General features: G+C 59.5%; 111 protein-coding genes, 10 tRNA genes and 1 pseudogene (1 of these 122 running past the window's edge). 25 read left to right on the forward strand and 97 right to left on the reverse strand.

The window, feature by feature from the left end; all coding sequences use genetic code 11:
- The 3 genes from QZ190_RS16215 to QZ190_RS16225 form a co-directional block, all read right to left on the reverse strand.
- A partial coding sequence (locus tag QZ190_RS16215; protein WP_291918417.1) for an excinuclease ABC subunit UvrA occupies positions 1-3,402 on the reverse strand: 3,402 nt, incomplete at its 3' end.
- Between the two features lie 134 nt (positions 3,403-3,536).
- Positions 3,537-3,731, reverse strand: coding sequence for a hypothetical protein (locus QZ190_RS16220; protein ID WP_291918420.1), 195 nt, complete (start codon positions 3,729-3,731; stop codon positions 3,537-3,539).
- Between the two features lie 89 nt (positions 3,732-3,820).
- Positions 3,821-5,584 (reverse strand): MFS transporter, encoded by a 1,764-nt coding sequence (locus QZ190_RS16225; RefSeq protein ID WP_291918423.1) that lies wholly within the window; start codon positions 5,582-5,584, stop codon positions 3,821-3,823.
- A gap of 349 nt (positions 5,585-5,933) precedes the next feature.
- On the opposite strand from QZ190_RS16225, the gene QZ190_RS16230 reads away from it, so the two are divergent.
- The 6 genes from QZ190_RS16230 to QZ190_RS16255 all read left to right on the forward strand — a co-directional run bounded on the left by QZ190_RS16230 (position 5,934) and on the right by QZ190_RS16255 (position 11,625).
- Positions 5,934-7,649 (forward strand): GMC family oxidoreductase, encoded by a 1,716-nt coding sequence (locus tag QZ190_RS16230; protein WP_291918426.1) that lies wholly within the window; start codon positions 5,934-5,936, stop codon positions 7,647-7,649.
- A 14-nt stretch (positions 7,650-7,663) separates the two neighbouring features.
- Complete coding sequence (locus QZ190_RS16235; protein ID WP_291918429.1) at positions 7,664-7,915, forward strand: DUF4212 domain-containing protein; 252 nt, start codon at positions 7,664-7,666, stop codon at positions 7,913-7,915.
- 349 nt (positions 7,916-8,264) lie between these two features.
- A complete protein-coding gene (locus QZ190_RS16240) occupies positions 8,265-8,561 on the forward strand; it encodes a hypothetical protein (protein WP_291918432.1) in 297 nt (98 codons plus the stop codon).
- The gene (locus QZ190_RS16245; RefSeq protein WP_291918435.1) at positions 8,552-9,169 is read left to right on the forward strand and encodes a tetratricopeptide repeat protein; all 618 of its coding nucleotides are present in this window, start codon (positions 8,552-8,554) and stop codon (positions 9,167-9,169) included. Before QZ190_RS16240 ends, QZ190_RS16245 begins: the two co-directional genes overlap by 10 nt.
- 81 nt (positions 9,170-9,250) lie before the next feature.
- A complete protein-coding gene (locus QZ190_RS16250; protein WP_090137918.1) occupies positions 9,251-9,514 on the forward strand; it encodes a DUF4212 domain-containing protein in 264 nt (87 codons plus the stop codon).
- The gene (locus QZ190_RS16255) at positions 9,511-11,625 is read left to right on the forward strand and encodes a sodium:solute symporter family protein (protein WP_291918444.1); all 2,115 of its coding nucleotides are present in this window, start codon (positions 9,511-9,513) and stop codon (positions 11,623-11,625) included. Before QZ190_RS16250 ends, QZ190_RS16255 begins: the two co-directional genes overlap by 4 nt.
- Positions 11,626-11,729: 104 nt before the next feature.
- On the opposite strand, the gene QZ190_RS16260 is transcribed toward QZ190_RS16255, so the two are convergent.
- Complete coding sequence (locus QZ190_RS16260; RefSeq protein WP_291918446.1) at positions 11,730-12,368, reverse strand: 2-hydroxychromene-2-carboxylate isomerase; 639 nt, start codon at positions 12,366-12,368, stop codon at positions 11,730-11,732.
- A gap of 159 nt (positions 12,369-12,527) precedes the next feature.
- Here QZ190_RS16260 and QZ190_RS16265 point away from each other — a divergent pair, with 159 nt between their 5' ends.
- On the forward strand, positions 12,528-12,983 hold the full coding sequence (locus QZ190_RS16265) for a universal stress protein (protein ID WP_291918449.1): 456 nt from the start codon (positions 12,528-12,530) through the stop codon (positions 12,981-12,983).
- 55 nt (positions 12,984-13,038) lie between these two features.
- On the opposite strand, the gene QZ190_RS16270 is transcribed toward QZ190_RS16265, so the two are convergent.
- Genes QZ190_RS16270 through QZ190_RS16320 form a run of 11 tightly spaced genes read right to left on the reverse strand, consistent with a single transcriptional unit; the run spans position 13,039 to position 22,561 of the window.
- A complete protein-coding gene (locus QZ190_RS16270) occupies positions 13,039-13,278 on the reverse strand; it encodes a DUF1289 domain-containing protein (RefSeq protein WP_291918451.1) in 240 nt (79 codons plus the stop codon).
- Positions 13,275-13,829 carry a YbaK/EbsC family protein gene (locus QZ190_RS16275; protein ID WP_291918453.1) on the reverse strand — a complete coding sequence of 185 codons (555 nt, stop codon included), beginning with the start codon at positions 13,827-13,829 and terminating at the stop codon, positions 13,275-13,277. Before QZ190_RS16275 ends, QZ190_RS16270 begins: the two co-directional genes overlap by 4 nt.
- 3 nt (positions 13,830-13,832) lie before the next feature.
- The gene (locus QZ190_RS16280; RefSeq protein ID WP_291918455.1) at positions 13,833-14,741 is read right to left on the reverse strand and encodes a hydroxymethylglutaryl-CoA lyase; all 909 of its coding nucleotides are present in this window, start codon (positions 14,739-14,741) and stop codon (positions 13,833-13,835) included.
- Positions 14,742-14,757: 16 nt separating this feature from the next.
- Entirely contained in the window at positions 14,758-15,678 is a 921-nt protein-coding gene (locus tag QZ190_RS16285) for a glyoxylate/hydroxypyruvate reductase A (protein ID WP_291918456.1), read from the reverse strand.
- Positions 15,679-15,690: 12 nt separating this feature from the next.
- Entirely contained in the window at positions 15,691-17,700 is a 2,010-nt protein-coding gene (locus tag QZ190_RS16290) for an acetyl/propionyl/methylcrotonyl-CoA carboxylase subunit alpha (protein ID WP_291918458.1), read from the reverse strand.
- A 1-nt stretch (position 17,701) separates the two neighbouring features.
- Positions 17,702-18,859: a hypothetical protein gene (locus QZ190_RS16295; protein ID WP_291918461.1), complete on the reverse strand. Its 1,158-nt coding sequence runs from the start codon at positions 18,857-18,859 to the stop codon at positions 17,702-17,704.
- Between the two features lie 10 nt (positions 18,860-18,869).
- Positions 18,870-19,655, reverse strand: a complete 786-nt coding sequence (locus QZ190_RS16300; protein ID WP_291918464.1) for an enoyl-CoA hydratase/isomerase family protein — start codon at positions 19,653-19,655, stop codon at positions 18,870-18,872.
- Positions 19,652-20,176, reverse strand: a complete 525-nt coding sequence (locus QZ190_RS16305) for a DinB family protein (RefSeq protein WP_291918467.1) — start codon at positions 20,174-20,176, stop codon at positions 19,652-19,654. The genes QZ190_RS16300 and QZ190_RS16305 overlap by 4 nt, the downstream gene beginning before the upstream one ends.
- Positions 20,173-20,574 carry a PIN domain-containing protein gene (locus QZ190_RS16310; RefSeq protein ID WP_291918470.1) on the reverse strand — a complete coding sequence of 134 codons (402 nt, stop codon included), beginning with the start codon at positions 20,572-20,574 and terminating at the stop codon, positions 20,173-20,175. Before QZ190_RS16310 ends, QZ190_RS16305 begins: the two co-directional genes overlap by 4 nt.
- Positions 20,571-20,909 carry a type II toxin-antitoxin system VapB family antitoxin gene (locus QZ190_RS16315; protein ID WP_291918473.1) on the reverse strand — a complete coding sequence of 113 codons (339 nt, stop codon included), beginning with the start codon at positions 20,907-20,909 and terminating at the stop codon, positions 20,571-20,573. Before QZ190_RS16315 ends, QZ190_RS16310 begins: the two co-directional genes overlap by 4 nt.
- A gap of 44 nt (positions 20,910-20,953) precedes the next feature.
- Entirely contained in the window at positions 20,954-22,561 is a 1,608-nt protein-coding gene (locus QZ190_RS16320; RefSeq protein ID WP_291918476.1) for a carboxyl transferase domain-containing protein, read from the reverse strand.
- Between the two features lie 176 nt (positions 22,562-22,737).
- Here QZ190_RS16320 and QZ190_RS16325 point away from each other — a divergent pair, with 176 nt between their 5' ends.
- Positions 22,738-23,763 carry an AraC family transcriptional regulator gene (locus QZ190_RS16325; protein WP_291918783.1) on the forward strand — a complete coding sequence of 342 codons (1,026 nt, stop codon included), beginning with the start codon at positions 22,738-22,740 and terminating at the stop codon, positions 23,761-23,763.
- A gap of 16 nt (positions 23,764-23,779) precedes the next feature.
- On the opposite strand, the gene QZ190_RS16330 is transcribed toward QZ190_RS16325, so the two are convergent.
- Positions 23,780-24,427, reverse strand: a complete 648-nt coding sequence (locus tag QZ190_RS16330; RefSeq protein ID WP_291918479.1) for an HAD family phosphatase — start codon at positions 24,425-24,427, stop codon at positions 23,780-23,782.
- 68 nt (positions 24,428-24,495) lie between these two features.
- Between QZ190_RS16330 and QZ190_RS16335 the strand changes: the two genes are divergently transcribed.
- Positions 24,496-24,912 carry a VOC family protein gene (locus QZ190_RS16335; RefSeq protein WP_291918481.1) on the forward strand — a complete coding sequence of 139 codons (417 nt, stop codon included), beginning with the start codon at positions 24,496-24,498 and terminating at the stop codon, positions 24,910-24,912.
- Here the strand turns inward: QZ190_RS16335 and QZ190_RS16340 are convergent.
- The 12 genes from QZ190_RS16340 to QZ190_RS16395 form a co-directional block, all read right to left on the reverse strand.
- Complete coding sequence (locus QZ190_RS16340; RefSeq protein WP_291918485.1) at positions 24,888-25,277, reverse strand: YchJ family metal-binding protein; 390 nt, start codon at positions 25,275-25,277, stop codon at positions 24,888-24,890. The genes QZ190_RS16335 and QZ190_RS16340 overlap by 25 nt on opposite strands.
- Positions 25,277-25,708, reverse strand: coding sequence for a rhodanese-like domain-containing protein (locus QZ190_RS16345; RefSeq protein WP_291918488.1), 432 nt, complete (start codon positions 25,706-25,708; stop codon positions 25,277-25,279). The genes QZ190_RS16340 and QZ190_RS16345 overlap by 1 nt, the downstream gene beginning before the upstream one ends.
- A gap of 26 nt (positions 25,709-25,734) precedes the next feature.
- Positions 25,735-27,198 carry a TrkH family potassium uptake protein gene (locus QZ190_RS16350; protein ID WP_291918490.1) on the reverse strand — a complete coding sequence of 488 codons (1,464 nt, stop codon included), beginning with the start codon at positions 27,196-27,198 and terminating at the stop codon, positions 25,735-25,737.
- Positions 27,198-28,589, reverse strand: coding sequence for a Trk system potassium transporter TrkA (gene trkA, locus QZ190_RS16355; RefSeq protein WP_291918493.1), 1,392 nt, complete (start codon positions 28,587-28,589; stop codon positions 27,198-27,200). Before trkA ends, QZ190_RS16350 begins: the two co-directional genes overlap by 1 nt.
- A 49-nt stretch (positions 28,590-28,638) precedes the next feature.
- Positions 28,639-29,766, reverse strand: coding sequence for an acyl-CoA dehydrogenase family protein (locus QZ190_RS16360; RefSeq protein ID WP_291918496.1), 1,128 nt, complete (start codon positions 29,764-29,766; stop codon positions 28,639-28,641).
- A gap of 20 nt (positions 29,767-29,786) precedes the next feature.
- Positions 29,787-30,464, reverse strand: coding sequence for an SDR family oxidoreductase (locus tag QZ190_RS16365; protein ID WP_291918499.1), 678 nt, complete (start codon positions 30,462-30,464; stop codon positions 29,787-29,789).
- Between the two features lie 128 nt (positions 30,465-30,592).
- Entirely contained in the window at positions 30,593-31,777 is a 1,185-nt protein-coding gene (locus QZ190_RS16370; protein ID WP_291918502.1) for an acetyl-CoA C-acyltransferase, read from the reverse strand.
- Between the two features lie 11 nt (positions 31,778-31,788).
- Entirely contained in the window at positions 31,789-32,301 is a 513-nt protein-coding gene (locus tag QZ190_RS16375) for a hypothetical protein (protein ID WP_291918505.1), read from the reverse strand.
- Between the two features lie 13 nt (positions 32,302-32,314).
- Positions 32,315-32,968: a carbonate dehydratase gene (gene can, locus QZ190_RS16380; RefSeq protein ID WP_291918507.1), complete on the reverse strand. Its 654-nt coding sequence runs from the start codon at positions 32,966-32,968 to the stop codon at positions 32,315-32,317.
- A gap of 46 nt (positions 32,969-33,014) precedes the next feature.
- Positions 33,015-34,196 carry an isovaleryl-CoA dehydrogenase gene (locus tag QZ190_RS16385; protein ID WP_062407320.1) on the reverse strand — a complete coding sequence of 394 codons (1,182 nt, stop codon included), beginning with the start codon at positions 34,194-34,196 and terminating at the stop codon, positions 33,015-33,017.
- 88 nt (positions 34,197-34,284) lie between these two features.
- Positions 34,285-34,662, reverse strand: a complete 378-nt coding sequence (locus tag QZ190_RS16390) for a PaaI family thioesterase (RefSeq protein WP_291918786.1) — start codon at positions 34,660-34,662, stop codon at positions 34,285-34,287.
- A 203-nt stretch (positions 34,663-34,865) separates the two neighbouring features.
- Entirely contained in the window at positions 34,866-35,270 is a 405-nt protein-coding gene (locus tag QZ190_RS16395) for a MerR family DNA-binding transcriptional regulator (RefSeq protein ID WP_291918514.1), read from the reverse strand.
- Between the two features lie 128 nt (positions 35,271-35,398).
- Here QZ190_RS16395 and QZ190_RS16400 point away from each other — a divergent pair, with 128 nt between their 5' ends.
- Positions 35,399-36,520 (forward strand): MBL fold metallo-hydrolase, encoded by a 1,122-nt coding sequence (locus tag QZ190_RS16400; RefSeq protein ID WP_291918517.1) that lies wholly within the window; start codon positions 35,399-35,401, stop codon positions 36,518-36,520.
- Positions 36,521-36,546: 26 nt separating this feature from the next.
- Here the strand turns inward: QZ190_RS16400 and QZ190_RS16405 are convergent, their stop codons facing one another.
- The 8 genes from QZ190_RS16405 to QZ190_RS16440 all read right to left on the reverse strand — a co-directional run bounded on the left by QZ190_RS16405 (position 36,547) and on the right by QZ190_RS16440 (position 45,381).
- A complete protein-coding gene (locus tag QZ190_RS16405) occupies positions 36,547-37,488 on the reverse strand; it encodes a M48 family metallopeptidase (protein ID WP_291918520.1) in 942 nt (313 codons plus the stop codon).
- Positions 37,489-37,505: 17 nt separating this feature from the next.
- The gene (locus QZ190_RS16410) at positions 37,506-38,267 is read right to left on the reverse strand and encodes a 1-acyl-sn-glycerol-3-phosphate acyltransferase (RefSeq protein ID WP_291918523.1); all 762 of its coding nucleotides are present in this window, start codon (positions 38,265-38,267) and stop codon (positions 37,506-37,508) included.
- Positions 38,264-38,860 carry a D-glycero-beta-D-manno-heptose 1,7-bisphosphate 7-phosphatase gene (gene gmhB, locus QZ190_RS16415; RefSeq protein ID WP_291918527.1) on the reverse strand — a complete coding sequence of 199 codons (597 nt, stop codon included), beginning with the start codon at positions 38,858-38,860 and terminating at the stop codon, positions 38,264-38,266. Before gmhB ends, QZ190_RS16410 begins: the two co-directional genes overlap by 4 nt.
- A gap of 36 nt (positions 38,861-38,896) precedes the next feature.
- Entirely contained in the window at positions 38,897-41,029 is a 2,133-nt protein-coding gene (gene glyS / locus QZ190_RS16420) for a glycine--tRNA ligase subunit beta (protein ID WP_291918529.1), read from the reverse strand.
- 11 nt (positions 41,030-41,040) lie between these two features.
- Positions 41,041-41,946 carry a glycine--tRNA ligase subunit alpha gene (gene glyQ, locus QZ190_RS16425; RefSeq protein WP_089952531.1) on the reverse strand — a complete coding sequence of 302 codons (906 nt, stop codon included), beginning with the start codon at positions 41,944-41,946 and terminating at the stop codon, positions 41,041-41,043.
- Positions 41,947-42,017: 71 nt separating this feature from the next.
- Positions 42,018-43,589: an apolipoprotein N-acyltransferase gene (gene lnt, locus QZ190_RS16430; RefSeq protein WP_291918536.1), complete on the reverse strand. Its 1,572-nt coding sequence runs from the start codon at positions 43,587-43,589 to the stop codon at positions 42,018-42,020.
- A complete protein-coding gene (locus QZ190_RS16435) occupies positions 43,586-44,512 on the reverse strand; it encodes a CBS domain-containing protein (protein WP_291918539.1) in 927 nt (308 codons plus the stop codon). The genes lnt and QZ190_RS16435 overlap by 4 nt, the downstream gene beginning before the upstream one ends.
- Positions 44,513-44,628: 116 nt before the next feature.
- Positions 44,629-45,381, reverse strand: coding sequence for a GNAT family N-acetyltransferase (locus tag QZ190_RS16440; RefSeq protein WP_291918542.1), 753 nt, complete (start codon positions 45,379-45,381; stop codon positions 44,629-44,631).
- A gap of 159 nt (positions 45,382-45,540) precedes the next feature.
- Here QZ190_RS16440 and QZ190_RS16445 point away from each other — a divergent pair, with 159 nt between their 5' ends.
- Together QZ190_RS16445 and QZ190_RS16450 are read left to right on the forward strand one after the other, a co-directional pair.
- Entirely contained in the window at positions 45,541-47,226 is a 1,686-nt protein-coding gene (locus QZ190_RS16445) for an AMP-binding protein (protein ID WP_291918544.1), read from the forward strand.
- Entirely contained in the window at positions 47,223-48,146 is a 924-nt protein-coding gene (locus QZ190_RS16450) for an MBL fold metallo-hydrolase (RefSeq protein WP_291918547.1), read from the forward strand. Before QZ190_RS16445 ends, QZ190_RS16450 begins: the two co-directional genes overlap by 4 nt.
- A 73-nt stretch (positions 48,147-48,219) precedes the next feature.
- Here the strand turns inward: QZ190_RS16450 and QZ190_RS16455 are convergent.
- The 31 genes and pseudogenes from QZ190_RS16455 to rpe all read right to left on the reverse strand — a co-directional run bounded on the left by QZ190_RS16455 (position 48,220) and on the right by rpe (position 76,502).
- Positions 48,220-48,295 (reverse strand) — tRNA-Gly (locus tag QZ190_RS16455).
- 11 nt (positions 48,296-48,306) lie between these two features.
- Positions 48,307-48,383: transfer RNA gene (locus QZ190_RS16460), tRNA-Asp, on the reverse strand.
- A gap of 26 nt (positions 48,384-48,409) precedes the next feature.
- Positions 48,410-48,485, reverse strand: a tRNA-Asn gene (locus QZ190_RS16465).
- 59 nt (positions 48,486-48,544) lie between these two features.
- Positions 48,545-48,620 (reverse strand) — tRNA-Phe (locus tag QZ190_RS16470).
- Between the two features lie 116 nt (positions 48,621-48,736).
- Positions 48,737-49,399, reverse strand: a complete 663-nt coding sequence (locus tag QZ190_RS16475) for a response regulator (protein ID WP_291918549.1) — start codon at positions 49,397-49,399, stop codon at positions 48,737-48,739.
- 19 nt (positions 49,400-49,418) lie between these two features.
- Positions 49,419-51,716, reverse strand: coding sequence for an ATP-binding protein (locus tag QZ190_RS16480; RefSeq protein WP_291918552.1), 2,298 nt, complete (start codon positions 51,714-51,716; stop codon positions 49,419-49,421).
- A gap of 1 nt (position 51,717) precedes the next feature.
- Positions 51,718-52,356, reverse strand: a complete 639-nt coding sequence (locus tag QZ190_RS16485; protein WP_291918555.1) for a DUF4390 domain-containing protein — start codon at positions 52,354-52,356, stop codon at positions 51,718-51,720.
- Positions 52,313-53,707 carry a 16S rRNA (cytosine(967)-C(5))-methyltransferase RsmB gene (gene rsmB, locus QZ190_RS16490; RefSeq protein ID WP_291918557.1) on the reverse strand — a complete coding sequence of 465 codons (1,395 nt, stop codon included), beginning with the start codon at positions 53,705-53,707 and terminating at the stop codon, positions 52,313-52,315. Before rsmB ends, QZ190_RS16485 begins: the two co-directional genes overlap by 44 nt.
- An 11-nt stretch (positions 53,708-53,718) precedes the next feature.
- Positions 53,719-54,261, reverse strand: coding sequence for a hypothetical protein (locus tag QZ190_RS16495; protein ID WP_291918560.1), 543 nt, complete (start codon positions 54,259-54,261; stop codon positions 53,719-53,721).
- Between the two features lie 101 nt (positions 54,262-54,362).
- On the reverse strand, positions 54,363-58,577 hold the full coding sequence (gene rpoC / locus QZ190_RS16500; protein WP_291918561.1) for a DNA-directed RNA polymerase subunit beta': 4,215 nt from the start codon (positions 58,575-58,577) through the stop codon (positions 54,363-54,365).
- 23 nt (positions 58,578-58,600) lie between these two features.
- The gene (gene rpoB, locus QZ190_RS16505) at positions 58,601-62,725 is read right to left on the reverse strand and encodes a DNA-directed RNA polymerase subunit beta (RefSeq protein WP_291918564.1); all 4,125 of its coding nucleotides are present in this window, start codon (positions 62,723-62,725) and stop codon (positions 58,601-58,603) included.
- Between the two features lie 302 nt (positions 62,726-63,027).
- Positions 63,028-63,402, reverse strand: a complete 375-nt coding sequence (rplL, locus tag QZ190_RS16510) for a 50S ribosomal protein L7/L12 (RefSeq protein ID WP_019428453.1) — start codon at positions 63,400-63,402, stop codon at positions 63,028-63,030.
- A gap of 40 nt (positions 63,403-63,442) precedes the next feature.
- Positions 63,443-63,949, reverse strand: coding sequence for a 50S ribosomal protein L10 (gene rplJ / locus QZ190_RS16515; protein WP_291918569.1), 507 nt, complete (start codon positions 63,947-63,949; stop codon positions 63,443-63,445).
- A gap of 254 nt (positions 63,950-64,203) precedes the next feature.
- Positions 64,204-64,899: a 50S ribosomal protein L1 gene (gene rplA, locus QZ190_RS16520; RefSeq protein WP_291918572.1), complete on the reverse strand. Its 696-nt coding sequence runs from the start codon at positions 64,897-64,899 to the stop codon at positions 64,204-64,206.
- On the reverse strand, positions 64,900-65,331 hold the full coding sequence (gene rplK / locus QZ190_RS16525) for a 50S ribosomal protein L11 (protein ID WP_062407242.1): 432 nt from the start codon (positions 65,329-65,331) through the stop codon (positions 64,900-64,902).
- A gap of 122 nt (positions 65,332-65,453) precedes the next feature.
- On the reverse strand, positions 65,454-66,035 hold the full coding sequence (nusG, locus tag QZ190_RS16530; RefSeq protein ID WP_291918577.1) for a transcription termination/antitermination protein NusG: 582 nt from the start codon (positions 66,033-66,035) through the stop codon (positions 65,454-65,456).
- Positions 66,035-66,418: a preprotein translocase subunit SecE gene (gene secE / locus QZ190_RS16535; protein WP_291918580.1), complete on the reverse strand. Its 384-nt coding sequence runs from the start codon at positions 66,416-66,418 to the stop codon at positions 66,035-66,037. Before secE ends, nusG begins: the two co-directional genes overlap by 1 nt.
- A 97-nt stretch (positions 66,419-66,515) precedes the next feature.
- Positions 66,516-66,591: transfer RNA gene (locus QZ190_RS16540), tRNA-Trp, on the reverse strand.
- 12 nt (positions 66,592-66,603) lie between these two features.
- On the reverse strand, positions 66,604-67,794 hold the full coding sequence (gene tuf / locus QZ190_RS16545; protein ID WP_089951874.1) for an elongation factor Tu: 1,191 nt from the start codon (positions 67,792-67,794) through the stop codon (positions 66,604-66,606).
- Positions 67,795-67,867: 73 nt separating this feature from the next.
- A tRNA-Thr gene (locus QZ190_RS16550) sits at positions 67,868-67,942 on the reverse strand.
- Positions 67,943-67,972: 30 nt separating this feature from the next.
- Positions 67,973-68,046 (reverse strand) — tRNA-Gly (locus QZ190_RS16555).
- An 87-nt stretch (positions 68,047-68,133) separates the two neighbouring features.
- Positions 68,134-68,219, reverse strand: a tRNA-Tyr gene (locus tag QZ190_RS16560).
- A 62-nt stretch (positions 68,220-68,281) separates the two neighbouring features.
- Positions 68,282-69,034 carry a uracil-DNA glycosylase gene (locus QZ190_RS16565; RefSeq protein WP_291918788.1) on the reverse strand — a complete coding sequence of 251 codons (753 nt, stop codon included), beginning with the start codon at positions 69,032-69,034 and terminating at the stop codon, positions 68,282-68,284.
- A gap of 5 nt (positions 69,035-69,039) precedes the next feature.
- Complete coding sequence (gene trpC / locus QZ190_RS16570; RefSeq protein ID WP_291918590.1) at positions 69,040-69,831, reverse strand: indole-3-glycerol phosphate synthase TrpC; 792 nt, start codon at positions 69,829-69,831, stop codon at positions 69,040-69,042.
- Between the two features lie 46 nt (positions 69,832-69,877).
- The gene (trpD, locus tag QZ190_RS16575; protein ID WP_291918593.1) at positions 69,878-70,906 is read right to left on the reverse strand and encodes an anthranilate phosphoribosyltransferase; all 1,029 of its coding nucleotides are present in this window, start codon (positions 70,904-70,906) and stop codon (positions 69,878-69,880) included.
- 39 nt (positions 70,907-70,945) lie between these two features.
- Positions 70,946-71,641: a LysE family translocator gene (locus QZ190_RS16580; RefSeq protein ID WP_291918596.1), complete on the reverse strand. Its 696-nt coding sequence runs from the start codon at positions 71,639-71,641 to the stop codon at positions 70,946-70,948.
- A gap of 4 nt (positions 71,642-71,645) precedes the next feature.
- Positions 71,646-72,722 (reverse strand): low-specificity L-threonine aldolase, encoded by a 1,077-nt coding sequence (gene ltaE, locus QZ190_RS16585; protein WP_291918599.1) that lies wholly within the window; start codon positions 72,720-72,722, stop codon positions 71,646-71,648.
- Positions 72,719-73,300 carry an aminodeoxychorismate/anthranilate synthase component II gene (locus QZ190_RS16590; RefSeq protein WP_291918603.1) on the reverse strand — a complete coding sequence of 194 codons (582 nt, stop codon included), beginning with the start codon at positions 73,298-73,300 and terminating at the stop codon, positions 72,719-72,721. The genes ltaE and QZ190_RS16590 overlap by 4 nt, the downstream gene beginning before the upstream one ends.
- A 2-nt stretch (positions 73,301-73,302) precedes the next feature.
- A complete protein-coding gene (trpE, locus tag QZ190_RS16595) occupies positions 73,303-74,802 on the reverse strand; it encodes an anthranilate synthase component I (protein ID WP_291918606.1) in 1,500 nt (499 codons plus the stop codon).
- A gap of 285 nt (positions 74,803-75,087) precedes the next feature.
- A pseudogene (gene gph, locus QZ190_RS16600) lies at positions 75,088-75,809 on the reverse strand (phosphoglycolate phosphatase).
- A 12-nt stretch (positions 75,810-75,821) separates the two neighbouring features.
- Complete coding sequence (rpe, locus tag QZ190_RS16605; protein ID WP_291918609.1) at positions 75,822-76,502, reverse strand: ribulose-phosphate 3-epimerase; 681 nt, start codon at positions 76,500-76,502, stop codon at positions 75,822-75,824.
- Between the two features lie 29 nt (positions 76,503-76,531).
- Here rpe and apaG point away from each other — a divergent pair, with 29 nt between their 5' ends.
- From apaG to QZ190_RS16625, 4 genes are read left to right on the forward strand one after another with little or no spacing between them, the layout of a single operon-like run.
- Positions 76,532-76,924 (forward strand): Co2+/Mg2+ efflux protein ApaG, encoded by a 393-nt coding sequence (gene apaG, locus QZ190_RS16610; protein ID WP_291918612.1) that lies wholly within the window; start codon positions 76,532-76,534, stop codon positions 76,922-76,924.
- Positions 76,925-76,962: 38 nt separating this feature from the next.
- The gene (thiL, locus tag QZ190_RS16615) at positions 76,963-77,922 is read left to right on the forward strand and encodes a thiamine-phosphate kinase (protein ID WP_291918615.1); all 960 of its coding nucleotides are present in this window, start codon (positions 76,963-76,965) and stop codon (positions 77,920-77,922) included.
- A gap of 2 nt (positions 77,923-77,924) precedes the next feature.
- Complete coding sequence (locus tag QZ190_RS16620) at positions 77,925-78,461, forward strand: phosphatidylglycerophosphatase A (protein WP_291918618.1); 537 nt, start codon at positions 77,925-77,927, stop codon at positions 78,459-78,461.
- The gene (locus QZ190_RS16625; RefSeq protein WP_291918620.1) at positions 78,461-78,940 is read left to right on the forward strand and encodes a CinA family protein; all 480 of its coding nucleotides are present in this window, start codon (positions 78,461-78,463) and stop codon (positions 78,938-78,940) included. The genes QZ190_RS16620 and QZ190_RS16625 overlap by 1 nt, the downstream gene beginning before the upstream one ends.
- Before the next feature lie 108 nt (positions 78,941-79,048).
- Here the strand turns inward: QZ190_RS16625 and QZ190_RS16630 are convergent.
- From QZ190_RS16630 to glpK, 19 genes are all read right to left on the reverse strand, one after another.
- Positions 79,049-79,125 (reverse strand) — tRNA-Met (locus tag QZ190_RS16630).
- 18 nt (positions 79,126-79,143) lie between these two features.
- Positions 79,144-79,530: a 50S ribosomal protein L17 gene (rplQ, locus tag QZ190_RS16635; RefSeq protein ID WP_291918623.1), complete on the reverse strand. Its 387-nt coding sequence runs from the start codon at positions 79,528-79,530 to the stop codon at positions 79,144-79,146.
- 82 nt (positions 79,531-79,612) lie between these two features.
- Positions 79,613-80,605 carry a DNA-directed RNA polymerase subunit alpha gene (gene rpoA / locus QZ190_RS16640; protein WP_062407213.1) on the reverse strand — a complete coding sequence of 331 codons (993 nt, stop codon included), beginning with the start codon at positions 80,603-80,605 and terminating at the stop codon, positions 79,613-79,615.
- A 100-nt stretch (positions 80,606-80,705) separates the two neighbouring features.
- A complete protein-coding gene (gene rpsD / locus QZ190_RS16645; RefSeq protein ID WP_062407211.1) occupies positions 80,706-81,329 on the reverse strand; it encodes a 30S ribosomal protein S4 in 624 nt (207 codons plus the stop codon).
- Positions 81,330-81,415: 86 nt separating this feature from the next.
- Positions 81,416-81,820: a 30S ribosomal protein S11 gene (rpsK, locus tag QZ190_RS16650; protein ID WP_019427456.1), complete on the reverse strand. Its 405-nt coding sequence runs from the start codon at positions 81,818-81,820 to the stop codon at positions 81,416-81,418.
- Positions 81,821-81,839: 19 nt separating this feature from the next.
- On the reverse strand, positions 81,840-82,205 hold the full coding sequence (gene rpsM / locus QZ190_RS16655; protein ID WP_019429278.1) for a 30S ribosomal protein S13: 366 nt from the start codon (positions 82,203-82,205) through the stop codon (positions 81,840-81,842).
- Positions 82,206-82,229: 24 nt separating this feature from the next.
- Positions 82,230-82,343: a 50S ribosomal protein L36 gene (gene rpmJ / locus QZ190_RS16660; protein WP_028820150.1), complete on the reverse strand. Its 114-nt coding sequence runs from the start codon at positions 82,341-82,343 to the stop codon at positions 82,230-82,232.
- Positions 82,344-82,448: 105 nt separating this feature from the next.
- Positions 82,449-83,768 carry a preprotein translocase subunit SecY gene (secY, locus tag QZ190_RS16665; RefSeq protein WP_291918662.1) on the reverse strand — a complete coding sequence of 440 codons (1,320 nt, stop codon included), beginning with the start codon at positions 83,766-83,768 and terminating at the stop codon, positions 82,449-82,451.
- 22 nt (positions 83,769-83,790) lie between these two features.
- Positions 83,791-84,222 (reverse strand): 50S ribosomal protein L15, encoded by a 432-nt coding sequence (gene rplO, locus QZ190_RS16670; RefSeq protein WP_108365706.1) that lies wholly within the window; start codon positions 84,220-84,222, stop codon positions 83,791-83,793.
- 10 nt (positions 84,223-84,232) lie between these two features.
- Positions 84,233-84,415, reverse strand: coding sequence for a 50S ribosomal protein L30 (gene rpmD, locus QZ190_RS16675; RefSeq protein ID WP_062407206.1), 183 nt, complete (start codon positions 84,413-84,415; stop codon positions 84,233-84,235).
- Positions 84,416-84,429: 14 nt separating this feature from the next.
- Positions 84,430-84,948, reverse strand: coding sequence for a 30S ribosomal protein S5 (rpsE, locus tag QZ190_RS16680; RefSeq protein WP_090044609.1), 519 nt, complete (start codon positions 84,946-84,948; stop codon positions 84,430-84,432).
- 17 nt (positions 84,949-84,965) lie between these two features.
- On the reverse strand, positions 84,966-85,331 hold the full coding sequence (rplR, locus tag QZ190_RS16685; RefSeq protein ID WP_291918672.1) for a 50S ribosomal protein L18: 366 nt from the start codon (positions 85,329-85,331) through the stop codon (positions 84,966-84,968).
- An 11-nt stretch (positions 85,332-85,342) separates the two neighbouring features.
- Positions 85,343-85,876, reverse strand: a complete 534-nt coding sequence (gene rplF, locus QZ190_RS16690; RefSeq protein ID WP_291918675.1) for a 50S ribosomal protein L6 — start codon at positions 85,874-85,876, stop codon at positions 85,343-85,345.
- Between the two features lie 16 nt (positions 85,877-85,892).
- Positions 85,893-86,288, reverse strand: coding sequence for a 30S ribosomal protein S8 (gene rpsH, locus QZ190_RS16695; RefSeq protein WP_291918679.1), 396 nt, complete (start codon positions 86,286-86,288; stop codon positions 85,893-85,895).
- A gap of 18 nt (positions 86,289-86,306) precedes the next feature.
- Positions 86,307-86,612: a 30S ribosomal protein S14 gene (gene rpsN / locus QZ190_RS16700; RefSeq protein WP_108365651.1), complete on the reverse strand. Its 306-nt coding sequence runs from the start codon at positions 86,610-86,612 to the stop codon at positions 86,307-86,309.
- Positions 86,613-86,620: 8 nt separating this feature from the next.
- Positions 86,621-87,160: a 50S ribosomal protein L5 gene (gene rplE, locus QZ190_RS16705; protein ID WP_291918687.1), complete on the reverse strand. Its 540-nt coding sequence runs from the start codon at positions 87,158-87,160 to the stop codon at positions 86,621-86,623.
- A 2-nt stretch (positions 87,161-87,162) separates the two neighbouring features.
- Positions 87,163-87,483 (reverse strand): 50S ribosomal protein L24, encoded by a 321-nt coding sequence (rplX, locus tag QZ190_RS16710; RefSeq protein ID WP_062407194.1) that lies wholly within the window; start codon positions 87,481-87,483, stop codon positions 87,163-87,165.
- Positions 87,484-87,492: 9 nt separating this feature from the next.
- On the reverse strand, positions 87,493-87,861 hold the full coding sequence (gene rplN, locus QZ190_RS16715; protein ID WP_019427444.1) for a 50S ribosomal protein L14: 369 nt from the start codon (positions 87,859-87,861) through the stop codon (positions 87,493-87,495).
- Between the two features lie 266 nt (positions 87,862-88,127).
- The gene (gene glpK, locus QZ190_RS16720) at positions 88,128-89,630 is read right to left on the reverse strand and encodes a glycerol kinase GlpK (protein WP_291918692.1); all 1,503 of its coding nucleotides are present in this window, start codon (positions 89,628-89,630) and stop codon (positions 88,128-88,130) included.
- Positions 89,631-89,718: 88 nt separating this feature from the next.
- Between glpK and proC the strand changes: the two genes are divergently transcribed.
- A complete protein-coding gene (proC, locus tag QZ190_RS16725) occupies positions 89,719-90,540 on the forward strand; it encodes a pyrroline-5-carboxylate reductase (RefSeq protein ID WP_291918696.1) in 822 nt (273 codons plus the stop codon).
- Between the two features lie 33 nt (positions 90,541-90,573).
- Here proC and ubiA read toward each other — a convergent pair whose 3' ends face one another.
- The 3 genes from ubiA to QZ190_RS16740 all read right to left on the reverse strand — a co-directional run bounded on the left by ubiA (position 90,574) and on the right by QZ190_RS16740 (position 93,220).
- Positions 90,574-91,425 carry a 4-hydroxybenzoate octaprenyltransferase gene (gene ubiA, locus QZ190_RS16730; RefSeq protein ID WP_291918698.1) on the reverse strand — a complete coding sequence of 284 codons (852 nt, stop codon included), beginning with the start codon at positions 91,423-91,425 and terminating at the stop codon, positions 90,574-90,576.
- An 84-nt stretch (positions 91,426-91,509) separates the two neighbouring features.
- Positions 91,510-92,106, reverse strand: coding sequence for an OmpW family outer membrane protein (locus QZ190_RS16735; protein ID WP_291918700.1), 597 nt, complete (start codon positions 92,104-92,106; stop codon positions 91,510-91,512).
- Positions 92,107-92,335: 229 nt separating this feature from the next.
- Positions 92,336-93,220, reverse strand: coding sequence for a VanZ family protein (locus QZ190_RS16740; RefSeq protein ID WP_291918705.1), 885 nt, complete (start codon positions 93,218-93,220; stop codon positions 92,336-92,338).
- Between the two features lie 74 nt (positions 93,221-93,294).
- Here QZ190_RS16740 and QZ190_RS16745 point away from each other — a divergent pair, with 74 nt between their 5' ends.
- The gene (locus QZ190_RS16745) at positions 93,295-95,103 is read left to right on the forward strand and encodes a DUF1800 domain-containing protein (protein WP_291918708.1); all 1,809 of its coding nucleotides are present in this window, start codon (positions 93,295-93,297) and stop codon (positions 95,101-95,103) included.
- A gap of 10 nt (positions 95,104-95,113) precedes the next feature.
- Positions 95,114-96,571, forward strand: coding sequence for a DUF1501 domain-containing protein (locus QZ190_RS16750; RefSeq protein ID WP_291918711.1), 1,458 nt, complete (start codon positions 95,114-95,116; stop codon positions 96,569-96,571).
- A 406-nt stretch (positions 96,572-96,977) separates the two neighbouring features.
- Here the strand turns inward: QZ190_RS16750 and QZ190_RS16755 are convergent, their stop codons facing one another.
- The gene (locus QZ190_RS16755; protein WP_291918713.1) at positions 96,978-98,036 is read right to left on the reverse strand and encodes an OmpA family protein; all 1,059 of its coding nucleotides are present in this window, start codon (positions 98,034-98,036) and stop codon (positions 96,978-96,980) included.
- A 406-nt stretch (positions 98,037-98,442) separates the two neighbouring features.
- On the opposite strand from QZ190_RS16755, the gene QZ190_RS16760 reads away from it, so the two are divergent.
- Positions 98,443-99,414, forward strand: coding sequence for a tripartite tricarboxylate transporter substrate-binding protein (locus QZ190_RS16760; RefSeq protein ID WP_291918715.1), 972 nt, complete (start codon positions 98,443-98,445; stop codon positions 99,412-99,414).
- A gap of 99 nt (positions 99,415-99,513) precedes the next feature.
- Here QZ190_RS16760 and QZ190_RS18155 read toward each other — a convergent pair whose 3' ends face one another.
- Positions 99,514-100,584: an IPTL-CTERM sorting domain-containing protein gene (locus tag QZ190_RS18155; protein WP_367114248.1), complete on the reverse strand. Its 1,071-nt coding sequence runs from the start codon at positions 100,582-100,584 to the stop codon at positions 99,514-99,516.
- A gap of 227 nt (positions 100,585-100,811) precedes the next feature.
- Between QZ190_RS18155 and QZ190_RS16775 the strand changes: the two genes are divergently transcribed.
- The 3 genes from QZ190_RS16775 to QZ190_RS16785 all read left to right on the forward strand — a co-directional run bounded on the left by QZ190_RS16775 (position 100,812) and on the right by QZ190_RS16785 (position 103,656).
- A complete protein-coding gene (locus QZ190_RS16775; protein WP_291918717.1) occupies positions 100,812-102,647 on the forward strand; it encodes a 7TM-DISM domain-containing protein in 1,836 nt (611 codons plus the stop codon).
- Positions 102,648-102,721: 74 nt separating this feature from the next.
- Positions 102,722-103,417 (forward strand): response regulator transcription factor, encoded by a 696-nt coding sequence (locus QZ190_RS16780; protein ID WP_291918718.1) that lies wholly within the window; start codon positions 102,722-102,724, stop codon positions 103,415-103,417.
- Positions 103,418-103,579: 162 nt separating this feature from the next.
- Positions 103,580-103,656 (forward strand) — tRNA-Pro (locus tag QZ190_RS16785).
- 14 nt (positions 103,657-103,670) lie between these two features.
- Here QZ190_RS16785 and QZ190_RS16790 read toward each other — a convergent pair.
- Genes QZ190_RS16790 through QZ190_RS16800 form a run of 3 tightly spaced genes read right to left on the reverse strand, consistent with a single transcriptional unit; the run spans position 103,671 to position 106,747 of the window.
- Entirely contained in the window at positions 103,671-104,450 is a 780-nt protein-coding gene (locus QZ190_RS16790) for an SDR family NAD(P)-dependent oxidoreductase (protein WP_291918720.1), read from the reverse strand.
- Positions 104,451-104,455: 5 nt separating this feature from the next.
- Positions 104,456-105,439 (reverse strand): tripartite tricarboxylate transporter substrate binding protein, encoded by a 984-nt coding sequence (locus QZ190_RS16795; RefSeq protein ID WP_291918722.1) that lies wholly within the window; start codon positions 105,437-105,439, stop codon positions 104,456-104,458.
- A gap of 33 nt (positions 105,440-105,472) precedes the next feature.
- Positions 105,473-106,747 carry a Rieske 2Fe-2S domain-containing protein gene (locus tag QZ190_RS16800; RefSeq protein WP_291918724.1) on the reverse strand — a complete coding sequence of 425 codons (1,275 nt, stop codon included), beginning with the start codon at positions 106,745-106,747 and terminating at the stop codon, positions 105,473-105,475.
- A gap of 139 nt (positions 106,748-106,886) precedes the next feature.
- Here QZ190_RS16800 and QZ190_RS16805 point away from each other — a divergent pair, with 139 nt between their 5' ends.
- Positions 106,887-107,636: an IclR family transcriptional regulator gene (locus QZ190_RS16805; RefSeq protein WP_291918726.1), complete on the forward strand. Its 750-nt coding sequence runs from the start codon at positions 106,887-106,889 to the stop codon at positions 107,634-107,636.
- Positions 107,637-107,663: 27 nt separating this feature from the next.
- On the opposite strand, the gene QZ190_RS16810 is transcribed toward QZ190_RS16805, so the two are convergent.
- The 3 genes from QZ190_RS16810 to QZ190_RS16820 all read right to left on the reverse strand — a co-directional run bounded on the left by QZ190_RS16810 (position 107,664) and on the right by QZ190_RS16820 (position 111,876).
- On the reverse strand, positions 107,664-108,419 hold the full coding sequence (locus QZ190_RS16810) for a DUF3047 domain-containing protein (protein WP_291918728.1): 756 nt from the start codon (positions 108,417-108,419) through the stop codon (positions 107,664-107,666).
- Positions 108,416-110,578, reverse strand: a complete 2,163-nt coding sequence (locus QZ190_RS16815) for an FAD-dependent oxidoreductase (RefSeq protein ID WP_291918730.1) — start codon at positions 110,576-110,578, stop codon at positions 108,416-108,418. Before QZ190_RS16815 ends, QZ190_RS16810 begins: the two co-directional genes overlap by 4 nt.
- Positions 110,579-110,748: 170 nt before the next feature.
- The gene (locus QZ190_RS16820) at positions 110,749-111,876 is read right to left on the reverse strand and encodes a Fic family protein (RefSeq protein WP_291918733.1); all 1,128 of its coding nucleotides are present in this window, start codon (positions 111,874-111,876) and stop codon (positions 110,749-110,751) included.
- 192 nt (positions 111,877-112,068) lie between these two features.
- Here QZ190_RS16820 and QZ190_RS16825 point away from each other — a divergent pair, with 192 nt between their 5' ends.
- Positions 112,069-112,121 carry the 5' portion of a type II toxin-antitoxin system RelE/ParE family toxin gene (locus QZ190_RS16825; RefSeq protein WP_291918734.1) on the forward strand. 280 nt of this gene lie beyond the right edge of the window, so only the first 53 of its 333 coding nucleotides appear in the window; its start codon is at positions 112,069-112,071; its stop codon lies off the right edge, out of view.

A 112,121-nucleotide genomic window follows, 5' to 3' on the forward strand; every position in this document is an offset into this window, starting at 1 on the left:
GCCCCCACCAAGGTACACATCCGCACTCAACCGCTCAGCCACCCCCAACACCTCGCCCATCGACTCAGCGTACTCGCGCAGCGCCAGCCCCGTGTGCGATGTGGCGTGTTGCCGCACATCGTCCGGCGTGCCCTCGGCCACGATCAGCCCTCCGGCATAACCGCCCTCAGGCCCCAAATCGATCAGCCAATCGCTGGCGCGGATCACGTCCAAGTTGTGCTCGATGACGATGAGCGAATGCCCCGCTTCGAGCAGCTTGCGCAAAGCCCGCATGAGCTTGGCGATGTCGTCAAAGTGCAAGCCCGTGGTCGGCTCGTCAAACAAAAACAGCGTGCCTTTGCGCGCCAGACTCTGGCGGCTCTTGGCCGCGCTTTTGGCGGCTTCAGCCAAAAAGCCCGCGAGCTTGAGGCGCTGCGCCTCACCGCCCGACAAGGTGGGCACAGGCTGGCCCAGCTTCACATATTCCAGGCCCACGTCCACGATGGGCTGCAGGGCGCGGATCACGTCGCGGTCTTGCGCGAACAAAGCGGCGGCTTCGCTCACCGTGAGGTCCAGTACATCGGCCACATTCAGGTGGCGCGGCTGCGCCTGGCCCAGAGCCTGGCGCTCGACGGTGATCTCCAGAATCTCGGGGCGGTAACGCTTGCCATCGCAATCGGGGCAGCGCAAATACACGTCGCTCAAGAATTGCATCTCAACGTGCTCAAAGCCCGAGCCGCCGCAAGTGGGGCAGCGCCCGTCGCCGCCGTTGAAGCTGAACTTGCTGGCGGTGTAACCCCGCTGACGCGAGAGCGGCGCGGTCGCAAAAATCTCGCGGATCGCGTCCCACGCACCCACATAACTCACCGGGTTGGATCGTGCGGTTTTGCCGATGGGCGACTGGTCCACGAATACCACATCGCTCAGGTGGTCGGCCCCCAGCAGGCGGTCGTGCGCGCCGGGGGTTTCGGTGGCTTTGCCAAAGTGGCGCATCAGCGCCGGGGCCAGCACATCCTGGATCAAACTCGATTTGCCCGAACCGCTCACGCCGGTGATGGTGACCAGGCGCTGCAGCGGAAAGTCCACGCTGATGTTTTGCAGGTTGTGCTCGCGTGCGCCTTCCAAAATCAAGCGCGGCGTGCTGTCGGTGACCATGCGTTTGAAGCCCAGACCCACTTGTTTGCGCCCGCCCAAATAGGCACCTGTGAGTGTGTCGGCATTGCGCAGGTCGGCAGTCGTGCCGTCAAACACGATCTGCCCACCGCGCTCGCCGGGGCCGGGGCCCATGTCTATCATGCGGTCGGCGGCCATCATCACGGCCGGGTCGTGCTCGACCACGACCAGCGTGTTGCCCGCGTCGCGCAGGCGGTGCATGGCCAAGGTGATGCGGTGCATGTCACGCGGGTGCAGGCCGATGCTGGGCTCGTCGAGCACGAACAAGGTGTTGACGAGGCTGGTGCCGAGCGCAGTGGTGAGGTTGATGCGCTGCACTTCGCCGCCGCTGAGGGTGCGGCTTTGGCGGTCGAGGGTGAGGTAACCAATGCCGACGTCACACAGGTATTTGAGGCGGGTGGTGATTTCTTCCAGCAGCAGTTGCAGGGCTTTTTGTTCGGCGCTTTTGCCGTGGTTGGTTTCCTTCGTGGTTTCTTCGGAGGGACGGTCTGCATCAGAGCGGGGGGCGGGCTCCTCATGAGGCGGGGGTACGCCAAAATCGTCGCCCGCCCCCCGCTCTGACGCAGACCTTGTGGTCGATCGGGCGTCTTGCGCCCTCTCTGTCGCACTCTCTGTCGCTGCCTGTGCCTGTGCCTGTGCCTGTGCCTGAGCTTCTGCTTGTGCACCCGCCCCCACGGCTTCGGCCGGGGATGGGCTGGGCGACGATTTTGGCGTACCCCCGCCGTATGAGGAGCCCAGCCCATCCCCGGCCGAAGCCTCCCCCAACGTGCTCAACAACCCAGCAACCAAAGAGGCCTCCCCGGCCGCCAAGGAGGCATGCCCAGAAGCAGACACCCGGTCAAAAAACAAACGCAAACGGTCAAGCGGCATGATCATCATGTCGTGCAGACTCAAACCCGGCAGCGCCTCCAACTGCGCCCGCGTCCACTTCACACCCGCGGGCATGAAACGCTTTTCCACTGGTAACGCCCCATCGGCATCCGAATGGCTGCCAATGCGCCAGAGCAAACTCTCGGTCTTCAAACGCGCCCCTTGGCACGTCGGGCACTCGGTGTAACTGCGGTACTTGGACAAGAGCACCCGGATGTGCATCTTGTAGGCCTTGCTCTCCAGGTACTCAAAAAAGCGCTTGACGCCATACCACTGGTGGTTCCAGCGGCCCTTCCACTCGGGTGAACCGTTGATCACCCAATCTTGCTGGGCTTTCGTCAGCTTGTCCCAAGCCGTGTCGCGCGGAATACCTGCGGCCTCGGCGTGGCGCATCAGGTCGTCCTGGTTTTCTTGCCAGGCGGGCGTTTGCAGCGTCTTGATGGTCCCGGCCCGCAGCGTGAGCTTGGGGTTGGGAATGACCAAGCCATAGTCCACGCCGATCACACGGCCAAAACCCCGGCAGGTCTCGCACGCCCCCACCGCCGAGTTGAACGAAAACATCGACGGGATCGGGTCGGTGTAACGCTGATCGCTGTCGGGGCAATGCAGTCCGGTGGAAAAGCGCCAGATGTCAAAGGCAGTTTCGGGGGATGAGGCATCAGGATCTGACGCCAATTTCTCCACATACACATTCAGACGGCCGCCGCGTTTGAGGGCCACTTCGATGGCTTCGACCACGCGGGCTTTTTCGGCCTTGCCCAAACGAAAGCGGTCGGCGATCACGTCCAGCACTTTGCGCGGGCCGGTGGGGGTGGCCACTTCGCGCTCGGCCTGCACCTTGGTGAAGCCGCTGGCCGACAACCATTGTTCAACCTGCTCGGCGCTGGTGTTGGCGGGCAGCTCGACAGGGAAGGTCAGAAACAGGCGCGGATCACCTGCTTGCGCGGCACGCTGGGCCAGTTCGGCGTAAATCGTGTCGGGGTTGTCGTGGCGCACCGGCTGCGCGGTGTCTTTGTCAAACAGCTGGCCCAGGCGGGCGAACAACAGCTTCAGGTGGTCGTTCAGCTCGGTCATGGTGCCCACGGTGGAGCGTGAGCTGCGCACCGGGTTGGTCTGGTCAATCGCAATGGCCGGGGGCACACCTTCGACCTTGTCGACGGCCGGTTTGTCCATGCGGTCCAGAAACTGGCGGGCGTAGGCACTGAAGGTCTCCACATAGCGGCGCTGGCCCTCTGCGTACAGCGTGTCAAACACCAGGCTCGACTTGCCCGAGCCGCTGGGGCCGGTGACCACCGTCAACTCGCCCGTGCGGATGTCCAGGTCGAGGTTTTTGAGATTGTGCTGACGGGCACCACGGATGCGAATGAGACCTTGGGACATGCTGGGCTTTATGGGGTGGGGGCCAAGCATTCTAGGGCGCAGATGATGACATGACACCCGGCCAAAAGAAAAGCCACGCACAGGCGTGGCTTTGGTTTGAGGCGCTTGACTGGCGTCAGGCGCTCACAGGGTGATCACTTGACTGCACTGGCGTCCGAAGCCGGGGCAGCAGCAGGTGCGGCGGCAGGTGCATCGGCCTTGGCGGGCTCTACATGCACGGCGTCAGCGCCGTGCTTTTCACCGCTCATGTCCAGGCTGTCACCACCTTTGCTGATGACGTACAAAGCCAAGGCAGCAAAGATCACGAATCCAACAACAATTTTCCACATGATTCATCTCCAAAACAAAGAAGGCCCTCCACAGAGGGAAGGCCTTGAATTTAGCATCCGAGTCACCCCGGGATGCTTACAAAAACAGATCAGTCGTCTTTGTAGATGTCGTTGTCTTTGGTTTCTTTGACGAACAAGCCACCAATCACGACGGTGACACCGGCGATGATGATCGGGTACCACAAGCCGTTGTACATGTTGCCGGTCTGGGCCACGATCGCAAAAGCGGTGGTGGGCATCAAACCACCGAACCAGCCGTTACCAATGTGGTAGGGCAAGGACATCGATGTGTAACGGATGCGGGTGGGGAACATCTCAACCAGCATGGCGGCGATCGGGCCGTACACCATGGTCACCAACAGCACCAGGTAGGTGAGGATGATGATGACGGTGACTTTGTCGAACTTGGCCATGTCGGCTTTAGCCGGGTAGTTGGCGGCCTTCAAAGCGGCGCCCAGGTTGGAGCTCAACAAAGTGGCACCAGCGGTCTTCTCGTTGCTCAGGTCTTTGACAGACTTGGTGGCAGCTTCGATGGCCTTGGCATCTTTGGGTTCCGCAGCGTTCAGAGCCGCCAGCTTTTCCTCGGCCTTGGCCTTGGCAGCGGCGATGTCTTCAGCCGAGTACTTGACGTTCACCACGGTCTCGCCCACTTTGATCACAGCAGGTGTGCCCGCAGGCGCTGCAATGTTTTCGTAGGATACAGAAGCACCAGCCAAACGCTGTTTAGCAATGTCGCAAGAAGAAGTGAATTTCTTGGTGCCTGTGGGGTTGAACTGGAAAGAGCACTCTGCTGGATCGGCAGTCACCGTCACCTGAGCCGACTGCTGCGCAGCGTACAGGTCTGGGTTGGCTGCTTTGGTCAACGCCTTGAACACAGGGAAGTAAGTGACAACAGCCAACAAGCAACCGGCCAAGATCAGTGGTTTACGACCGATTTTGTCCGACAGCGTGCCGAAGATCACGAAGAACGGTGTGCCGATGATCAAGGAGATCGCGACCATGATGTTGGCGGTGGCGCCGTCCACTTTCAGCGCCTGCGTCAAGAAGAACAAAGCGTAGAACTGACCGGAATACCAAACCACAGCCTGACCCATGACCAAGCCGAACAAGGCCAAGATCACGATCTTCAGGTTTTTCCACTGGCCGAAAGATTCGGACAGAGGGGCTTTGGACGTCTTGCCTTCGGCTTTCATTTTCACGAAAGCAGGCGATTCGTTCATGCTCAAACGGATGTACACCGAGATGATCAGCATGATCACCGAGACAAGGAACGGAACTCGCCAGCCCCAGTCAGCAAAAGCTTCTTCGCCGATGATGGTACGTGTGCCCAAGATCACCATCAGGGACAGGAACAAGCCCAAAGTCGCTGTGGTCTGGATCCAGGCGGTGTAAGCACCACGCTGACCCGCTGGGGCGTGCTCGGCCACATAAGTAGCAGCACCACCGTACTCACCACCCAAAGCCAAACCTTGCAGCAAGCGCAGGCAGATCAGGATGACGGGAGCGGCCACGCCAATGCTGGCGTAGTTAGGCAAAACGCCCACAATGAAGGTCGAGACACCCATGATCAGGATGGTGACCAGGAAGGTGTACTTGCGGCCGATCATGTCGCCCAAGCGGCCGAAGAAGATCGCGCCGAAAGGACGCACGATGAAACCGGCAGCAAACGCCAGCAGTGCGAAGATGAAAGCAGAGCCTTCATCCAAGCCGCTGAAGAATTGCTTGGCAATGATCGCGGCCAATGAACCGTACAGGTAAAAGTCATACCATTCAAAAACGGTACCCAGAGAAGAGGCAAAAATCACCTTCTTCTCTTCCGCCGTCATCGGGCGGTTTGCTTCAGTTGTAGCCATAAAGCTGTCTCCAAAAAAGAGTCTCCGACAGGGAAACTTGGCGCGATTCTTAGCGCTTGCACTTGCCCCTGTCTGACAGGCAACCAACATGGGCTTACATAATCAGTACTAACCCTTGGTATTTTTTTCGCATTACGATAAAACCTCGTTTTCCAAGGGTAATTACTGGGATTTGTTTTCGGCTTTGATATGAGCGCCTTCACCCAATTGGCACGCCCAAGCCTTTTTCGGCTTCAAAATTGAACCGTCCACACGAACAATCCACCGTCTCAAACCCTTCACGTCATCCATTACAGTCGGACGCACCGCGAAATTCGCCTTGAATTCCTCAGAACACACGAACACAGGCATGAACGACAACACCTTTGACTACATCATCGTTGGCGGTGGCACTGCAGGATGCCTGCTGGCCAACCGCCTGAGTGCCGATGCCCGCAAGCGCGTGCTTTTGATCGAAGCCGGCAAAAAAGACGATTACCACTGGATCCATATCCCTGTGGGCTACCTGTACTGCATTGGCAACCCGCGCACCGACTGGCTGTACCAAACCGAACCCACCGAGGGACTGAACGGCCGCAGCCTGCGCTACCCGCGTGGCAAGGTGCTGGGTGGGTGCTCCAGCATCAACGGCATGATTTACATGCGTGGCCAATCGCGCGACTACGACCAGTGGGCGCAGATCACAGGCAACGACGCGTGGCGCTGGGACCAAGCATTGCCTTACTTCAAACTCCATGAAGACCACTACAACGGCGCCAATGAATTTCACGGCGCCAAAGGGGGCAAGTCGGAATTGCTCGCCCCCACCGATTTGCCCAAAGGGGGCTACCTGCATACGCTGCGCGGGCGCAACACGGGTGGCGAATGGCGCATCGAAAAGCAACGCCTGCACTGGGACGTGCTGGACGCGTTTTCGCAAGCGGCCCAGCAAGCGGGCATTCCCGCCACCGACGACTTCAACCGGGGCAACAACGAAGGCGTGTCTTACTTCGATGTGAACCAGCGCAACGGCTGGCGCTGGAACACGGCCAAGGCTTTTTTGCGTCCCACCTGTTATTCACGTCCCAACTTTGAGCTGTGGAACAAAGCCCAGGTCAGCAAGTTGCTCATTGAAACCCAGGCCAACGGCGAAAAGCGTTGCACGGGCGCTCAGGTCTGGACAGGGCTGGAGATGGTCGAAGTCAAGGCCACGCAAGAGGTGATCTTGAGCGCGGGCAGCATTGGGTCTGCGCAAATTTTGCAACTGTCAGGCATCGGGCCTTCAGATTTGCTGCAAGGTGTTGGCGTTCACGTGCAGCATGAGCTGCCCGGCGTGGGGGCCAACCTGCAAGACCATTTGCAGATCCGCTCGGTCTACAAGGTCAAAAACGCCAAGACCCTCAACACCCTGGCCAACAGCCTGTGGGGCAAAGCCATGATCGGTCTGGAATACGCCTTCAAGCGCACCGGGCCCATGAGCATGGCACCGAGTCAGTTGGGCGCGTTCACCAAGAGCGATCCGTCGCAGCCCCACGCCAACATCCAGTACCACGTTCAGCCTTTGAGTCTGGATGCGTTTGGCGAGCCGCTGCACAGTTTTCCGGCCATCACGGCCAGTGTGTGCAACCTCAACCCCACCAGCCGGGGCACGGTGCACATCCAGAGCCCGCGTTTTGAGGACGCCCCCGCCATTGCACCCAATTACTTGGGCACCGCAGAAGACCGCAAAGTGGCCGCCGACAGTTTGCGTGTGACGCGCCGCATCATGGCGCAAGACGCGATGAAGCCTTTCCAGCCCGAGGAGTTCAAGCCCGGCGTGCAGTACCAAAGCGACGAAGAACTGGCCAAATTGGCCGGTGACATTGCCAGCACGATCTTCCACCCGGTGGGCACCACGCGGATGGGGCGCGACGACGACCCGATGGCGGTGGTGAATGGGCGATTGCAAGTGCGCGGCATTGCGGGTTTGCGTGTGGTGGATGCGGGGGTGATGCCCACGATCACCAGCGGCAACACCAACAGCCCGACGCTCATGATTGCGGAAAAAGCGGCGCAGTGGATTGGTGAAGATTTCGTCAAAACTTAACGCAGCCAGACCCCATGGCTTTCATTCACAAAAAACGCATTTTGACCTCAGTGCTTTTGCTGGCCTGGCTGTTGATCAGCTTTGGCCCCAGCTTTTTTGCGCGTGAGCTCTCAGTGCTGGTTTGGGGCTGGCCTTTGTATTTTTGGATGGCAGCGCAAGGCTCTATCCTGCTGTTCATCGGCATCGTGGTTGTTTACGCCTGGCTCATGAACCGTTGGGAAGCACAAGAGGCCGCTGCAGGCCGGGACATCCCACAAGGCTGGTGACCGACCAGCGTGCCCACTCCAAACTGGGCGCATCCATCTCTGACACAACCGAGCAGGTGGGTGTGCTGCATTTCTGCACTTTGGGCCCAACGAGCTAGGGCGAAACACCCCCTAAAGACACCTATTTTTATCGGTGTTTTCCCTTGAATTTCTCTCTCGCAAATTCAAACAAATCCACAAAAAATGTAAGGCAGGCGTCAGGTAGGTCTCGCTCTCCGAATGAAGCCTTGCAAATGCTCGGCAAAGAACTGAATTTACCCATTTTTTTAAGGATTTAAAGCCGATTAGGTGGACAAGAGGTCGATTCATAGAATCCGAAAACTCTTTTGATCTCCATCAATAAACCCCTATGTTGCTTGCCATCGTCATCGCCAAAAGCCTGATCGAACTTTCGCTCATGTTCATCGTCGGGCGTTTCTTGCTGGGATTGCTGGCGGGGTCCAACCGTGACAACAATGTTTTTTGGCAATTGCTGGATGTGGCCTCCAAACCTGCGCTGTGGATCACCCGCAAGATCAGCCCCAAACTGATCCTGGACCAGCACATTCCGCTGGCCACCAGCAGCTGGCTTTTGATTGCCTGGGTCGTGGTGGTGCAATTGAAAATTGAACTTTGTCTCGAAATGGGCATCGCAGCATGTCAGTGAAAACCCAACTCTCTCTCGCCCACTTGAACACCTCGAGCCGAGGCCGGTGTTTTTGGCTGCGTCTCCAAGCCAAAGCCCTTTTGGTCTTGGGCTTGCGCAATCAAGCCCATGCGGTCTTTCATCAAATCCTGCTGATCAACCCGGAGGATGTCTTGGCCTTGAACAGCGTGGGCTTCAAGGAGCTGAACGACAAGCGTTTGATCCAGGCTTTGAGTTTTTTTGAACGGGCTTTGGTGCTCACGCCGACCAACGCCAATGCCCACTTCAACGTGGGGTTTGTGTGCGAAGAGTTGGGGCGCAGCCAGGAAGCCGAACACGCATTCAGGGCCGCCATTCAGATCGACGAAAAAATGGACCGTGCCTGGTATGGCCTGGGTCTGGTGCTGGTGCGTCAGCAAAGGTTTGAAGAGTCTTTGGTCGCTTTCAAGCGCAACACCGAGTTGCAGTCCATGAGCCCCTACGCCTGGTACCAAATGGCTCGAGTTCACATGGAAATGCACGACCCTGATAAAGCGCTGGAGGTGATGCGCCACCTCAATGGTTTTGAGCCCAAGGTGGCCGCCCAACTGGAGCGGGAAACAGGGCTGAAATTAGACAGGTCTTTGTGAATACGACACCCGCAAGTGTCGGTTGTGAAATTGAAGTGTGACAGTCGGTAGTTTGATTTTTTTAACAACAAGGAGATGACGATGCAGCTCACTGCAAGGCACCAGGAATACTGGGGCAAAAACTTAAGAATCACGGGGCTATTGCTGGCCCTGTGGTTCTTTGTCACGTTTGTGGTTTTGTACTTTTCACGTGATTTGACGTTCAGCTTTTTTGGCTGGCCATTTTCGTTTTGGGTCGCCGCCCAGGGCGCACTGATTGTGTACTGCCTGATCATTTGGTACTACGCTCGCTATATGAACAACCTTGACAAGGAATATGGCGTTTCTGAAGGAGAAGAATCATGAGCGTTTTCGGCGGAGAAGGCCAAACCCAAAGCCAGTTTCAGAAATCTCTGAACAAAGTTTTCTTGTTCTACGGCGGTGGCTTCGCAGCCTTCGTCATCGTGCTCGCTGTCCTTGAGCAAATGGGCATGCCCAAAGAGTACATCGGTTACGCCTTCCTAGCGGCCACCGTGCTCTTGTACGGCGGCATTGGTGTGATGAGTCGCACCAACGACGCGGCCGAATACTATGTGGCGGGCCGTCGTGTGCCCGCCATTTACAACGGCATGGCCACCGGCTCTGACTGGATGTCGGCCGCTTCCTTCATCGGTATGGCCGGTACGCTTTACCTGACAGGTTACGGCGGTTTGGCCTTCATTTTGGGCTGGACTGGCGGTTACTGTTTGGTGGCTTTGTTCCTGGCGCCTTACCTGCGCAAGTTTGGCCAGTTCACCATCCCTGACTTCCTGGGCGCTCGCTACGGCGGCAACATGGCGCGTCTGATTGGCGTGTTTGCAGCCATCTTGGTGTCCTTCGTTTACGTGGTGGCACAGATCTTCGGCGTGGGCTTGATCACCGCCCGCTTGACCGGTCTGTCGTTCGACGTGGGCGTGTATGTCGGCTTGGCCGGTATCTTGGTTTGCTCGTTCTTGGGTGGTATGCGTGCTGTGACCTGGACCCAAGTGGCGCAATACCTGATCCTGATCGTGGCCTACATGATCCCCGTGGTTTGGCTGTCGGTGAAACACACCAGCATGCCTGTGCCGCAGATCTCTTATGGCTACTTGCTTGAAAAAGTGACCGCCAAAGAAGAGCAACTGCTGAAAGACCCCAAAGAACTCGAAGTTCGCGGTATCTTCAAAGCACGCGCTGACGCAGCCGCTGAAAAGCTGAAAGACGTGCCAGCCGCCATGGCCGCTGACAAAGAAGCAGCCACCAAAAAGCTGGAAGAGCTGAAGGCCGCCAACGCACCTGCTGCAGACATCAAGGCTGCTGAAACCGCCTTGGCTGGTTTGCCCAAAGATGAAGCGGCTGCCAAAGCGGCTTACACCGCAGCGCGCACCACCAACACGGCACGTGCAGCACCACCCCTGCGCCATGCTGAGCCCTTCCCAGGCAAAGACGACGCCGCTCGAGATGTGGCCCGCAAGAACTTCTTGGCCCTGGTCTTCTGCTTGATGATCGGTACGGCTGCTTTGCCCCACATCCTGATGCGCTTTTACACCGTGCCTTCGGTGCGTGAAGCGCGTGAGTCGGTGGCTTGGTCGCTGTTCTTCATCTCTTTGTTGTACTTCACAGCGCCTGCTTTGGCGGTGTTGGTCAAGTTTGACATCTACACCCTGTTGGTCGGCACGCCGATGGACCAGTTGCCAGGATGGATTGCACGCTGGAACGTGGTCGACCCCACGCTGATGGCGGTGTCTGACATCAACAAAGATGGCATCTTGCAGTTGGCAGAGATCCGCTTGGGCGGTGACATTGTGGTCTTGGCCACACCTGAAATCGGCGGCTTGCCGTTCGTGATTTCGGGTCTGGTGGCAGCCGGTGGTTTGGCTGCGGCCTTGTCCACAGCCGATGGCTTGTTGCTCACTATTGCCAACGCCTTGTCGCACGACGTGTACTACAAAGTGATTGACCCGAACGCTTCGGCCAACCGCCGTGTCGCGATCTCCAAAACCATTTTGGTGTTCGTAGCTTTGGCAGCTGCTTATGTCGCATCGCTGCGCATGGCGGACATTTTGTTCCTCGTGTCTGCGGCCTTCTCGTTCGCTGCGGCAGCCTTCTTCCCTGCGTTGACCCTGGGCATCTTCTGGAAGCGTGCCAACAAATGGGGCGCCTCGCTGGGCATGGTGGCGGGTTTGGGCATCTCGTTCTACTACATGGTCAAGACACATCCCTGGATGTACGGCATGTTCCATGAGGGTTCGCTGACGCCTGAAATCCTGAAGGCCAACACCTGGTGGGACATTGCCCCCATCTCGGCCGGTATCTTCGGCGTGCCACTGGGCTTTGCGGTGATCATCATCGTGTCGCTGCTGACCAAGGCACCGGATCAAGAAGTTCAGGACATGGTCGAAAACGTCCGTTTCCCCAGCTTTGACGGCACCACCTCACAAGGTTCTGCCGCTCACTAAAAGGACCCTGTTGGCAAGCCCTGTCTTGCCAACTTGAACCCTTTCCAATAAAAAACCCGATCACGTCATGTGATCGGGTTTTTTCTTTGGGGCAACAGTTCAGCTCATGAACGCCTGACACCCACCCCGCACTGCGCCGGGGCTTGCCAGTCCGGGCCATCAAACCAGGCATCGCCCAACAAGTAGGCCCGCAGCATGGGCAGCGCATCTTGTCCCCAAAACACGCGGCCATCGACCACCCAGCTGGGTACGCCAAACACCCCCAGATCCATCGCCTCTTGGCTGTGCTTTTGCAAAGCCAGTTTGACCTGGGCGCTGCCAGGATCAAGCGCTGGGGCCAGCTCGGCCGTCAGGGCCGCCAGGCGCTCGGCATCGGCCGCGTCCTGCCCCGTGCACCAAACATGGCGGAAAATTTTCTCGCACACATAGCGGCTGGGCTCGCCATCGGCGTCACAGGCGGTGGCCAGGCGCAACAAGCCCAGTGGGTTGAAGGGGTGCAGAGCGGGCAGCTGCAAGGGCATGCCCTGCTGGCGCGCCAGCCAAAGCACCTGCCGGTAGGTCCAGTCGCGCTTGGTGGGGATTTCCGCCGGACCGAGCTGACCGTGGTGCTTGAGCAGGGCGGCAAACAACACCGGTTTGTGCACCATGCGGTGGCTGATGCCCTCCAAAGCCCGGGGCAGGGCGTCGAAACCGAGCCAAGCGTAGGGCGAAATGAAGTCAACATAAAAGTGAATGGTTTTCATGGGTGTCTTCCTGTGTGTTGTGCCTCGCTTTGAACCCAAGTCTATAGGGTCAACACCAACTTGCGCAGGCCATCTTGTCCGTAGAATGAATTGGCATGAGCAGGTGACCACAACGCCCACACCGGGCCAGAGTCACCCACGGCACCTCAAGGAGACACCATGTACAAGCACATCATCCTGGCCTATGACGGTTCGGGCAGCGGCCAAAAGGCCTTGCTGGAACTCAAGGAGCTGGCGCATTGGGGCCAGCCCCGACTGACCTTGGTGGCGGTGGCCCCCAATCCACTGGATGTGGGCTCGATGGAAATGGGCTACTACACCTCGGCCGACAACGGTCCACTGGAAGAAACCCTGAAAGAGCAACTGGCTCAGGGCGTGCAAGCGCTGCAAGACATGGGTTATGCGGTGCAAGGCGAGGTGCTCAAAGGCGAAGTGATCCGCGAGCTGTCGGACTTTGCCGAACGGGCGGGGGCCGACCTGATCGTGGTCGGTCACAAGCACGAACCCAATTTGCTGCGCCGCTGGTGGAGTGGCTCCACCGCCAAGTCGCTGGTGGAAGAGTCGCCTTGCAATGTGCTGATCGTGGTGGACCGCAGCGCAGCGGCTGCGGCCTGAGGCGCAGCCCAGACGCCCAGTTGAAGGACTACCTCACGCTCTCCCCGGCTTGTTGTCAGGTCGTCCCACCCTCGACCGTCAGACGCTGCTGAATGCGTTGCCAGACTTGGCGCTTGGCTTCATCGGGCATGCGGCTCCAGGCACCAATCTCATCCAGGCTGCGCCAGCAACCTGCGCACATGTCGGTCTGTGGGTCCATCACGCACACCGATAAACAGGGTGACGGCACATGGGGCGCGGGTTCGGCCAGAACCTGGGCAGCCCGTTGCGCCAGCAGTTTGGTGCGCGCATTCATGGCGCCACCTGAGTAACGGGCAGATGCGCAGGGTCTGCCAACGCTTTGGCGTCTGAGCTGTCCTGAACCACATCGGCCGCAAGGGCGCCGGTCAAACCGGGCAGATCCTGGGGTCGCAGGCGAAACACGCCGTGCGGATGCCCGGCTGCAGCCCAGATTTCGTCGAAGCGCCACAGGTCTTGGTCGAGCAAGGTGAGCGGCGGGTGCAGGTGCGCCACAGGCGAGACGCCGCCAATGCTGAAGCCCGTGTGGGCTTTGACGAAATCGGCATCGGCCCGGCCCAGCTTGCCCACCCGGGCCGCCACTTTCTTTTCATCCACACGCCGGTCGCCAGAAGTGACCACCAGCACAGCCACGCCATCTTCCTTACGTTTGAAGATCACGCTCTTGGCGATCTGACCGAGCTGCACACCCAAGCTGTCAGCGGCCTCTTGTGCGGTTCGGGCCGCGCCATCGAGCATGACAGGTGCATGGGGGTGGTTTGCGTCTTGCAAAGCCCGCGCCACACGTTGCACGCCCTCGGGCAAAGTATGGAGTTCAGCGCCACACATGGCTCAGCCCGCCCGTTTGGTCAACAAGGCCTTGGCCACGTTCGAGTTGGGTTTGCGGCCCAAAAAGTCGCTGATGAACGCGCCTGCATCCACCAGTTTGTCCAGATCAATGCCCGTCTCAATGCCCATGCCGTGCAGCATGTACACCACGTCTTCGGTGGCCACATTGCCGGTGGCCCCCTTGGCATAAGGGCAGCCGCCCAGACCCGCCACCGACGACTGGAAGTTCCACACCCCCATTTGCAACGCCGCGAGCGTGTTGGCGAGTGCCTGACCATAGGTGTCGTGGAAATGGCCGCAGATGTGGTCGATGTCGAAGTGCTGCAGCGTGGCTTCAATGGCTTTTTGCACCTTGAGCGGTGTGCCCGTGCCAATGGTGTCGGCCACGTCCACGCGCTGCACACCGATCTGCTTCATCAAACCCGCCAAGTGGGCCACGCTGGCCGGTGAAACTTCGCCCTCATAAGGGCAGCCCACCGTGCAGCTCATGGCCCCGCGCACCGCGATACCCGCCGCCAGCGCCGCTTGCACCACAGGCGCAAAGCGTTCCATGCTTTCTTCGATGGAGCAATTGATGTTCTTCTGGCTGAAGGCCTGGCTGGCGGCACCAAAAACCACGATCTCGTCGGGCTTCGAAGCCACCGCCGCTTGGTATCCCACCATATTGGGCGTGAGCACCGAGTAGCGCACGCCCGCTTGGCGCGCAATGCCCGCCATCACGACCGCGTTGTCGGCCATCTGCGGCACCCACTTCGGGGACACGAAACTGGTGACCTCGATCTCGGTGAGGCCTGCAGCCTGCAAGCGGTGCACCAAACCGATTTTGATTTCAGCCGGGACCGGTTGCTTTTCGTTTTGCAAACCGTCGCGAGGGCCGACGTCGATGAGTTGAACGCGTGAAGGAAGGGTCATGGGGTTCTCTGAATGTTCAATAACCGCGCTGGTGGTCCACCACGCCACGGATGGGCTCGCCGCGCTGCAGAGCCTGCATTTTGCCCACGATTTGCGCGATGCTTTCTTCGCGCAGCGTACGGGCCGAGGTGTGGGGCGTCACGGTGATTTTCGGGTGTTGCCAAAACGGATGCCCAGCAGGCAACGGCTCAGTGCGGAACACGTCGAGTGTGGCACCTGAGAGGTGGCCCTCGTCGATGAGGGTGATCAGGTCATCTTCGACCAAGTGCTTGCCACGGGCCACGTTGATCACATAGCCGCCTTTTTGCAGCTGCGAGAGCGTGTCTTTGTTCAGGATGTTTTCGGTCTCGGCCGTGAGCGGCATCAGGTTGACCAGCACGCGCGTGGCCTGCAGGAATTCGGGCAGGCTCTGCGCCCCGCTGAAACAGCGGATGCCCGGCAGGTCTTTGGGGCTGCGGCTGTAGCCGTTGACCGGAAATTCAAACACCTGCAGCGCTTTGGCCACACGCTCGCCCAACACACCCAAGCCCATGACGCCCACCGCAAAGTCGGCGCGGCTGCGGGGCTTGCGGTACGACCATTTGCCCAATTGGGTGTCGGCGTCGTAGCCGTCGAACTCACGGAAATGCCGGATCACCGCATGGCACACGTATTCGGCCATTTGCACCGACATGCCCGCGTCGTCCAGACGCACCACCTTCAGCGCTGGCGGCAGTTTCAGCTGGAGCAAGGCATCGACACCTGCACCGATGTTGAACAGGGTTTGCAAACCCACCTGTTCGTCGATGAACTGCTGGGGCGGTGCCCACACAATGGCATGCTGGGCGGGCGGTGCACCGGGTGCCCAGGCGGACACCGAGGCCTCTGGGAAGGCTTGTTGCAGGCCCTGCACCCAGGGCACGGGGTCGAGCTTGTCAAAGCAGATGGTGATGTTCATGGCCCGATTTTGTCAGCCCAGCTTGAGCAGCTCTGCCCCATCGGCGACTTGGTCGCCCGGCGCGTAGAGCAACTCGGCCACCACGCCGTCTTTGGGCGCACTGATGGTGTGCTCCATTTTCATGGCTTCCATCACCGCCAGCGGCTGACCGGCTTTGACCTTGTCACCCGCCTTGACGGCAAAGGAAACCACCTTGCCGGGCATGGGGGCTGTGAGCCGTCCGCCTTCTTGCGCGGCTTCGCCAGCGTGCGCCAACGGGTCGAGCACGGTGATGCGGGTCGCGCCCTGAGGCGTGAAAATGTGCGCGGTCTCGCCTTGCCAGTCGAGCTGGCTGAAGCAGCGTGGGGCGCTGCCCCACTGCACCCACAGGCCTGCGCCATGGGCAGCAAATGTCAGCACGCCAGATGCAACGTCATCGCCTTCCAGCGACAGGCTCAAAGCGCCGTCATGCAAATAATTCAGACGGGCCGAGCGCGGCTGGTCTTGCCAGACAAATTCAAAACGGCGCTGCGCCAGGCCGTGCGACTGCCAGCCATCGCGGCGACTGAAGGGGTCTGCGCCCTGCAGGGCTTTTTCGGCATGCAGGGTATGCGCTACAACGGCGGCCACTGCTGTGGCTAAGCCCACGGTTTCTTGTTTGAAGAGTACGGCGGCTTCGCGCTGAATGAGTGCGGTGTCGAGTTTGGCCGTGGCAAATGCGTCGCTGCGCACCACATGGCGCAAGAACTGCACATTGGTGTTCAGGCCCACGATGTGGGTTTGTGCCAAAGCGGTGTCCAGCCGGGCCAGCGCTTGCTCCCGAGTGTCGCCGTGCACGATGAGTTTGGCCACCATGGAGTCGTAAAACGGGCTGATGGTGTCGCCCTCGCGCACGCCGTCGTCGACGCGCACCGTGCTTCTTTCAAAGCTGCTGGCTTGCGGCTTGCGGTACACCTGCAACGTGCCAGTAGCAGGCAAGAAGTTGTTGTCGGGGTTCTCGGCGCAAATGCGGGCCTCGATGGCATGGCCCTGGATGCGCAGTTGGTCTTGCCGCAAAGGCAGCGGTTCGCCGCTGGCCACGCGCAACTGCCACTCGACCAGATCAAGACCCGTGATGGCCTCGGTCACCGGGTGCTCCACCTGTAAACGGGTGTTCATTTCCATGAAGAAGAACTTCATGGACTCGGGCTGGTCATAGGCCGTTTGTTCGACGATGAATTCCACCGTGCCCGCGCCCACGTAGTTCACCGCTTTGGCCGCGGCCACAGCTGCTGCGCCCATTTGCACCCGCAGCGCCTCGGTCATGCCGGGGGCCGGGGCTTCTTCCAGCACTTTTTGATGGCGGCGCTGCACCGAGCAATCGCGCTCGAACAGGTAAACACAGTTGCCTTGCGTGTCGCCAAACACCTGGATCTCGATGTGGCGTGGGCGCTGCACATACTTTTCGATCAGCACCGCATCGCTGCCAAAGCTGTTGATCGCTTCGCGCTGGCAACTGGCCAAAGCGGCGGCAAAGTCTTCGGATTTTTCGACCACACGCATGCCTTTGCCGCCACCGCCCGCGCTGGCTTTGATGAGCGCGGGGTAACCAATGCGGTCGGCCTCGCGCTGCAACAGCGCCGGGTCTTGGTCCGCGCCGTGGTAGCCGGGCACCAGCGGCACACCGGCTGCTTCCATCAAGCGCTTGGACTCGGCCTTGAGGCCCATCGCCAAAATCGCCGAGGCAGGCGGGCCAATGAACACCAGACCTGCGGCGGCGCAGGCCTTGGCAAAGTCTTCGTTCTCGCTCAAAAAGCCATAACCGGGGTGCACGGCCTCAGCGCCCGTGTCTTTGGCGGCTTGCAAAATCCGCTCCCAACGCAGGTAGCTGTCTTTGGGGGCCGAACCGCCCACATGCACGGCCTCGTCACACGCTTGCACATGCTTGGCCCCAGCGTCGGCGTCCGAATAAACGGCCACGGTCTGGATGCCCATGCGGCGGGCAGTAGCGGCCACTCTGCAGGCGATTTCGCCACGGTTGGCGATCAGTATTTTTTTGAACATGTCAATTTCTCCAAACCACTTGGTTATCTACGGCGTACAACTTGCAGGCAATGCCACGGCGTGCCTGGCAAAAACCCAATGCGCGACCCACGGCCCAATCGCCCGTGGCAAAGCCCGCGCCTCCCGGGCCTATGGCAAAGGCACGCGGAGAGGGGCTGGCCAGAAAACGGCTATACAGGTTTTGCCGGGTCTCGGCACCCACCGGCACTTTGTCGATCTCGTCCACTTGAGCGAAACCACTCGGCTCAGGGACCGGTGGCAAAGCGGGCTGGGTGTACCCAGCCTTGGCCAGAAAAGCATCCACTAAGGGGACCCAGCGGTCCATGTCCATGCTGAACCCCGAGTGGCCATCCTGACCCACGGGCGCGAGTTGGTGAAACTCGGCTTGCCCACCACCGTCAAGCCAGGCGCGATGCCAATCACGCGGTGCTTGCGCACCCCAGAACAAATCGTTTTCCCAATACAGCCACAGCATGGGCACTCGGGCTTGGGCTGCGCGGGCCTTCCAGAGTTGGCCAATTTGAACGTTCGCACATGAACGCCCCGGACGACCCACCGGATCGCCACCGGTGCCGCCCGCGAAATTGATGGCCCCTTGCAAACCTGCAGGGTTGCGCCAGGTGGTGGCCACCGTGGTCAAGCCGCCGACCGATTGGCCCATGACCCACCACCGCGAGGCGTCAACGAAGGGCAAGCTGCGCGCAAATTCGGCCACCGCGATCACTTGGTCCGATGCGGCCAGGCTCATGGGTTCGATTCGGGGCTGGCTGCAGCCGCCGTTGGTTTCCGGGTCAAAACCATCGAAGGTCTCGCCATAGCCCACACGGGTGGGCACCATCACCACAAAACCCTTGCCCACAAAATAGCGGGCCTGCTGCTCATACCGAAAGCGTGTGGGCTGGGCCATCTTCTCGCGGCTGGTAGCTCGGCCATGGTTGAGCACCACCATAGGAAATGGCCCATCCCCTGCGGGCTTGAACACCGTCACGGGGATCTGGCGCTGCTCGCGGCGGCCGTAAAGGTCTTGCACCGAAACCGGAATACGGTGAACAACTTCATGCATGTCTTTGGCGACCGGTAATTCGACAGGGGCTTGCGCGTGCGCCCACATCGCCCACCAGCAAGCACCGAACCACAGCAGACCACGAAGCAGTTTCATACCCATGCGCTCAGGGCAGCAGCCAGCTGGGTTTGCGCTTTTGCAAAAAGGATTGCACGCCCTCTTTGCCTTCGCTGCTGGCGCGGATGTCGGCAATGCCCGCCACCGTTTGCGCCACCAGCGCGTCGTTGATCTCGCGTTCGGCCACATCCTGCACAAGCTTTTTGCAGGCGCGCACGGCGTTGGGGCTGGCGTTCACCAGCGCTTGCGTCAGCTCGGCCACTTTGGCGTCCAGCGCATCGGCTGTCGCCACCTCGTGCACCAGACCGATGCGGTGCGCCTCGGCTGCGCCAAAGCGCTCGGCCGTCAAAAAGTAGCGGTGCGCCGCACGCGTGCCCATGGCACGGATCACATAGGGGCTGATGGTGGCGGGAATCAGGCCGAGCTTGACCTCGCTCAGGCAATAGTTCGCTGTGTCCACACTCACGGCCATGTCACACGCCGCCACCAGGCCCATGCCCCCCGCATACACATCGCCTTGCACGCGTGCGATGGTGGGTTGGGGGCATTCATAAATCGCACGCAGCATGGCCGCCAACTCGCCCGCGTCGGCCAGGTTTTCATCGCGGGTGTAGTCGGCCATGCGGCGCATCCAGTTCAGGTCTGCGCCGGCGCAAAAGGCGGGACCCTCGGCAGCCAAAACGACGCAGCGAACAGCAGCGTCTTGGGCCACCACCAAAAAAGCGTTTTTCAGCTCGGCGATGACTTCGTCGTTGAAGGCGTTGCGCACATCGGGGCGCGAGAGCGTGATGGTGTGCACGCCGCCTTGGGTGGAAATTTTCAGTGCTGTGCTCATGCTTTGGGCGCCTGTTCTGCCAAAAGGAAATAAACCATGTCCAGTTCTGGGCAAGGCTGGCCCATGGCGGTGAGCGCCGCCGTGATCTGGCCACGGTGGTGTGTGGCGTGGTTGAACACATGCGCCAAGGTGGCCGCAAAGGGCAATGACAAGGGGTCACCCTTGCTGGTCCGGTAATCCAGGTGACCATCAAAACGCTCGGCGCTCCAGCTGGCGATCAGGGGTGTCCAGTTGGCAGATCCGCCCTTGAGCGCCTGCGCCAGGCGTTCGCGGTGGGGCTCCACTTCGGTGTCCAACGCCAGCACCGGCGATGCACCTTTGGCAAAGCGCGCATACCAGAGCAAGTGCTCGGCCACCAGCATGTGGTTCAGCGTGCCGTGGATGCTTTTGAAGAACAGACCCACGTCGCGCCGATAGTCTGCATCGGACACGCGCGAGACCGCTTCGAGCAGCCGGTGCGTGACCCAGACCTGGTAGCGCGCTTGCATGTTGAAGTGGCTGTGCCAGGTGGATGTGTTCATTGTGGCCATGTCTCCAGTCCTCCTAATTTTTTGAGTGATTCAAAATCCGCGTCGCGGTGCAGCAGCGTGTGCCCGTGGGTCATGCAATAGCTGGCCAGCAGCACGTCGATGGGGCTGCGCACCGTGCGGCCCTGTGCCCGCAGGCGGCGGTACAGCGCTGCCGCGCTGAGCGCATTGGCCGCCCCGCCAATCTCCATGACGGGTAAATCCAACAGCAGGCTTTCTGCCGTGCGCCGGGCTGTGTCGTTGCGAAATCCGCGCAGCACTTCGAACACCACCAGATCGGCTGTGCCAATCGACACGTCTCCACCTTCCAGCCAGCGCACCAGTTGCAGGCGTTGCGGTGTCGGCGCTTGATTGAAGAAGTCAATCCAGACGCTGGAGTCCACCAGAATCATGGCTTCTTCCGGGTTTTTGCGACCAGTGTGGGCGGCTCGGGCTCTTGGAGCACCAAAGGCTGAACGCCTGCGTAGACCTTCTCTGACGCGTCAATGGCGCGGTCGTACGGTTCGCCTGCGGCCTTCAAAGCCTGCTGCTGCGCCCGCCAGCGGGCCCATCCTTCGTCCGAGTCGTCCCACTGAAGCTGTCCTTGCAAGGCGAGCAAGCCGTCATAGACTTTGCGCCGCTTGAGCATGCGCAAGCCCTCTTCCACAGCCTCTCGCTTGGTCTTGAAGTCGCCATAAGCCATGACGTCGGCCATGAGCTTGTCGTCGATCACGATGTTGGTGCGCATTTGGAAACCTCCTGAATGTGTATGAATTTACAAAATCATACACATCACATGCGGAAAAGTCCAAATTTCGTCTCGGGAATCGGGGCGTTCAGCGAGGCGCTCAGGCCCAGCGCCAGCACGCGGCGGGTGTCGGCCGGGTCGATGATGCCGTCGTCCCAGATGCGGGCGGTGGCGTAATAGGGGTGGCCTTGGTCTTCGTATTGCTGCTTGATCGGGGCCTTGAAGGCTTCTTCTTCTTCCGGGCTCCACTGACCGCCCTTGCCCTCGATGCCGTCGCGCTTGACGGTGGCCAGCACGCTCGCCGCCTGCTCGCCGCCCATGACACTGATGCGGGCGTTGGGCCACATCCACAAAAAGCGGGGGCTGTAGGCGCGGCCGCACATGCCGTAGTTGCCCGCGCCAAAGCTGCCACCGATGATGATGGTGAACTTGGGCACAGCTGCGGTGGCCACGGCCGTGACCATCTTCGCGCCGTTGCGGGCGATGCCTTCGTTTTCGTATTTGCGACCCACCATGAAGCCGGTGATGTTCTGCAAAAACACCAGCGGGATTTTGCGTTGGCAGCACAGCTCGATGAAGTGCGCGCCTTTGAGCGCGGACTCGCTGAACAAAATGCCATTGTTGGCAATGATGCCCACCGGCATGCCTTCGATGCGGGCGAAGCCGCAGATCAAGGTGGTGCCAAAGCGCGATTTGAATTCGTCGAACTCCGAGCCATCGACGATGCGGGCGATGATTTCGCGCACATCAAAGGGCTTGCGCGTGTCCGTGGGAATCACGCCATACAGCTCTTGCGCGTCGAACTTCGGGGGCACAGGCGTATGCGTAGCGATGTTGGGGGCCTTTTGTGCGTTCAGGTTTTTCACGGCCTGACGCGCCAGCGCCAGCGCATGCACGTCGTTTTGCGCCAAGTGGTCGGCCACGCCACTCAGGCGCGTATGCACATCACCACCGCCCAAATCTTCGGCGCTCACCACTTCGCCCGTGGCTGCTTTGACCAACGGCGGGCCACCCAAAAAGATGGTGCCCTGGTTCTTGACGATGATGGTCTCGTCGCTCATGGCGGGCACATAAGCGCCGCCTGCCGTGCAAGAGCCCATGACCACCGCGATCTGCGCAATGCCCTGCGCACTCATGTTGGCCTGGTTGAAGAAGATGCGGCCGAAATGGTCACGGTCGGGGAAGACTTCGTCCTGGTTGGGCAAGTTGGCACCGCCCGAGTCGACCAAATAAATACAAGGCAGGTGGTTTTGCTGCGCGATCTCTTGGGCGCGCAAATGCTTTTTCACGGTCATCGGGTAATAGGTGCCACCCTTCACCGTGGCGTCGTTGCACACGATCATGCAGTCCACCCCGCTCACGCGGCCAATGCCCACGATCACGCCCGAGCTGGGCGCGTCGTTGTTGTACATGTTCAAAGCTGCCAGCGGCGCGACTTCCAGAAAAGGCGTGCCGGGGTCGAGCAGCATCTGCACGCGGTCGCGCGGCAGCAGCTTGCCCCGGGCGGTGTGCTTGGCGCGGGGGGCCTCGCCACCGCCTTGGGCCACGCGCTCCAAATGGGCGCGAAGGTCATCGACCAAGGCCCGCATGGCAGCGGCGTTGAGCTGGAAATCGGCGGAACGCGGGTTCAGTTGGGAGTGCAAAACGGTCATGGTGCTTCCTAGGGGCTGGGGCCGCAGGGCTTGGCCCCGTGCGTATCGAACGTGCAATGCCTGCCAGCTTAAAGGCTGCAGCGCCGTTTGGGGGTGTCAAATGGGTTGCAAATCGTGCCACAATTTGCGACACCATGAAAGACGCCGCCAGCACCCACCCCAGCCCTGGCCATTCAATGGCGAACCAACACGCCCTCGCCGTGCGTGCCGAAACACCTATGGCTTTTGTGCGCGCCATCGCCAGCGCGTTTGCCCTGCGCGGCCTCGACCCCTTACCCGCCCTGCAGGCGGCACAAATTGCGCCAGACTTGCTGCATCAACCCGATGCGCGCATCACCGCTTTGCAAATGGAATGGCTCTCGGCCAGTGCCATGCGCGAGCTGGACGATGAGGCCCTGGGCTGGTTCAGCCGCCGCCTGCCTTGGGGCAGTTACGGCATGTTGGTGCGCGCCTCGCTGACCGCCCCCAACTTGGGCGTGGCGCTGGCCCGCTGGTGCCGCCACCACGGCCTGCTGACCGACGACATCCACCTGCAAGTGGGCCAGTCGCAGGGCGTGGCCAGCCTGCAATTGACCGAGCAACGTGGGCTGGGCGCTTTGCAGGAATTTGCCGTGGTCTCGGTGCTGCGCAATGCTTTGGGCGTGGCCTGCTGGTTGACGGATTCGCGCATCCCCTTGCTGCACACCACGCTGCGCTTTGCCCCGCCGCCCCATGCCGACAGTTACCGCGTGCTGTTTGATGGCCCCACGCAGTTCAACGCGCCCACGCACAGCCTGCAGTTCGATGCGGGTTACCTGAGCCTGCCGGTGCGCCGCGACGAGGCTGCCTTGCAGCGCATGCTGCAACGCGCTCTTTTGCTCACCGTGCGGCCTTACCGGCGCGACCGCTTGTTGGTGGAAAAAGTGCGCCAGACCCTGGCTGAACACCCCGAACACAGCCGCAACGCCGACGACCTGGCGGCCTGGCTGAACCTCTCGGCACGTACCTTGCACCGGCAACTCAAGGAAGAAGGCGCGAGCTTGCAACAGCTCAAAGACGCGGTGCGCCGGGACTTGGCCACCGACCTGCTGCTGCGCACGCAGCGCCCCATCAAACAGATCGCAGCCGAAGTGGGGTTTCAGAATGAGAAGAGTTTCATGCGGGCGTTCAAAGGGTGGATGGGGCGGACGCCCGAAGAATTCAGGCTGGCCAAGGCCACCTGAAATCAATCCGCTCCGTTCAAGCCAAACGCAACTCGTGCATGCCCGTGAACACGCGAGCGGCCCCAGCTTGCACCAGTGGCGCATGCGCTGCCGGCGGCGCGGCATAAGCCCACACCGTAGCCCCAGCAGCCACGCCCGCCGTGATGCCCACCGTGGTGTCTTCCACCACCAGGCAGCGGGCTGGGTCGATTTGCAGATGGGCCGCAGCGGCAAAGTAGACATCGGGATGCGGCTTGCTGCGCGGCATCTCGTGGCCGCTGAAAATCCGGCCTTCAAAAAAGTGGATCAAGCCGACTTGCTTGAGCATCATCTCGACCTTGAAGCGGTCTGCCCCCGATGCCACCGCGATGCGGCCCTGACAGTGGTCATGCAGGTGCGCCACCGCTTCGTGCACGCCTTCGATGGCGGTGATGCTTTGTGTCAAGCGCTCGTTGCGCCGGGCAAAAAACTGTTCCAGCCACGCATCGGTGAGCGGCTGTCCCGTGTGCGCTTCGATCACGCTGCGCTGGCTTTTGACGGTGTGGCCCACAAAGCGCTGCATGCACTCGGCCAGCGTCATGCGCCAGCCTTGCTCTTCAAACATGTCACGCAGCACGCCGCAGGTGATGGCCTCGCTGTCCACCAGCACGCCGTCGCAATCGAAAAGAATGGCTTCAAAGTTCATGGTGTTGATCATAAAGCCGTGGCTTCAAGGCAAACTAGGGGCCCTGAACGACTACGAAAGCGCTCACCATGCCCAACCTGCTGCGCATCCACCATGCGGCCATCATCTGCTCGGATTACGAACGCTCCAAACACTTTTACACCCAGGTGCTGGGCCTGAAAATTCTGGCTGAAAACTTCCGTGCAGCGCGTGACTCCTGGAAACTGGATCTGGCCTTGCCCGATGGCGGTCAGATTGAGTTGTTTTCTTTCAAAGGTGCGCCGCCACGCCCCAGTTACCCCGAAGCGCAAGGATTACGCCACCTGGCATTTGCCGTGGCCAGTGTCTCTGAGTGGGCGCTGCACCTGCAGGCACAAGGCGTTTCGGTCGAGGACATTCGCACCGATGAATACACGGGACAACGATTCGTGTTTTTTGCCGACCCGGACGGATTGCCTTTGGAGTTGTACGAGGCGAAAGTTCAGAGCACGTCACCGTCCACATAAAACCAGCGCTCATCCTCGCGCACAAAGCGGCTGTGTTCATGCTGGCGCACCGCTTTACCGCCCACCCGAAAGCGCGCCACAAATTCGACCTCGGCGGTATCAGGGCCTGTCATACGGTGCTGCTTGATCTCCAAGCCCAACCATTTGCCACCCGCTTCGAGCTTCAATTCGGCTGGGCGTTGGCTACTGTGCCAAGTGGCCAGCAGATAGGGAACGTCACCCAACACAAAAGCGCTGTAGCGCGAGCGCATGAGGCGCTCGGCATCAGGGGCTGGCTGGCCTGCATGCAACGCGCCGCAACAGTCAGCCAGGCTCAGTGCCTGGCCTTTGGGGGTGGTACGACCGCAGGGGCACGCCGCCGCCATCAAACGCCTTTGCGCGCCGCGCTTTCGGCTTTGTGTTGTTCCATGGTAACAATAGGTGCCGCTGCTTTTTTCCAGGCCGCAAAGCCGCCGTCGATGTGGGCCACATTGGTCATGCCCATGTCTTGCAGGGTTTTGGTGGCCAAAGCGCTGCGCCAGCCTGCGCCGCAAAACAAGATGAATTGTTTGCCCTCGTCCGCGAACACGGGTTTGAAGTAGGGCGAGGCCGGGTCCACCCAGAATTCGAGCATGCCACGGGGCGCGAGCAAAGCGCCGGGCACGGTGCCTTCACGCTCGAGCTCACGCGGGTCGCGGATGTCCACGATTTGCACGGCGGGGTCGGCCAGGCGCGCTTGCACCTCGGCCACGCTGTGCGTGGTGACCTGGGCCATGGCCTCGTCGACGAGGGCTTGAAAACCTTTGGTGATGGGCATGTGTCTCTCCTTGTTTCAACGGTAAATTATTTACGCCAGAAGTGCGAGCTGAACAAGACCAGCACCGACAGCAGCTCCAGTCGGCCCAACAGCATGGCAAAGCTCAAAACACCGAGCTGGAAGGGGTTCAGGCCGCCGTAATTGCCCGAGGGGCCGACTTGGCCCAAGCCGGGGCCGATGTTGTTGACGGTGGCGATCACAGCAGAAAACGCGGTCACGATGTCCATGCCACTGAGCAAGAGCAACATGCTCAGGCCCATGGTAGCCCCACCATAAATGAGCATGAAGCCCAGCACCGCCGTCATGACGGACATGGGGATCACAGCGCCGCCCAGCGTGACCGGGTTGATGACTCGGGGGTGGATGATGCGCACCAGCTCGCGACGTGCTTGCTTGACCAGCAAAACCATGCGGACCATCTTGATGCCGCCGCCCGTGGAGCCTGCGCACGATGCAAAGCAGCCCAGAAACATCAACAAGATCGGGGCAAACACCGGCCACTGCGCGTAATCGGTGGCGGCATAACCGGTGGTGGTGGCCAAAGACACCACATGGAAAGCACTGATGCGCAGAGCTTCGAGCCCGTCTTCATAGACACCATGGCCCAAGAGCAAGGCCATCACCAACAAGGTGGAGGCCAACAAGACAGCCAGGTACGTGCGGATCTCGCGATCGTTGCTGATGGGCAGAATGGAGCGGCTGCGTAAAACCACAAAGTAGCGCACAAAGCTGATGCCCGCCAGGGTCATGAACACGATGGCGACCCACTCGATCATGGGCGAGTTGAAGTGCCCAAAACTGGCGTCATACGACGAAAAGCCGCCCAAACCCATGGTGGTGCACATGTGCATGAAGGCATCGGCCCAACTCATGCCGGCCCAACGGTAAGCCAACAGGCACGCGCCCGAAAACAAGAAGTACACGCCCCACAATCCGCGTGCGGTCTCTGCAATGCGTGGGGTGAACTTGGTGTCTTTCATGGGGCCCGGCGTTTCGGTTTTATAGAGCTGCATACCGCCCAAGCCCAACATGGGCAAAACCGCCACCACCAGCAGCATGATGCCCAGGCCTCCGATCAGCTGCAAAAAGCAGCGCCAGATGTTGACCGACACCGGCAAATGGTCGAGCCCCGACAAAGCTGTGGCCCCGGTGGCGGTCAAGGCGCTCATGGCTTCAAAATAGGCCTTGAACCAGGTGATCTCGGGCACCAAAAACATGAGCGGCAAAGCCGAGTAAGCGGGCAGCACCAGCCACACCATGTTGACCAGCAAGAAGCCGTCTTTGGTCTTCAATTCCCGCCGATGCTTTTGAGTGAGTGCCGCCAGCACCAAGCCGCTGACTGCCGTCAAACCAAAGCCCGCCAGCCAGATCCACTGCAAGTCACGGTGGTCTTCAAACCAGGCCCAGATGCCGGGCACCAAAAACGCGACCGAAAACGCGATCAAGATGCGCGCCATCAAGGACAACACGGGAGCGAAAAAGGTGAACATCAACCAAAGAAGGTCGCGCTGACCTGAAAGAGTTTTTCCACCGCACGCACATCGCGCTTGTTGGGAATGAACAAGATGATGTGGTCATCGGCCTCGATCAAGGTGTCGTGGTGCGGCATCAGCACTTCGGATTTTTTTCCCTCGCCGCGCACGATGGCGCCCATGCTCACACCCTTGGGCAGTTTGATTTCCTCAACACGTCGACCCACCAGCTTGGAGGTTTTGATGTCGCCGCGTGCAATGCCCTCCAGCGCCTCTGCTGCGCCCCGGCGCAGGCTGTGCACCGCCGCCACGTCGCCCCGGCGCAGGTGCGCCAGCAACTCGCCGATCACGGTTTGTGCAGGCGAGATCGCGATGTCGATGGTGCTGCCTTGCATCATGTCGGCATAAGCGCGGCGGTTGATCAGGGCCATGACGCGGCGCGCACCCATGCGCTTGGCCAGCATGGCCGACATGATGTTGTCCTCGTCGTCACTGGTCAGGGCCAGAAACAGGTCCATTTCACCCACGTTCTCTTCGTGCAGCAGGTCTTCATCGGCACCATCGCCGTTCAAGATGAGCATGCTCGACGGCAACTGGCTGGCCAGGTATTCGCAGCGTTTTTTGTCACGCTCGATCAGCTTCACGTCGTACTGGCTGGCCAGAATGCGCGCCAGGCGCAAGCCCACTTTGCCGCCCCCTGCCAGCATCAGGCGTTGCACGGGTTTGTCGGTTTTGTGGATGCCGGCCAGCACGATGCGGATCTTGCGGGTGTCGGCCAGCACAAAGACCTCGTCGCCGGGCAGGATGCGGGTCTCGGGCAAGGCGTCCACCAGCGCGTCCTGCCGGTACAGGGCCACCACGCGCATCTCGGCATGCGGCAAGCGGTCGCGAAACTCGGCAATGGTGTGGTTCACCAGCAGGCTGTCGGCCGCTGCACGCACCACGATCAGGCTGACGCGGCCCTCGGCAAACTCAAGCACCTGCAAGGCCTCGGGGTACTGAATCAGTTGCTCGATGTAGCGCATCACCGACTCTTCGGGGCAGATCACATGGTCCACCGCGAAACCGGACTTGCCCAGCAACTCGTCGCCCTCGTTGAACTCGGGAGAACGCAGGCGGGCGATGGTGGTGGGCACGTTGAAGACATCGTGGGCGATCTTGCAGACCACCAGATTCGACTCGTCGGCCGCCGCGCAGGCAATCAACATGTCCGCGTCCTGGGCTCCGGCTTCGCGCAGCACCGAAGGCTGAATGCCGTTGCCCACCACGCCGCGCAGGTCCAGACGCTCTTCAAGCAGCCGCAGGCGTGCCGGGTCCTGGTCGATGACGGTGATGTCGTTTTGCTCGGAAACCAGGCTTTCAGCGACGCTTTCGCCCACACGGCCCGCGCCCAGGATGATGATGTTCATAGGCCGAAATCATACGTGAATGACCGGCGTCAACCGGTCATTCGGGCGCTCAAAGCGCGCGCTGGATGATGATTTTCTGCACGTCGCTGGTGCCTTCGTAAATCTGGCACACGCGCACATCGCGGTAGATGCGCTCGACCGGGAAGTCGCTCACATAACCGTAGCCGCCCAGGGTCTGGATGGCGGCCGAGCAGACTGTTTCGGCCACTTCGCTGGCGAACAGTTTGGCCATGGCGGCCTCTTTGAGGCAGGGGCGACCCGCATCGCGCAAACTGGCTGCGTGCCAAATCAGCTGGCGCGCCGCTTCGAGTTGCGTGGCGCAGTCGGCTAGGCGAAAACCCACGGCCTGGTGGTTGAAGATGGCCGTGCCAAAGCTCTCGCGCTGCTTGGCGTAGTCGATGGCCACATCGAGCGCGCTGCGGGCCATGCCCAGACTCTGCGCGGCAATGCCGATGCGCCCGCCTTCCAAAGACGACAGGGCGATCTTGTAGCCCTCGCCCTCTTGGCCGATCAGGTTTTCGGCGGGAATGCGGCAGTTGTCAAAGTTGATCTGCGCGGTATCGCTGGAATGTTGGCCCAGCTTGTCTTCGAGGCGCGCCACCACATAACCCGGAGCATTGGTCGGCACGAGGAAGGCGCTCATGCCCTTTTTGCCTGCGCCCTTGTCGGTCACGGCAATCACAATGGCCACGTCTCCGTTCTTGCCACTGGTGATGAACTGTTTGACGCCGTTGATGACGTAGCTGTCGCCGTCTTTCACCGCCATCGTGCGCAAAGACGACGCATCGCTGCCCACATGCGGCTCGGTCAGGCAAAACGCGCCCAGCATCTCGCCGCGTGCCAGCGGTTCGAGCCACTGCTTCTTTTGCTGCGCGTTGCCAAACTTCATCAAGATGGCGTTCACAGGGCAGTTGGTCACGCTGATCACGGTGCTGGTGCCGCCGTCACCGGCCGCGATTTCTTCGAGCACCAGCGCCAGCGTCACATAGTCCAGGCCCGCGCCACCCAGTTCTTCGGGCACACAAATGCCGTACGCCCCCAGCTCGGCCAGACCCTTGTGCGCTTCTTTGGGAAAGTGGTGCTTCTTGTCCCACTCGGCAGCGTGCGGCCACAGCTCGCGCTGGGCAAAGTCGCGCACGGCGTCACGGATCATTTCCTGGTCGGGGGTCAGCAGCATGTCGGTCTTTCTTTGTCGGGTCACCAAGGCAGCGTGCTGCCGTCATGGTTCAAAAATGCGCCTCGGTGTTTCGGGTCGCGTTGGGTACGTACTGTCTCCAGCGTTTGGCGCATGCTGGCGGCACTGTCTTGTACTTTGACAGGCGCTTGCGGACCGCCCATTTCGGTCTGCACCCAGCCCGGGTGCAAGCCCACGCAGCAAATTTCGGGAAAATCATGTTGAGCACAGCGGATGTACATGTTCAGAGCGACCTTGCTCATTCGGTAGAGCACCGCCATGCTGGTTTCGGTCAACGTCAAACTGCCAAAGTGACTGCTGATGACGGCAAAAGTACCTGCGGACGGGGCCAGCATGGGTGCGATCTGCGGCAACACCATCATGGGGCCCATGGCATTGGTGTGCATCAACAGATCGAATTTGTTTCTGGTGGGCGGCGAGACGGCAGTGTCCCGATCGCCCACCCCGGCAACATACACGGCCAAGTCCAGTTTTTCACCATCAAGTTGCCATGACAGGCCGCTGTTGCTCGCCGGGTCGGTCACATCCACACGCAAAGTTTCACAGCCAAGCCTTTTCAAGCGCTCCAAGCCATCCGAATTGCGTGCAGTGGCAATGACGCGCCAGCCATCCTCTCGGTACTGTCGAGCCAGTTCCAGGCCAATTCCCCGGGACGCGCCAATCAACAAGACTGTTGCCATGTCATTCTCCGTAATAGCTTCAACTTATAGCGATCGATGTCTGAGCTGTAGGTCGGTGGTTTTAGCCCCGACATGAAACCTTTGCAGGCAGATGTCGGAGCTGAAGCTCCGACCTACGAGAACCGAATTCACACCAACTCCAGCGCCACGGCCGTGCCTTCGCCGCCGCCAATGCACAGCGTAGCCAAGCCTTTTTTCAGGCCACGGGTTTTGAGCGCGTGGATCAGCGTGACCATGATGCGCGCGCCAGATGCGCCAATCGGGTGGCCGAGGGCGCAAGCGCCGCCGTTCACGTTAACCTTGTCGTGAGACACGTTCAGCTCTTTCATGAGCGCCATGGGCACCACCGCAAAGGCTTCGTTAACTTCCCACAGGTCCACGTCTTCGACCTTCCAGCCCGCTTTGGCCAGTGCCTTTTGTGTCGCGCCCACGGGGGCGGTGGCGAACCACTCGGGCTCTTGCGCATGGGTGGCGTGGCTGACGATGCGGGCCAGGGGCTTGCACCCCAACTTGGCGGCGGTGCTTTCGCGCATCAGCACCATGGCAGCCGCGCCGTCGTTGATGGACGAGCTGCTGGCGGCGGTGATGGTGCCGTCTTTCTTGAAGGCGGGTTTGAGGCTGGTGATTTTGTCGAGCTTGACTTTGCCAGGACCTTCGTCGATCGAGACCACGCGTTCACCGCTGCGGTCTTTCACCGTCACAGGGGTGATTTCGGTGGCAAAAGCACCCGACTCGGTGGCGGCCTTTGCGCGCTGCACGCTGGTGGTGGCAAAGTGGTCTTGCTCTGCGCGGGTGAAGCTGTATTTGGCAGCGCAGTCTTCGCCAAAGGTGCCCATGCTGCGGCCAGGCTCGTAAGCGTCTTCCAGGCCGTCGAGCATCATGTGGTCAAAGATGCGGTCGTGGCCCATGCGGTAGCCGCCACGGCCCTTGAGCATGAGGTAGGGCGCGTTGGTCATGCTTTCCATGCCACCGGCCACCAACACATCGTGTGTGCCTGCGACCAACATGTCGTGCGCGAACATGGCCGCGCGCATACCAGAGCCGCACATCTTGGACAAAGTGACCGCGCCCGCGCTCTTGGGCAAACCGCCCTTGAAGCCCGCCTGACGCGCTGGCGCCTGGCCCTGGCCTGCCATCAGGCAGTTGCCAAACAGCACTTCGGTGACCAGCTCAGGGCTGATGCCTGCGCGCTCGACGGCGGCCTTGATGGCGGCACCACCCAGGTCGTGGGCGGCCAGTGGAGAGAAGTCGCCCTGGAAGCTGCCCATGGGGGTGCGGGCAGCGCTGACGATGACGATGGGGTCGTGTGACATGGTGAAGCCTTTCAAGTGTGTGTGTCTTTGTGGATGTCGGCAATGATGAGGTGTTCGCCGGTTTCTTCTTCAGCGATGCGGCGGATGTAGGCCACGAAGTCGGGGTCTTCGCCGCGCAGCAAGAGTGGCAAGGCCAAACGGAAATCGTCGCGCCTGCACCACTCGCGCATATAGTCGTCCCAGGAGTTCCAGCGCCGCTGTTCGGTGGCGCTCATTTCCGCGCGATACGCAATGAGATAGGCCCGCTCGAACAGGGCGATCAGCATGTCGAAAATCGTCATCATGCGTTCGCGCTGCTCGGGCGTGGGATCGCGCAAGGCCTGCGTGGTGCGCAGCTGCAGATCGGCGTGATCGAGCACCACCTTCAGGAAATCGTTGTAAGCGTCGGAGAGGTGCTGATACGCCTCTTCTTCTTCATTTTCGCGCTCCTTGCGCTGCTCCAGCCAGAACACCCAGACGGCATAGGGCAGACCGAACACGGTCACCGCATAACTGCCCAACTCCAGAAATTCTGCCAAGTTCATGGGTACACGGCGCTCAGACGCCCCGGGGGTAACGTTTGAAGGCGCTGCGGAACACGTCCACCACCTCGTGCGCGCCGCTCATGCTCACGCCCAAGTCTTTGGCCAGGCCGTCCTTGATGCCATAGCACCAGCCGTGCACGCTGAGCTTCTGCCCGCGCGACCAGGCGTCTTGCACCACATTGGTCAGGGCCACGTTGCCCACTTGCTCGATCACGTTCATTTCGCACAGGGCGTCTTCTTGCTCGGGCACCGTGAGGTGATCCAGGCGGCGGCGGTGGCGCACCTTGACATCGTGAACATGGCGCAGCCAGTTGTCGGCCAAACCCACACGCATGCCCCGCAGCGTGGCCAGCACGCCGCCACAGCCGTAATGCCCCACCACCATGATGTGCTCGACCTTGAGCGCATCCACCGCGTACTGGATAACCGACAGCGCATTCAGGTCAGAGTGCACCACCACGTTGGCCACGTTACGGTGCACAAACACCTCGCCCGGGTCCAAGCCGGTGATCTGGTTAGCGGGGACGCGGCTGTCGGAGCAGCCGATCCACAAGTACTTGGGGTTTTGTTGATTGGCCAGGCGTGAGAAAAACGCTGGGTCATCGCGCACCATGCGCGCCGACCATTGGCGGTTGTTGTCCAGGAGGTGTTGCAGTGATGTGGTCATGGTGGGATTGTCGCTGGACTGGCCTACCGCAAGATGACAAGCCAGCTCAGCAGGTTTCGGCAAACAGCTCGCGGCCGATCAGCATGCGGCGAATCTCGCTGGTGCCCGCGCCGATCTCGTACAGCTTGGCATCGCGCCACAAACGGCCCAGCGGGTATTCATTGATGTAGCCATTGCCACCAAAAATCTGCACACCCTCGCCCGCCATCCAGGTGGCTTTTTCAGCGGTCCACAAGATGACCGAGGCGCAATCCTTGCGCACCTGGCGCACATGCTCGGCACCCAACAAGTCAAGGTTCTTGGCCACGGTGTAAGCGAACGAGCGTCCAGCCTGCAGCACGGTGTACATGTCAGCGACTTTGCCCTGAATCAACTGGAACTCGCCAATGCTTTGGCCAAACTGCTTGCGGTCGTGGATGTAGGGGATCACGTTGTCCATGACGGCCTGCATGATGCCCAGCGGGCCGCCGGTGAGCACAGCGCGTTCATAGTCCAGACCGCTCATCAGCACCTTGGCGCCGTTGTTCAGGCCGCCCAAAATATTTTCAGCAGGCACTTCCACGTTGTTGAACACCAGCTCGCCCGTGTGGCTGCCGCGCATGCCCAGCTTGTCGAGCTTTTGCGCAATGCTGAAACCCTTCATGCCCTTTTCAATCAAAAAGGCCGTCACACCGCGCGCGCCCAGCTCGGGCTCGCTCTTGGCGTACACCACCAGGGTGTCGGCATCCGGGCCGTTGGTGATCCACATCTTGGAGCCGTTGAGCAGGTAATAACCGCCCTTGTCTTCGGCCTTGAGCTTCATGCTCAGCACGTCCGAGCCCGCACCGGGCTCGGACATGGCCAAGGCACCGACGTGCTCACCACTGATGAGCTTGGGCAGGTATTTGGCGCGTTGCTCGGGCGTGCCGTTGCGCTTGATCTGGTTGACACACAGGTTGGAGTGCGCGCCGTAGCTCAGGCCCACTGAGGCGCTGGCACGGGAGATTTCTTCCATGGCGATCATGTGCGCCAAGTAGCCCATGTTCGCGCCGCCGTATTCCTCACCCACAGTGATGCCGAGCACGCCCAGGTCGCCCATCTTGCGCCACAGGTCCATGGGGAACTGGTCATTGCGGTCGATCTCGGCCGCGCGGGGGGCGATTTCAGCTTGGGCAAAGTCGCGCACCGCGTCGCGCAGAGCGTCGATGTCTTCACCGAGTTGGAAGTTCAGGCCGGGCAGGTTGTTCATGGTTTCTCCGTTGAGCGTTGTTAGTTTGTGTATTTGTGCAGTTACGGTGGTTTTCACGCTGAACGCTGAACGCCCAACGCAGAACACACTAATAAGTTTTAGGCACAGGCACCAGCGTCGACTGCATCACGGCACAGTCCGAGCGTTTGCCGCTGTCATCGATGTGCACCACTTCGGCGCTGGTCACGATGATGCGTTTGCCCGCCTTGGTGACACGACCGCTGGCGCGAATCTCGCCGCCTTGAAAGTTGGAAAGGAAGTTGATCTTGTATTCCACGGTGGTGACTTCCATGCCTTCTGGGGACACGGTCAGTGCAGCGTAACCGGCGGCGATGTCCGCCAGCGCGCCAATGGCACCGCCGTGAAAACCACCTTGCTGCTGTGTGACTTTGTCGCTGTAGGGCACCGCCAGTTCGACCTGCCCAACCGTGGCCGACAGCAATCGCACACCCAAGTGGTTCATCATGCCCTGACGGGCCAGACTCAGCGCCACGCGCTCATGGGCTGCACGGTCTTGGTGCGCAGCGGCAGCAAGACTTGAGGGGTCTGAAGAAGGGGCAGTGCTCACATCGCATCCAGTGCTTGACATCAAACCCGGACTTTAATTGACGTTTACGTCAACGTCAACCAAAACCGGGGCCTTACCTGCCCCCCCGCCACGCCACACGGTCAGGCGCCAACACCCGCCTTGTTGGCCTTGGTCAGCAGGCTGCGGGTTTCTTTTTCGTGGGTTTTGACCTCGTCCAGGGTGGCTTCCAGATCGGCCAGCTGCGACTCCAGTTGCTGGCGGTGTTCGGCCAGCACCACGAGGAATTTTTTGAGCTGCGGCACTGTGTCGCGGGGGCTGTCGTACATGTCGATCAGGTCTTTGGCCTCGTTGAGCGACAGGCCCAGGCGCTTGGCCCGCAAGGTGAGTTTGAGGCGGGTGCGGTCGCGCGAGGAATAAACGCGGTTGCGCCCACCCGGGCCGGAGCGCTCGGGTTCGAGCAGGCCCATGTCTTCGTAAAAACGGATCGCGCGGGTGGTCAGGTCAAATTCCTGGGCCAGATCGCTGATCGAGAAGGTGTTCGCCATGGCGTGGGGTCCCCTGAGCTTGCGCAAGGGGGACAGGCCCGCAAAAACCCGCCCCCTACAATGAAAATTCATCTTTGACGTTAACGTCAACGTCAAATGCCCGAATGCTAACCCAAACCCCCTGACGCATGTCCACCTTGCCCACAGACCGCGTGATGCCCAGCCCCAGCGCCCGCGTCGACGGCCCACCTTTGCACTACCCCTTGGCCGAGCAGCTGCCCGCCACGGGCGGGGCCATCGAGGTGGCCCCCGGTGTTTTCTGGCTGCGCATGGGGCTGCCCTTTGCGCTCAACCACATCAACCTGTGGCTGCTGCGCGACCAACTGCCCGACCCGGCCCAGCCGGACGTGCTGCGTGAGGGCTGGACGGCGGTGGACTGCGGCATCGACAACCCGGCGACCCGCCAAGCCTGGCAAGACGTGGAGGCGCAAGTGCTGCAGGGCTTGCCCATCTTGCGCGTGCTGGCCACCCACATGCACCCGGACCACATGGGCCTGGCGCACTGGCTGTGCGAGCGCTGGCAAGCGCCGCTGTGGATGAGCACCAGCGAGTACCAATCGGCCCTGCTCGCTTGCAGCGGGTTGTCCAATTTTGGGGGCGCACCCACGGTGGCTTTTTTCAAAGCGCACGGTTGGAGCCAACCTGACGAGCTCGCCCAGGTGCAGGCGCGGGTGGGTTATTACCCCAGCATGGTGCCGCAGATCCCTGGCGCTTATGTGCGCTTGATGGCGGGCATGCAGGTGCGCATCGGCGAGCGCCTTTGGCAGTGCATCAGTGGTTACGGCCACTCGCCCGAACACATGGCTTTGCTCGATGCGCAGCAGCAGTTGCTGATCAGCGGCGACATGCTGCTGCCGTCCATTTCCACCAACGTCAGCGTCTACGCCATGGAGCCCGATGGCAACCCGTTGCAGTGGTTCCTCGACTCGCTGGACAAGATGGCGCAGCTGCCCGATGCCACCTTGGTGCTGCCCTCGCACGGGCGACCGTTTCAAGGCGCAATGACGCGCATTGCGCAACTGAAGTTGCACCACGCCGAGCGCCTGGCCGAACTGCTGCAGGCCTGCCGTGCGCAGGCGTGCTGCGCCCACGAGCTCTTGCCCGTGCTGTTCAAACGCCCCCTCGATGTGCACCAGACCACCTTCGCCTTGGGCGAAGCCGTGGCCCACCTGAACCTGCTGTGGCTGTCCGGCCAGATGCGCCGCGAACGCGGGGCTGATGGTGTGATCCGGTTCAGCACCCACCCCTAGGCCAGCGCCTTCACGCAAAGCCTGACTCAGTCTTCTTTCAAGTCCACCGGGGCCTGGCGCAAGGCTTTGCGGCGCTCGGCGTAGTCGGGCATGACCTCACCCACGGTTTCCCAAAAGCGCGGGCTGTGGTTCATCTCGCGCAGGTGGGCCAGCTCGTGCACCACCACGTAGTCGATCTGGCTGATGGGCAGGTGGATCAGCCGCCAGTTCAGGCGGATGTGCCCATCGTTGCGGGCACTGCCCCAGCGCGTGCTGGCGCTCGACAAACTGAGCTTTTGCCAACGCACCCCCAACAGCGGCGCGAAGTGCTTCAGTCGCTCCTCAAACAAAGCCTTGGCCTGTTTTTTGAGCCACACCTGGGCCGCGTCGCGCACTTGGGTCACCGAGGCACCGGGGGGCACCGTCACGGGCAACACCTGCTCGGGCGCCAGGTCTTGCCCATGCACACGCCCCACGCCGCGCTCGAGCACACACAGCTGCACCGTGCGCCCCAAAAAAGGCACCTCGGCCCCGTGCCGCCACTCGATGGCTTTTTGAAACTGTTCGGTCTGCCGCTCTTTGAACTGCTGCAGCTTGGCCACAATCCAGCCGCCTTTTTCCTGCACAGCGGCGTCCACCTCGCGCAGGGGCACCCAATTGGGCGCACGCACCACCAGGCCATCGGCCCCCACCAAAAAACCGATGCTCTTGCGCCGCGAGCGTTCAAAACGAAAAGACACCGTGACGCCTTGCAACTGGGCATGGCGGTTGGCCGCGGGGTGGGTGAAGCCCCAAGGGCCGGCTGGCGGCTGGGGCAATGCCTCTTGGGCATCGCCTGAACTCGGGGGTGTCGCGGCGTGCGGTGTTGTCGCGACAGACTGGGCGTCTGCTGCAGGCGGGGCCAAGGCTGTGGATGGCGACATGGTGCTGGGCTGCACCGGGTCACCGCCGGTGAAAAAGTCCAGCACAAATTGCAAAGGCGCGCGCATGCTGGCCCCCACTTGGCTCAATGCCCGGAGGCAGCGGGGTTGGCCTGAGGGTAAGCCTCGGGATCAAGACGGTGCATTTCGGACTCGATCCAGGTCTCGACTTCCAGCATCAACTCTTCGGCGCTGCGGCCTTCACTCGAAATGGCGCGGCCAATCGAGATGTCCACCACGCCCGGCTTTTTGACGAAGGCCCGTGTGGGCCAACAACGCGCCGAGGTCACGGCAATCGGGATGACGGGCACACCCGCCGCAATCGCCAGGCGTGCACCGCCGCTTTTGTACTCGCCCTTTTGGCCACGCGGGATGCGTGTGCCTTCGGGGAACATGATGACCCAGACACCGTCTTGCATGAGACGGCGGCCTTGCTGCACCACCTTGGCAAAGGCGCGTGAGCGCTGTTTGCGATCGATGTGGATCATGTCCAGACGCCCCATGGCCCAGCCAAAAAAGGGCACGCTCAGCAGCTCTTTCTTGAACACGTAGGCTAGCGGGTGCGGCATGATCGCAGGCATCACAAAGGTCTCCCAGGTCGACTGGTGCTTGACCAGCAAGACCGCCGGGTCCTTGGTGCCCAAGGGCAGGTTCTCCATGCCCTGGATGCGGTTTTTGATGCCCAAAATCCAGGTGCCACTGTTCACGGCCAGGCGCAACCAGCCCGCGCAAATCCAGTACAGCCGCGTGCTGCTGACGAAGTAAGAAATCAGCACCACAAACAGGGCCCAAGGGATGACGGTGATGGCCATCCACAACACATGGACCAGAGAGCGGATGAAGTTCATGTTGGCGTCGTTGTCAAAGGTAAGCGCGAGCCCGATTCAGAGCCCAGCAAATGATCAACACAGGCGGCCAAATCGGCATGCACCTGTGTACCGGCCGGAAAACCCGGCGGCAAGGCCTGCCCCAGCCATTCGGGGTGGCGCCCGCTCAGCACCATGTGCGGCACACAACCCACCACCTCGGCCACCTGCATGTCGCTCAGGCTGTTGCCAATGCAGGGCACGCCGGTCAGGTCCACGCCATAACGCTCGGCAATTTGCGAGAAAAGACCCGGCCAGGGTTTGCGGCAACCGCAACCCTCATCGGCCGCGTGCGGGCAATAGAAGAAGGCGTCGATGCGCCCGCCCACAGCCGCCAGTTTCTTGATCAAGTGGCTATGGACGGCGTTGAATGCGGCCATGTCAAACAGCCCCCGACCCAGACCCGACTCGTTGGTGGCCAGCACCACATGAAAACCCGCGTGGTTCAGGCGGCTGATCGCCTCCAAGGCCCCGGGCAACGGCTGCCACTCGTCCGGCGATTTGACGAACTCGTCACCCGTGCGGTTGATGGTGCCGTCGCGGTCGAGGATGACGAGTTTCAAATGGGTGTTCATGCGCGCTTGGTGAGGGGCCAGACTCGGATCGATTGATCAGGCCGCCAAACGCGACAAATCGGCCACGCGGTTCATGGCCACATGCAGCGACTTGAGCAGGCCCTGGCGGTTCAGGCGCAGGTCCATTTCTTCGGCGTTGACCATCACATCGTCAAAGAAAGCGTCCACTGGGGCGCGCAGCGCGGCCAGGGTTTGCAGGCTGGCGGTGTAGTCGCCCGCCTTGAACTGCGCCTCGGATTCGGGCAGCAGCCTTTGCATCACGGCGTACAGGCCTTTCTCGGCCTCTTCCTGCAGCAAGGCGGGGTTGACGTGAGCATCCACCTCACCGGCTTTTTTCAGGATGTTGCCGATGCGCTTGTTGGCGGCGGCGAGCGCGGGGCTCTCAGGCAGCGCAGCAAAGGCGCGCACGGCTGACAGGAACTGGTTAACCTGACCCAAACGGGCCGGGCGCAGGGCCATGACGGCATCGACCTCTTGCGCGCTGAAGCCTTGCTCGCGCAGGCTGCCAGACAAACGGTCGTAGATGAAGTCGATCAGTGCCTCTGCGTTTCCCGAAATCTTGTCGCCAAACACGGGCGTCGACAGGGCCAACAATTCAGGCAAGCCCAGCGCCACGTCTTTTTCGATCAGCATGCGGATCACGCCCAAGGCATGGCGGCGCAGCGCAAACGGGTCTTTGTCGCCCGTGGGCACATTGCCAATGCCGAACATGCCCACCAGGGTTTCGAGCTTGTCGGCCAAAGCCACCACCAGGCCCACGTTGTTGCGCGGCAAGTCGTCGCCCGCAAAGCGCGGTTTGTAATGGTCTTCGATGGCCTCGGCCACTTCAGTGGTCAGGCCATCGTGGCGGGCGTAGTAACCGCCCATGATGCCCTGCAGCTCAGGGAACTCGCCAACCATGTCGGTCAGCAAATCGGTCTTGGCCAGGCGGGCCGCCTGCTCGGCTTGCTGCGCCAGCGCATCGCCACCCACTTGCTGGCCAATGGCTTTGGCGATGGCGCAAACCCGCGCCATGCGCTCGCCTTGGGTGCCCAGCTTGTTGTGGTAGACCACTTTGGACAGGCCTTCGACGCGCGATTCGAGCGTCTTTTTGCGGTCTTGGTCGAAGAAGAATTTGGCATCGGCCAGGCGCGGGCGCACCACGCGCTCGTTGCCGCCAATCACGAACGAAGCGTCGTCGGGGCTGATGTTGCTCACCACCAAGAAGCGGTTCGTCAGCTTGCCCGATGCATCGATCAAGGGGAAGTATTTCTGGTTGGCCTTCATCGTGAGGATCAGGCACTCTTGCGGCACACCCAAGAACTCGGTCTCGAATTGGCAAGTCAGCACATTGGGGCGTTCGACCAGCGCGGTCACTTCGTCCAGCAAGGCGTCATCCTCAATCGGTTGGCAACCACCACCCACCTTGGCAGCCGCCGCTTGCAGCTGGCGCACGATCTCGGCGCGGCGCTCGGCAAAGCTGGCGATCACCGAGCCGTCGCGCTTGAGCACTTCGTCGTATTGGTCAGCGTGCGGCAAGAGCACGGGCGAGACCTTGGCCTCAAAGCGGTGGCCTTGGGTGCTGTTGCCTGCCGTCAGGCCCAGCGCCTTGACCGGCACCACGGTGGAACCATGCAAGGCGATCAGACTGTGTGCAGGGCGCACAAAGTTCACGCTGCTCCAGCCTGGCAACTCGCAATCGGTTTCCAGTTGGTACTGCATGACCTTGGGAATCGGCAGCTTGGCCAGCGCTTCTTCCAAAGCTTTTTGCAGCCCAGCTTGCAGCGAAGCGCCTTTAACGATGCTGTCGTAAAACAGGGCTTCGGCTTTGCCGTCGGGTGCGCGCTTGAGCGCCGCCACAGCGGCTGCCGGGTCGCTCACGTCGGCCCCAAGCGCTTGCAGTTTTTTCAGCAAGGCGGGGGTGGCGTTGCCCGCTGCGTCCAGGCCCACGGCCACGGGCATCAGCTTTTGCTGCACGGCCTTGTCGGCGGCATGTGCGGCCACGCCCGTCACATGCGCGGCCAGGCGGCGGGGCGAGGCAAAGGCCGTCACCACCGCGTCGGCAGCGGCCAGGCCCTGGGCCTTGAGTTGTTCGGCCAGCACGCCCGAAAACGCCGCACCCAACTTGTTGAGCGCCTTGGGCGGCAGCTCTTCCACAAACAGTTCTACCAGCAAATTTTGTGTCGTCATGTTGTTCTCCCTCACGCGGCTTTCTTGGGCATTTGGGCAACCCATTCACGCGGGGCCATCGGGAAGTCCAGACGTTCGCGGCTTTCGTAATAGCTCTGGGCCACGCTGCGGGCCAGGTTGCGGATGCGGCCGATGTAAGCGGCGCGCTCGGTCACGCTGATCGCGCCACGCGCGTCCAGCAGGTTGAAGGTGTGCGCGGCCTTGAGCACTTGCTCGTAGGCAGGCAGTGCCAGCTGTGCACCCATCAGGTGCTGGGCCTGTTTTTCGTGCGCGCCAAAGGCGGTGAACAAAAACTCGGCATCGCTGTGCTCGAAGTTGTAGGTCGATTGCTCGACCTCGTTTTGTTTGTACACGTCGCCGTAGGTCAAACCGTCGGTCCATTGCAGGTTGTAGACGTTGTCCACGCCTTGCAAATACATGGCCAGACGCTCCAGACCGTAGGTGATCTCGCCCGTGATCGGCTTGCAGTCGATGCCGCCGACTTGCTGGAAGTAAGTGAACTGCGTGACTTCCATGCCGTTCAACCACACCTCCCAGCCCAGGCCCCAGGCGCCGAGCGTGGGGTTTTCCCAATCGTCTTCGACGAAGCGGATGTCGTTTTTCTTCAGGTCAAAGCCCAGCGCTTCCAGACTGCCCAAATACAGCTCCAGGATGTTGCTGGGAGCTGGCTTCAAAACGACCTGAAACTGGTAGTAGTGCTGCAGGCGGTTGGGGTTCTCGCCGTAGCGGCCGTCCTTGGGGCGGCGGCTGGGCTGCACATAGGCGGCTTTCCACGGCTCGGGGCCGATGGCGCGCAAAAACGTGGCGGTGTGGCTGGTGCCCGCGCCGACTTCCATGTCGTAGGGCTGGAGCAAGGCGCAGCCCTGGGCGTCCCAGTACTGCTGCAATTTGAGAATGATTTGCTGGAAGGTCAACATGGCCGAAGCATTGCCAGCAGCGAGCTGGCCAGGGTTAGGGAAGGGCGCAAGTTTTGCGCGAACCCTTGATTTTACGGCCTTTGCCGCTGCCAAAAAGCCCAAGCCACCACCACACAGCACAGCGCCCACAGGGGGGCCAAACCCCAGCCACTGGCCCAGCGGGCAAAGGGCGTGAGGCCATGACGCCCGTCAAAAGTGCCCGTCAGGCTGCCCCGGGTGAAACGGGGCAACTGGTCGGTCACGCGGCCCGTGTGGTCGATGATGGCGGTGGCCCCGGTGTTGGTGGCGCGCAGCATGGGGCGGCCCAGCTCCATGGCCCGCAGCCGCGAGATGTTCAGGTGCTGGTCCACCGCAAGGGTGTCGCCAAACCAGGCGATGTTGCTCACATTCACCAAGGCCGTGGGCGCGGTGGCCGGGTCTTTGAAACGCAGGGCCAGTTCCTCGCCAAACAGGTCTTCGTAACACACGTTGGGGGCCAGACGCTGGCCTTGCCAGACCAGAGAAGCCTGGTCCCAGCCGCCCGGTTTGAAATCGCCCAAAGGGATGTTCATCATGCGGATGAACCACGCAAAACCCGGCGGCATGAACTCGCCAAAGGGCACCAGGTGCGACTTGTCATAGCGGTAGGGCGCAGCGCCCTGCGGCCCCAGCGCCACCACCGAGTTGCTATAGCCCTGCTCCAGGCTGCCCAAAGGCAGGCCCACCAAGGCCACAGGGCGGCCCGGTTGCGCAAAATGGGCCTGCAAGCCAGACCAGTACCCCTCTGGCAAATGGCGCGGCAGCAGGGGAATGGCGGTCTCGGGGGCCACCACCAGGGGCTGCTGGCTGGCGCGCAACTGCGCGTCGTACCACTGCAGGGCATCGCGCACGCCGCTGGCTGCCTGGAACTTGTCGGTCTGCGAAATATTGGCTTGCAGCAACTGCACCTGGCCCTGACCGGCAGACGTGGTGAACACCGGCCCAAAGGCCTGCAAAGCCCAAGCGGCAAGGCCCACGCCGATCAGTGGCTTGAGCGCCCGCAAGCGCCAGCCCGCCAGCGCGAGGCGCATGGCCAGCCAGGCGGCCACAGCCCCCATGCCGTACACCCCCACCCAAGGCGCGAAGGCGACCAAAGTGCCATCCACATGCGCATAGCCCCCGGCCCCCCACGGAAAACCCGTGAGCCAGCGCCCGCGCATGAGTTCGGCCAAGGTCCACACCGCCGCAAACAAAGCGCTGGCCCAACCCGGCCGCTCGGCCACCAGGCCCCGCGCCAGGCCCACCCAGACCGCCGAAGCAGCGGCGTAATACAGCGCCAGCGCCGTCGCCAGCGCCAGCACGGCCAGCACGGCCAAGGGCGCGGGCAAGCCCCCCACCTGGTGCATGGACACATACAGCCACCAAAAACTCCCCGCCAACCAGGCAGTGGCAAACACGCCACCAAACCAGGCCGCCCGTTTGAGGGGATGGGCCTCGCGGCCCCGAGAGAAAGACGCCTGCGTGAGACGCGCCAGGCCCGCCGCCAACAGCATCAAACTCAAAACCTGCAACCAACCCAGGGCCTGGCCACTGCCCGGCCAGGCGATGGACGCGGCCTGCGCGGCACCGGCCATCGCGGGCCAGACGGTCTGCCAAGCCAGCGCGCGTGGCCGCAAGCCGCTCATGCAGCGGGCCCGGGTGCAGGCGTGCGGCCCGGGCTGCCGGGTTCTTCAGCGCCTGCTGCGGGCATGGGCGACACCTTGAACCAGCGCACCGCTCCGGCGCGCGTGTGCAAGACCACAAAGCGCAGGCCTGCCAGCTCGAAGCTTTCGCCCCGGTGCGGCACATGGCCCATCTCATGGGCAATCAAGCCGCCCAAGGTGTCGAAATCGTGGTCGTCATCGGCCTGCCGCGCCTGCCGCAAATCCACGCCAAAAGCTTCGTCCACGCGCTCGATGGCGGTGTCGCCACTGACCCTGAAGCTGCGATCGGGCAAGCCAAAAATATCACCCGCGTCGTCGGCGATGTCGAACTCGTCCTCGATCTCGCCCACGATTTGTTCGAGCACATCCTCGATGGTGATCAGCCCGGCCGTGCGGCCGAACTCGTCAATCACGATGGCCAGGTGGTTGCGGTTGTCGCGGAACTGCCGCAGCAGATCGTTCAGGCCCTTGCTCTCGGGCACAAACACCGCCGGGCGGAGCAATGCGCGGATGTTCAACTCAGGCGCACGCTGCAGTTTGAGCAGGTCTTTGGCCAGCAAGATGCCGATGATGTTGTCGCGTTCGCCCTCATAAACAGGAAAGCGCGAATGCCCGGTGTCGATCACCAGGTGCAGCAACTCGTCCACGGGGTCTTCGATGTTCAGCAAGTCCATGCGCGGGGCAGCCAGCATCACATCGCTGGCGGTCATGTCGGCCATGCGGATCACGCCCTCGATCATCAAACGGCTCTCGGTGTTGATGATCTGGTTGTCCTCGGCCTCGGCCAGGGTCTCGATCAGCTCATCGGCCGAATCGGGTCCGGGGTGGATGAACTCCGCCAGTTTTTGCAGAAAACTTCGCTTGTCTTCGCGCTCGGCGTGGCGCGCAGGATAGGGGTCAGACACGGTCAAAGCTGGCAGGACATGCTGTAGTGAACAAACTACAAGGATAGCGGATTTGGATGAACGGCCACCGACACCTGAACTGCGAACGGCCTGTGAACGGCCGACTCAGGCACCCCTCAAGGCCCGCGCGAGCTGTCGCGGGCATCGCGCACGCCCTGGCGGATTTCTTGCACCGTGGCCAACCACTGGCGAAACTGGTGGGCCTGCATTTTGAGCTGGTAGTCCAGCTCGGCCATTTGCTCTTGCATCAGGCCGCTGAGCTGGCTGTCCAAGGTGGCTTGCGGCAAGGAAAGGTAGGCCTCGCTCTCGCTGCCATCGCGCTGCACCGCGGCACCGGCGTGGCGCGCAATCTTGAGCATGGCCACGTTTTCGCTCAGCGCGTGGATGAACAACAGGCTCACGCCCTGGTTGCGGGCGTGCATCACCGCATGGCCAAACAATTTGGCCCCCAGGCCTTTGCCGCGTTGGTGCGGCGACACCGACACACCAAACTCGGCGCAAGTGGCCCATTGCGGGTCGACCGAATAGGCCAGGTGCGCCATAGCCACCAGCTCCAGGCGGCGGTTGAAGACCCCGAAAATCTCGTCCCGCACAAAGTTCAGACCCTGCACGTAGCGGTCAATTTGCTCGTCGGTGGCGGCGTAGCCAAAGCGCAGGTAACGGTCTTGGGCGGGCAGGGCCTGCAAATGCCGCACGATGCGCGGCTTGTGGCGCGGCGAGAGTGAGCGGATGGGCACCCAGCTGGGGCTCTTGCGGGCCACCCCGGCCGGGGCCGATGGCCCCACATCGGCTGCACCAAACGCGCTTCGCCACCACTGGCGAAGCAGCGAAGTGAATCGGTTGGTACGCGTTTCAGAGGGGGTGTTCATGTCGACGCCTAGGGTTAACCCCATTTTGCACCCATTTGCCTGGCCCTGAACCCCTCGGGTTTTGTCGCCTGTGAGACCGCCGAGCCCACCTCTCAGGACTTGCCCTGTGTCGGCCCCGCCCGGAGCTGGTGACAATGCAGCTCTACAGGAGACAAGCGCATGGAACGTATCTGGCTCAAGAATTACCCGCCCGGTGTGCCCCACGACATCGACACCACTCAGTACAAAAGCCTGACCGACTTGCTGGAGCGGGCATTCCACGAACACGGCAACAACCCGTTTTCGGTCTGCATGAACCGCTGGATGAGCTACAAGCAGCTCGACGAATTGTCCACCGCGCTGGGGGCCTGGCTGCAAAGCAAAGGCCTGGAGCCCGGCAGCCGGGTGGCCATCATGCTGCCCAACCTGCCCCAGTTTGCGGTGACCATGGCGGCCATTTTGCGGGCCGGCTACACCTGCGTGAACGTCAACCCCCTCTACACCGCCCGTGAGCTGGAGCACCAACTCAAGGACTCCGGGGCCACGGCCATCGTGATTCTGGAAAACTTCGCGGCCACCTTGCAGGACGTGATCGAACGCACCGCAGTGCAGCATGTGGTGCTGGCTTCGATTGGCGATTTGCTGGGCCCCATCAACGGCCGCTGGTTGAGTTTTGCCGTGCGTCACTTGGCCAAAATGGTGCCCCCGTTTGAGCTGCCCCTGAGCGGCGGGCGCACCGTCACCCCGTTCAACAAAGCCCTTGCCCAAGGTCGCGGCATGAACCTGCGCCCGACGGCGCAAAGCATGGACGACATCGCTTTCTTGCAATACACGGGCGGCACCACCGGCCTGTCCAAAGGCGCGGTGCTGACCCACCGCAACGTGGTGGCGGCCATCTTGCAGGCCGAAGGCTGGTTTTCGCCGGCTCTGGCCGATGTGCCCGACCTGCGCAAGGTGAACAACATCGCAGCTTTGCCGCTCTACCACATCTTCGCGCTCACGCTGTGTTTGCTGGCCATCCGCCAAGGCTCATACATCACGCTGGTGCCCAACCCGCGTGACTTCGCCAAGTTCATCGAAGTGCTCAAGCAGCGCCCCTTTCATGTGCTGCCCGGGGTGAACACGCTGTTCAACGCGCTGATGCAGCACCCGATGTTCAAGACGATCGATTTTTCCTCGCTCAAGCTCACCCAGGCGGGCGGCATGGCCGCCTCCGAAGGCACGGCCCATCACTGGCAAAAAGCCACTGGCAGCGCCATGATCGAAGGCTGGGGCATGAGCGAGACCTGCGCGATTGGCACCAACAACCCGGTCACACAAAAGACCTTCAGCGGCAACATCGGCCTGCCCCTGCCGGGCATCGACATCGCCATCAAGGACGACGAGGGCCAAAGCCTGCCCGTAGGCAGCTCGGGCGAAATCTGCATTCGTGGCCCCAACGTCATGACCGGTTACTTCAACCAGCCCGCCGAAAACGCCAAGACCTTCACCGCCGACGGCTTCATGCGCACGGGCGACATCGGCATCATGGACGAGCAAGGCTTCACCCGCATCGTGGACCGCAAAAAGGACATGATCATCGTCAGTGGCTTCAACGTCTTCCCCAGCGAGCTGGAAAACCTGATCTCGACCTGCCCCGGCGTGGTCGAGTGCGCAGCCGTGGGCATCCCCGACGCCATGCAAGGCGAAACCATCAAGGTGTTTGTGGTGCGCAACGACCCGATGCTGACCGAAGAGGCCGTGTCGCGTTTTTGCCAGGACAAACTCACCGGCTACAAGCGCCCCAAATACATCGAGTTCCGCGACGAGCTGCCCAAATCCAACGTGGGCAAGATCCTTCGCCGCGATCTGCGCAGCGCCAAATGAGTTCGCCCAGCACATTGCCGCCAGGCGTGCGCGTGTTCGAGCGCGGCTGGCTGTCGGCCAACAACGTGCTGCTGCAGGACGCGCACAGCGCCACCTTGGTCGACAGCGGCTACGTTACCCACCAGGCCCAAACCCTGGCCCTGGTGCAGCACGCCCTGCAAGGCCGCACACTGGACCAACTGGCCAACACCCACCTGCACAGCGACCACTGCGGCGGCAACCAAGCCCTGCAAGCGCATTACCCGGCCCTGAAAACCTGGATCCCGCCGGGCCTGTCGCAAGCGGTGCAGCATTGGCGCGAGGACGAGCTGAGCTACCAACCCACAGGCCAGAACTGCCCCGCCTTTGCCTTCACCGGTTTGCTGCAACCGGGCAGCACCCACCGCTGGGCCGACATGGACTGGCAAGTGCACGCCGCCCCCGGGCACGACCCCCACTCGGTCATCTTGTTTGCGCCCGAACACCGCCTGTTGATGTCGGCCGATGCGCTCTGGCAAAACGGCTTTGGTGTGGTGTTTCCCGAATTGGCGGGCGTGGCCGCCTTTGACGAAGTGGCGCAAACCCTGGACCTGATCGAGCGGCTCGACCCCGCCACCATCATCCCGGGGCACGGCGCGGTCTTCACCGAAGTGGCCCCTGCACTGGCCCTGGCCCGCAGCAAACTTGAAGGCTTTGCGCAAAACCCCGAGCGGCATGCGCGCTACGGCACCAAGGTGCTGCTCAAATTCAAATTGCTCGAATGGGGCCAAATCTCGCGTGCCGAATTCAGCGACTGGGCCATGAAAGTGCCCTACATGCTTGAGCTGCACCAGCGCTTTGGCCAAGGCCACAGCCAGCGCGTCTGGCTCGACATGATGCTGGCCGAGCTGGCGCGCAGCGGGGCCATGCAAGAGGTGGATGGCGTGCTGCACGACGCGTGAAGCCCCAAGACACAGCCCTTATACAAAGCCCAAAAACAAAACCCCTCAGGCCGAAACCTGAGGGGCTTGAATCTGGAGCGGGAAACGAGGCTCGAACTCGCGACCTCAACCTTGGCAAGGTTGCGCTCTACCAACTGAGCTATTCCCGCAAACATCACTTTGGCGGAGTGGACGGGACTCGAACCCGCGACCCCCGGCGTGACAGGCCGGTATTCTAACCAACTGAACTACCACTCCTGGCAGTCTTCTCGTCATGAACCGAGTGGCTCCTCAACCTGGGCTCGAACCAGGGACCTACGGATTAACAGTCCGGCGCTCTACCGACTGAGCTATTGAGGAACAAGGATGACTTGAAAAGAAAACGTCGTAGAAATCTGCATTTCTACGACGTTTGATCTTGGTGGCCTGGGGCAGAATCGAACTGCCGACACGCGGATTTTCAATCCGCTGCTCTACCAACTGAGCTACCGGGCCTGAGCCTTGAATTCTAGCAGGTCTTTTGCGTGCGCCAGAGCACGGGCTTCAAAAATTAATGCGTTTCAGTGTCTCGCCAATGCCCGGCATGGTGAGGTCGCGACGGCAGCGGCCCATCAATGGCTGCGTTTGCTGCGTGTGAGGTCCACGCCGAGTTGCTTGAGCTTGCGGTACAGGTGGGTGCGTTCGAGCCCGGTTTTTTCGGCCACACGGGTCATGGAGCCGCCTTCGTGGGCCAGGTGGAATTCAAAGTAGGCTTTTTCGAAAGCGTCACGCGCTTCGCGCAACGGACGGTCGAGTTCAAAGCTTTGTTGCACGTCAGGTGCCGAAACGTTTTCGGTGGCGACCACCGTGGACATGGACAACACGCTGGGCGGCGGGGGAGGGCTGGCGGCCAACATGGCTTGCTGCACTTGGTCGCGGGCCAGGCCTTGCTCAACCGCCTTGAGCAGTTTTTGCAAGGTGATGGGCTTTTCCAGAAAGGCGTGTGCGCCAATCTTGACGGCGTCTACGGCGGTGTCGATGGTTGCGTGGCCGCTCATCATGATCACGGGCATGTTCAGCAAGCCATTGGCAGCCCACTCCTTGAGCAGGCTCACCCCGTCGGTGTCGGGCATCCAGATGTCGAGCAACACGAGGTCGGGGCGCATGTTCTGGCGGGCCTCGCGCGCTTGCGCAGCGTTTTCGGCAAGCTCGACCTGGTGACCCTCGTCGAAGAGGATTTCTGAGAGCAGGTCGCGAATGCCCAGCTCGTCGTCCACCACCAATATATTTGCCATATGCCTGTTTTGTCTCTGTTCATGAAGGGGGCTGTTCCAGCCCCTGTGCGGTTTGCGCCACTGCGAATGATAACGAGACTTGAGCGCCTTGAATGTCACCGCCCTCTTGCACGTTGGCCATGTCGATGCGGGCACCGTGTTCGTCGGCGATTTTTTTGACCACCGCCAGGCCCAGGCCCGTGCCTTTAGCCTTGGTGGTGACATAGGGCTCGAAGGCCCGCTGCAAGATGTTGGGGGCAAAGCCGGGGCCGGTGTCGGTCACCGTCAAGCGCACCCGCTGTCGCTGCGCACGCCACTCGGTGCGCACGCGCACGCGGGCTGTGGCCAGGCCTTGGCCTCGGGCCTCGCAAGCGTCTTGCGCGTTTTGCAACAGGTTGTGGATGACCTGGCGCAACTGTTGTTCGTCACCCAGGATGGCGGGGCATGCGGCATCGAGCTCGGTGATCACTTGGGCCCGGGCCACGCTGTCGTGCGGCTCGCTGGCATAGAGGGCCAGCACATCGTTGACCAGCGCATTGAGTTGCAGCGGCTTGAGCTCTGCCGTTGGCAAACGCGCGTAGTCGCGGAATTCGTTGACCAGGCGCTTCATGGCTTCCACCTGGTCGACGATGGTTTTGACCGATTTGGCCAGCACCGCGTCGTCTTGGGCTTCCAGTTTGCCGATCAGGCGTCTTTGCAGGCGCTCGGCCGACAGCTGAATGGGTGTCAAGGGGTTCTTGATTTCGTGCGCCAAGCGGCGGGCCACTTCGCCCCAGGCCTGGGCGCGTTCGGCCGAAACGATTTCCGAGATGTCGTCGAACACCAGCAAGCGCATGCCGTCGGGCAAGACGGCCCCGCGTGCCAGCAGTGTCACGCCGGTCTGGCTCAGCCCTTGGCCTGCGGCGTGGATGTCAAAAGATTTTTGCCAATGATCCAACTCGTGCGCGTCGGTGCCGGCGTGCAAGGCCTTGAATTGCGCATCCACCTCTTGCGCGAAAGCCATCAGACCAGGCAGGCCTTGCAGGCCCTGGCCTTCGTGGGCGCAGACCGGCACGCGCAAGATGCGTGTGGCCCCAGGGTTGGCCGACACGATGGTGCCCTGTGCGTCCAGCACCATGACCCCGGCCGTGAGGTTGTCCAGGATGGTTTGCAGTTTGCTTCTGGCCTGGTCAAGCTGGCTCAGGCTGCGCTCTCCGCTGGCGCGGGCGTCGGCCAGCTGTTGGGTCATGTCGGCAAACGAGCGGGTCAGGCCACCCAGCTCGTCTTTGCCTTGCAGCGCCAGTTTGGGCCGCAAGTCTCCGGCCGCCACCTGGCGCATGCCGTGGGCCAGCAGCAGCAAGGGCCGCGCCAGTTGGTTGCCCAGCAAGACAGCCAACAAGATGGCCCCCAGCACGGCCAGGAACAAGCTCAGCGTGAGTGTGCCGATGTACATGCGCCGCAGACCGTCACGGGCCAGGGCCCGCTCCTGGTATTCGCGGTAGGCCGCTTGCACTTCCAATGCGTTGTTGACCAGTGTGGGGGGCAGCTCTTGGGTCACCATCAGCAAACGCCGGTCTTCGCTCAAGGCCAGGCTCCACTGCGGAAACAGCACCAAGACCTTGATGCGGCCCTTGTCCCCCCCGGGAATGGCTTCGTCAAGCCCCTCCACCCAGGCCAGGCTCCCGTTTTGACGCGCTTCGCGCAGTTGCTGGGGTGTGGGACGGTCGGTCCTCAGTTGAAAGCGCGAAGGCCCCGCACTGGCCACCATTTGCCCGCCCAAGCTCCAGATGGCCACATCGCTGGCACCCAGTTGTGTGCGGATTTTTTCGGCCGCCAGGGCCGGGTTGAGTTCGCTCGCTTCTGCCCAGTTGGCGGCAGCGGCACGGCCTTGTTTGCTCAGGTCCTCACTCAAGGTGTCCAGGGTGGCACGCCCCAGGTTCAGGCCAGCCACCAAAGCCGCTTCCACCTTCACATCGAACCAGCTTTCAATCGAGCGCGAGACGAACTGGTAAGACACCACATAGATGAGCAAACCGGGGATGACACCCACCAGCGCAAAGATGCCTGCCAGCTTGACCAACAAGCGTGAGCCGAACTGGCCTTTGTACAAGCTGCGCAACAAGCGCACCATGCCCCACAAGATGGTGATCAACAAACCACTGGCCACCACCGCGTTGATGATCACCAGCCATTCGTAGTTCTGGTTGTATCGCTCGCGGTTACCCGTGGCCTGCGTCATGAGCACCAGCAAGCCAATGCCGATGACGGCCACACTCAGGGCACCCACCACCATCAGCCAGCGGCTGGTTCGCGAGGGCCGCTCGGTCAATGGCTCGCGGGAGGCTTTGAGCCAGGCCATGTCAGCGCACCAGCTCTTCGCTCAGGCGCAAGGTCTTGATGACCTGCAGGTTCCAGTCGGCCTGGTTGCCGGCTGCAATCTGGAAAGGACGGGGCAGCTGCGAGACATCGAGTCTGAAGTCATAGCGCAGGCGTTGGCGGGCATCGGGGTCCAGGCTCTGGGCATCGGCGATTTTCCAGGCCGATTGACGCCGGATCACGCTCAAGGCCTCGGCCAGGGTTTCGAAGTTCTGTGAAATGCTGCCCGCCAAGCCTGTGCCTGAAATCGGCTCGCTGGAGACATTCAGGCGCCAGCGGCGGGTCAAGGGTTGAAAGGCCAGCCGGTAATAACGGCTGGCCGCGCCGATTTTTTTGTCGGTCCAGTACCAGCGGTCTCGCAACACCTCGGCTTCGACCACGAAATGCACCGCCAGGCCTTTAATGAGGGCGTCTTCCACGGCCGGGCCGAGTTCCAGCTTCAGCTGGGCATTGAGCAGCAAGGCATTGTCTTTGCGCACCGGCATGAGCTCGGTCAGCTCCACGCTGGAGGTTTGCGACCATGCATTGCTCAGGCCCAGCAATGCCACGAGCAAAGCCCGGGCCAACCAAGCACCCAGCTCAATCCCGATCCTTCTCCAGCAGTGCGTAATAGAAACCGTCATGTTCACCCAATGCATTGTGCTCGACAGGAAGGCCTGTGGGTATTTTGCCGGGTATCAAATGTCCTGGTGAGGGCAGCATTCTTGCATCTGTGTTGCGCTGAAGAAACGCTTGCACGGTGTCTTCTCCCTCTGAGCGGAAAACCGAGCAGGTGCAGTACAGCAAACGTCCACCCGGAGCGAGCAAGGGCCACAGGGCCTTGAGCAGTTGGGCCTGCGTTTGGGCCAGTTGCGCGCTGTCGCCTGGGCGTCGCAGCCAGCGCACATCGGGGTGTCGGCGCACGATGCCAGAAGCAGTGCAGGGCGCATCGAGCAAGATCGCGTCAAAGGCCACACCGTCCCACCACTGCGCAGGCTGGGCGGCATCGGCAGCACGCACCAGGGCACGCGCCTGGGCCTGTGTGCCCAGGCGTTGCAGGTTGTCCTCGATGCGCTGGCACCGCGCGGCGTCCACATCCAGCGCCATGACCTGGGCGTTGGGGTAGCAAGCCAGCAGGTGGCCTGTTTTGCCCCCTGGTGCGGCGCAGGCATCCAGAATGCGCCAGGCCTTCTCCGCCTCGCGGCCTTGCAGCAGCAAGGGGGCGGCCACTTGCGCGGCGGCGTCTTGCACCGACACATGGCCCAGCCCAAAACCAGGCAGCTGGTGCACGGGCACCGCACGCTCGAGTTGCAAACCCGTTGCACCGACCGGCTTGGCTGCCAAACCCATGGCCAGCAACTGCGCCTGGTAATCGACCACGCTGTGGTGACGGGTGTCCACGCGCAAGCTCATGGGGGCCGGCTCTTGCGCCATGTCCAGCAATTTTTCCCAGTCTTCGGGGTATTCGTCCTGCACACGGGCCACCCACCAGCGCGGATGATTCCAGCGTGCCTGGGGGTCGCTGTCGGTGTCTGCCACCAAGGCCTCACGCTCGCGCAGAAAACGGCGCAAACAGGCGTTGATGAAACCGCTTTGGGCCTGGGTCTGTCTTTGTTGCCGTGCGGCATCGACCGCTTGGTTGACCAAGGTGTGCACAGGGTATGGTGCATCTTCGCCCTGCCAGCCCAAGGCCAGCGCCGTGCACAACAAGGCGTCGGCCGCTGGGGGCGGTGCCTTGCTGGCCAAACGCTCGCGCAGCGCCATGGCCCGCCCCAGTTGACGCATCACCTGAAAGGTGAGGGCCTGGACACCCGGGCGCAGATCGGGCGACACCTTGGCCAATTCGGTGGTCAGGGAACGCCCAGCCCGCACCGCTTGGACCACCGCTGCCGTGGCTTGCAGCTGCCGCGACAAAGGCACGGACGCGGCGGTGCCTTGATGGGCAGCTGGAGGGCTGTTGGGGTTTTTCTTCTGGCTTGGAGGCTTGTGGTTCATGGCAGCGTATCTCAGGTAGAGGCCATGGTCAGGTCCAAGCGAACAGCGGGTTTGAAGTTCAAACGCCGCGCCAGCCACGAAGCCGGGCGCATGTCCAAAGCGTCGTTGTAGGCCCCGACTGCCACATGGTAAGGAATCATGGCTGCGGGCAAGGTTTGGCGCATGCGGTTCAGGGCAATGTCCAGATCGGGGCGGATGGCCTCTGGGGCTTGCTGCTGCAGCAAGCGGATTTCACTGACCAGCTGCAGGTGCTGACTGATCACCTGCTTGAGCACCGCTTCGTCCAGGGGCTGCATGCGGGCTTGCGTGAGGGCTTCGAGCATCTGGTCACTGGCAGCCTGCACCGCCAGCAACTCTTGCGCTTCGGCCTCGCCCACCAGGCTTTGCCGCGCCGCCAACCCCCCTTGCAAACGCACCAACAGGCGCAGCCAAACAGCGTCCACACTGCTCCATTGGCGCACCACTTCGGCGCGCAAACGCACCAAACGGTTATGCGCACCCACCGACCAAAACAGGCACAAAGCCAGCACTACGCCCACCACCAGAGCACCCATGTTGCATTCCTCGCAGGGTCATTGTCCAAAAAGAACAGCCCCTGTCCACATGGCGGTACAGGGGCTGAATGGGCTCACCGCTCAAGCGGTGAACGCGTCGCTCAGGCGGCTTCGCCAGCGTCGGTGACGGTGTCCTCAGCCGTGTCACCGGCCAAGTCCGCAGCTTCGGCTTCGGCAATGGCACGGCGCTCGGCGTCGTCCATGGCGTCCTTGACTTTGCGTGCCTGGTGGTAAGCCAAGCCGGTACCGGCAGGTATCAAGCGACCCACGATCACGTTTTCCTTCAGGCCACGCAGCTCGTCGCGCTTGCCCATGATGGCCGCTTCGGTCAACACGCGGGTCGTTTCCTGGAAGGAAGCGGCCGAGATGAACGAGTCGGTCGACAAGGAGGCCTTCGTGATACCCAGCAACAAGTTGCTGAAGGTCGCGGGGATCTTGCCGTCGCGCTGCAAGGCGTCGTTGGTGTTGAGCATTTCGGAGCGCTCCACCTGCTCACCGGAAATGTAGTTGGAGTCGCCGATGTTCTCGACCACCACGCGGCGCAGCATCTGACGAACAATCACTTCGATGTGCTTGTCGTTGATCTTCACGCCTTGCAAGCGGTAAACGTCCTGCACTTCGTCCACGATGTAGCGGGCCAGCTCTTCGATGCCCAGCAGGCGCAAGATGTCTTGTGGATCGGCCGGGCCGTCCACAATGCTCTCGCCCTTGTTGACCACTTGGCCTTCGTGCACCAGGATGTTCTTTTCCTTGGGGATCAGTTCATCCCAGACCTTGCCTTCTGGGTCGGTGATCTGCAAGCGGACCTTGCCTTTGGTTTCCTTGCCGAACGACACGGTGCCAGTGATCTCGGCCAGCATGCCCTTGTCTTTGGGTGTGCGGGCTTCAAACAGTTCGGCCACACGGGGCAGACCGCCGGTGATGTCTCGGGTCTTTTGACCTTCGACCGGGATACGGGCCAGCACTTCGCCAGGGCCCACGTCCATGCCGTCGCGCACCTGGATCAGCGAGCCGATCTGGAAGCCGATGGTCACCGAGTGGTCGGTGCCAGGGATCTTGACTTCTTTACCAGCCGCATCGATCAGCTTGACCTGTGGGCGAATGACCTTGGCTGCGCCACGGCGCTTGGGGTCAATGACCACCAGGGTCGACAAGCCGGTCACTTCGTCGAGCTGCTTGGCCACAGTCAGGCCTTCTTCGACGTTTTCGAACTTCACGGTACCAGCGTACTCGGTGATGATCGGACGTGTCAGCGGGTCCCAGTTGGCCAAAATGGCACCAGCCTTGATGGTCTGGTCGGCCTTGACCGACAAGATGGCACCGTAGGGCACTTTGTGGCGCTCGCGCTCACGGCCGTGCTCGGTGATGACGATCTCGCCGGAGCGGGAAATCACCACCAACTCACCTTTGCTGTTGGTCACATAACGCATGGTGGCGTTGAAACCAATGGTGCCGTTGGACTTGGCTTCCACGCTGGAGGCCACAGCGGCACGCGAAGCCGCACCACCGATGTGGAACGTCCGCATGGTCAGCTGGGTGCCGGGTTCGCCAATCGACTGGGCAGCAATCACACCGACCGCTTCGCCGTTGTTGACCAAGCCGCCACGGCCCAGATCGCGGCCATAGCACTTGGCGCACAAGCCGAAACGTGTGGCGCAAGTCAGCGCTGTGCGCACTTTGACTTCGTCCACGCCAGCGGCTTCGAGTTCGTCGAGCATGTCTTCATCAAGCAAGACGCCCGCTTCGGCCAGCACCGCACGGTTTTCTGGGTGCAGGACGTCTTCGACGACGGTACGGCCCAGGATACGGTCACGCAGCGATTCGATCACTTCACCGCCTTCGACGATGGCGCGCATCAGCGAGCCGTCGGTGGTGCCGCAATCGAGCTCGGTCACGACCAAGTCTTGGGTCACGTCCACCAAACGACGGGTCAGGTAACCTGAGTTGGCCGTCTTCAAAGCCGTGTCGGCCAGACCTTTACGTGCACCGTGTGTCGAGATGAAGTACTGCAACACGTTCAGACCCTCACGGAAGTTCGCCGTGATGGGGGTCTCGATGATGGAGCCGTCTGGCTTGGCCATCAGACCGCGCATACCGGCCAACTGGCGAATCTGCGCTGCAGAGCCGCGCGCACCGGAGTCGGCCATCATGTAAATCGAGTTGAACGATTCCTGGTCGACTTCGTTGCCGTGGCGGTCAATGGTGCGCTCTTTGCGCAGCTGGTCCATCATCACCTTGGAGACGACGTCACCGGCTTTGCCCCAGATGTCAACGACCTTGTTGTAGCGCTCGCCAGCGGTCACCAGACCGGAGACGTATTGCTGCTCGATGTCTTTGACTTCTTTTTCGGCCGCTTCGATGATGGCGGGCTTCTCAGGCGGCACCAACATGTCGTCGATGCCGATCGAGATACCGGCGCGAGTGGCCAAACGGAAACCGTTTTGCAGCAACTTGTCGGCAAACACCACGGTCTCTTTCAAGCCGCACTTGCGGAAAGACGTGTTGATCAGCTTGGAGATTTCCTTCTTCTTCAGCGCCTTGTTCAGGTTGCTGAAAGGCAGGCCCTTGGGCAGGATCTCGGACAACAAGGCACGGCCCACGGTGGTTTCCACCATCGACACCGACGAGCTGAATTCGCCCGTGGCCTTGTCTTTCGTCCACTCCGTCATGCGCACGTTGATCTTGGCGGTCAACTCCACAGCATTGGCGTCCAGGGCGCGCTGCACTTCACCGATGTCGGAGAAGATCAGGCCTTCGCCTTTGGCGTTGATGCGGTCACGTGTGGCGTAGTACAAGCCCAGCACCACGTCTTGCGATGGAACGATGGACGGCTCGCCCGATGCAGGGAACAAGATGTTGTTCGAAGCCAGCATCAGGGTGCGGGCTTCCATTTGCGCTTCGACCGACAAAGGCACGTGAACGGCCATCTGGTCACCGTCGAAGTCGGCGTTGAAGGCCGCGCAAACGAGGGGGTGCAACTGGATGGCTTTGCCTTCGATCAGCAAGGGCTCAAAAGCCTGAATACCCAAACGGTGCAGCGTCGGCGCACGGTTGAGCATGACGGGGTGCTCTTTGATGACCTCTTCCAGGATGTCCCACACCACGGGGGTGCCGGCTTCGACTTCCTTCTTGGCGGCCTTGATGGTGGTCGCGATGCCCATGGCTTCGAGACGCGCAAAGATGAAGGGCTTGAACAGCTCAATCGCCATCAGCTTGGGCAAACCGCACTGGTGCAGCTTAAGAGTTGGACCCACGGTGATCACGGAACGACCGGAGTAGTCCACCCGCTTGCCCAGCAAGTTCTGACGGAAACGACCGCTCTTGCCTTTGATCATGTCGGCCAAAGACTTCAGGGCCCGCTTGTTGGCGCCGGTCATGGCCTTGCCGCGGCGGCCGTTGTCCAGCAAGCTGTCCACGGCTTCTTGCAACATGCGCTTTTCGTTGCGCGCGATGATCTCGGGCGCTTTGAGTTCCAGCAAACGGCGCAGACGGCTGTTGCGGTTGATCACGCGGCGGTACAGGTCGTTCAGGTCGGAGGTCGCAAAGCGGCCGCCGTCCAGTGGCACCAAAGGACGCAGGTCCGGTGGCAACACGGGCAGCACTTCGAGCACCATCCACTCGGGCTTGATGCCCGACTTCTTGAACGCTTCCAGCACCTTGAGGCGCTTGGAATTTTTCTTGACCTTGAGTTCGGAGCCGGTCAGGTCACCGCGCAGGCGCTCGATTTCGCTTTCGATGTCGATGCCTTGCAGCAATTCCTTGATGCCCTCGGCGCCCATCTTGGCCACGAATTCGTCGCCGTACTCTTTGACTTTGGCGTCGTAATCGTCCTCGGACATGATGCCGAATTTCTTCAGCGGGGTCATGCCCGGGTCGGTCACCACATAGGCTTCAAAGTACAGCACGCGTTCGATGTCACGCAAAGTCATGTCGAGCACCAGGCCCAAACGAGACGGCAATGACTTCAGGAACCAGATGTGGGCGCAAGGTGCGGCCAGATCGATGTGACCCATGCGCTCGCGACGCACTTTGGTTTGTGTGACTTCAACGCCGCACTTCTCGCAGATCACGCCGCGGTGCTTGAGGCGCTTGTACTTGCCGCACAGGCATTCGTAGTCTTTGATAGGGCCAAAAATTTTGGCGCAAAACAGACCGTCGCGCTCGGGCTTGAAGGTTCGGTAGTTGATGGTTTCAGGCTTTTTCACTTCGCCAAAAGACCAGGAACGGATCTTCTCGGGCGATGCCAAGCCGATGCGGATGGCATCGAAATGGTCATCGGGCGTGAACTGCTTGAACAGGTCGAGTAGTGATTTCATGGTTTGAATCCTTTGCCTGTGAATTAAGAACGCTCGAGCTCGATGTCAAGGCCCAGCGAACGGATTTCCTTGACCAGCACGTTGAACGATTCGGGCATGCCCGCTTCGATAGAGTGTTCGCCTTTGACAATGCTCTCGTACACCTTGGTACGGCCTTGCACGTCGTCCGACTTGACGGTGAGCATTTCTTGCAAAACGTAAGAAGCGCCATACGCCTCCAGTGCCCACACTTCCATCTCACCGAAGCGCTGACCACCGAACTGCGCCTTACCACCCAGCGGCTGCTGCGTGACCAAGCTGTAAGGACCGGTCGAGCGGGCGTGCATCTTGTCGTCCACCAAGTGGTGCAGTTTCAAGAAGTGCATGTAGCCAATGGTGGTTGGACGGTCAAAGGCTTCGCCCGTGCGGCCGTCAAACAAATTGGCTTGGGTGCGGGTAGCCGTCAAACCTTTGGCTTTGGCCAGGTCTTCCGGATAAGCCAGGTGCAGCATGGCGCGGATTTCTTCTTCAGCCGCACCGTCGAACACGGGCGTGGCAAAGGGGAAGCCCTCTTTGAGGTTACCCGCCATGTCCAGCACTTCGTCATCGCTCAATTGCGACAAGTCTTCCTTGCGGCCCATGCTGTTGTAGAGCTGCTCGAACAGCTTGCGCAGCTCGGCAATCTTTTCCATGCGCTGGGTTTCGGCTTGCAGCATGTTGCCAATGCGTTGGCCAATGCCTTTGCCTGCCCAGCCCAGGTGGACTTCGAGCACCTGACCCACGTTCATGCGCGAAGGCACGCCCAAGGGGTTCAACACGATGTCGGCGGGTGTGCCGTCGGCCATGAAGGGCATGTCTTCGACGGGCACGATCTTGGAGACCACACCCTTGTTGCCGTGACGACCGGCCATCTTGTCACCGGGCTGCAAGCGGCGCTTGACGGCCAGGTAGACCTTGACCATTTTGAGCACACCAGCGGGCAACTCGTCGCCTTGGGTGAGCTTCTTGCGCTTTTCTTCAAACGACAAGTCGAAGCTGTGACGGGTCTGCTCCAGCGAGTTCTTGATGGACTCGAGTTGCATGGCCACATCGTCTTCGGCCGGGCGAATGTCGAACCAATGGAACTTGTCCACCGACTCCATGTAGGCCTTGTCGAGCTTGGTGCCTTTGGCCAGCTTTTGCGGGCCACCGTTGGCCACGCGGCCCACCAGCAGTTTCTCGATGCGGTCAAAGGCGTCGGCTTCCACGATGCGCAGCTGGTCGTTCAGGTCCAGGCGGAAACGCTTGAGTTCGTCGTCGATGATCTGCTGGGCACGCTTGTCGCGCACGATGCCTTCGCGGGTGAAGACCTGCACGTCGATCACAGTGCCTTGAGAGCCCTGGTCCACGCGCAGTGAGGTGTCTTTCACATCGCTGGCTTTTTCGCCGAAGATGGCGCGCAGCAGTTTTTCTTCGGGCGTGAGGGTGGTTTCACCTTTGGGTGTGACCTTGCCCACCAGCACATCGCCGGGTTGCACTTCGGCACCCACGTAGATGATGCCGGAGTCGTCCAGACGGCCCAGTTGCTGCTCGGACAGGTTGGGGATGTCGCGCGAAATTTCTTCGGCACCCAACTTGGTGTCACGGGCCATGACCACGAGTTCTTCGATGTGGATCGAGGTGTAGCGGTCTTCGGCCACCACGCGCTCGCTGATCAAAATCGAGTCTTCGAAGTTGTAGCCGTTCCAGGGCATGAAAGCGATCAACATGTTCTGACCGATGGCGATCTCGCCCAGGTCGGTCGATGCGCCGTCGGCGATCACGTCACCCTTGGCCAGCTTGTCGCCACGCTTGACGATGGGGCGCTGGTGGATGTTGGTGTTCTGGTTGGAACGCTGGTACTTGATCAGGTTGTAGATGTCCACACCCACTTCGCCAGCCAAAGCTTCAGCGTCGTTCACGCGGATCACGATGCGGGTCGCGTCCACATAGTCCACGATGCCGCCACGCGTGGCAGTGACCACGGTGCCGGAGTCGACCGCTGCAACGCGCTCGATGCCGGTGCCGACCATGGGCTTTTCAGGACGCAGCACAGGCACGGCCTGACGCGACATGTTGGCACCCATCAAAGCGCGGTTGGCGTCGTCGTGCTCCAAGAATGGCACCAGCGAGGCAGCAACAGACACGATCTGGGCAGGCGACACGTCCATATACTGGATGCGTTCGGCACCACACAGAATGGATTCACCTTTTTCGCGGGCAGACACGAGGTCACCGGTCAGCTTGCCGTCTTTGTCCAACGCGGCGTTGGCCTGGGCGATGACGTACTTGCCTTCTTCGATGGCCGACAGGTAGTCGATGTCCATTGTCACTTTGCCTTCGACCACACGGCGGTACGGGGTTTCAATGAAACCATACTCGTTCAGGCGGGCGTACAAGGCCAGTGAGTTGATCAGGCCGATGTTCGGACCTTCAGGCGTTTCAATCGGACACACACGACCGTAGTGGGTCACGTGCACGTCACGCACTTCGAAGCCTGCACGCTCGCGGGTCAAACCACCTGGGCCAAGTGCCGAAACACGGCGCTTGTGGGTGATCTCGGCCAGCGGGTTGGTCTGGTCCATGAACTGCGACAGCTGGGATGCACCGAAGAACTCTTTCAAGGCCGCAGAAATCGGCTTGGAATTGATCAGGTCATGCGGCATGAGCGGCTCTTGCTCGGCTTGACCCAAACGTTCTTTGACGGCTTTTTCGATACGCGCCAAACCGGTGCGGTATTGGTTCTCGGCCAATTCACCCACGCAACGCACGCGGCGGTTGCCCAAGTGGTCGATGTCATCGACTTCGCCGTTGCCGTTGCGCAGGTCCACAAGAATCTTGACCACAGCCAGGATGTCTTCGTTGGTCAGCACCATGGGGCCTGTGGACTCACCACGGCCCACACGCGCGTTGAACTTCATGCGGCCCACACGCGACAGATCGTAGGTGTCGGGGTTGTAGAACAAGCGCTGGAACAGGGCTTGTACCGCGTCTTCGGTTGGCGGCTCGCCAGGGCGCATCATGCGGTAGATGGCCACGCGTGCAGCGAATTCGTCCACGGTTTCGTCGATGCGCAGGGTTTGCGAGATGTACGCGCCCTGATCGAGTTCGTTCGTGTAGATGCAAGGCAGGTCCTGCACACCGGCGGTGCGCAATTTTTTCAGCAAGGCTTCGGTCAACTCTTCGTTGGCCTTGGCCAGGATCTCGCCTGTGTCGGCTTCGACGATGCTGCGAGCCACCACGCGTCCAATCAGGAAGTCTTCGGGCACGCTGACGTGCGTGGTGCCAGACTGCTCCAGCTCACGCGTGTGGCGCACCGTGATGCGCTTGTCTTTGGCGACCACCACTTTGCCGGACTTGTCGGTGATGTCAAAACGGGCCACTTCGCCGCGCAGACGCTCTGCCACAAATTCCATTTGCGCACCGCTGTCCATCAGTCGGAAGTTGTCGTTGACGAAGAAGTTCGCCAGGATCGACTCGGGGTTCAGGCCAATGGCCTTGAGCAGGATGGACACCGGCATCTTGCGGCGACGGTCGACGCGGAAGTACAGGATGTCTTTCGGGTCGAATTCGAAATCGAGCCAAGAGCCGCGGTAAGGGATGATGCGTGCCGAGAACAGCAGCTTGCCCGAGCTGTGGGTCTTGCCCTTGTCGTGCTCGAAAAACACACCCGGCGAGCGGTGCAACTGAGACACGATCACGCGCTCAGTGCCGTTGATGATGAAGGAGCCTTTGTCGGTCATCAAAGGCACTTCGCCCATGTAGACTTCTTGCTCTTTGACTTCCTTGACCACCTTGTTTTGAGAGGTGGAGGAGTCACGGTCATAAATGATGAGTTGCACGCGGGCACGCACGGCCGACGAGAAGGTCAAGCCACGGGTTTGGCACTCGCGCACATCAAACGCTGGCTTGGCCAGGTTGTACTCGACGAACTTCATCTCCACAAAACCGTTGTGGGACACGATGGGAAATGCCGACTCGAATGCGGCCTGTAGGCCTTCATGTGTGCGTTTGGATGAAACCACACCTGCCTGCAAGAAGGACGTGTACGCGTCTTTTTGCATTTGCAGCAGGTAAGGGACTTCGAGCACGCTTTCGCGGCTGCCGAAACTTTTGCGGATTCGCTTGCGTTCGGTGTATGAATAGGCCATGAGATCTCCGGGCTTGATCTTTCAGAACTGGGTGTTGAGCGAGCTGTTGCACTCTCTCAACGGTCTTGGCGGCTGGCCTCTACCAGCGTTGGCGGACGATTGCGCATTGCACGCAACCCGTACCAAGGGTTTTCTGCAGTCGGGTCAGAAAACACTGGAAAGTAGACTTGTTCAAATCCACTTTCCGGTGTTTCGCTAAAACACTGGAAAGCAGACTGGGTTCAATCCACTTTTCGGTGTGCTCTTCAAGCACCAAAGGCTGGAGGCCCTTTCGGACACTCCAGCCTTGGAACAAAACCGAATTACTTCAGTTCGGCCTTGGCGCCAGCTTCTTCCAGCTTCTTCTTGGCAGCTTCAGCGTCAGCCTTTGGCAGGCCTTCTTTGACTGCTTTGGGTGCGCCGTCAACCAGGTCTTTGGCTTCTTTCAAGCCCAGGCCAGTGATTTCGCGCACTGCTTTGATCACGGACACTTTGTTGGCGCCGGCTTCGAGCAACATGACGTTGAAGTCAGTCTTCTCTTCTGCAGCAGCAGCAGCACCGCCACCAGCAGCAGCAGGAGCGGCCATGGCGGCAGCGCTCACGCCAAACTTCTCTTCGATGGCTTTCACCAGGTCGTTGAGTTCCATGACCGTCATGCTGTCCAGCGCGGTCAAAAATGCGTCTTTATCGAATGCCATTTTTATTTCCTAACAATTGGTTAAAACACGAACGCTGGCCTCAAGCGGCAACAGCTTCGCCTTCGCCTTTTTTGGCCGCCAGAGCACCCAACACCACAGCGGTGCGGGACATTGGCGACATCAGCAAGCCACACAACTGAGCCAACAAAACTTCTTTCGAAGGGATGCTTGCCAATTGCTTCACGCCGTTGACGTCCAGGGCCTTGCCTGCAAATGCACCTGCGCGAATGACCAACTTGTCGTTGGTTTTCGCGAATTCGGCCACCACTTTCGCGGCGGCGACTGCATCTTCAGAGAAGCCATAGATCAGCGGACCGGTCATCTGGTCGGCGACAACTTCAAACTGCGTACCTGTCACAGCACGGCGGGCCAGGGTGTTTTTCAACACGCTCAGCGAAACGCCCAGGCTGCGAGCTTTGACGCGCAGGTTTGTCATGTCAGCGACCGTGATGCCACGGTATTCCGCCATCACCAGCGTTTGAGCTTTAGCGGCGAGGTCGGTCACTTCGGAAATGACCGCTTCTTTCTCACTGCGATTCAGACTCAAGGTCTACTCCTTTATATGTGTTGTCCGGGTTGCCCCTTGAACACGCCTATTTGCAGCGACCAACTGTTTTGGATCTTCATCCATCTGCAGCGGGATCGCCATCTGCGTTGGCCCAAAACCTCAAAAAAATTTGAGGTTTTGTTGATTAAGCACACAGGGTGTGCACCAACGGTCTTGGATGGCCCACCGATCTTTTGCAAGATCAACGGCCCACCACATTGAGGTGCTCGGGTGAGCCCCTCAAATCTTTGCCATCACGCCGAGATGGATTGTGTGTCGACGCGAACGCCCACACCCATGGTCGACGAAACAGCCACTTTGCGCAGGTACACGCCTTTGCTGGTCGCAGGCTTGGCTTTGACCAAGGCTTCCACCAGCGCAGCCAAGTTGCCTTGCAACTTGTCGGTGTCAAATGAACGGCGACCGATGGTGCCATGCACGATACCGGCTTTGTCCACACGGAACTGCACTTGACCGGCTTTGGCATTGCGCACAGCAGTGGCCACATCGGGGGTGACGGTGCCGACTTTGGGGTTAGGCATCAGGCCACGTGGGCCCAGGATCTGACCCAAAGTACCGACCACGCGCATGGCGTCAGGCGCGGCGATCACCACGTCGAAAGGCATGTCGCCAGCCTTCACGCGGGCAGCCAGGTCGTCCATACCCACCACGTCTGCACCGGCAGCGCGGGCTTCGTCAGCCTTTGCGCCTTGCGCGAACACGGCCACACGGGCGGTCTTGCCGGTGCCATTGGGCAACACGACAGCACCACGCACCACTTGGTCCGACTTCTTGGCATCGATGCCGAGTTGAACGGCCACATCGATGGACTCGTCGAACTTGGCGGTCGCGTGCTCTTTGACCATGGTCAACGCGTCAGACAATGCATACAGCTTCAGGCTGTCGACTTTGCCAACCAGGGCTTTTTGTTTTTTGGTGAGCTTGGACATTTACACGCCCTCCACATTCACGCCCATGGAACGGGCAGTACCAGCGATGGTGCGAACGGCTGCGTCCAGGTCGGCAGCAGTCAGATCTTTCATCTTGGTCTTGGCGATTTCTTCCAGCTGAGCGCGGGTGATCTTGCCAACCTTCTCCAGACCTGGCTTGGTCGAAGCCTTGTCGATCTTGATGGACTTCTTGATCAAGGTCGCGGCAGGCGGCGTCTTGATGATGAAGGTGAAGGACTTGTCTGCAAACGCTGTGATGACCACAGGCAATGGCAGGCCCGGCTCGACGCCTTGGGTCTGGGCGTTGAACGCCTTGCAGAATTCCATGATGTTCAAACCACGCTGGCCCAGTGCAGGACCAATGGGTGGTGATGGATTGGCTTTACCAGCTGGCACTTGCAGCTTGATGAAGCCGACGATTTTTTTCGCCATGCTTTTCTCCTTGCGGGTTGTAACGCTTGGGACCGTGAGGTCCTGGGCTCCCCGGGGTTAACGACTCAAGATCAAAAACCGGTGCCGAGTCGGGAAGCACCGGTTCGAAAAGGGTTCGAGTATCAGGTCTTTTCGACTTGACTGAATTCGAGTTCAACCGGTGTGGCACGGCCGAAAATGGTCACCGACACGCGCATCTTGTTGCGCTCGTAGTTGACTTCTTCCACGGTGCCATTGAAGTCCGTGAATGGGCCTTCCTTGACGCGGATGTATTCACCGACTTCAAACTCCACCTTGTGGCGGGGCTTGTCGGTACCTTCTTGCATCTGGTTGACGATTTTGGCTACATCGGCTTCGGAGATCGGGGCGGGTCGGTTCTTGGCCCCACCCACAAAGCCGGTGACTTTGTTGGTGTGCTTGACGAGGTGCCAAGTCTCGTCATCCATGACCATTTCCACCAGCACATAGCCTGGGAAAAATTTTCGTTCTGTCGTGCGCTTTTGGCCGTTCTTGATTTCCACCACTTCTTCAGTGGGGACCAGGATGCGGCCAAATTTGGATTCCATGCCTGCGCGCGTGATGCGCTCGACGATGTTGCGCTCGACCGCTTTTTCCATGCCCGAATAGGCATGGACCACGTACCATTTCAGGTCCGGGTTGGTCGAAGAGCCCGCCATTGGCGCGTTGACTACAACATCGTTCATTATTTTTTCCACCCGAGAATCAGATCGTAAAAAACCCATTCCAGAGTTTTGTCGGTGAGCCACAAAAACAAGGCCATCACCACCACAAAAGCAAACACGTACAAGGTGATCTGCAAGGCTTCTTTGCGCTCAGGCCACACCACCTTTTTGGTTTCGCGCACGGCATCGCGGCCAAAAGCCACCAGCTGCTTGCCCGTTTCGGCGGTGAAAAACACCACCACGGCGGCCACAAGACCCACCAACAGACCGGCCCACTGCACCCAAACGCCTTGTGCGGACAACATGTAGTAAGCCACCAAGCCAGCAATGACCAGCGTAGCCACCAGGGCCAGACGCATTTTGTCGCCAGCGGTACTGACTGTTTGAACTTCGGATGTTGCCATACGGCTGAAAACCTTTGTTGAGCCTTGTTTTAAAAGGCTCTGATCAGACAAGGAAGCCCGCTAGAGTCTAGCGGGCTTGAAAATCCACCTTTTCAGGTGGCAGGGGCAGTAGGAATCGAACCTACAACCTTCGGTTTTGGAGACCGACGCTCTGCCAATTGAGCTATACCCCTACTTGAACCTCTTTAAGCGATGATCTTGGCAACCACGCCAGCGCCAACGGTACGGCCGCCTTCGCGGATGGCAAAGCGCAAGCCTTCTTCCATCGCAATGGGGTTGATCAACTTCACAGTGATCGACACGTTGTCACCCGGCATCACCATCTCTTTGCCTTCTGGCAATTCGATCGCGCCGGTCACGTCCGTCGTACGGAAGTAGAACTGAGGACGGTAGTTGTTGAAGAAAGGCGTGTGACGGCCACCTTCGTCTTTGGACAAGACATAGATCTCGCCCGTGAAGTGGGTGTGGGGCTTGATCGAGCCGGGCTTGCACAGCACTTGGCCGCGCTCGACGTCTTCGCGCTTGGTGCCGCGCAGCAAGATGCCGACGTTGTCACCCGCTTGACCTTGGTCCAGCAGCTTGCGGAACATCTCAACGCCTGTGCAAGTGGTCTTGACAGTGTCTTTGATACCCACGATTTCGATTTCTTCGCCGACTTTGACGATACCGCGCTCGATACGGCCAGTCACCACAGTGCCGCGACCGGAGATCGAGAACACGTCTTCCACGGGCATCAAGAATGCACCGTCCACTGCGCGGTCAGGCGTAGGGATGTAAGTGTCCAGAGCGTCGGCCAGCTTCATGATGGCTTGCTCGCCCAGAGGACCCTTGTCGCCTTCCAGAGCCAGCTTGGCGGAACCTTGAACGATGGGTGTGTCGTCGCCTGGGAAGTCGTACTTGGACAACAACTCGCGAACTTCCATTTCGACCAGCTCCAACAACTCAGCGTCGTCGACCATGTCGCACTTGTTCAGGAACACGATGATGTAAGGCACGCCAACTTGACGGGCCAACAAGATGTGCTCACGGGTCTGAGGCATAGGGCCGTCAGCAGCGGAGCAAACCAAAATAGCGCCGTCCATCTGAGCAGCACCGGTGATCATGTTCTTCACATAGTCAGCGTGGCCAGGGCAGTCCACGTGTGCGTAGTGACGGTTTTCTGTTTCGTACTCAACGTGAGCGGTGTTGATCGTGATACCACGGGCTTTTTCTTCGGGCGCCGCGTCGATCTGGTCGTACGCTTTGGCAGCACCGCCGAACTTGGCAGCCAACACGGTGGTGATGGCGGCAGTCAGGGTGGTTTTGCCGTGGTCAACGTGACCGATGGTGCCCACGTTGACGTGGGGCTTGGTCCGTTCGAATTTCTCTTTTGCCATATCTTCGACTCCGAAAAGTAGCGGTCAACAACCAAGACAGAGGGCGCACAACTTGCATTGCGCGCCCCAAAACTGGTGCCCTTGGCGGGAATCGGACCCGCGACCTCTCCCTTACCAAGGGAGTGCTCTACCACTGAGCCACAAGGGCGAAAACTTCTGACAAACTCAACAGACTGACTGGAGCGGGAAACGGGAATCGAACCCGTGTCATTAGCTTGGAAGGCTAAGGTTCTACCATTAAACTACTCCCGCACTGTTTGCGCCGCACGAGTGGATGCTGCGCCAATGCTTGGAAACCATTTCCAATTGCTCAAATCAATCCGGCATTAGCCAGTTTGCTGGTGGAGGAGACTGGATTCGAACCAGTGTAGGCGTAAGCCAACAGATTTACAGTCTGCCCCCTTTAGCCACTCGGGCACCCCTCCAGAAGCGAGTCTTAGATTATGCCATCTTTTTGTGACAGCCCGCAAGTTGGCCCACAAAATTTTCACCACGCGATGGTTTTTTCGCCGCATTGCGCCAAAAAGGCATTGGCCTGCGCGAAATGGCCACAGCCTATAAAAGGCATGGGGGCTCGCAAGGCCGACAAAGGCGAGGGGTGGTTGGCCATCAACACCAAATGCCGACCCGACTTTGCAGCCGCTTCGATCAAGGCTTGTTTGGCCTGGGCCTGCGCGCCCCACAACATGAACACCACCGGTCTTGAACTTTGGGCCACAGTTTGGACCAACTGATCGCTCAACACCTCCCAACCCCAGCGGGCATGGCTGGCAGCTTGCCCGTCTTGCACCGTCATACAGGTATTGAGCAGCAAGACCCCTTGTTTGGCCCAACGCACCAAAGACCCGTCTGTCGGCATGGCGGCACCCAGACTTCGCTGCAACTCTTTGAAAACATTGCGCAAACTGGGCGGCAAGCGCACACCCGGCGCCACAGAAAAGGCCAAGCCTTCCGCTTGACCCGGTCCGTGGTAGGGGTCTTGACCCAAAATCACCACCCGCACCTCGCTCAAAGGGGTCAGGCTCAACGCCCGAAAGGGCTCAGGCGGGTAAATGGTTTGCCCGGCGTGCAGGGCATCGGTCAAGCGCCTGGACAAGGCAAGCCCCGCCTCGGAACTCAGAAAAGCATCCACCAAGGGCCGCCACCCCTCGTCCAGGCTCTGAAGATCGGCAGGCCAACGCAGCCCTGGATGGGGCACGCCAGTTTCTTCTTCAAACCCCAGACTTTGCTGCCCCGTCATGCGGGTCATCCAGCAAACAGTTTGGCCAAGGCTTCGCCGGGCTCGCTGGCACGCATGAAAGCCTCACCCACCAGGAACGCGTTGACCTTGGCCTCGCGCATGATTCGGACATCTTCCGGAGTTTGAATCCCGCTTTCGGTGACCAGCAAGCGGTCGGCCGGCACATCGGGCAGCATGTCCAAGGTCGTCTGCAAGGACACTTCGAAAGTTTTCAGGTTGCGGTTGTTGATGCCGACCAGACGCGTTTTGAGTTTCAGGGCGCGTTCCAGCTCGGCTCTGTCGTGCACCTCCACCAGCACCGCCATGTCCAGGCTGCGGGCCACCGCCTCCATTTCGGCCATGTGGGCGTCGTCCAGGCAGGCGGCGATGAGCAGGATGGCGTCAGCCCCCATGGCCCGGGCTTCGTACACCTGGTAGGCATCGATCATGAAGTCCTTGCGCAGCACCGGCAAGTCGCAACTGGCACGGGCTTGCTTGAGGTAATCCACACTGCCCTGGAAGAACTGTTTGTCCGTCAACACCGACAGACAAGCCGCGCCGAATTCGGCGTAGCTTTGGGCAATGTCGGCCGGAATGAAGTCGGCCCGCAGCACGCCTTTGGACGGGCTGGCCTTCTTGATTTCGGCGATCACTGCCGCTTGGCCTGCAGCGATCTTGGCACGCATCGCGCCTTCAAAGTCACGGGTCAACACGCGGCTTTCGGCATCGGCGCGCACCGCTGCCAGTGATTTTTGCTTCAAGGCCGCCGCCACTTCTTCGCGTTTGACCGCGACGATTTTGTCCAGGATGTCACTCATGATTTTCTTTCTGTGCGGGCTCGGTGGCACCGTTTTTTGAAATGGCTCAAGTCGCCTTCTGGCCAAAGGCCACAAACTGCGCCAGCTTGGCTTTGGCCGCGCCCGACTCGATGGCCACGCGCGCGCGCGACAGGCCATCAGCGATGCTGCTGGCCACATTGGCCGCGTACAAGGCGGCACCCGCGTTGATCAAGACGATGTCCCGCGCCGCGCCGGGCTCATTGTCCAGCACGCCACGCAGCATGGCCATGGATTGCTCGGGTGTGTCCACTTTCAGTGCCCGGTTGCTGGCCATGGTCAGGCCGAAGTCTTCCGGGTGGATTTCGTATTCGGTGATCTGCCCGTTTTTGAGCTCGCCCACCAAGGTGGCCGCGCCCAGGCTGATTTCGTCCATGCCGTCGCGCCCGTACACCACCACCGCATGCTCGGCCCCAAGGCGTTGCAAGGCACGCACCTGAATGCCCACCAGGTCGGAGTGGAACACGCCCATCAAAATGTTGGGCGCGCTGGCTGGGTTGGTCAAGGGGCCGAGGATGTTGAACATCGTGCGCACTCCCAGCTCCTTGCGCACCGGGGCCACGTTTTTCATGGCCGGGTGGTGGTTGGGTGCGAACATGAAGCCGATGCCCACCTCATCGATCGACCGGGCGATCTGCTCGGGCGACAGGTGGATGTTGCCACCCAGGGCTTCAACCACATCCGCACTGCCCGATTTGCTGCTGACGCTGCGCCCACCGTGCTTGGCCGTTTTGGCCCCAGCGGCAGCGGCCACAAACATGGCGCAGGTCGAGATGTTGAAGGTGTGGGCCCCATCGCCCCCCGTGCCCACGATGTCCACCAGGTGTGTCGGGTCGGCCACATGCACTTTGGTTGAGAACTCGCGCATGACTTGCGCAGCGGCAGTGATCTCGCCAATGGTTTCCTTTTTCACGCGCAGGCCTGTGACGAGCGCCGCGGTCATGACAGGCGACAACTCGCCATTCATGATCATGCGCATGAGGTGAAGCATCTCGTCGTGAAAAATCTCGCGGTGCTCGATGGTGCGTTGCAGCGCTTCCTGAGGGGTGATGGGCATGGTGGAGTTCCTCTCGGATAGTGGGATGCGGTGAAAAATTCAGTGGGATGGCGCGTCCGTCAGGGCGAGCTTCAGACCAAAGCCGACAAACAAAAAGCCCGTCAGCCGGTCCAGGTGTCTCATGCCGCGCTGCAACCCATGGCTCCTGTGGGCCAGCCAAGAAGCGGCCACAGCCCAGCCCATGCACACCAGCCAACTGTTCAGATTGAACAAGCAGCCTAGGAGTACGAAAGACCAGGTCGGGTCGGGGGCATGCGCCGGGATGAACTGCGGCACAAAGGCCAGGAAAAACAGCGCCACTTTCGGGTTCAAGGCGTTGGTGGCGAACGCGCCGAAGAACACGGCCAGCAAACCAGTGGCCTCTTTGGAGGCTGGCCTACGCCCGTGCGGGTCAGAATGGCCCATCAGCGCCGGAACTTGCGCTTGATCGCCATCGGCACGGGCTTGGCATGTGCGCCACAACAGACGCCCACCCATCCACAACAGGTAGGCGGCACCGATCCACTTGACCAGATTGAAGGCGTTGGCCGAGGTGGCCAAAACGGCACCCAAGCCCCAAGCGGCCGCAGCCACGTGCACAAAACACCCCGCCGTGATGCCCCAGGCAGCGACCAGTCCACGCTGCACACCGCCCCTGAGCGACTGGTTGACGATGTAGAGCACATCCGGCCCAGGCGTGAGGTTGAGCAACACACCGGCCAACATGAACATCAGGACTTGCTGCGTGTCAAACATGGCTTCAGTAAATGCCCACTCGGGCGGAAGCCGGGCTTGTCTGTGCAGACGCGTTCACCATGAAACGCCGGATGCAATCGATGGCATGGTCGATGCCGGCCGCATCCACCCCCAGGTGCGTCACAAAGCGCAGGCCGATCAAACCCGTGGCCAACACGCCATGGGCCTTCAGATCCTCAAGCAGCGCCGGGCCACGTCCATCGGCCACATCCACAAACACGATGTTGGTTTGCGCCGAACGCACGCTGAGGCCTGGCACGCCTTGCAGGCCTTGGGCCAACCGCTGCGCCAGCGCATGGTCATCGGCCAAGCGCTCGACATGGTGATCCAATGCGTGCAAAGCCGCAGCCGCCAAAATGCCGGACTGGCGCAAACCACCGCCCAACACCTTGCGCCAGCGCAAAGCCTTGGCGATCAATTCACGCGAGCCGCACAAGGCTGAGCCCACAGGCGCGCCCAAGCCCTTGCTGAAGCACACCGACACGCTGTCAAAGTTGTCCACGATACGCCGCACGCTGGCCGTGACCGATCCGCCTTCGGCTTGTGCGACAGCCGCATTAAAGAGGCGGGCACCGTCCAGATGCACGGCCAAGCCGTGCTGCCGGCCGAGATCTGTGGCTTGCGCCAGATACGCCAGCGACATGGGGTGGCCGTTCCAGGTGTTTTCCAGCGCCAGCAAGCGTGTGCGTGCAAAGTGACAGTCGATGGGTTTGATGGCTGCCGCAATGTCGCCCAGCGCCATTTCTCCCACGCTATTTTGTGCCAGCGGCTGCGGCTGGATGCTGCCCAGCACGGCTGCACCGCCGCCTTCGTAGCGGTAGGTGTGCGCGTTTTGACCGACGATGTACTCGTCGCCCCGCTCGCAATGCGCCATCAGGGCGCACAGGTTGCTTTGTGTGCCCGAAGGCATGAACAGCGCTGCTTCTTTCCCGGTGATCTGCGCGATGCGCTCTTGCAAGGCGTTGACCGTGGGGTCGTCGCCAAACACATCGTCGCCCACAGGCGCAGCCAGCATGGCCTCGCGCATGGCAGCGGTGGGCTGGGTCACCGTGTCGCTGCGCAGATCAATGGTCGTGTTCATGGTCGCACCAAAAAGTTTTTGAGCATGGCGTGGCCATGCTCGGTCAGGATGGATTCGGGGTGAAACTGCACGCCTTCGACGTCCAACTCGGTGTGCCGCACGCCCATGATTTCGCCGTCGTCTGTCCAGGCGGTGACTTTCAGGCAGGGCGGACAAGTGGCCCGTTCAATGGCCAGGGAGTGGTAGCGGTTGACGGTGAACTGCTCGGGCAAGCCCGCGAACACACCTTTTTGCGTGGTGGTGATGACACTGGTCTTGCCGTGCATCAATTCTTGTGCGCGAACAATCTTGCCGCCAAAGGCCGCACCAATGCTTTGGTGCCCCAGACATACGCCCAAGATGGGCAGTTGGCCTGCAAAGTGCTGGATGGCGGCCACCGAAATGCCCGCCTCGGCAGGCGAGCAAGGGCCGGGCGAAATCACCAAGCGGTCTGGCTGGCGGGCCGCAATGCCTTCGAGCGTGATTTCATCGTTGCGAAACACCTCGACCTCCGCGCCCAGTTCACCGAAGTACTGCACGATGTTGAAGGTGAACGAGTCGTAGTTGTCGACCATCAGGAGTTTGATTTTTTTCGCCATGATCACTCCAAGCCTTCTTCCACCAACTCGCTGGCCCGCAACAAGGCACGCGCCTTGTGTTCGGTTTCGCGCCATTCCATCTCGGGCACCGAATCGGCCACCACCCCGGCCGCAGCCTGCACATACAGCGTCTGGTCCTTGATGACGGCGGTGCGGATTGCAATCGCCACATCCATGTCGCCCGCATAGCTGATGTAGCCGCAAGCGCCGCCGTAGATGCCTCGCTTGACGGGTTCGAACTGGTCAATCAGCTCCATGGCGTGCACCTTGGGCGCGCCTGTCAAGGTGCCAGCCGGGAAGGTGGCCTTGAGCACGTCCATATTGCTCATGCCTTGGTTGAGCAGGCCCTCGACGTTGCTCACGATGTGCATGACGTGGCTGTAGCGCTCGACAACAAAGGCCTCGGTCACCTTGACCGATCCGATCTGGGCGATGCGCCCAATGTCATTGCGCGCCAGATCGATCAGCATCACATGCTCGGCCCGCTCTTTGGGGTCGTTGATCAGTTCCAGCTCAGCGGCCTTGTCCTTTTCGGGCGTCGCCCCCCGTGGGCGTGTGCCTGCCAAGGGGCGGATGATGACTTTGGCGCCCTCTTCAGTTTGCTCCTGGCGTACCAAAATTTCCGGGCTGGCTCCGACGACATGGAAGTCGCCGAAGTTGTAGAAGTACATGTAGGGGCTGGGGTTGAGCGAGCGCAGCGCCCGGTACAAGGACAGTGGACTTTCGGTGTAGCGCTTTTTGATGCGCTGACCCACCTGCACCTGCATGAAGTCGCCGCCTGCGATCAGCTCCTTGGCTTTTTCCACGGCGCCGATGTAATCGGCCTTGGCGAAGTCCCGCTCGGCAGGGTACGACTGGGTGGGTTTGACCACCGGGGCGCTGACGGAGTACTTGAGTTGCTCTTTCAAATCGCGCAGACGTTTTTTCGCACCCACATAGGCCTCTGGCGTGGCCGGGTCGGCATAAACAATGAGGTAAAGCTTGCCCGACAGGTTGTCGATCACCGCCAGTTCTTCGCACTGCAGCAGCAAGATGTCGGGTGTGCCCAAGGTGTCGGGTGGGCAGGATTTTTCGAGTTTTTTCTCGATGTAGCGCACCGCGTCGTAACCAAAATAGCCAGCCAGGCCGCCACAAAAACGGGGCAGACCTGGGCGCAAGGCGACCTTGAAACGCTTTTGGTATTGCTCGATGAAGTCGAGTGGGTTGCCGGCAGCAGTTTCGATGACCACGCCATCACGCACCACTTCGGTTTTGGCATCGGCACCAAAACCGCTGGCGCGCAGCAATGTGCGTGCAGGCAAGCCGATGAAGCTGTAGCGGCCAAAACGCTCGCCACCCACCACCGATTCGAGCAAGAAGCTGTATTGGCCGTTGTCTTTGGTGTGCGCCAGCTTCAGGTAAAGCGACAGGGGGGTTTCCAGGTCCGCAAAGGCCTCCAGCATGAGGGGAATGCGGTTGTAGCCTTGGCTGGCCAGGCTTTTGAATTCAAGTTCGGTGATCACAGGCTAGCACCTCCTCAGCGCTCAGCGACCTCAGTCGAGGTGCTTTTCATTCATCCAGGTGCCCGGTCATGGTGTGTATGAAACCGGGCGCGGGTGGCGGGCAAGCCGCACAGTCGATGGGGTCAGGCTGGCCGACGCCAGGGCCAGGCTCCCCGGCCTTCCGCGGAGGAATGGCTCGGCAGGCTGGCTGCGCTGATGTGGCTGTGGATGATGAACATGGTCTGTCAAGTGTAGCAAAGCCCGGGGACCCGTTTTGACTGGTTCAGCGGCCACCTTGGCCTTAGCTCATCGGTCCGTGGCGTTCATGCACTCTGGCAAGTCGGCCAGCGTGTCCAACCAAGCGGCCGCTGGAGTGTCTTGCACGCGCTGACCGTGGTTGTAGCCGTACGTGACCAGCACCACCGGGCATCCCGCTGCGTGGGCGGCCTGCGCGTCGTTGCTGGAATCGCCCACCATCAAGGTTCGCGCGGCGTGGGTGCCCATCGCCTCACAGGTTTTGATCAAGGGCAAAGGGTCGGGCTTTTTGCGCTCGAAACTGTCCCCACAAACACGGGGCCAAAAAAGTGCGCCAGTGACTTTTCTCTCAGCAAGGCCTGGGCAAAGGCCAAAGGCTTGTTGGTCAGGCAGGCCATGGGCATGCCCTGCGCAGCCAATGCCTCCAGTGCCTCCAGCGCGCCAGGGTAGACATCGGCAAATTGACCATTGATTGCCAAATAGTGGTGCTGGTAGCGCTGCCATGCACGGCCGAAAAGGGCTTCCACCGACAGGACAGGGTAGGCTTGCCCCACGCCTTTGACTTCGGGCCGGTTGATTTGATGCGCCAGCAAGGTGCGGATCAGGTGCTCGGAGCCTTTGCCAATGGTTTGCGCAATCAGCGCGTCCGACACCGGCGGCAAGTCCAGATCGGCCATGGTGCGGTGCAAAGCCACCTGAAAATCACCAAAGGTGTGCACCAGGGTGCCGTCCAGGTCAAAAATGACCGCGTCAATATGCGTCAGATCGTACATTCGGTGCCCCCTTCAGGACAAAGCAACGCGCATCTGGTCGATCACGGCTTTGTAATCGGGTTTGCCAAAAATGGCGCTGCCCGCCACAAACGTGTCGGCCCCGGCATCGGCCACGCGGCGGATGTTGTCGGCCTTGATGCCCCCGTCCACTTCCAGGCGAATGTCGCGGCCACTGCGCTCGATCCACTGGCGTACCAGCTCGACCTTGCGCAAGGCCGAATCGATGAAGCTTTGGCCACCAAAGCCGGGGTTCACGCTCATGATGAGAATCAAGTCGATCTGGTCGATGGTCCACTCCAGCACGTCCAAGGGTTCAGCCGGGTTGAACACCAGTCCGGCCTTGACACCCTTGCTCTTGATGGCCTGGATGCTGCGGTGCACATGAGCGCTGGCATCGGGGTGAAAGCTGATGAGGTCGGCTCCGGCCTCGGCAAATGACGCGGCCAGTGCATCGACGGGCGAAATCATCAAGTGCACATCGATTGGCACGGCCACGCCAGATGCCGTTTTGGCATGCGGCTTGAGGGCTTGGCAAATCATGGGGCCAAAGGTGAGGTTGGGCACGTAATGGTTGTCCATCACGTCAAAGTGGATCCAGTCGGCACCGGCGTCGATGACGCTTTTGACTTCCTCGCCCAAACGGGCGAAATCAGCCGAGAGGATGGAAGGGGCAATGCGGTAGGTCGTTGTCATCCCTGAATTGTCGCAGTTAACATGTGAAGATGTCCGCCTACACCGTTCAAATTGATGTGCTGCCTCACTACGTGGCAGACCAAAGCAATCCCTTGCAGGATGTCTTCGCATTCGCCTACACCGTCACGGTCACCAACACGGGCAGGGTGCCTGTTCAGTTGATTTCTCGCCATTGGGTGATTCAGGACGAGCGCGGACACAGCGAGGAAGTCAAAGGGCTGGGCGTGGTCGGTCAACAGCCCTTGCTGCGCCCCGGTGAGTCCTTCCAATATACCAGCGGCTGCCGCTTGCGCGCTGCCAGTGGCACCATGCACGGCAGCTACTTTTTTGTCGCCGAGGACGGCCACCGCTTCGATGCCCCCATTGACACATTCGTGCTCGACGCCTCCAACGCCATTCCCGGCGGTCGCACGTTGCATTGAGTCGGCCCGGAGTATGGCTCTCGGTTAAGCTTTGGCCCATGGGTGAATTTGAACTGATCGAACGGTTTTTCAAACGGGCTGCGCGTCATGCAGATGTCGGCATTGGCGACGACTGCGCCATCTGGACACCCTCGCCCGGCCATCAACTGGCCATTTCCGCTGACATGTTGGTTGAAGGTCGGCACTTTCTCTCGACCGTCAACCCCCGTGATTTGGGTCACAAGGCTTTGGCAGTCAATTTGAGTGACTTGGCCGCTTGTGGTGCATCACCACGCGCTTTTTTACTGTCCTTGTCATTGCCACGGGTAGACGAGCACTGGTTATCTGGTTTTTCAGAAGGCTTGTTCGCCTTGGCGGATGCACAAGGTTGTGAATTGATCGGTGGCGACACCACCCAAGGCCCCTTGAATGTGTCCATCACGGTGTTGGGCGAGGTGCCTGCCCATCAAGCCATTTTGCGCTCGGGCGCGCAAGCCGGTGACGACGTTTATGTGAGCGGCCATCTGGGAGATGCCCGTCTGGCTCTGGAGGCATTTCGCGGCACGGTCAGCTTGCCGCAGTCAGTTTTTGAGTTGGCCCGCTCTCGCATGGAGCGGCCCGAACCACGCACAGCCCTCGGTGTTTCATTGCGCGGCGTGGCCACGGCCATGGCCGATATCAGTGATGGCCTCTTGGGAGATTTAGGTCACATTCTCAAAGCCAGCCGTGTGGGGGCAGACATCCACATCGATGCGATTGAGAATTTGATGTTGACCCATGATGCATGGGCTTGCCCACAAGACTTGTTGCAGCGATGCGTTTTGTCGGGTGGCGATGATTACGAACTGGTTTTCACCTGTCACCCTTCTAATCATCAGCGGATTCAGGCATTGGGTGAGGCTTGCGGCACGGCTGTCACGCGCATTGGTCGCATCACGGCTGATCCCCGTTTGCTTTTGCTGTCTCAAGATGGGAGTGTTTTACCCAACACCTTCAGCTCATTCGACCATTTCGCTTGAAGATGACTACCATTTCAGATCTTCCCGTTGATTATGTGGCTCCTCCCATGAGACCCACAGCTGCTTTCATGCTGCGCCACCCAGCCCATGCCATTGCATTGGGCTTTGGTTCGGGTTTGTCACCCATAGCGCCGGGAACAGTGGGAAGCCTCTGGGGCTGGGCCTCGTGGCTGCTGATCCAAAACAGCATGTCTCTTAATGCTCAGGCGACCCTGATCCTGGTTTCTCTGGTGATGGGTTGGTGGGCATGCACCTTGACAGCACGAAACATGGGGGTGAGTGATCCCGGCGCCATCGTTTGGGACGAGATCGTGGCCATGTGGTTGATCTTGTTTTTGATCATGCCTGCGGGTTTCATCGCACAACTGGCTGCGTTTTTCTTGTTCCGATTTTTTGATGCCGTCAAACCCGGCCCTGTGGCTTGGGCAGACCGATTGTTCAAGGGTTTTGGCTGGCGCGGCGGCTGGGGCATTTTGTTTGACGATCTGGTGGCCGCCTTTTGCACGCTGCTGGTCTTGGCCTTGTGGAGGTGGTTCTGATGCGCGAATTTACACAGGTCTTAGCGGACAGGCTGATCGACTTGGGTTGGATGATGGCCACTGCAGAAAGCTGCACAGGGGGCTTGATTGCCGCCCAATGCACGGATCTGCCCGGTTCAAGTCGCTGGTTTGATCGTGGTTTGGTGACCTACTCCAATTCGGCCAAGTCTGAGTTATTGGGCGTTGATGCGTCATTGATTGAGGTGCATGGCGCAGTGAGCGAGCCGGTGGCCCGTGCCATGGCCTTGGGTTCCGTGTACAGAACAAACGCCCGGGCGTCCGTTTCGGTCACAGGCATTGCAGGGCCTGATGGTGGCACTGTTGCCAAACCGGTGGGCACGGTCTGGTTCGGCTGGTGCATCGATGGCTTGATTTATTCAGAGTGCCAACTTTTTAGCGGCACTCGACAGCAGGTGCGCCAAGCCAGCTGCGCGCATGCACTCGTGGGTTTAAGCCAGCGCTTGCCGGTTAAGACATGACGCAAGCCTCTGACCATTGATTTTTCAGCAGTAGTTGGATACATCTGAAACAGAAACGAAAAAACCCTCCGAAGAGGGTTTTTTTGATTTTCAACCGCAGTTGAAATTTGGTTGCGGGGGCCGGATTTGAACCAACGACCTTTGGGTTATGAGCCCAACGAGCTACCAGACTGCTCCACCCCGCGGTATCTGTAAATTATACCTTACTCAGCTGCTGTTTCGGCAGGAGTTTCGGCACGATCGACCAATTCAACCAAGGCCATTGGTGCGTTGTCACCCACGCGGTAACCCATTTTCAGGATGCGTGTGTAACCACCAGGGCGCGAAGCCGAACGTGGACCCAGCACATTGAACAATTTGGTGACGCTGTCGCGGTCACGCAAACGGTTGAACGCCAAGCGTCGGTTCGACAAGTTGTCCACTTTGGCCAAAGTGATCATGGGCTCGATCACGCGGCGCAATTCTTTGGCCTTAGGCACTGTGGTTTTGATGACTTCATGCTCAATGAGCGAATTCATCATGTTCTGCAGCATCGCAAGACGGTGCGAGCTGGTGCGATTCAGTTTACGAAGGCCGTGTCCGTGACGCATGGTGCTTTCCTTTCTTTATTAAACAGACAGCCGTATCAGGTACTGTCCGTGCACACCCCGGATTATTTCCAGGAACTTGAGATTATCGCTTTTCCAGACCTGCTGGTGGCCAGGCTTCGAGCTTCATGCCCAAAGTCAAACCACGCGAGGCCAGAACTTCCTTGATTTCGTTGAGTGATTTGCGACCCAGGTTAGGGGTCTTGAGCAATTCATTCTCGGTACGCTGGATCAAGTCGCCAATGTAGTAAATGTTTTCTGCTTTGAGGCAGTTGGCCGAACGAACGGTGAGTTCGAGTTCGTCCACAGGGCGCAACAGGATCGGGTCGAAACTGCCCGCACCACCACGCACAGCAGGCGCATCAAAGGCAGACAGTTCGCTGCCTTCCAGTTGTGCAAACACGGCCAGCTGTTCGACCAGAATCTTGGACGATGCACGCACGGCGTCTTCGGCTGTGATGGCACCGTTGGTTTCGATTTCGATGACCAACTTGTCCAGATCGGTACGTTGCTCAACACGTGCGCTTTCGACGGTGTAGCTCACGCGCTTGACAGGCGAGAACGAAGCGTCAAGCACAATACGGCCCAAGGCTTTGGTGGGCTCGTCGGCGTAACGACGCATGCTGCCTGGCACATAACCACGGCCTTTTTCGACCTTGATTTGCATGTCCAGTTTGCCGCCTTGCGACAGATTGGCAATCACGTGCTCAGGGTTGATGATTTCCACATCGTGCGGTGTCTGGATATCAGCTGCCGTGACCGGGCCTTCTCCATCCTTGCGCAGGCTGAGTGTGACTTCATCACGGTTGTGCAACTTGAAGACCACGCCTTTGAGGTTCAACAGGATGTTCACCACATCTTGCTGAACGCCATCGATGGAGGAGTACTCGTGCACGACGCCTGCGATGGTGACTTCAGTAGCGGAGTAACCGACCATGGAAGACAGCAAAACACGGCGCAGGGCATTACCCAAGGTATGGCCGTAGCCACGCTCAAAAGGCTCCAACGTGACTTTGGCACGGTTGGCCGCCAGTTGTTCGACCTGGATAGCTTTGGGTTTCAACAGATTGGTTTGCATTCAGACTTCCTCTCAATACCCCCGGTTCGTTACACCGGTAAGGCTGATGAAGCACCCGACCCACAATGCCTTGTGCGTCGGGAACGATTGAAACAGCGTATTAACGTGAATACAGTTCGACGATCAACGATTCGTTGATGTCGGCACCGAATTCGTCGCGATCAGGCACTTTCTTGAAAGTACCTTCGGCCTTGTCGGCATTGACTTCCACCCATGCAGGCATTCCCACTTGAGCGGCCAGTTGCAGCGCCTCGACCACGCGGTTTTGCTTCTTGGATTTTTCACGAACAGCCACCACATCACCGGCCTTGACCAGGTAGGAGGGGATGTTCACGGATTGACCGTTCACGGTGATGGCTTTGTGCGAAACCATTTGACGAGCTTCTGCACGTGTCGAGCCAAAGCCCATGCGGTAAACCACGTTGTCCAGACGGCACTCGAGCAAAGCCAACAGGTTGGAACCTGTGTTGCCCTTGCGGCGGTCAGCTTCGGCAAAGTAGCGGCGGAACTGCTTCTCCAGCACGCCGTACATGCGTTTGACTTTTTGTTTTTCACGCAACTGCAGACCGTAGTCGGATGTGCGCTGACCCGAAGTGCGACCGTGCTGGCCTGGCTTGGAATCAAATTTGGACTTGTCCGCGATGGAGCGGCGTGCGCTCTTGAGGAACAGGTCGGTGCCTTCACGGCGGGAGAGTTTGGCCTTGGGGCCGAGGTAGCGTGCCACTTGATTTTCCTTTATGCAGCTGCCGCATCAACAAATGCGGGAGCCAGGCGATGCAAGCATGGCCTGGCGGTGGGCTTGGTTTGAAATTAAATGCGGCGGCGCTTTTGAGGGCGGCAGCCGTTGTGGGGAACCGGTGTGACATCGGCAATCGATGTGATGCGGATGCCCAGTGCACCCAAGGCACGAACCGAAGATTCACGACCTGGGCCGGGGCCCTTGATCTCGACGTCCAGGTTTTTAATGCCTTGTTCTTGCGCGGCACGACCAGCCACTTCAGAGGCGACCTGAGCTGCAAAAGGTGTCGATTTGCGCGAACCCTTGAAGCCCTGACCACCCGATGAAGCCCACGACAAGGCGTTGCCTTGGCGATCGGTGATCGTGATGATGGTGTTGTTGAACGAAGCGTGCACGTGAGCAATACCGTCTGCAATGTTCTTGCGGACTTTTTTGCGGACACGTTGTGCTGCGCTGTTTGATTGTGCTTTTGCCATGGTGGTCTCTCAATCCTGCTTATTTCTTCAGAGCCGCAGCGCCTTTGCGCGGACCCTTGCGAGTACGTGCATTGGTACGTGTACGCTGACCGCGCATGGGCAAACCGCGACGGTGGCGGAAACCACGGTAGCAACCGATGTCCATCAAACGCTTGATGTTCATGGTGGTTTCGCGGCGCAGGTCACCTTCGATGGTGAAGACTGCGATCTGGTCGCGAATTTTTTCCAGGTCTGCGTCGGTCAGGTCCTTGATCTTCTTCGAATAAGCGATGCCAGAAGCTTCGCAAATTTGTCGAGCGCGGGTGCGACCAATACCGAAAATGGCGGTCAAGCCAATTTCAGCATGTTTGTGCGGCGGAATGTTGATGCCAGCGATACGTGCCATTTTCGTCCTCTAAAACTAATTCAATCAGCCTTGACGCTGCTTATGACGTGGATCGGTGCAGATCACACGAACAACGCCTTTACGGCGGATGACTTTGCAGTTACGGCAAATTTTTTTCACCGAAGCAGAAACTCTCATGGTTCTCTCCTAAAACTCATCGATACCCAGACTTCGCAGACCAGGTGAAAAATATGGCCCCTCGCCACAGCTCGGGGTTCTTTTACCAAACATGCATCAAGTCGGTTAGGACTTGAAGTTCGCTTTCTTCAAAAGCGAGTCGTACTGTTGTGACATCAAGTAGTTTTGTACTTGTGCCATGAAATCCATCGTCACGACCACAATGATCAGCAGTGAAGTGCCACCAAAGTAAAACGGAACATTGTATTTCAGAATCAAAAACTCAGGCAGCAAACACACAAAGGTGATGTAAGCCGCGCCCACTGCGGTCAAACGCAGCAAGATCTTGTCGATGTATTTGGCTGTTTGATCACCCGGGCGAATGCCTGGGATGAAAGCGCCACTTTTCTTCAGGTTGTCTGCAGTTTCACGGCTGTTGAACACCAACGCTGTGTAAAAGAAGCAGAAGAAAATGATGGCCGCCGCGTAAAACATGACGTAAACAGGTTGACCAGGTGCCAGCGCATTCGCCACATCCTTGAAAAACCTGACCAGGATGCTCTCAGATGTTCCCGAGCTGAACCAGCCAATCAAGGTCGCTGGCAACAAAATGATCGATGAGGCAAAGATCGGAGGAATCACGCCTGCCATGTTCAGCTTGAGCGGCAAGTGTGACGATTGACCGCCATACACCTTGTTACCCACCTGACGGCGTGCGTAATTGACCAGAATCTTTCGCTGACCACGTTCGACAAAGACCACAAAGTAAGTGACCAAGGCCACCACCACGATGATCAACATCGAGATCAGAGGGTTCATCGCACCTGTACGGACCAGTTCAAACAACCCACCCAAAGCGCTCGGTAAACCTGCAGCAATGCCTGCAAAGATCAATATCGAGATGCCGTTGCCCAAACCACGCTCAGTGATTTGCTCACCCAACCACATCAGAAACATGGCTCCAGCGGTCAAACTGACCACGGCTGTCATTCGGAATCCCATACCTGGATTGATGACCAAGCCAGCAGAAGCTTCCAATGCAACGGCAATACCGAAAGACTGAAAAATTGCCAAGCCTAATGCACCAAATCGCGTGTACTGGGTGATCTTGCGACGACCCGCTTCACCCTCTTTTTTCATTTGCTCGAACGTGGGAACCACGTAGGTCATCAGCTGCATCACGATGGAAGCGGAGATGTAGGGCATGATGCCCAAAGCAAAAATGGTGAAGCGCGACAGTGCACCACCCGAAAACATGTTGAACAAGTTCAGGATGCCGCCTTGTTGACCGTTGAACAACTGCTTGAGTTGGTCAGGGTCGATACCAGGTACTGGAATGTGGGCGCCGATGCGGTAAACCACCAACGCCAACAGCAGGAAGACCAGTCGACGACGCAAGTCACCGTACTTGCCTGCTTTGGCTGTTTGATTAGCGTTGGTTGCCACGTTGTTTCTCGTCCATCAAGGTTCAGGCCACGGAGCCACCAGCAGCTTCAATCGCTGCCTTGGCACCTGCAGTTGCGCCAATGCCTGTCAGCTTGACAGCCTTGGTCAACTCACCGGTGTTGATGACTTTGACCACTTTGGCCATGTGCGCCACCAGACCAGCTTGCTTCAAAGACAAAACATCGACTTCAGCCATGTCCAGACGCGACAGCGTGGTCAGGGTGATCTCAGCGTTGTATTTGAGCGTTTGTGACTTGAATCCGCGCTTGGGCAAACGACGCTGCAAAGGCATTTGACCGCCTTCGAAACCCACCTTGTGGTAACCACCCGAACGGGATTTTTGACCTTTGTGACCGCGACCTGCAGTCTTGCCCAGGCCGGAGCCGATGCCACGACCAACTCGGCGTGGCGCATGCTTGGAGCCTTCTGCGGGCTTGATGCTATTGAGTTCCATCATCAGCCTCTTAGAGAACTTTGACCAGATAACTGATCTTGTTGATCATGCCGCGCACTGCGGGCGTGTCTTGCAACTCGCTCACAGAGTTCAGCTTGCGCAAACCCAAGCCACGCACTGTGGCGCGGTGGGAAACTTTGGTGCCAATCGGGCTGCGAACCAGTTGGACTTTCACAGTAGTTGCTGTTGTCATGTTCGTTCTCCGGTTCAGCCGAACAGCTCTTCAACCGACTTGCCGCGCTTAGCAGCCACGTTAGAGGCTGTTGTGCAGTTGGACAATGCGTCCAAGGTGGCACGAACCATGTTGTAAGGGTTGGACGAACCATGGCTCTTGGCCACGATGTCAGTAATGCCCACCACTTCGAACACAGCACGCATAGGACCACCAGCAATGATGCCGGTACCCTTGGGAGCTGGTGCCATCATGACGCGGGCTGCGCCGTGGTGACCGTTCACGGCGTGGTGAATCGTGCCATTTTTGAGGTGGACTTTGGCCAGGTTGCGACGGGCTTCTTCCATCGCTTTTTGCACAGCTGCTGGCACTTCTTTCGATTTGCCTTTGCCCATGCCGACTTTGCCGTCGCCATCACCGACCACGGTCAAGGCTGCGAAACCGAGGATACGGCCGCCTTTGACCACCTTGGTCACGCGGTTGACCGCGATCATCTTCTCGCGCAGACCGTCTTCTGGACCGTCGCTCTGCGGTTTTGCTGTAAATTTAGCCATTTGTAACTCCGATCCGTTTAGAACTGCAGACCTGCTTCACGGGCTGCTTCGGCCAAAGCCTTGACACGACCGTGGTAAGCGAAACCTGCGCGGTCGAAGGCGACCTTCTCAACGCCAGCAGCTTTTGCTTTTTCAGCAATGCGCTTGCCAATGACGGTGGCTGCTGCGGCATTGCCGCCTTTGCCTGCTGCACCCAGTGCTGTGCGCACGTCGGCTTCGGCGGTGGAGGCACTTGCCAACACTTTGGTACCACAACCAGAAATAACGCTGGCGTAGATGTGCAAGTTGGTGCGGCTCACGGTCAAACGTGCCACGCCTTGCTGTGCAATGCGGATGCGTGTTTGGCGTGCACGACGCAGACGCTGCTCTTTCTTGGTCAACATGATGCAGCTCCTTATTTCTTCTTGGTCTCTTTGATCGTGATCTTCTCATCCGAATAACGGATGCCTTTGCCTTTGTAAGGCTCAGGAGGACGAACAGCACGGATCTCAGCAGCAATTTGGCCAACACGTTGACGGTCAGCACCCTTGATCACGATTTCGGTCGCGGTTGGGGTGGCCACCGTGATGCCAGCAGGCATGTCGATGTTGACAGGGTGTGAATAACCCACGGCCAGGTTCAGTTTGGCGCCAGCGGCTGCCGCTTTGTAACCCACACCGACCAGGTTCAGCTTCTTTTCAAAGCCTTTGGTCACACCAGTGACCATGTTGTTCACCAGCTGACGCATGGTGCCGCTCATGGCATTGGCTTCACGTGAATCGTTGGCAGGCGCAAAGCTGAGCTTGCCGCCTTCGTTGTTCACGGTTACCAGCATGTTGGCGGAAATGGCCAATTGACCACCTGCACCTTTTACGCTGATTTGTGTTGCATTGATCGACACATCCACGCCAGCGGGGATGGTCACAGGCATTTTTCCTACTCGGGACATTCAGTCTCTCCTGCCTTTAAGCGACGTAGCACAGCACTTCGCCACCGACACCGGCTGCGCGCGCTTTGCGGTCGGTCATCACACCTTGGGGTGTGGTGACAATGGCGACACCCAAGCCATTTTGGACTTGTGGGATGGCATCACGGCCTTTGTACACGCGCAGGCCAGGGCGGCTCACGCGCTCGATGCGCTCAATGACTGGGCGACCGGCGTAGTACTTCAGGGCGATTTCGAGAACGGCTTTGCCGTCTTCGGTTTTGACTTGGAAGCCGTCAATGTAACCTTCATCCTTGAGCACCTGGGCAATGGCCACCTTCACTTTGGAAGAAGGCACCATCACAGCAGCCTTGGCCACCATTTGTGCGTTGCGAATGCGGGTCAACAGATCGGCAATGGGATCACTCATGCTCATGTTGTTATCTCCTGCCGATTACCAGCTGGCCTTGGTCACGCCCGGGATATGACCGGCGAAGGCCATTTCACGGATCTTGGCGCGGCCCAGACCAAATTGACGGAACGTACCGCGTGGGCGACCGGTGATTTCACAGCGGTTGCGTTGACGGGTCGGGTTGGCGTTGCGTGGGAGCTTTTGCAGACCCAGACGGGCAGCTGCACGCTCTTCATCGCTGCGCTTGAAATCATTGGCAACGGCCTTCAATTCCGCGTATTTCTTCGCGAATTTGGCTGCCAGTTTTTCACGCTTGAGCTCGCGCTCGATCAAAGCTACTTTAGCCACGTGGCACCTCAGTTCTTGAAGGGGAAGCGGAAAGCTGCCAAGAGCGCTTTGCACTCTTCGTCAGACTTGGCCGTGGTGGTGATGCTGATGTTGAGACCGCGCAAGGCATCGACCTTGTCGTACTCAATTTCAGGGAAAATGATCTGCTCTTTGACGCCGATGTTGTAGTTGCCACGGCCATCGAAGGCACGGCCGGAAATACCACGGAAGTCACGCACGCGGGGCAATGCCACGGTGACGAAACGGTCCAGGAATTCATACATCTGAACGCCACGCAGGGTCACCATGCAACCGATGGGCTGCTGCTCACGGATTTTGAAACCCGCAATCGCCTTCTTGGCCTTGGTGACCACAGGTTTTTGACCTGCAATTTTGGTCAGATCGCTCACAGCGTGGTCCATGACTTTCTTATCGGCCACAGCTTCAGACACACCCATGTTCAAGGTGATCTTGGTGATGCGAGGCACCTGCATGGGTGACTTGTAGCCGAATTTGGCTGTCAGGTCAGCAGCGATTTTCTCGCGAAAGAGTTGTTGCAAACGTGCCATGCTCATGCCACCTTGATTTCTTCGCCGCTGGACTTGTAAACGCGAACGCGTTTGCCGTCAGCCTGCAACTTGATGCCCACGCGATCAGCCTTGCCAGTTGCAGCGTTGAAAATCGCCACATTGGATTGGTGAATCGGCATGGCCTTTTCGATGATGCCACCAGTTGTGCCCTTCATAGGGTTTGGCTTGGCGTGTTTTTTGACGATGTTGATACCGTCAATCAGCAGGTGCGAGTCGCTGGCGCGCGACGACACTTTGCCGCGCTTGCCTTTGTCACGACCTGTGATGACGATGACCTCGTCGCCTGTGCGAATCTTGTTCATGGCGCGTCCTTACAGTACTTCAGGGGCCAAGGACACGATCTTCATGAACTTCTCGGTACGCAGTTCACGCGTGACCGGGCCGAAGATGCGGGTGCCGATGGGCTCCAACTTGGCGTTCAGCAACACAGCGGCGTTGCCATCGAATTTGATGAGCGAGCCATCGCCACGGCGGATGCCCTTGGCAGTGCGAACCACCACAGCACTGTAGATCTCGCCTTTTTTGACGCGACCACGTGGAGCGGCTTCTTTGATGCTCACTTTGATGATGTCGCCAACACTTGCATAGCGACGCTTGGACCCGCCGAGCACCTTGATGCACAGCACGGACTTGGCGCCGGTGTTGTCGGCCACATCCAACCGAGATTCTGTCTGGATCATTTCTTTGTTCCCAACTTGTATTCTTTATCTGCCAGCCCAAAAGCCAACATATAAGAATCAGTCTTGGACCCGTCATTCACACAGCAAACCACTCGCTGTGCTTCAGTTTGGGCAGATACCTAAGCCTTTTATAAGGCGAAGCACACTATTATGCCTGTAAAAAATGCGCCGCGCAAGCTGCTCGTGAAAATTTTTGCTTTCTTTACAGCTTGGCACGGCTGCAGGCCTTCTTCTTGGCGTGATAGTGCCAACGCCATGGCTGGGCTTCAACCCTTAGCCCAAGCGCGAGAGCGGGTGACTGCTTCACGCCAACGCGACACATAGGCTGCCCTTTTGGATTCTGGCCATTGTGGCAAGAATCGCCGCTCTTCTTGCCATTGGGCCGACAGCTCCCCAGCGTCTGACCAGTAGCCGGTAGCCAACCCCGCCAGATACGTGACCCCAAGCGCCGTGGTCTCACTGATGCGGCTGCGCACCACCGGCACACCCAGCACATTCGCCTGGATCTGCATTAATAGGTCGTTTTTGCTGGCACCGCCATCTACCCTCAACTCGGTCAGCGCCAATCCGCTGTCGGCGCTCATGGCCCGAAAGACGTCGCCCGTCTGCAAGGCAATGGCCTCCAAGGCAGCTCTGGCGATGTGCGCCCGACCTGTCCCCCGGGTCATGCCCACCAAGGTCCCGCGGGCCTGACCATCCCAATCGGGCGTACCCAATCCAGCAAAAGCAGGGACCAAAAAGACGTCACCCGTGTCCTGCACGCTGGCCGCCAAGGCTTCAACCTGGGCTGCGCTGTCAATGATCTGCAATCCGTCTCGCAGCCACTGCACCGTGGCACCGGCCATGAATACCGAGCCTTCCAGGGCATAGGCCATGGGGCGATGCGCCGCCCCCGGGCCTTGCCAGGCCACGGTGCTGAGCAATTGGTGGTGACTGGCCACCGGTTGATCGCCCGTGTTCATCAGCATGAAACAGCCCGTGCCATAGGTGTTTTTGGCCATGCCAGGGGCAAAACAAGCCTGCCCGAACAGGGCTGCCTGCTGATCGCCCGCCCAGCCTGCAATCGGCACACTGGCACCCAGCAGGTGCGCATCCGTCTCGGCCAGCTGGCCGCAAGAGGGCAAGATCCGGGGCAACACCGCAGGCGGAATGTTCAGCAGCGCCAGCATGTCCTCGTCCCATGTCCCGGTTTTCAGGTTGAACAGCAGGGTGCGTGAGGCGTTGCTGGGCTCGGTGGCATGTACCCGTCCGCCCGTCAGCTGCCACAGCAGCCAACTGTCCACCGTGCCAAAGGCCAATTCGCCCCGTTCGGCCCGCGCCCGGGCGCCAGGTACATGGTCCAGCAACCAGGCCAGCTTGGTGCCCGAAAAATAAGCATCGAGTACCAAGCCGGTTTTGGCGGCGATGACCGCATCGTGGCCTGCCGCGCGCAAGTCCTCGCACAACCCGGCAGTACGGCGATCCTGCCAGACGATGGCTGGAGCCACCGGCTGCCCCGTTTGGCGATCCCACAGCACGGTGGTTTCGCGCTGGTTGGTGATGCCCATGGCGCGGATCTGCTGAGCAGTGATGCACGCCCGCCCCAGCACCTCGCGCAGCACAGCCAATTGTGTTTGCCAAATTTCGGTGGCATCGTGCTCCACCCACCCCGGGTGTGGGAAATGCTGGGTAAATTCGCGTTGTGCCATGGCCACCACCTGGCCTGCACGGTCAAACACCACCGCCCTTGAGCTGGTGGTGCCTTGGTCTATTGAAAGCATGTAATCCATGTGCACTAGATTAGCGCAAAGCAACCCCCACAAACAGCGACAATTCCCCGATTGACCATCTGCATCAGACACACAAGGGACACCCGACATGACCACCTCACACCACATCGCCTTCATCGGCGGCGGCAACATGGCCAGCGCCATCATTGGCGGCCTGATCCGCCAAGGCATGAGGCCCGATCAATTCACCGTGATCGAACCCTTTGCCGACACCGCCGCCAAGCTGCACAAGGACTTTGGCATCACCGCCTTGCCCGCCGCAGACGCAGCCCTGGCCCGAGCGGACTTGGTGGTCTGGGCGGTTAAACCGCAAGTCTTCAGCGAAGCCGCTGCCCCGGTCATGCCCCACACCCGCGCCGCCTTGCACCTGTCGGTGGCCGCGGGCATCCGCACCGACAGCATTACCCGCTGGGTCGGCACCGATCGGGTGGTGCGCTGCATGCCCAACACCCCGGCTCTGGTGGGCCAGGGCATCACCGGCTTGTTTGCCTGCCCATCGGTCACCCCGCAAGACCAGACACTGGTGGAGCAGGTCATTGGGACCACCGGACAATTCATCTGGGTGCAACAGGAGTCGCAGCTGGACGCCGTGACCGCCTTGTCGGGGTCCGGTCCAGCCTATGTGTTTTATTTCCTCGAAGCCATGACCGAAGCGGGCGTTGGCATGGGTATGAGCCCCGAACAGGCCTATCAGCTGGCGGTGGCCACGTTTTCGGGGGCGGCCAGCCTGGCTGCAGCTTCTACCGAATCACCCGAGGTGCTGCGCCAACGCGTCACGTCCAAAGGCGGAACCACCTATGCGGCCCTCACCGCGATGGAGGCGGCCGGCATCAAGCCCGCTTTTGTGAAAGCCATGCAAGCGGCTGAGCAACGCGCCCGCGAATTGGGCGATGAGTTTGGCAAAGCCTGAACGCGGGCCAGCCCCTGGCTGCTGGTCGGGACATCAGGTGTAAGACAAGGCCACGCCCGCAAACACACTCAAGCCTAGCCAGTGGTTCAACCTGAAGGCCTTGAAGCAACCCTCGCGGCTGCGGTCCTTGATCAACCACACATGCCACATCGCCTGCGCGGCCGCTCCCGCCAGACCCGCCCACAGCCAAGCGCCGCGCACAGGTGCGTCCAGCAGCAACGCCCATAGGATCAAAAAGGCCGCGTAAAAGCCCGCGATGGCGAGCACATCCCATTGGCCCAAGGTGATGGCCGAGGTTTTCATGCCGATCTTCAGATCGTCATCGCGGTCCACCATCGCGTATTCGGTGTCGTACGCCAACACCCAGAACAAATTGCCCAAAAGCAAAGCCCAAGCGAGCAACGGCACTTCGCTTTGGACCGCTGCAAATGCCATCGGAATTCCAAAACTGAAGGCCACCCCCAGCACCGCCTGAGGCATGGACACAAAACGTTTGGCATAGGGATAAACCAAGGTCACGGCCAATGCCGCAAATGACCAGGTCACCGTCGCGCGGTTGGTGCTGAGCACCAGCACAAAAGCCAGCAGCGCCAGCGCCACCCCCAAACCCAGCGCCTCTTTGACACCCAAACGCCCGCTGGTCACCGGACGCTGGGCCGTGCGTTTGACATGCTTGTCAAACTCGCGATCGGCCACATCGTTGACGCAACAGCCAGCGCTGCGCATGAGGATGGTACCCAGCGTGAACACCACCACCAAATGCCAGCCCGGGAAGCCGTCAGCCGCCACCCACAAGGCCGACAAAGTGGGCCACAACAACAACAACCAGCCGGCAGGTCGGTTCCAGCGGATCAGGTCCAGGTAAAGCTTGAGTCGGTCAGTCATCCACGAATTATCCGTCCCCCATCCTGTGAGGCCTCGCCTGCGGACTCAAGCCATTGGCCCGGCCGCAAACGGCATCACCTGCACTCAGAAACGGTAACCCAAGCCGACCGCATACAAAACGGGGTCCACCTTCAAACGCCCGATGCTGCTGCCGACCGAATAAACATCGGTTCGGATGTAAGCCTTCTTCACATCCAGATTGATGGACCAATTGCGATCCAGCGGTATGTCCAGTCCGGCTTGAAACGCCCAACCCCAACTGTGACTGTCCAAACTCACCCCCGCAGGCAAAGCCACATCGCTGAAGTGCGTGTAGTTGATGCCCGCGCCCAGATAGGGCTTGATCCCTGGCTGGTCGGTGAAGTGGTATTGCAACAGCAAGCTGGGCGGCAAATGCTTGAAAGACCCGATTTCGCTGCCATTGGCATAAACCGTTTGCTTTTGTGGGGTGGTCAAGACCAGTTCGGCTGCCAAGTTCGGGCTCAGGAAGTAGGTGACGTCCACCTCACCGAAAGTCTTGTTGTTGATCGACAAGCCCAAGGGTGTTGAGTCCTTGTTGCTGCTGTCCAGGTGTACCGATCGAATGCGAACCATCCAGGGACTCTCTCCAGATGCCTGGGCAAACACCCCAGTCACTGAGCCCGCTGCCAAAATCGCCGCCATCACAACGTGTTTTTTCATATTGACATTCCTTATGAACGAGAGAAACGCCTCTCCATTTCATTGGAATGGATCACAGTCTGCGCACATTTGCCCCACATCAAATGACACCGCGCCACTTGCGCACAGGCACTTGCCTTTGAGCGTTGTCAAATGCACGTGTCTGTTTTTGGCACCTTGTGTGATTGATAACAGACAAACACGCGTCCTTGGGATGTCCATCGAAATTGGATGTCCAAAGGATTTGCGACTAAGGCGTTTTCATCCGACCGTCGTCACACTTTCCTCGCAGCAAAGTCACCAGCACAGCACCGGTCACCAACATCAAAGCCGTGCCCCACAGTGGCGACAGAACCCAATGCCGCCCCCGATGAGGGCCTGGTTGCCAACTGCTGAAAAATTCAGGACTACGCTGCAAATACAGCACGCAATCTGAAGGTGCTTGACACACCATCCCACCAGGTGGCACCTGGATGTTTGAAGGCGGCATCGTTGACACCCGGCCTGTCGTCAAAGCCAATGACAACAACAAGACAAGTCCGCCAAGCACCCACCAGCCCGTGTAAAAAGTTCGCTTGGCCGAAGTCGACACCCTGCGCACACCTCGCAGTTGAACGCCTGCAGCTACAGCCAACAGGTTGACCAAAAAATCATTGAAATCCAGGTAATTGCTGTACGCGCGAGTGATCCACAAGTATTGGGCCACTTCATCCACCGTTCCCAAGAACGTGGCACTCAGCAAAATCCATCCAGCCATCCCTTGCTCACCATCGGGATCCCAGGCCTTGGCCATCATCCAGGCCAACAGTGCATATTGAGGGTAATGCGCATATTCGTTGACAGTGAAGGTCAACCATGCATCTACAGCGTAGACGCAAGCGGCCCATATCGCCCAAAACCACATCATTTGACGGCGTTGTGTGGGCTCTGATTGCCGGTACACCCGCCACAGATGCACGATCAAAAGCATGGCCCCCAAGAAGGCCACATAAGGCACCGCCTGTTTGAATGCATAGGGCCCCCAAGGGCCCTGCCGTTCACTGACCAACCAGATGGAAAAGGCCAGATGACCCCAAGTGGTCACCACGAAATAGATGGCTGTTAGCCACATCCACATTTTGCGTTGATTGGTCATATTGATGCTTTTGGGACTTTTTTTATTATCAAGACTAGAATCATTTCAAATTTCATGGCCCGCTCGAATCACACATGAACACCACCCCAGAACAACTGGCCACGAGCCATCCGATCAACAATCCGAGTTTATCCACCCTGGCGGATGAACACAGACACACGATTCTTCCTCTCGGATTGCTCGCATTTCTGGCCTCTTGCGGTGGTGGTGGTCAATCCCCCAATGTGGCATCAGAGCCTGCGGGCACACCCACCCAACGAGAAGCAGCTCGTTTTTTGTTACATGCCCAATTTGGTACTTCCTATGCAGAAATCACCGAAGTCAAACGATTGGGGTTTGAAGGCTGGCTGAACAAGCAAATGGCTTTACCCTCCAGTCTTTCCGGCTGGGACTGGTTGAAATCCAAAGGCTACGATGCCGTTGATCAAAACGAGTTTTTCTTCAACGATCAACCGACCAATTACATGGTCTGGTATCAGATCATGGCCTCACCAGACCAAGTACGACGCCGCATGGCTCTGGCCTTATCGGAATTTTTCGTGGTGTCCAACCAAGGTATTCAGCTCAATTGGCCGGGCTTTGCCATGGCGAACTATTGGGACATCTTGTGTCAGCATGCTTTTGGCAATTTCAGGCAACTGCTGGAAGCGGTGACACTCTCCAATGCCATGGGCTCATTTCTGAACACCCTCGGCAATCAAAAAGAAGACGCGCGCTCAGGACGCCAACCTGATGAAAACTACGCCCGCGAAGTCATGCAGCTGTTCACCGTTGGCTTGACACAGCTCAACATCGATGGAAGTCCAAAAATGGGCAGCAACGGGCAGGCGCTTGAGACCTACACCCAGCAAGACGTCAGTCAATTGGCACGCGTCTTTACTGGCTATGTCTTAGATGAAGATGGCCCGAAGTTCAAAAGTCCCGTACCGCCATTTTTTGACATCCTTCCCATTGGCTATACTCGCCGCCCCATGCGACTTGTTGAGGGCCTGCATTCGCCCGGGGTCAAGTCATTTTTGGGCAAGGAAATCCCGGCCAACACATCTGGGACTGCGTCGCTTCAAATGGCCTTGGACACCTTGTTCAACCATCCCAATGTGGGTCCTTTTTTCGGCAGGCAAATGATTCAACGCCTGGTCACGAGCGACCCCAGTCCCGCTTATGTTGCTCGAGTAGCCAAAATTTTCAACAACAATGGCCAAGGCGTCCGAGGCGATTTGGCCGCCGTCTTCAAAGCGATATTGCTCGACCCAGAAGCGCTTGACGCTGCATCGCTCAAGTCCAACACCTTCGGCAAGTTGCGCGAACCCATGGTGAGGATTGCGCAATGGGCGCATACCTTCAAAGTCAAATCGACGCGCAACACCTGGAAAATGGGTGCACCCACGTGGTCGGCTGTGGAATCACTGGCCCAAAGCCCACTGCAAGCGCCATCCGTTTTCAACTTTTTCAGGCCAGGTTATGTGCCGCCATCGACTCCCATGGCTGCAACAGGCTCTACAGCGCCTGAGTTCCAATTGGTCAATGAAAGTACCGTGTCTTCTTACATCAATTACCTGCAAAGCATCTTGCAAAGAGGCATTTGGGTCAGAGCGCCTGAACTGGCCGGCAATCCCAAAGATCCAACCTCAACCGACGGCCCTGACATCGTGCCGGACTACGGGTTTGAGTATGGTTTGACAGATAACGCCGACACATTGGTACAGCATCTGAATTTGTTGCTGTGTGCGGGTCAGGTGTCTACGCAAACTGTGGGGCACATCACCGATGCTCTGCGCAACGAAAGTGTTTCCGTTTCTGCACCTGAAAACGCGCTGCGCAACCATGTGTCCCGTGCTCTTTTATTTGTGATGTGCAGTTCAGACTATCTCATCCAGCGCTAAGGGACGTGCCATGAACAACGACATTCAACATCACCACAGTCGGCGCACTTTTTTGCACCGCATGGGTCAGTTGAGCCTGGCGGGCGTCAGCACCCCCATGGCTCTGAACTTGGCCGCCATGGGGGAGGCTGCCGCCTCAACCGCCAACGATTACAAGGCACTGGTTTGCGTTTTTCTGTATGGCGGCAATGACTACGCCAATACGGTCATGACCTATGACGATGCCAGCCATGCGCAATACGCACGCATTCGTGCGGCTGGAGCCGGCAGCGCTGCGGGCAACATGGTGATTTCCAAAGAAGCGTTACAACCCACTCTGTTGCGACCGCACCAAGCGCTTCCAAATGGACGCGCTTATGCCCTGCATCCAAGCATGGGCGGACTGGCGCAACTTTTCAACGACGGCAAAGCCGCCGTTCAATTGAACGTGGGCCCCTTGGTCGTTCCCTTGACGCGTGCGCAATACAACAGCGGCAACACGCAGCGCTTCCCACTGCCCCCCAAATTGTTTTCTCACAATGACCAACAGTCCGTTTGGCAATCCCTTTCTCCCGAGGGCTCCACTGTAGGCTGGGGTGGTCGCTTGGGCGATCAAGTCATGTCCAACAACACCGACTCCCTGTTCACCTGTATTTCCATCACCGGCAACAGTGTGTTTCTTTCAGGGAACCAGGCGCTCCAATACCAATGCAGCGCCAGTGGTGCCATTCCCGTCAAAGCTTTGCAGCCTCAAGACTGGATGATGCCCAACGCCAACATGCGTGAAGCCTTCCAGGCGCTGATCCAACAGCCCTCTCCCCACGTTTTGCAAAATGCTTACACCAGCGTCATGAAGCGGGCACTCGTGGCCGAGTCGAAAGTCAGCAATGCCATCGCCCGTGTCCAACTGCGCACAGGCTTCACCAACAACAACCTGTCCAATCAACTCAAAATGGTTGCACGCCTGATTGGTGCGCGTCAGTCCTTGGCCAACAAGCGTCAGGTTTTCATGGTGTCCATTGGCGGCTTTGATTTGCATGACAACCTTGTCTCGAAACAACCCGGCCTGCTTCGTGAGGTCGACACAGCACTCACTTCATTTTTCAAAGCCACCGAAGAACTGGGCGTATCTGATCAAGTCACCACATTCACGGCTTCTGATTTTGGTCGAACCCTCACCTCCAATGGTGATGGCTCAGACCACGGATGGGGTTCACACCATTTTGTGATGGGCGGGGGACTCAAGGGAGCCCAGTTTTACGGCGAAGCCCCTCCCGTGAGTGCCAGCGACAGCAATTCAGCCGAGGACCAATGGCATGTTGGTCAAGGTCGCTTGCTGCCACGCACATCCACCGATCAGTTCGCGGCCACACTGGCACGTTGGTTTGGCGTTCCAGAGCAAGATTTGGGTTGGATATTGCCCAACCTCAAAAATTTTGGAGTCCAAGCGGGTCGCCCAGATTACCCAAGTGATCTAGGGTATTTCTGAGGCCACTGAATCACATCCCACCGCCCTTTATTGAGGTTATCAAACTACTTTCAAGTGTTTTTTCAGACCTCTTCATGGTTTCCCGTGATTTCTTTTCTGGCTCATGGTGACCTCACCATCGGTAACTTCTGCGATGCGACCTTTATTGAACACGGGCCGACGCAAGTGCTGAAAAATCCAACATGTCGAATTTTTCTGATTTGAGGAAGACGTCAACAACTCGCTACTGACGTACAGGAGGAGTTGAAATCCTTGCACTGGGCTGGTCACCGACCTCACCCAAGGCCACGTGCTCCTGGCTCAATTCACCTCGTCAAGCATCAAGGGTCATCCTGAGCCTCTGACTTTGGTCATTCAAACTGATTTGAATCTTTTGCCCGCAAGTGCCAGCTCAGGAGTTTCCCCATCATCGACGTAGCCCGGTGACCTCCGTGACCACCCTGCGGTTCGCTTGGTTACATGCAATGGCTGCACTCGTTGGCTGGCGGGCGCAGCGGGTCTCGACCAACTGGCGAGCACCTTTACCCTCGGAGGTCAAAGGAGCGGAAATTTGGCCAGTGGTTTTGAGATATTGACGCACCGTATTGGCTCTGTTAACCGACAAACGCTCATTGAACTCTGGTGAACCCAGCGGGTCTGCATGACCCACCACATGAATACTGTCCACACGAACGTAGTCTTTGCGTATCCGCGCCGTGAGCATGTCCAATGACTCACGCCCTGAAGCCGTCAAACCATTCAGATCGGATCGACCGAACGCGAACAGGGTATCGGTCGACAAAATGAATTGCTCTGGCTGTATAACTGGTGCCACAACAGGAGCAGCAACCGCCACACAACTTTGGGCCTGGGTCACTCTGGAAATTGTGTGTATTTGAAGTCGGGTTGCACCTAACTCTTGCAGTGCTTGTGCAGCCGTCACAGGCTTCATGACGGGCCGACCAGAGGATTCCACAACGGTCAGGAATTGAGTTTGGGCAGGAGGCATTTCAATGGCCGTGACTGAATCATAGTTGTCCCGCGCACTTTGCCCCACTCGGAATTGGCGTGCGCCAACCTCGAATTGGCCGGGCGGCAGGCAAAGTTGGCTGTACCCACCGGGCACCAGGGATGTGTGGTACTGGCCTTGAATGAAGACACCCGTCGCACCTGCCAACTGCTGGGTGTTGAAGGCGCGATAAACAACGATGCGACTTTGATTGGCCCCGATGTTCGTGAGCGGTGTAAAAACACCACCCAAAACATCAATCCTGGCATTGACGCCCGCTTGATTGGTCGTGACACTGGTTTGCGCTTGTGAAACAGATGCGCCCAATAGCGCCAGAAACAGTCCGGTGAACAGGGTTGTGTAAATTTTGATTCTTTGCATGGTTCTCAGCAGGACTGCTCGATGGTTGTCTTTAGAAAAGGGCTGTGAATTGCTTGTCAACAGATCAGAAAAGGTCTTTGAATCCAGTATGTTCAAAGATCATATGAACATCAGCAACCCAAGTACATCAGCCAATTGGAGTACTCTGGTATTTATATTGTATTAAATTATTGGTTTCATATTAATGATAAATTCATCAAAACTCTGGCGGCTAAATGGCTTTGAGATGACTCGTATTTAAGTAGATCTTGCGACAACTCCAAGTCTGCGATGGGTACGCCCCAACCCCTGAGGCCTTGACGTCAAGAGGGTTTGCCCGAACTTTATGGATTTGGTCCTTTGGCTTTGAAAAAGGCCGCCTTACGCAAACACGGATGGCCTTTTTCCGGTATTGACTCACAATGAAAAATTGAAAAAATTGCGCGCCCGTTACCCGATGCACCCATAGCCTCCTTCCAGTTCGCAATTCCCGACGGGCGCTTTTTAAACATCAGGAGACCCCATGAAAACCACCATCCGTTTGACACTGTGTGCTGTGGCATTGGCATGTACAGCTGCGCACGCCCAGAACTTTCCCACCCGACCCATCACCCTGGTCGTGCCCTTTGCGGCAGGCGGCCCGACCGATGTGGTGGCCCGCATGATGGCCATCCCCATGGGCAAGTCACTGGGCCAATCGGTCGTTGTGGAAAACGTCAACGGCGCAGGTGGCACCGTGGGAGCCACCAAGGTCGCACGCGCCGCACCGAACGGTTACACCATCTTCCTGCACCACATGGGCATGTCCACATCGCCAGCGCTCTACAAGAAACTCAGCTTTGATCCACTCACCGATTTTGAATACATCGGCCAGGTGCTGGATGTGCCGATGACGCTGATTGCCCGCAAGGACATTCCCGCCAACAACCTGCAAGAATTGATCGCCTACATCAAGGCCAACGAAAAGAAGGTTTCATTGGCCGATGCCGGGCTGGGCGCGGTGTCCAACCTGTGCGGCCTGATGTTCAAGAGTGCCATCGGCGTCAACATCAACACCATCCCTTACAAGGGTACTGGCCCCGCCATGAACGACCTGCTCGGTGGCCAAGTGGATGTGCTGTGCGACCAGACCACACAAACGGTGCCCATGATCAAAGACGGCCGCGTCAAAGTGTTCGGTGTGACCACGCTCAAGCGTCTGGCCGCATTGCCCAATGTGCCCACACTCGACGAGCAAGGCCTAAAAGGCTTTGAAGTGAAGGTCTGGCACGGCATGTACGCCCCCAAAGGCACGCCAGCGCCGGTGCTGACGCAAATCAACACCGCCATGCGCGCTGCCATGGCCGAGCCTTCGATCGTCCAGCGCCTGGGCGAACTCAGCTCAGAAATCCCAACGGTCGACAAGATGACCCCCAAAGGCCTGGAAGACCACCTGAAAGCCGAGATCAACAAATGGGGGCCTGTCATCCGCAAGGCGGGGGTTTCTGCCGATTGAGCTTGGGTTTGCCCTCCACGCAACGGCAGACCTGCATCCGACCATGAAAAAACCCACCGAGTTGCCAAGGTGGGTTTTGTTCAAGTTGCAGTGATCAGGTCACTGAGGGCGAATCCTGCGGATCGCGAACATCGCCAACAAGCTGGCCAACAACAGCATGGCCCATTCGGACAACGTGGGAATGGCTGTGGGTGGGTTGGTGGTGCAGGTGACCGAGACGCCAGTTACATTGGCTGTTGCGGTGCCGCTGCCCGTGGTCACGGCACAGGTCTGGCCTGTAGGTTGGGTGCCAACGGTCACGGCATAGGCACTGCCACTGTTGATGGCCGTGCTGAACGTGAAACTGCCATTGGCATTGACCGTGGTGCTGTTACCGCCATTGTTCAGCAGAACTACCGACTTACCGGACCCAAGACCTGAAACTGATCCACTCACCGTATACAAAGGTGGAATGTAAGTTGCAGAGGTCGTGACGTTGTCAAATTCATTCCCGCCTGAAGACCCATTGGAAAAAACCACCTTGGTGAAATACAGGTTGGGGTCATCCAGCTGCAGGTTCACATAAAAACTGGGCTCAGTCTGGCCTGTGGCGTAGTAGCTGGCACCGCCATATGTTTGGCCATCCGAAGCCAATACGCTTTTGTTCTGGGCCTTTGTTCCTACCAGATTCACCATGCTGGAGGAGTCCAACGTGGCGATGACGCTGTTGCTGGAGTCGTAGAAGGTCCATGTATTACCGCCACTGACCCAAATAGAGTAAAACCCGATGTACCGGCTCGGCGTGGTCAGAGTAAATGTGACGGAGCTGTTGGTTCCTGTACCGATGAATTTATTGTCCAGAATGGCATTGCCGCTGCCGTCTCCAACGGAGATCCCAGAGCCCGTGGCCAGCCAGTTGCCAATTGCAGAGGATCCTGTGTTTTCGTTGGCGATTGAGCCGGTGCTAAACGAATCAAAATTTTCGGTCGTATAGCCTGCCAGTCCCTCGGAGGCGGAACGTTTGGCACCTGGAGGGGAGGGAAGAATGGTGACCGTTGCTGCCTGCGCGACGGTCTGTAATGCAATTGAAGCGGTCAGAAGCAGCGCAAAGCGCTTGATCGCCCTATTGAAGTTTGCTAACAAGGCTCTGCTGTCCATTGCGAACCATATTGAAGACAGTGAAGGTTTCATGGGTATCTTTCGTTGTGCTGCCCTGCACAGTCCAACAAAGATTTGTCGGACATTGCGTATAGAGTCCTTGATAATTTAAATCACCGAATTCATAAAAAATAACAATTTCTAACAAACCATCCAGTACAGTTCACACGATTAACCCACCCCGTCTTTGTCACCCTGACGTCATGTCGTTCCGCTCATTCGGTCTCCTCTGCAGGCTTTGGCTGATTCCATGGGCTGTCATGCTGCTGCTCACAGGATGCCAGGCACCCGACGTCGAACAAAAGCCCCCGCTGATCCAATCCCAGGCATGGCGGATGGATGCGAGCGGCCAGGCAAGCCTGCAGGATGTGCAAAACACCACCGATTGGGTGCCATTGCCTGAATGGAAAAGCTGGGGCTTTGGTAGAGAGACGGTCTGGGTGCGCCTGGTGCTCAACGCGGCACCGCAGGAAACCCGCACCCCTTGGGTGGTGCGGGTTCGACCTGCATTTCTGGACTATGTGACGCTGTACGATCCTTGCGCTGGTCTAGTACTGCGAACCGGAGATGCACTGCCACCAGATCACGATGGTCTGGCTTCGATCAATTTCACCTTTCAGATACCACCTCTGCCCTACGAACGCACGGTCTACTTGCAACTGCGTACCACCAGTGCCCGTACCCTGCATGTGGAGGTCCTGCCCTACGGCCAGGCGCAGCAGCTCAATCGCCTGCAGGAATGGCTGATGGGTTTTGCGATGGTTTGCTCCATCATTTTTGCCCTCTGGGCATGCGCTCAATGGTGGGTGACGCGCGAAACTGTCATAGGGGCGTTTGCGCTGAAACAGCTTTTCGCTGCGGCCTGGGCTTTTTTCATTTGGGGCTTTGCGCGTGTGGTGATCGGTCCGTGGCTGTCCGAGGGCGTGTTGACGACGATGGCATCCACGGTTTTCATTGTGTTGATCGGTGTGACCCTTTGGTTCTTCAGCAAACTGATCCAGGGCTATCGACCTCCTGAGTTCGCATTGACGGCCATACACGGCTTGGCTTGCGTGGCAGTAATGTTGCCTTTTTTGCAATGGCTGGACCAGACGCATCTGATGCTGGCCCTGGCCAACAAAATGGTGGTGCTGGGATTTGGCTTGTTGATTTTTGTCCTTCTGACCGCGTATCCCCAGCGGGTCAAACAAGCCATACCGATTCAGGTGTTGCTGATTTACATGGTGGTTTACGGCACATTGAACTCATTGCCCAGCCTCATCCATTTGGGTTGGATCGAAGCCAAGCCCATCGTGTTGTTTGGCAGCCTTGCACACACGGTGCTGGACGGTCTGGTCATGTTTGTCATGTTGCAAATCCGCGCCAATGCATTGCGCAAGGAACAAATGCAGACGGCCCTAGACCTGCAAAGCAGCCAGCAGCTGGCCGGTGCCGAAAAACGGCAGCGCGAAGAACAAAGCCAGCTGTTTGCCATGCTGGCGCACGAGATGAAAACACCGCTGGCCACCTTGCGCATGTGGATGGAAGCCGGTCAGCTCAAACCCGAAACCATGGAACGCGCCATTGCCGACATGAACCAGGTGATTGAACGCTGTGTACACACGGGGCAGCTGGCCGATCAAGGCTTGCAAGCTTTGCCACAAGCCGTGGATGCCGAGTTGCTCACACGCAATTGCATCAGCAGTTGCCGCAGCCCTGAAAGGGTGGAACTGAAGGTGGCCGATCGAGGCGGATCTTTGCACACCGATGCGCAAATGATGTCGATCGTGTTGGGCAATCTGCTGGACAACGCTTGCAAATACGGCGCTTTGGACAAGCCCATTCAAGTTACTTTGCAAAGCGCCCAACAAGGCGAGCGATCAGGCTGGCGCTGGCAGATCGAGAGCCATGCCGGGTCGGCTGGGCTGCCCGATGCCCAGCGTTTGTTTGAAAAATACTACCGAAGTCCCCAGGCGCGTCGCTTGTCGGGTTCGGGCTTGGGCTTGTTTTTGGTGAACGGCTTGCTGGATCTGATGCAGGGGAACATTCAGTACAGAGCCGAATCTAACCGGGCTGTCTTCAGCATCTGGCTGCCTGAAAATTTCTCTTTGCGTTAGGTGTGGTTAGCTTTGAAGGCTTTCAGCCCAGAAGATAATTAAATTGCACACGGACCCCATTGAGCACACAACGCATGGATGATATTGCCCTCAAGATTTTGGTGGTCGAAGACAACGATGCGTTGCGTGAAGCCACGTTGGCTTTTCTTCAACGCCAAAACCATGATGTGCGTGGCGTGCCCATGGCCGAAGACATCGACGATGAGACGGGCGATTTTTTGCCCGATGTTTATGTGATTGACTTGAATCTGCCCGATGAAGATGGCCTGAGCCTGACACGGCGGTTGCGGGCGACGCATCCCAATGTGGGCATTGTCATCACCACGGCGCGCAGCCAGATTGGCGACAAAGTCATCGGCTATGAGTGCGGCGCCGACCTTTACCTGACCAAGCCCGTTCATCCGCACGAGCTGATGGCTGGCGTGAATGCGCTGGGCAAACGCCTGCGCACATCCAGACAGCAGCACGATACTTTGGTGCTCGACCTGACGGGCATGCGCCTGAGCGGTCCCGATGGCAGAGTCGAATTGACGGCGAGCGACACCTTGATTTTGAGTGCTTTAGCGCGTGCGCCAGGTCAGAAACTGGAACGGTGGCAACTTGCTGAAATTGTGGGCGGGCAAGACGTCGCCGATTTGTCTGTCGCGATGCTGGAAATGCGCATCACGCGCCTGCGCAAAAAGCTGTCAGCTGTCGGCGCACCATCGCCCTCTGTCAAGGCCTTGCACAAGGTGGGGTACAGCTTGTGTGTGTCGGTGGTGCTGCAATAGTGGTCTTGACGATGCCACAGACCAAGTTCGCAAGCGCTCCGACGTGCGTCCGTAGAGTCAAGCCAGCCGTCTGAGCATTGTCCCGCACTCTGCTCCGATTACCGGCTCAAAGCCTGAGCACGATCCACAGTTCAAGCTTTGCTAGAATTTTTACACCGAAATCGGGGTGTAGCTTAGTCTGGTAAAGCGCTACGTTCGGGACGTAGAGACCGGAGGTTCGAATCCTCTCACCCCGACCAGCTGGCCCTCTTGATCAGATGACGTGCAGCCCGCCATCCACCACCAAGGTGCTGCCGGTGATGAACGATCCCTCCGAAGAAGCCATCCACAAAATAGGCCAGGCAATCTCATCCGGTGTGGCCCAACGACCCAGCAAAGATGTGTCCTTGCGTTCGGTCTTGAGTTGCTCTACGCTCTTGCCGATTTTCTGCGCGCGTCCCACATGGAAATCTGTCAGCGTTGAGCCGGGGCACACCGCGTTGACACGAACGCCATGCGCCGCCTCTTCACACGCCAGGGACCGGGTCAAGGCCAACTGGGCAGCCTTGGTGGCGTCGTACAGGGCCATGCCTTTGCGCCCTTTGACGGCATAACAAGATGACACGTTGACGATGCTGCCATGGCCCGTGCTGCGCAGGTGCGGCAAGGCAGCATGGCAGTAATTCGTGATGCCCACCAGGTTGACGCCCACAATCGCATGCCATTCGGCCGCGGTCGCTTGTGCGGCTGCCGAATAATTGCGCATGGCCGCGTTGTTGATCAGGATATCCAGACCCCCGAGTTCCTGGACACAGCGCGCCACGGCTTGCAGCGCCAACGCGGGGTCGCTCACATCGGCCTGAGCGCACAGCACACGGACCTCGGGAGCGGTCTGCACAATGGCTTCACGCGTGCGCTCCAGACCCTGCGCATCGGCATCCACCAAAAAGACCGAAGCGCCTTCTTGGGCAAAAATTTGCGCCGTTGCCGCACCAATGCCCGAACCGGCTCCGGTGATCAACGCCACTTGGCCTTGTAAACGAGCTTGGCCCATGCCGCTCAATCCGCCTTGGTGCCAGTGTCTTTGATGACCTTGCCCCAACGCTTGATTTCCGACCCGATCCAGTCGCGGAACTGGTTGGGGGTGGTGGCCACGATCTCAAACTCCATGTCGAGCAAGCGTTTGGTGATTTCGGGTGAGCGCACGATCTTCACGATTTCGCGGTTGTAACGCTCGATGATGGGCGCAGGCGTGCCACCTGTGGTGAGGAAGCCAATCCACGACGTGGCCTCAAAGTCGGGGTAACCCGATTCGCTGAGGGTGGGAATGTCGGGCGTGCTGGCAAAACGCTTGAGGCCCGAGGTGGCCAAGAGCTTCAGACGTCCCTCTTTGGCAAACTGCTGCACATTGCCCGGCACGAAAAACCCCGCTTGGATGTTGCCGCCGATCAAATCGCTCACCGCCGGTCCCGCACCTCGGTAGGGGATGTGCGTGATGTGAAACCCGGCGGCCGACTTGAACATCTCCATGGTCAGATGCGAGGCGCTGCCCAGCGCCACAGAACCATAAGAGTATTTGGCGGGACTGGCCTTGGTTTTTTCAACAAAGTCCTTGACGCTGGTGATACCCGAGGCCGGGTTGACCACCAGGTATTGCGGCGCTTTGACCATCAAGGTGATGGGAGCCAGGTCCTTGACCGGGTCATAGGGCATTTTGTCGAACAGGCCCACGTTGATAGCCAGTGGGCCGTTGTAACCAATCAGCAAGGTGTGACCGTCCGGCGCGGCCTTGGCCACCATGTCAGCGCCAATGTTGCCGCCAGCACCGGGTTTGTTTTCGACCACCACAGGCTGGCCCAACACCTCTTGCAACTTGGGCGCGATCAAACGCGCCAGCACGTCGTTGGTGCTGCCCGTGATGGGCACAATGATCCGTATCGGTTTGGTGGGCGACCACTCTTGCGCCGAAGCACCCGAAGCGGCTGCGAGCCCCAACGTGGCCAGCACGATGGCAGCGATTTGACGGCGATGGAATGTGGTCATGGGGTCTCCTGAGGGTGTGGTGGGTGCAAAGGGTCAGATGGAAAAAACCGGCTCATCCAGGCCATTGGCCAGGTGTGCCTTGGCCCAAACCATGGGGTCGTCGCCTTTGGGTAACAACACGCCCGCAGGCCGAACATGTTGCTCGGACGCGTCCAACGCCGGGGGTTCAATGCCTTGCTCCAGCGCCACGGCCGCATCGTGCAACATGCGCCGCGCCATGACGATGGCGCGGTCAGTGGGCAGCAGTTTCTCGGCTGCATGGTCCTGAATGGGTCCCATGCTTTCTTGCAGGGAATAGTCTTGCGCCGAAAACCCAAATACACCGCTGTAGGCGCGTTTTTCTTGCTGGGCCTTGCGATCCATCAGGTAATCGTTGTCGCGGTTGGCCTTGGGCACAAAACTGCCAGGGGCCTCGTACTCCACATGGATGCCTTTGCCCGCAGCCATGGCTTCATGCTCTTCGGCGCTCAGCGGCTGCTTGGGTTGCCAGTTCATACTCCAAGCCCAGCACTCGTGGTCGTTGACGGGCACCCAGGCGTGGCCACCCAAAGCATGGTGGCCAAACGGTGGAATCATGGTGAACCAGGGGAACAACCACTGGGTGATGCGCCAGTAAAAACTGTCGGGCTCGCCCATGCGACGGCCATACAAACTCATGCCAAACGAGGTCTTTTCGATTTCAAACACCACGTTGCCATCGGCCTTGATGTAGTCGAGCGCCTTGACGCCTTGATGCATCGGGTCCGTGTCCACCTCGTAGCGGTGCACATACGACACGTGGGCGGTATCGATGCCGCCTTCCATGGCCTGCAGGTAACTGGAGTACTGAAGGCGTTTGGACACGAACACATGGCTGTCCGGCAAGGTGCACCACTCCAGCTCGGGTGGCTCGGGCATTTTGTCGGGTGGGCCCATGTAGGTCCAGACAATGCCGCCGCGCTCCACGCAGGGGTAGCCCTTGATGTGCATGTGCGCACAGGCCTTGGGGTTAGAGGGCACCTCCACACACTGGCCCAATCCGTCAAACTTGACACCGTGGTAGGCGCAGCGGATGCCGTTTTCTTCGTTGCGGCCAAAGTACAGTGAAACACCTCGGTGCGAACAAAACTCACTGATCATGCAGGCTTGACCATCGGTGTTGCGAAACGCCAGCAGTTTTTCACCCAGCAGTTCGATGCGCACTTGCGGACCATCGGGCAGCTCGATTTCGCTGCTGGTCAAAGCGGGCACCCAATAGCGGCGCATCAGGTTGCCCATGCGCGTGCCGGGGCCCACGCGGGTCAGGGTTTCAGACATGTCCTTGTTCATGAAAAAGCGTCTCCTTGGCTTGAACGGTTGACTGGCGCAGGCAGGGTGCACTGGGCAGTTATCCGTAAAATGATAATGTTGTCCATCAGGCGGACACATCGATACACACGCACCTGACAGGGTTTTGAAAGGTTTGAGCATGAGCACCCACAGCGGCGATGGCGTCCGGTCCGTTGAGCGGGCTTTGGATATTTTGAAAGCGTTCTCGGTCAACGAGCACGAACTGAGCGCTGCGCAATTGCTGGAGCGGGTGCCTTTGAGTCGTCCCACGCTGTACCGCTTGCTGCAAACGCTGGTGCAATCGGGTTTTGTGGTGTCCTCGGGCGAACCCCAAAGGTTCAGGCTGGGCCCTGCGGTGGGGCAACTCACACATGTCTGGTCATCGGGACTGAATGTGTCTGCGGTAGGCCAAGCCATCATGCAGCGCGTGTGGGCCGCCACCCAGGAAACCGTGGCCTTGTTTGTGCCACAAGGCGCCATGCGGCTGTGCGTTGCCGAGTTGCCCAGCCCCCAGGCGCTGAGCTTCAAACGGGGAGTAGGTTACCAAGAGCGCATCGTTTTGGGGGCCAGTGGCCAGGTCATCTTGGCACATGCCAACACCTCCATCGAAGCCATCGAGCGTTATGCCGAAGGCCTGAGCCTGGACCCCATCCGTTTGGCGCAAGAACTTCGCCAAATCAAAAAGCGCGGCTACGCCACCAGTAAGAACGCCTTGATCGAAGGGGCTGTGGCCATCGCAGCACCGTTTTTCAACAGCCATGGCCAGGTGGCCGGCTCCATTGCCGTGTTTGGGCCGGGCGCCCGCCTCAAGGACGCGAAGGTGCGGCAGTTCGGAGCCGTTTTGGTCAAAGAAGCCGCGGCCCTGTCGCAGGCTTTGGGCCACAGCTGAAGCGGGCCACCGCACAGAGGGTGCGCCTCAAGGTCGCCACTGAATGCCCCGTACCCAACCCACACTTTCAGCGCCCGTGTTGTCGCTGTCTGCCCCAATCAACACCGCACGCACTTTGGGCACAGCGGCCCCGGCGGGCAGTTCATCGGCAAACAACTTCGCAAAGTCAGCCGCCACATCGCGGCTCTCGGTTTGCCATTGGGCCAAAGGCGCACCCTGGCCTTGCAGCGTGATGAAGCGCACGCGCTGGGTGTAGGGGTTGGCGCCTTGCAGGCCAGCGGGGTGCACGCTGTCCCACACATAGCAGAGCGTTGCGGCCGGCAGGTCTTCGCCACTCACGCTGCGGGCGATGCGCAGCACGGTGCGCTGGGCAAAGGGCACGCGGTCCAGCGGGTGGTCGAACATCACGCACACTTTGAGCGCTGCGTCGTCACCCGCTTTGGTCAGGATGTCGGCTACGACTTTGCCACCGGTGAGCGGCTGGTCCAGCCGCCAGCGCCATTGCAAGCGACCAGGTTCGGCTTTGGACAAATCGTGCACCCAAGTGCCGTACGAAGCGCGGGTGCTGACCTTCAGGGCCCGCTCGCCTTGCACCTCGGCCAGCTCGAAGCGGGTGGCTGGAATGTCGGCCTTGGACTTGGGAAAGCCCACAAAGCGCCAAGTGCTGGCGGCTGCGCCATTGGCAGGCACCAAAGGCGACAAGCTTTGTGCGAAGGCAGGTGCGTTGGCGCAGGCCATGCTCAGCGCCAGCAGCCCGGGGACAGGTTTCAAAAAAGAGTTCATCCACGCCGCCAATCGTGGAACTTCTCCACCCAAGCCAGCAACTTTTGCGGCGCGTGCGCCCGTTTCCATTCACCGGCCGCGTACTTGTTGGCCTCGGCCATGGTCGGGTAGGTGTGGATGGTGCCCAAAATCTTGTTCAAACCCAGGCCATGTTTCATGGCCAGCACGTATTCGGCCAGCAAGTCGCCCGCGTGCGAGCCCACGATGGTCACGCCCAAAATGCGGTCTTTGCCCGGCACGGTGAGCACTTTCACAAAGCCGTGGGCTTCGCTGTCGGCAATCGCCCGGTCCAGGTCGTCGATGCCGTACTTCGTCACCTCGTAAGCGATGCCCTGAGCTTGTGCCTCTTGTTCGTTCAGGCCCACACGCGCCACCTCGGGGTCGATGAAGGTGGCCCAGGGGATCACGCGGTAGTCCACCTTGAAGGATTTGAAGTCGCCAAACAGCGCATTCACCGCCGCATACCAAGCTTGGTGCGCGGCCGTGTGGGTGAACTGGTAAGGCCCAGCCACATCGCCTGCGGCGTAGATGTTGGGGTAGAGCGTTTGCAGATACTCGTTGGTGTCCACCGTGCGGTGCGTGGGCACGCCAATGTCTTCGAGGCCATAACCTTGCAGACGGGCTACACGGCCCACGGCGCAAACCAATGCGTCAAAAACAATCTCCACTTCTTTCCCTTGTGTGGAGGCCACCAAAATTTTGTCTTCACCCCGGCGCTCGCAGCGCAGCGCCTTGTGCCCGGTGAGCACCCGCACGCCGTCGGCCTGCAATGCGTCGCGTGCCAACGCAGACACCTCTTCGTCCTCGCGCACCATGATGCGCTCGCCCATCTCGACCTGCGTGACCTGTGCACCCAAACGGGCAAAACTTTGTGACAGCTCGCAGCCAATCGGCCCGCCACCCAGCACCACGATGCGCTTCGGAATGTCGTCCAACTTGGCAAACTCGTCCCACAGCGTGTCGCTGGTCACGTAACCCACGTCATCGAGGCCCGGCAAGGGCGGCACCATGGGGCGTGCGCCCGCCGCAATCACAATGCTCCGCGCGGTCAGGCGCTGCACCTGGCCGTTGTTCAAGGTCACTTCCACGGTCCAAGGGTTCACCAACTTGCCATAACCCTGCAGCACCTCCACACCCAAGCTGGTGTAGCGCTCCACACTGTCGTGCGGCTCGATGGCTTTGATCACATCGTGCACACGTTGCATCACCGCCTTGAAACTGAAGCTGGGTGCGGTGTCGCTCAGGCCGTACTTCGCGCCGTGGCGCATCTGGTGGGCCAGCTTGGCGCTCTTGATCAAGGCCTTGCTCGGCACGCAGCCGTAGTTCAGGCAGTCGCCGCCCATTTTGTGCGCCTCGATCAAAGTGACTTTGGCTTTGACCGCAGCTGCAATGTAGGCCGAGACCAAACCTGCCGCGCCACCGCCAATCACGATCAGGTTGCGGTCAAAGGTCTTGGGGCGCACGCTGGCCCAACGGGCATAGACCTTGCGCTTTTGAACGGCCGCCACCACACGCCGCGCCAACAAGGGGAAGATGCCCAGCAGCACAAAGCTGCCCAAAAGCGCCGGGCTCAGAATGCCCCGCACCGAGTCCAGCTGCGCCAGTTGCGTGCCCGCATTCACATACACCGCAGTGCCCGCCAACATGCCCAACTGGCTCACCCAGTAATAGGTCCAGGTCTTCATGCGCGTCAGACCCATGAGCAGGTTGATCAGGAAGAACGGCACCACAGGAATCAGGCGCAAAGTGAACAGGTAAAACGCGCCCTCTTTGTCCACACCGGCATTGATGTCGGCCAAACGCTGACCAAAACGCGCTTCGACCCATTCGCGCAGCACAAAGCGCGAAGCCAAAAAAGCCAAAGTGGCACCAAGCGTGGAAGCAAACGACACCAGCAGCAAACCTTGCCACAACCCGAACACCGCCCCACCGCCCAAAGTGATGATGACCGCGCCCGGAATCGACAGCGCCGTGGCCAAGACGTACACCCCAAAGTAAACGGCGGCCACCATCACAGGCTGCTGTGCATAGAGCTGGTCAAAACTGGCTTGGCTGGCCTTGAGCTGTTCAAAGCTCAGATAACGCCCCAGGTCCAGCGCCACAAACGCACCGATGACCAGCGCCAGCAAGAGCAACAAAACAATTTGACGAAAACGCATGAGGGGAAACTCCGGTGATGCTCTTGGCCACAGTGAACCAAGAGCCATGAACGATAAACGCTGATGCTTTGTTATTCGGCTGAATGCCCTGAGAAGTTACAAGTTCGTCATCCAGATCGAACCCAGAGGCACAGGGCTTTGACACACAGCGTTGCAGGCCTCGCTCCGCATCAGGACGCTAACTCGTATGCCGTGTTGCGCCCACCACCCTCCAAGCGGCGCAACACGCCCCGCGCCAACAAATCATTGATGTCACGCAGCGCCGTGTCGGCCGAACATTTGCCCAGGGTGGCCCACTTGGCGTTGGTCAGCTTGCCGTCCATGCCGTCGAGCACGCGGTTGAGCACCAGCGTCTGCCGTGCATTCATCGGCGTGTCTGCCCAGCGTTGCCAAAACTTCGCCTTGTCCAGCACGCCCGCCAACAAACCATCAGCGCCCTGCACCGCACGCAGCAAGCAGGCCAAAAACCACTGCAGCCATGGCGTCACGTCCATCGTGCCGCGTTGGGTGGCTTCGAGTTGTTCGTAATACTGTTTGCGCTCGCGTTGAATTTGCCCACTCAGGCTGTAAAACCGTTGCGCAGAGCCTTCAGCACGGGCCAAGGCCATGTCGCCCACTGCTCGGCTGATGCGGCCATTGCCGTCGTCAAACGGGTGCAAGGTCACCAGCCACAAATGCGCCAACCCAGCGTGCACCAGCGGATCACCAGAAGGCTTAGCGTTTAACCACTCCAAAAATGCGGCTGTTTGTGCGGGCAAGGTGTGGGCGGGCGGTGCCTCAAAGTGCACCTTTTCTCGACCCACCGGTCCCGAGACCACTTGCATCGGACCCGCTGCGTCGTTGCGCCAATTGCCCACCTGAATCCGCAGACGGCCGCTGAAGCCGGTGGGGAACAGCGCCGCATGCCAACCAAACAAGCGCTCTGCCGTGAGCGGCTGCGCGTGCTGCTGGGTGGCGTCCAGCACCATGTCCACAACGCCATCCACATGGCGGTCAGCGGGCGCGAGCGCGCCAATGTCCACCCCCAACTTGCGGGCAATGGACGAACGCACAGCCTCCAAGTTGAGCGTTTCGCCCTCAATGGCGCTGGTGGTGATGACCTCTTGCGTCAAAACCTGCAAAGTCGCCAAATCGCGCTGCGCCAACCCCAAATGCGCCATCCGGCCCACCAACTCACCTTGCGCGCGGTGCAACTGTGCCAACGGCCCGGCCAGGGCAGCCGCGTCATATCGCCACTGCGGCCAGTCGGGGCGCTGCCAGAGGTAAGTGCGTTTGCGGGGTAGCTTGTCGGCGAACATGCGGTGATTATGCGCCTTATTCACCGCATATATTGCGGTGAATAAGTAGCGTATTCACCGCAATCGCCCATAGCCTCAACCAACTCGCAACCAAGTGGGGGCCGCACACAGAGCCGTAAAGTATTCAAGCGCTTCATCCAGGATGCAGCAAGCCTGAGGTACAAATTATCTCAAACATGCTATATTTCCCGGATGAAGTGGGACATCAAATATCACGATGAAAAGTTACAGGCTGATGTGCTGGC

The organism is Limnohabitans sp., from assembly GCF_017848645.1.
Lineage (GTDB): Bacteria > Pseudomonadota > Gammaproteobacteria > Burkholderiales > Burkholderiaceae_C > Limnohabitans_A.

Bases quoted from the DNA above. Each gene is read 5' to 3' on its own strand.
- QZ190_RS16220 (WP_291918420.1), bottom strand. From the start codon at position 3,731: ATGTGGAAAATTGTTGTTGGATTCGTGATCTTTGCTGCCTTGGCTTTG.
- QZ190_RS16225 (WP_291918423.1), bottom strand. From the start codon at position 5,584: ATGGCTACAACTGAAGCAAACCGCCCGATGACGGCGGAAGAGAAGAAG.
- QZ190_RS16230 (WP_291918426.1), top strand. From the start codon at position 5,934: ATGAACGACAACACCTTTGACTACATCATCGTTGGCGGTGGCACTGCA.
- QZ190_RS16235 (WP_291918429.1), top strand. From the start codon at position 7,664: ATGGCTTTCATTCACAAAAAACGCATTTTGACCTCAGTGCTTTTGCTG.
- QZ190_RS16240 (WP_291918432.1), top strand. From the start codon at position 8,265: ATGTTGCTTGCCATCGTCATCGCCAAAAGCCTGATCGAACTTTCGCTC.
- QZ190_RS16245 (WP_291918435.1), top strand. From the start codon at position 8,552: ATGTCAGTGAAAACCCAACTCTCTCTCGCCCACTTGAACACCTCGAGC.
- QZ190_RS16250 (WP_090137918.1), top strand. From the start codon at position 9,251: ATGCAGCTCACTGCAAGGCACCAGGAATACTGGGGCAAAAACTTAAGA.
- QZ190_RS16255 (WP_291918444.1), top strand. From the start codon at position 9,511: ATGAGCGTTTTCGGCGGAGAAGGCCAAACCCAAAGCCAGTTTCAGAAA.
- QZ190_RS16260 (WP_291918446.1), bottom strand. From the start codon at position 12,368: ATGAAAACCATTCACTTTTATGTTGACTTCATTTCGCCCTACGCTTGG.
- QZ190_RS16265 (WP_291918449.1), top strand. From the start codon at position 12,528: ATGTACAAGCACATCATCCTGGCCTATGACGGTTCGGGCAGCGGCCAA.
- QZ190_RS16270 (WP_291918451.1), bottom strand. From the start codon at position 13,278: ATGAATGCGCGCACCAAACTGCTGGCGCAACGGGCTGCCCAGGTTCTG.
- QZ190_RS16275 (WP_291918453.1), bottom strand. From the start codon at position 13,829: ATGTGTGGCGCTGAACTCCATACTTTGCCCGAGGGCGTGCAACGTGTG.
- QZ190_RS16280 (WP_291918455.1), bottom strand. From the start codon at position 14,741: ATGACCCTTCCTTCACGCGTTCAACTCATCGACGTCGGCCCTCGCGAC.
- QZ190_RS16285 (WP_291918456.1), bottom strand. From the start codon at position 15,678: ATGAACATCACCATCTGCTTTGACAAGCTCGACCCCGTGCCCTGGGTG.
- QZ190_RS16290 (WP_291918458.1), bottom strand. From the start codon at position 17,700: ATGTTCAAAAAAATACTGATCGCCAACCGTGGCGAAATCGCCTGCAGA.
- QZ190_RS16295 (WP_291918461.1), bottom strand. From the start codon at position 18,859: ATGAAACTGCTTCGTGGTCTGCTGTGGTTCGGTGCTTGCTGGTGGGCG.
- QZ190_RS16300 (WP_291918464.1), bottom strand. From the start codon at position 19,655: ATGAGCACAGCACTGAAAATTTCCACCCAAGGCGGCGTGCACACCATC.
- QZ190_RS16305 (WP_291918467.1), bottom strand. From the start codon at position 20,176: ATGAACACATCCACCTGGCACAGCCACTTCAACATGCAAGCGCGCTAC.
- QZ190_RS16310 (WP_291918470.1), bottom strand. From the start codon at position 20,574: ATGATTCTGGTGGACTCCAGCGTCTGGATTGACTTCTTCAATCAAGCG.
- QZ190_RS16315 (WP_291918473.1), bottom strand. From the start codon at position 20,909: ATGCGCACCAACATCGTGATCGACGACAAGCTCATGGCCGACGTCATG.
- QZ190_RS16320 (WP_291918476.1), bottom strand. From the start codon at position 22,561: ATGACCGTTTTGCACTCCCAACTGAACCCGCGTTCCGCCGATTTCCAG.
- QZ190_RS16325 (WP_291918783.1), top strand. From the start codon at position 22,738: ATGGCGAACCAACACGCCCTCGCCGTGCGTGCCGAAACACCTATGGCT.
- QZ190_RS16330 (WP_291918479.1), bottom strand. From the start codon at position 24,427: ATGAACTTTGAAGCCATTCTTTTCGATTGCGACGGCGTGCTGGTGGAC.
- QZ190_RS16335 (WP_291918481.1), top strand. From the start codon at position 24,496: ATGCCCAACCTGCTGCGCATCCACCATGCGGCCATCATCTGCTCGGAT.
- QZ190_RS16340 (WP_291918485.1), bottom strand. From the start codon at position 25,277: ATGGCGGCGGCGTGCCCCTGCGGTCGTACCACCCCCAAAGGCCAGGCA.
- QZ190_RS16345 (WP_291918488.1), bottom strand. From the start codon at position 25,708: ATGCCCATCACCAAAGGTTTTCAAGCCCTCGTCGACGAGGCCATGGCC.
- QZ190_RS16350 (WP_291918490.1), bottom strand. From the start codon at position 27,198: ATGTTCACCTTTTTCGCTCCCGTGTTGTCCTTGATGGCGCGCATCTTG.
- trkA (WP_291918493.1), bottom strand. From the start codon at position 28,589: ATGAACATCATCATCCTGGGCGCGGGCCGTGTGGGCGAAAGCGTCGCT.
- QZ190_RS16360 (WP_291918496.1), bottom strand. From the start codon at position 29,766: ATGCTGCTGACCCCCGACCAGGAAATGATCCGTGACGCCGTGCGCGAC.
- QZ190_RS16365 (WP_291918499.1), bottom strand. From the start codon at position 30,464: ATGGCAACAGTCTTGTTGATTGGCGCGTCCCGGGGAATTGGCCTGGAA.
- QZ190_RS16370 (WP_291918502.1), bottom strand. From the start codon at position 31,777: ATGTCACACGACCCCATCGTCATCGTCAGCGCTGCCCGCACCCCCATG.
- QZ190_RS16375 (WP_291918505.1), bottom strand. From the start codon at position 32,301: ATGAACTTGGCAGAATTTCTGGAGTTGGGCAGTTATGCGGTGACCGTG.
- can (WP_291918507.1), bottom strand. From the start codon at position 32,968: ATGACCACATCACTGCAACACCTCCTGGACAACAACCGCCAATGGTCG.
- QZ190_RS16385 (WP_062407320.1), bottom strand. From the start codon at position 34,196: ATGAACAACCTGCCCGGCCTGAACTTCCAACTCGGTGAAGACATCGAC.
- QZ190_RS16390 (WP_291918786.1), bottom strand. From the start codon at position 34,662: ATGATGAACCACTTGGGTGTGCGATTGCTGTCGGCCACGGTTGGGCAG.
- QZ190_RS16395 (WP_291918514.1), bottom strand. From the start codon at position 35,270: ATGGCGAACACCTTCTCGATCAGCGATCTGGCCCAGGAATTTGACCTG.
- QZ190_RS16400 (WP_291918517.1), top strand. From the start codon at position 35,399: ATGTCCACCTTGCCCACAGACCGCGTGATGCCCAGCCCCAGCGCCCGC.
- QZ190_RS16405 (WP_291918520.1), bottom strand. From the start codon at position 37,488: ATGCGCGCGCCTTTGCAATTTGTGCTGGACTTTTTCACCGGCGGTGAC.
- QZ190_RS16410 (WP_291918523.1), bottom strand. From the start codon at position 38,267: ATGAACTTCATCCGCTCTCTGGTCCATGTGTTGTGGATGGCCATCACC.
- gmhB (WP_291918527.1), bottom strand. From the start codon at position 38,860: ATGAACACCCATTTGAAACTCGTCATCCTCGACCGCGACGGCACCATC.
- glyS (WP_291918529.1), bottom strand. From the start codon at position 41,029: ATGACGACACAAAATTTGCTGGTAGAACTGTTTGTGGAAGAGCTGCCG.
- glyQ (WP_089952531.1), bottom strand. From the start codon at position 41,946: ATGTTGACCTTCCAGCAAATCATTCTCAAATTGCAGCAGTACTGGGAC.
- lnt (WP_291918536.1), bottom strand. From the start codon at position 43,589: ATGAGCGGCTTGCGGCCACGCGCGCTGGCTTGGCAGACCGTCTGGCCC.
- QZ190_RS16440 (WP_291918542.1), bottom strand. From the start codon at position 45,381: ATGAACACCCCCTCTGAAACGCGTACCAACCGATTCACTTCGCTGCTT.
- QZ190_RS16445 (WP_291918544.1), top strand. From the start codon at position 45,541: ATGGAACGTATCTGGCTCAAGAATTACCCGCCCGGTGTGCCCCACGAC.
- QZ190_RS16450 (WP_291918547.1), top strand. From the start codon at position 47,223: ATGAGTTCGCCCAGCACATTGCCGCCAGGCGTGCGCGTGTTCGAGCGC.
- QZ190_RS16475 (WP_291918549.1), bottom strand. From the start codon at position 49,399: ATGGCAAATATATTGGTGGTGGACGACGAGCTGGGCATTCGCGACCTG.
- QZ190_RS16480 (WP_291918552.1), bottom strand. From the start codon at position 51,716: ATGGCCTGGCTCAAAGCCTCCCGCGAGCCATTGACCGAGCGGCCCTCG.
- QZ190_RS16485 (WP_291918555.1), bottom strand. From the start codon at position 52,356: ATGACGGTTTCTATTACGCACTGCTGGAGAAGGATCGGGATTGAGCTG.
- rsmB (WP_291918557.1), bottom strand. From the start codon at position 53,707: ATGAACCACAAGCCTCCAAGCCAGAAGAAAAACCCCAACAGCCCTCCA.
- QZ190_RS16495 (WP_291918560.1), bottom strand. From the start codon at position 54,261: ATGGGTGCTCTGGTGGTGGGCGTAGTGCTGGCTTTGTGCCTGTTTTGG.
- rpoC (WP_291918561.1), bottom strand. From the start codon at position 58,577: ATGAAATCACTACTCGACCTGTTCAAGCAGTTCACGCCCGATGACCAT.
- rpoB (WP_291918564.1), bottom strand. From the start codon at position 62,725: ATGGCCTATTCATACACCGAACGCAAGCGAATCCGCAAAAGTTTCGGC.
- rplL (WP_019428453.1), bottom strand. From the start codon at position 63,402: ATGGCATTCGATAAAGACGCATTTTTGACCGCGCTGGACAGCATGACG.
- rplA (WP_291918572.1), bottom strand. From the start codon at position 64,899: ATGTCCAAGCTCACCAAAAAACAAAAAGCCCTGGTTGGCAAAGTCGAC.
- rplK (WP_062407242.1), bottom strand. From the start codon at position 65,331: ATGGCGAAAAAAATCGTCGGCTTCATCAAGCTGCAAGTGCCAGCTGGT.
- nusG (WP_291918577.1), bottom strand. From the start codon at position 66,035: ATGAACGATGTTGTAGTCAACGCGCCAATGGCGGGCTCTTCGACCAAC.
- secE (WP_291918580.1), bottom strand. From the start codon at position 66,418: ATGGCAACATCCGAAGTTCAAACAGTCAGTACCGCTGGCGACAAAATG.
- tuf (WP_089951874.1), bottom strand. From the start codon at position 67,794: ATGGCAAAAGAGAAATTCGAACGGACCAAGCCCCACGTCAACGTGGGC.
- QZ190_RS16565 (WP_291918788.1), bottom strand. From the start codon at position 69,034: ATGACGGGGCAGCAAAGTCTGGGGTTTGAAGAAGAAACTGGCGTGCCC.
- trpC (WP_291918590.1), bottom strand. From the start codon at position 69,831: ATGAGTGACATCCTGGACAAAATCGTCGCGGTCAAACGCGAAGAAGTG.
- trpD (WP_291918593.1), bottom strand. From the start codon at position 70,906: ATGCCCATCACCCCTCAGGAAGCGCTGCAACGCACCATCGAGCACCGC.
- QZ190_RS16580 (WP_291918596.1), bottom strand. From the start codon at position 71,641: ATGTTTGACACGCAGCAAGTCCTGATGTTCATGTTGGCCGGTGTGTTG.
- ltaE (WP_291918599.1), bottom strand. From the start codon at position 72,722: ATGAACACGACCATTGATCTGCGCAGCGACACGGTGACCCAGCCCACC.
- QZ190_RS16590 (WP_291918603.1), bottom strand. From the start codon at position 73,300: ATGGCGAAAAAAATCAAACTCCTGATGGTCGACAACTACGACTCGTTC.
- rpe (WP_291918609.1), bottom strand. From the start codon at position 76,502: ATGACAACGACCTACCGCATTGCCCCTTCCATCCTCTCGGCTGATTTC.
- apaG (WP_291918612.1), top strand. From the start codon at position 76,532: ATGTCCGCCTACACCGTTCAAATTGATGTGCTGCCTCACTACGTGGCA.
- thiL (WP_291918615.1), top strand. From the start codon at position 76,963: ATGGGTGAATTTGAACTGATCGAACGGTTTTTCAAACGGGCTGCGCGT.
- QZ190_RS16620 (WP_291918618.1), top strand. From the start codon at position 77,925: ATGACTACCATTTCAGATCTTCCCGTTGATTATGTGGCTCCTCCCATG.
- QZ190_RS16625 (WP_291918620.1), top strand. From the start codon at position 78,461: ATGCGCGAATTTACACAGGTCTTAGCGGACAGGCTGATCGACTTGGGT.
- rplQ (WP_291918623.1), bottom strand. From the start codon at position 79,530: ATGCGTCACGGACACGGCCTTCGTAAACTGAATCGCACCAGCTCGCAC.
- rpoA (WP_062407213.1), bottom strand. From the start codon at position 80,605: ATGCAAACCAATCTGTTGAAACCCAAAGCTATCCAGGTCGAACAACTG.
- rpsK (WP_019427456.1), bottom strand. From the start codon at position 81,820: ATGGCAAAAGCACAATCAAACAGCGCAGCACAACGTGTCCGCAAAAAA.
- rpsM (WP_019429278.1), bottom strand. From the start codon at position 82,205: ATGGCACGTATCGCTGGCATCAACATTCCGCCGCACAAACATGCTGAA.
- rpmJ (WP_028820150.1), bottom strand. From the start codon at position 82,343: ATGAGAGTTTCTGCTTCGGTGAAAAAAATTTGCCGTAACTGCAAAGTC.
- rplO (WP_108365706.1), bottom strand. From the start codon at position 84,222: ATGGAACTCAATAGCATCAAGCCCGCAGAAGGCTCCAAGCATGCGCCA.
- rpmD (WP_062407206.1), bottom strand. From the start codon at position 84,415: ATGACAACAGCAACTACTGTGAAAGTCCAACTGGTTCGCAGCCCGATT.
- rpsE (WP_090044609.1), bottom strand. From the start codon at position 84,948: ATGGCTAAATTTACAGCAAAACCGCAGAGCGACGGTCCAGAAGACGGT.
- rplR (WP_291918672.1), bottom strand. From the start codon at position 85,331: ATGTTGACCAAGAAAGAGCAGCGTCTGCGTCGTGCACGCCAAACACGC.
- rplF (WP_291918675.1), bottom strand. From the start codon at position 85,876: ATGTCCCGAGTAGGAAAAATGCCTGTGACCATCCCCGCTGGCGTGGAT.
- rpsH (WP_291918679.1), bottom strand. From the start codon at position 86,288: ATGAGCATGAGTGATCCCATTGCCGATCTGTTGACCCGCATTCGCAAC.
- rplE (WP_291918687.1), bottom strand. From the start codon at position 87,160: ATGGCACGTTTGCAACAACTCTTTCGCGAGAAAATCGCTGCTGACCTG.
- rplX (WP_062407194.1), bottom strand. From the start codon at position 87,483: ATGAACAAGATTCGCACAGGCGACGAGGTCATCGTCATCACAGGTCGT.
- rplN (WP_019427444.1), bottom strand. From the start codon at position 87,861: ATGATCCAGACAGAATCTCGGTTGGATGTGGCCGACAACACCGGCGCC.
- glpK (WP_291918692.1), bottom strand. From the start codon at position 89,630: ATGGATTACATGCTTTCAATAGACCAAGGCACCACCAGCTCAAGGGCG.
- proC (WP_291918696.1), top strand. From the start codon at position 89,719: ATGACCACCTCACACCACATCGCCTTCATCGGCGGCGGCAACATGGCC.
- ubiA (WP_291918698.1), bottom strand. From the start codon at position 91,425: ATGACTGACCGACTCAAGCTTTACCTGGACCTGATCCGCTGGAACCGA.
- QZ190_RS16735 (WP_291918700.1), bottom strand. From the start codon at position 92,106: ATGAAAAAACACGTTGTGATGGCGGCGATTTTGGCAGCGGGCTCAGTG.
- QZ190_RS16740 (WP_291918705.1), bottom strand. From the start codon at position 93,220: ATGACCAATCAACGCAAAATGTGGATGTGGCTAACAGCCATCTATTTC.
- QZ190_RS16745 (WP_291918708.1), top strand. From the start codon at position 93,295: ATGAACACCACCCCAGAACAACTGGCCACGAGCCATCCGATCAACAAT.
- QZ190_RS16750 (WP_291918711.1), top strand. From the start codon at position 95,114: ATGAACAACGACATTCAACATCACCACAGTCGGCGCACTTTTTTGCAC.
- QZ190_RS16760 (WP_291918715.1), top strand. From the start codon at position 98,443: ATGAAAACCACCATCCGTTTGACACTGTGTGCTGTGGCATTGGCATGT.
- QZ190_RS18155 (WP_367114248.1), bottom strand. From the start codon at position 100,584: ATGAAACCTTCACTGTCTTCAATATGGTTCGCAATGGACAGCAGAGCC.
- QZ190_RS16775 (WP_291918717.1), top strand. From the start codon at position 100,812: ATGCTGCTGCTCACAGGATGCCAGGCACCCGACGTCGAACAAAAGCCC.
- QZ190_RS16780 (WP_291918718.1), top strand. From the start codon at position 102,722: ATGGATGATATTGCCCTCAAGATTTTGGTGGTCGAAGACAACGATGCG.
- QZ190_RS16790 (WP_291918720.1), bottom strand. From the start codon at position 104,450: ATGGGCCAAGCTCGTTTACAAGGCCAAGTGGCGTTGATCACCGGAGCC.
- QZ190_RS16795 (WP_291918722.1), bottom strand. From the start codon at position 105,439: ATGACCACATTCCATCGCCGTCAAATCGCTGCCATCGTGCTGGCCACG.
- QZ190_RS16800 (WP_291918724.1), bottom strand. From the start codon at position 106,747: ATGAACAAGGACATGTCTGAAACCCTGACCCGCGTGGGCCCCGGCACG.
- QZ190_RS16805 (WP_291918726.1), top strand. From the start codon at position 106,887: ATGAGCACCCACAGCGGCGATGGCGTCCGGTCCGTTGAGCGGGCTTTG.
- QZ190_RS16810 (WP_291918728.1), bottom strand. From the start codon at position 108,419: ATGAACTCTTTTTTGAAACCTGTCCCCGGGCTGCTGGCGCTGAGCATG.
- QZ190_RS16815 (WP_291918730.1), bottom strand. From the start codon at position 110,578: ATGCGTTTTCGTCAAATTGTTTTGTTGCTCTTGCTGGCGCTGGTCATC.
- QZ190_RS16820 (WP_291918733.1), bottom strand. From the start codon at position 111,876: ATGTTCGCCGACAAGCTACCCCGCAAACGCACTTACCTCTGGCAGCGC.